Below are 114,358 nucleotides of genomic sequence, written 5' to 3' on the forward strand. Positions count from 1 at the left end.
GTTGAGCTCCTGCTCTGCAATTACGCTGAAATATCGATGTCTTGAAGCTGAGCCGGCAAATGCCGCGCCCTCGTCGTTCAGTCACGACGACGAAGGCGGGTATTGGCGTATTGCCGGTGTGGCAGGAACGGAAATCAGGCCTTGGCCTGGCTCGTCGACTTCGCGGAAGCCGCCTGGACGGCAACCGGCGCGGCTTCCTGGACGGAGGCGGCAACGTTCTGGAAATTGCTCTGGGCCGTTTCGATGGCCTGGCGGGTCACGCCGCGCAGCGTTTCGGCGGCATTGTTCACGGCGGCGAACGTGGAGTTCACGGCCGCGATGAACGACTCCGCGCCAACGGGCGCGTTTTGCGTCAGGCCTTCGGAAAAGGCCTTGAAGCGCTGCTCCTGCTCGCCCGATTGCACCTGGGCGGCCTGGATGAGCTCGTTTTGGGTCGTCGTCGCGATGTCGACGAGGTGGCGACCGTACGACATGGCCTTGGCGGCGGCCTGCTGCGACGCACCAATCTGCTGCGTCAGGAACTCAGTGGGGTTCCCGCTTTGCAGGGCACCCTTGAGCGTCGCTTCGCTTTCGGCAATGGCAGCCTTGCTGGCCTGCACGTTGAGATCGATCACGGCCTGCACGCCCTGGAAAACGGGTTTCGTGAGCGCAAAGAACGCTGCGACGCCGGCTTGGTAGTTCGCGCGGAATTGTTCGGGTGCGGAAACGGACATCAGCTCATGCTCCTTGGTTAGTCAAACTAATTAAAGCGCCAACCCCCGATGGCCTGACTGACGGCTGTATATCTATGTTTGAAAACTAATGCTGCATCGCCGCAGTCAATCTAGAGTGTCCATTCTAAGACAGAAATTTAACAATTTTGTGGCGCTTCTTATTAGGTAAAAACCCTGATCTCAAGTCCTTCGGGTTCGGAACTTGCAGTTGTCAAGCAACATACGTTCCGAATCGAAAAGCACGACGCTGAGCGCGGAAATTGCGTGCGGGATAAACGGCCCGAGCGACGGATTTTTGCGGCGGCGCCGTTCAAGTCATATGGGGACTGTTGACCCCGCTCCGGCTACAACGGGATTGCGGGCCACCGGGCATGATGTGGCATCGATCGGCATAAGGCGTGAATGCCCGACTTCAAACTGGGAAACGACTATGACAGCGCGGCAGAGGGTTCGCATGCGGTTCAACCGTTGCGGACCGCCGGGTCCGGGAAGGCCTTGAACGAACGCGATCCAGACGCAGACCTCGTCGCGCGCGTGGGCGCGCGCGATCCGCTTGCCGTGCGCGCGCTCGTCGCGAGCAAGCTGCCGCGCCTCATCGCACTCGCCACGCGCATGCTGGGCGACCGCAGCGAAGCCGAAGACGTCGCGCAGGAAGCATTCGTGCGGATCTGGAAACAAGCACCGGCCTGGCGCACCGGCGAAGCGAAATTCGACACGTGGCTGCACCGCGTGGCGCTCAACCTGTGTTTCGACCGCTTGCGCGGCCGCCGCGAAGAGACCGTAGACGACGTGCACGCCATGAGCGAGCCAGCACCCGATCCCGCAGGCTCGCCCGACCAGCAGATCGAAGCGCGCACGCGCGACGAACGCGTGCGCGCCGCACTCGCGGCGCTGCCCGTGCGTCAGCGCGAAGCGCTCGTGCTCACTTACTATCAGGAGCTGTCGAACCTCGAAGCAGCCGGCCTGATGGACATTTCGGTGGACGCGCTCGAAAGCCTGCTGGCGCGCGCCCGGCGCACCTTGCGCGCACAACTGGCCGGTGAAGCTGCCGGTAAGGACTCCGTATGACACCCGAACGATTCCACACTCTCGTCGCGGCGTATGGCGCCGACCCGCAGCGCTGGCCGCAGCATGAGCGCGACGACGCGCTCGAGTGGGCGCGCTCACATCGCGCGCAAGCCGACGCGGCACTCGACGAAGCCATGGCGCTCGATAGCTGGCTCGCGCGCGACATGATCGCGCCGCCCACGCGCGCGCTCTTTGAGCAGATCGTTGCGGGCGCACCGGTTAGGCCTGCTGTGAAGCCCGCTGTGAAGCCCATCTCCGCCGCGAAACGCCGCAGCTTTTGGTGGTCCGGCGCGGCGTTCGCGGGCGTGGGCCTCGCCGGAGCGCTCGCGGGCGCGCTGACGATATCGTTTGTCGTGCTCGGCGGCACGACGCCCGCAGCGCCGCACGAGCCTTATCTCAGCACGAGCTTTGGCGGGACGAGTTCGGACTGGAGCGAATCGAACCTCAACGCGGGCGCCGAAGGGAGTGACGAATGAACGGCCGCTCATGGAAGACGATGCTTGTTGGCTCGGTACTTCTGAATGTCTTTCTGCTCGGCGCCATTGCGGGCGGCGCCTGGCGCTGGCTCGCCGTGCGCGACGAGCCGCAGGCACAACCCGCGCAGCGCGTGGCGTTGCGCTTCGCCACCGAGGCGCTTTCGCCGGAACGCCAGCAGCAGTTCGCGCAAGCGCTCAAGTCCTCGCGCCGCGAAGGCCGGGAGTACGCGCGCGACGGACGCGACGGACGGCGCGAGGTGCTCGACCTGCTCGCCGCGCCGCAACTCGACCGCAACGCCATCGACGCCGCGCTCGCGCGCACGCGCACGGCGGATAGCGCGTTGCGTGCGCAAATCGAAAGCGGCGTAGTCGATTTCGCGGCCACGCTCACGCCCGAAGAACGGGTGAAGTTCGTCGAGGGACTCGAAAAGCGCGGCCAGTGGCGGTTGCCTGTGCAGCAGCAAAAGCAGCCGCAACGCGCCGCAAGCGAGGCAAGCGACGCGCAATAAAAAAGTTGACCGGCCGGCGACGGATCACACGGGCGATGACCGTTTAACGGAAATACGCAACGCTCCAGCGAACCCAAGGACCGCGCATGGAAAGCCTTTCGAATCCCCGCGCCGGCGCGATCGCCATGAACCGCTTCGGCCTGGGCGCGCGCGCCGATGAAACGCCGCCCGCCAACCCGCAAAGCTGGCTGCTCGGCCAGTTCGCTGCATATGAACCGTTGCCCGCAGCATGGCGCAACGAGCCGGGTGTGCTGGCGCTCGCCGCCCGCTTCGGCGCCGAGCGCCAACAAGGCATGGCGGACGACGCGGCAGCGAGCGCGGCTTCTGAGACTAGTACGCAAACGAACGGCCAACCCAACGCACAACAAGCCGCGCGCCGCGCGGTCAATCAGGCGATCCGCCGCGAGAGCGTGGGCATCTACCGCAGCGCGGTCAACGCGCGCCTCACGAGCGCCTTGCAGACCGACACGCCCTTCGTCGAGCGCCTCGTGCATTTCTGGTCGAACCACTTCGCCGTTTCGGTGGATAAGGCGCTCATTGCAGGCATTGCGGGCGCATTCGAAAGGGAAGCGATACGGCCGCACGTGCTCGGCAATTTCGCGGACATGCTGGTCGCTGTCGAGCAACACCCCGCCATGCAGCTCTTTCTCGACCAGACGCGCTCCGTTGGGCCCGACAGCCGGGCCGCGCTGCGCGCCGATCAGCGCGACCCCGCGCACAAGCGCGGCCTGAACGAGAACCTCGCACGCGAGATCATGGAACTGCACACGCTCGGCGTGCGCACCGGCTACACGCAAGACGATGTGACCGAATTCGCGCGTGCGCTCACGGGCTGGAGCGTGGCGGGCGTGCGCGGCCCTCAGCCGGGGAATGTGGCCAATGCCGCCGCGCCCGGCAGCTTCGTGTTTCGCCCCGCGCTGCACGAGCCGGGCGCGCGCACCGTGATGGGCAAGCGCTACGATCAGCCGGGCGCACAACAGGCGCTCGCCATCCTCAACGACCTCGCGCATGCGAGCGCCACGAGCCGCCATATCGCGTTTCAGCTCGCGCGCCACTTCGTCGCCGACAATCCGCCGCCCGCACTCACCGAACGCCTTGCGCTGGCCTTCGAACAAAGCAACGGCGATCTTCCCACCGTGTACCGCGCGCTCGTCGAAGCGCCGCAAGCGTGGGCGCCGCTCGATGCGAAGTTCAAGACGCCGTGGGAATGGACCGTATCGTCGATGCGCGGTCTCGGTTGGCGCGAACCCGGCGACATGAATGCCGCGCCGCTGCTCACGCAACTCGGCCAGCCGGTGTGGCGGCCAGGCTCGCCCGCCGGTTACGACGACATCGCCGCGAGCTGGGCCGCGCCCGATGCGCTCGTGCGCCGCGTGGAAGTCGCGCAGCGCTTCTCGGCGCGCGTGGGCGACCGGCTCGACCCGCGCACGCTCGGCAACACGCTCATGGGCGCCACGCTCAGCACGTCTACAGCAAGCGCAGTCGCGCATGCCGAAAGCGCATCCACGGCGATCGCGTTACTGCTCGTCTCGCCCGATTTTTTGAGGAGATAACCGTCATGGTTTCCCGCCGCCATTTCCTGCGCGTCGCTGCCGCTGGCGCAGGCGCGATGCTCGTCGCGCCGCAGATCGTGTTCGCCAGCGTCGCAACCGAGCGCCGCTTCGTGTTCGTGATTCAGCGCGGCGCGGCCGATGGGCTCAACATCGTCGTGCCCTACGCGGAGCCCGCCTATGCCACGCTGCGCGGCCCGCTCGCCATCGACATCGACCGCGCCACGAAACTCGACGGCACGTTTGCGCTGCATCCCTCGCTCGTACAACTGGCGCAGATGTATGGCGAAAAGCAGGCGCTCTTCGTGCATGCGATCGCCTCGCCGTATCGCGACCGCTCGCACTTCGACGGTCAGAACGTGCTGGAAACGGGCGGCCGCGCGCCTTACCAGGTCAAGGACGGCTGGCTCAACCGGCTCGTCGCCATGCTGCCTGCCTCGCGCGAAAACGCCATTGCGCTCGCGCCCACCGTGCCGCTCGCGCTGCGCGGCCCGGTACAGGTGAGTTCGTATGCGCCCTCGGCGCTGCCCGCCGCTTCCGACGACCTGCTCACGCGCGTTTCGGCGCTTTACGAAGCCGATCCGCAACTGCGCTCGCTGTGGATGTCGGCGATGAACGCACGCGGACTCGCCGGCGACGCGAGCGCGCGCCAGGACCCCGCGAGCGTGGGCAAGCTGGCCGCGAGCTTCCTCGCGCGCCCCGATGGCCCGCGCATCGCCATGATCGAAACCAGCGGATGGGACACGCACAGCGCACAGAATGCGCGGCTCGCGAATCAGCTCAAAGCGCTCGACACGATGCTGGCCTCGCTGCGCGACGGCCTCGGTGCCGCGTGGGACAAGACCACGGTGCTCGTCGCGACGGAGTTCGGCCGCACGGCCGCGGCGAACGGCACGGGGGGCACCGACCACGGGCAGGCTTCGGTGGCGATGCTCGTGGGCGGCGCCGTGGCTGGGGGGCACGTCCAGGCCGACTGGCCGGGGCTGCGCACCGCGGATCTCTATGAGTCGCGCGACCTCAAGCCCACCGCATCGCTCGACGCATTGATCGCGGGTGCTGCCGCGGAAAGCCTTGGGCTCGATCCGCAGCGCACGGCATCGACGCTATTTGGTGAAGCAGGTGCGAAAAACGCGGCTACGGGTTTGATCAGGGCGTGAACGTTTCAAGCAGACAAACCCAGCGTTCAGCGGTTAAATCGCATCCAGCGGATAAATCGGCCGCCGCACCTTCCTGAATTCAAGCTTCCCGTAATCCGAAGTCGTGACGCCCACGCCCGCGCATTCGATCACCTCGCGCGCCAGGTCGCCGAAGCCGGCACGCCAGTGCACGCGGCTTTTCAGCACGATATAGCGCTTTTGCGTCGGGTCGACGCCCACTGAAGAAAGGCAGTTCAGGTCGAACGGCTCCTGATGCGCCGATACCACCACGATCTCCACCTTGCCGGTATCGAGCACCACAGTAGGACCGGTATTGTTGAGCGCGCCGCGATACATCGGTCCGCGATTGCGGAACACGCCGTCGAACACGAGTTTCACGCGCGCCGTCACTTCGATGGGGCGGCTCGTCTCCTGCAATGCAGGCATCGGCAGCTTGCCGCCTAATGAGAGCGTGACGTCATTGCCGATGCCCGCCGCGATCGCCAGCTGCACCGCTTCGGGATCGTAGATCGCATAGAACACTGCGTTGTCGAGGCCTTGTTTCAGGACCTCCGCCAGCACCTCGGTGGTATCCATCGTCCCGCCCGACGCTGTGTTGTCGCAATGGTCGAGCAGCACGAGCGGGCCAGCCGTCGTCGAAGCCTTTGCGCGCGCGACCGATTCGGCCAACGGCTCGCTTGCATAGAGAAACTGCTCGCGCTCGCGCCACGCTTCGTCGAGCAGCGCGTCGCGCAATTCGCTCGCTTTCGCTTTGTCGCCATCGGTGCAGACCACGACACTCAGCCCCGCGTTTTCGATATCGGCGTTCGGAAAGCCCACGAACAGCGAGGCCGCCAGCGCATCGCCCTGCTCGTACCTCATGCAGCGCGCCTGCAGCGATCGGTTCGGCTCGGCGTGCGTGCCCTGACGCATCACGTGAGGCAGCATCGGCTTGTTGCCCCACGCCATGACCGGCTTGATCTCGCCCGCGATCGCACGCGCGAGTATGCGCGCCGCGCGCAATCCGGCCTCGTACATGTCGACGTGCGGATACGTGTGATAGCCGGTGACGACCGTCGCGTGCTTCACGATGTCGTCGTAAAGATTCGCGTGCATGTCGAGTGTCACGCCCACCGGCGTATGCGGGTCGATCTCACGCAGGCGGCGCAGCAGCGTGCCTTCACCGTCGTCGAGCGATTGCGTGACCATGGCGCCGTGCAGATCGAGCAGGATGCCGTCGTAGCCGCCCTTCGCCACCTCGTCGAGAATCAGTTGCGTGATGCGGCGGTAAGCGTCGTCATGCACGGGGCCGCTCGGAAAGGCGTCGGCGGCAACCGGCAGCACGATTTGCGCGCCGAGTTCGTCGGCCACGTCGATGTAGGCGCCCAGCGCGCCGCCCGTGCCGCGGTAGGCTTCGAGCGCCTGCTCGCCCGCGACCGCGCCGCCCGTGCGGCGAAAGAACCGCTCGAACGGCGTGGGGACCGGCGAAAACGTATTGGTTTCGTGTTTGAACATCGCGAGCAGCAAACGCATGAAGGTTTCCTTTCGATGTGGAGGACGTTTCTTCGCACTGCCTGGCTAGTTATAAAAACCCCGATGTATTGCCAACGCCTGGTCGACTTTCAATCCGCGTGCCATTGCCTGTCGGCATCGAGCGGATACACCGGGCGCGCGAGCCGCTCGTACTGAAAGAGACCGTAATCGGAGCCGGTCACGCCGCGGCTGTCGCATTCCACGAGCGCAGCCGCGATCGGCACGAACACCGGACGGCAATACATGCGCGACTTCAGCAGCAGAAAGCGCGCACGGCGCGGATCGATGCCCACGCTTTCGAATACGCCGAGGTCCCAAGGCTCGTGGGTGCGCTCGGTCACGACGAGCGTCGCGGCGCCGATATCGAGCACCGCCGCGCGCCCCATGTACGCGCGCTGCCCCGTGTAGGTCGGGCCGGTGATCACATATTCGCCGTCGGTGATCGCACGCACCACGCCCGTCGCCATGAAGGGCGCGCGCGGTGCGGCGCCATCGCGTGCGAGCTTGTTCCCAACGCCCAGCGTGACCTTGGCGCCCACGCCCGCGTCGATGAGCGCCGCCACGGCCTGCGGGTCGCATAGCGGGCCGCTCACCATGCCGGTCAGTCCTTGCGCGAGCGCGGCTTCGAGCAGGTCCATCGTGTCGCAGGTGCCGCCCGACATGCAGTTGTCGCCGTGGTCGAGCAGCAGCACGGGTTTGCCGGCATCTTGCGCCAGCTGCGCCGCCTGAGCGACCGACGCTTCGAGCGGCGCGCTGCGATAAACGAATTCGCCGCGTTCGTTCCAGATCTGCCGCGCGATGCGCTCGGCAACCGCATCGGCGGCCGCCGCGTCACCGTTGCCCACCACCACCACGCTGATGCACGGCGCGGGAATGTCCGCAAGCGAAAAGCCCGCGAGCACCGAAACGGCCAGCATGCCCTGCGCCTCGGCCTCGCGCGCCGCTTCGACGGCGCGGTGCATGGCGCCTTCGGCGCTCGCGCTGCGCAGCGTCGAAGTGAGCAGCGGCGGCTGCCGCCACGCCAGCACGGGCTGCGCGCGACCATGAATGCGATCGAGCAGCAGGCGCGCCGCGTGTTCGCCGGTCTCGTACATATCGACGTGCGGATAGGTCTTGAAGCTCACGATCACATCCGCGTTGTCGATCATTTTCTGCGTGACGTTGCCGTGCAGATCGAGCGCGACGGCAATCGGCGCCTCGGGCAGCGCGGCGCGCACGCGTGCGAGCAGATCGCCCTCGCCGTCCGCCGATTGCTGCGCCACCATCGCGCCGTGCAGGTCGAGCATCACCGCGTCGCAGCCGGGGGCAGCCGCGACGATGGCGTCGCAGATCGCATCGTAGGCATCGGCGGCAACGGGGCCGCTCGGATTCGCCGAAGCCGAAACGGGTGTGACGAGTTGCGCGCCTTCGCGCTCTGCCGCGTCGATGAACGCTGCCATCGCCGTGCGCATGCCCTTGTTCTCGCGATACGCCGCTTCGCCCCACGCGGGGCCGTCGCCGCCGAACGCCGCAAGCGGCGTGGCCACCGGCGAGAACGTATTGGTTTCGTGATTCATTCGCGCGATCAGGATCTTCATGCAGCGTCCTCCTCACGCACAGCAGCCACGCCCGCCGCCGCCAGCATCGCGTGCAGCAGCACGTTGCAGCCGGCCTCCAGATGTTCGGGGCGCGCATCCTCGATTTCGTTATGGCTGATGCCGTCCTTGCAGGGCACGAAGATCATGGCCGTGGGCGCCACGCGCGCGAGATACACGGCATCGTGTCCCGCACCGCTCACGACGTTCATGGCGGAAAGGCCGAGCGTTTGCGCGCCCGCTCGCACGGCGTCCACGAGCGCGGGATCGAAGGGCTGCGGGGGAAAGTACACGACCTGCTCCACGTCGATGCTCATGCCGGCCTGACGCCCTGCCTCGCTGCACGCCGCGCGCAATTGCGAGTCCATTGCGGACAGTGCCGCGTCATCGGCGGCGCGCAGGTCGACCGTCAACGTCACGCGGCCCGGAATCACGTTGCGCGAATTGGGATGCACGTCGACCCAGCCCACGGTGCCTCGCCCATGCGGCGCGTGCGCAAGCGCAATGCGGTTCACCTCTTGAATCAGGCCCGCTGCAACGAGCAGCGCGTCGCGGCGCGAATCCATCGGCGTGGGGCCCGCATGCGCTTCCATACCGTGCACCGTCACGTCGTACCAGCGTTGACCGAGCGCGCCCTGCACCACGCCTATCGTCTTCTCGTGCGCTTCGAGCACGGGCCCCTGCTCGATATGCGCTTCGAAATACGCGCCCACACGATGCGGCGCGAAGGGTCCCGCGCCCGCATAGCCGATCTTCGCAAGCGCTTCGGATACCGAAACGCCGTCCCGATCGCGCTGCGCGAGCGCGTGCTCGAGTGTAAACGCACCCGCGAACACGCCCGAGCCCATCATCACCGGCACGAAGCGCGAGCCTTCCTCATTGGTCCATACGGCCACTTCGAGCGGCGCGAGCGTGCGCACGCCCGCTTCTACCAGCGTGCGCAGCACTTCGAGGCCCGCCAGCACGCCGTAGTTGCCGTCGAACTTGCCGCCTGTGGGCTGCGTGTCGATATGGCTGCCGGTCATCACGGGCGGCAGGTCGTCGCGCTCGCCCGCACGCCGCGCGAAGATGTTGCCGATGGCATCCACGCGTATCGTGCAGCCCAACTCTTTCGCCCACGCCACGAACAAATCTCGCCCTTCACGGTCGAGCGGCGTGAGTGCGAGGCGGCACACGCCGCCCTTTTCCGTTGCGCCGATCTCGGCCAGCCGCATGAGGCTGCCCCACAGGCGAGCGCCGTTCGTGCGCAGGCGGGCGAGCGGCTCGCGAGTCATTTCCTGAACTTGCATCGATTGGGTTCCTTGCTTGAATGGGAGGCGACGTTCAAACCACGCCCACGCCCAGATAGCGGTCCTTGACCGTATGATCGGCGGCGAACTCGGCGTTGCCGCCCGTGTAGACGATCACGCCCTGCTCGATGATGTAGTGACGGTCGGCCAGTTGCGTGCACACTTCGAGGTTCTGCTCGACCAGCACGATCGCCACGCCCGCTGCCTTGATCTGCTTGAGCTGGTCGACGATCTCCTCGACGATCACGGGCGCGAGGCCTTCCACGGGTTCATCGAGCATCAGAAGTCGTGGATGATTCATGAGCGCGCGCCCGATCGCGAGCATCTGCTGCTCGCCGCCTGATAACTGCGCGCCGCCGTTCTTGCGCCGCTCCTTCAGGCGCGGGAAGATCCGGTAGATGTCTTCGAGCTGCCACGGCGAATCCTTGCGCGCGCCAAGGCGCAAGTTTTCCTCCACGCTCAGCAAACGGAAAATGCCGCGATGCTCCGGCACGAAGCACAGGCCAGCCGCCGCGATCCGGTGCGCCGGCTGTCCGCTAACCGTCTTGCCGGAGAAGTCGATCACCCCGCCACGCGGCGCCACCACGCCCGCAATCGTCTTGAGCGTCGTGGACTTGCCGGCGCCGTTGCGGCCTAGCAGCGTGACCGTTTCGCCCTCGTTCACCTGCAGCGACACGCCCTGCAGAATATGGCTCTTGCCGTAGTACGCGTGAATATCCCGCACGTCGAGCATCATGCGCGGCCTCCCGTAATCATGTTGCCGAGGTAGGCGCTGCGCACGCGTTCGTCGCCGCGTATTGCATCCGGTTTGCCCTCCACGAGCACGCGGCCCTGCTGCATCACTGTGATGGTGTCGGAGATGTCCATGACGATGCCCATGTTGTGCTCGATGAGCACGACCGTATAGTCGTCGCGCAGGCCGCGGATCAGCGTCTTCATGTCGTCGAGATCGTCGATGCCCATGCCCGAGGTGGGCTCGTCCAGAAAGATCGCGCGCGGCCGCGCGGCCAGCGCCATGCCCACTTCGAGGCGCCGCTGCTGGCCATGCGAGAGCGCACCCGCCGCCGTATCCGCATGGCGTTGCAGCGCGAGGCGCTCCAGCACGCGCTCCACCGTTTCCGCATGGGCGAGCGCGCCGTGCGGCGGGGTCCAGGCGTTGAGCGCACGGCGCGCCTGAACACCTTGGGCCGCCACGCGCAGGTTCTCGCGCACGCTCAGGTTCTGAAACAGGCTCGTCACCTGGAACGAACGCGCAATACCGCGCCGCACGCGTTTGTGATCGGGCTCGCGCGAGATGTCGTGGCCATCGAATACGATGGTGCCCGAAGAAATCGGCACCGTACCCGTGAGCACGTGAAAGAGCGTGGTCTTGCCCGCGCCGTTCGGCCCGATCACCGAATGCACCGTGCGCGGCGCGATGCGCAGGTCCACGCCCGAAAGCGCCGTGAATTTGCCGTAGCGCTTCACCACGCCGCGCGCCTCCAGAATCGCTTCGCTCATGCCTGCTCCTTGCTGTGCGCATCCGCGCCTTCTGTGCGCCGCAGCGCGACCGCCACGCGCTCACCCAAACCCCACAGACCGCGCTGCATGAAGAGGCTCACGGCGATCAGCACGAGGCCGAGCAGCAACAGCCAGCGCGGCCAAAGGGTGGAGAGCCAGTCGGCAAAGAGCACATAAAACGCCGCACCGATTACCGAGGCGAACAGGTTGCCGCTGCCGCCTATCACCGTCATCAGCAGGATCATTTCGCTCGTGTGATAGTCGATGTTGGAGAGCGGCGCGATGCCGGTCATCATCGCGTGCAGCGCGCCGGCGAGACCGGTGACCGCACCCGAGATCACGAACGCCATCAGCTTGAAGCGGCTCACGTGATAGCCCGCCGCACCCGCGCGCGCCTCGTTGTCGCGAATCGCGAGCAGCGTGCGGCCGAATACGGAATGCGACACGCGCACCATCAACGCGAACACGACCACGAACACCACCGCGACAAAACCGTAGTACTGCCACGGCGAATCGAGCGCGACGAGTGCGTGCGAGCCGATTGAAAGCGCCGGACGCGGGATGTCGAGCAGGCCGTTGTCGCCGCCGGTGATATCGGGCAACGAATAGGCGAGAAAGTAGAAGAGCTGGCCGAACGCGAGCGTGAGCATCACGAAGTACGTGCCGCGCTGGCGTATGGAGAACCAGCCGACCATCGCCGCAGCGAGTGCACCCAGTACGGCCGCAGCCGCCAGCGCCACGAGCACCGAAGGCACGCCGTGCGTGAGCAGGATGCCGGCGGTATAGCTGCCAAGGCCGAAGAAAATGCCCTGTCCGAACGAGAGGAGCCCTGTAAAGCCCAGCAGCAGATTGCAGCCCAGCGCGGCGAGTGCGAACACGAGCACTTCGGTCGCGAGCGACCCCGAGCGGATGGTGAGCGGCAAAGCGCACACCACGACGATGGCAAGCAGAACATAACGATAGCGCCGCAGCAGGCCGCCAGTCCCGGCCGCATCGGGTGTGCCCGCGCCAGTGGCGAGCTTTGTCGATTCGATCATGCGGCCCTCCCGAGCAGTCCGTTCGGACGCAGCAGCAACACGGCCGCCATCGCCACGTAAATCATGAGCTGCGCGCCTTGTGGCCAGAGCGTGCTCATGAGGCTCTGCACAATGCCGACCAACAGGCCGCCCACCAGCGCGCCGAGAAAGTTGCCCATGCCGCCCACCACCACCACGACGAAGGCCACGCTCAACGCCTCGAGCCCCATGAACGGATCGACGCCGCGTATGGGCGCCGCCAACACGCCCGCGAGTGCCGCCGTGGCCGCGCCGAGTGCGAACACGAGGCTGAACACGCGTGTGACATTGATGCCGAGCAGCGACACCATTTCGGACGACTCACTGCCCGCCCGCACCGCGCTGCCAAGCCGCGTGCCTTCGAGCACCCACCAGAGCAGCACGGCGAGCACGGCGGTGAAGCCGATCACGAACAGACGGTACTTCGGATAAACGAAGCTGCCCCAGATCACCACGCCATTGAGCGCGTCGGGCACGGCCACGTTGTCGCCGAGCGGTCCCCACACGAGAATCGCGCACTCCTGGATCACCAGTGCGAGCCCGACGGTGGCGAGAATATGGAACTCGTGCTGCTGCGCATAGATATGCCGCAATACGAGTTTCTCCACGATCCATGCCAGTGCGCCCACCACGATCGGCACGATCGCGAGCGAGAGCCAGAAGTTGCCCGACCACTGCAGAAACTGATAGCAGCAGTACGCGCCGAGCAGGTAGAACGCGCCGTGCGCGAAGTTCACGAAGCGCAACAGGCCAAAGACGATCGAGAGACCGACCGCCAGCAGGAAATACAGCATCCCGACGCCGATCCCATTGATGATCTGCAGCAGATAGACATTCATGGCTTGCGTAGCGTAGAAGTGACGAGCGAGCGGCAAGCGGGGCCGCCATGAAACCTCAGGCGATCTTGCACTCCGTCTTGTCGAGCGGCAGGAACGACTGGCCCGAGCTGACGATGTCCACGTAGTCGTCGGCATTCTTCATCGCGGACTTCTTCTTGCCCTTCAAAAGATAGTAGTTCTTGAGCACCTGGTGGTCGCCCTTGCGAATTTCTTCAGGGCCCGTCAAACCCGCATACTTCATGCCTTCCAGCGCGGCAACGACTTTCTTCGGATCGGCACTGCCCGCCTTCACCATGCCGTCGAGCAGGATCTTCGAGCAGATGTACGAGCCCGCGAGGCTGTAGTTGGGGTTGGCCTTGAAGGCTGCCTGGGTGCGCTGCACGAGGTCGTGATTGAGCGGCGTGTCGATGCCGTGCCAGTATTGCGCGCCGAAGTACACGCCGTCGCACAGGTCCGGGCCGAGCGCCTCGAACTGTTCGAGACCCGAGGCCCAGGCCATCAAGATCGTGCAGTTGTTCTTCATGCCGAAGCTCACGGCCTGGCGCAGCGTATCGGAGGACTGCGAACCGAAGTTGAGAATGAGCAGCACGTCGGGCTTGGCCGCCACCGCGTTCGTCAGATAGCCGCTGAATTCCTTCTCGGTGAGCGAGTGATAGCTGTTGCCCACGTGCTCGATGCCCTTCTCCTTGAACACGTTCTTCGCGGCGGTGAGCAGGCCTTCGCCGAACACGTATTGCGGCGTGATCGTGTACCAGCGTTTGGCCTTCGGCTGCATCTGGATCAGCGGGCGCACGGTCTGCTCGATCGCGCCGAAGGTCGGCACCGACCAGCGGAACGTGGCGGCGTTGCAGTCCTTGCCCGTGATTTCGTCGGCGCCGGCCGTGGTGATGAACACGCCGCCGCTCTTGTCGACTTCCTTGCCCATGGCAAGCGCTTCGGACGACAGCACGCCGCCCGCGAAGAAGCGCACGCCCTTTTGCTGCTCGATCTCCTGCACGCGGCGCACGGCCGTGGCGGGCTTGCCCTCGGTGTCGAGCGTGGTGTAGTCGAGCGGCAAGCCGAGCACCTTGCCGTACTGCTTGACCGCGAGCTGCATGCCGAGATCGGCGTACTTGCCGTTGGCCGCGAACGGCCCCGACATCGGCACGGGGCACGCGAGCTGCACGCCGGCCGCCCCCTGTGCGAACGCCCGGGAGGACGAGAGGACGCTCAGCGCGCCCGGCATGGCCGACAGCGCGGCCAGTTTCAACAGTTCTCGGCGATTCAAGTTGAGGCTCCTTGTGGGGACACACAGACACGAACGACGCGGCAGACTGCAAAACCGTACCGGCGCCAGCGAGACGGCCTGCGAGACGGTGATTTCTATTTATCATGATAAATAGAATGAACCCGATGCTAGGTATAATTAATTGCAGTGTCAATCCGTCAAAAACCTCGTCGGCCTGGCCACGCCTTCTCACAAGCGGCGGCGCGGCCGGCGCGAAACAACGAAACCAACATTACGCAGGGAGTCGCGAAGATGGTCACGAACCGGGTCAGATCGGGGACCGCCGTCGAAATCAAGCAGCCCAAGCGCGCCGATCTCGTCGCCGAGGAGATCAAGCGCCTGATTACCGAAAAGGACTTGAAACCGGGCGACCGGCTGCCGCGCGAAGCCGAGTTGCAGCAGCTCTATTCGGTCAGCAAGAGCACGATTCGCGAGGCGCTGAAGTCGCTCGAGGTGCAAGGTCTCATCAAGGTGTCGACGGGGCCGAGCGGCGGGGGCATGGTCGTGGAAGTGCCGCTCGACCGCACGCTGCAATTGCTGCAGAACTATCTGTTCTTCAAGGATGTCTCGATCGACGACATCTATACCGTGCGCCAGCAGCTCGAACCCGAACTGGCCGCGGGCGCCGTGCCGCATCTCACCGAAGCGGACTTTGCCGCGCTCGAGGCGAACATCGAATGCTGCGACGGTGCGAGCGCGCCGCATGACCGCGGCCACCTCGTGCGTCAGCGTCAGGAGGACATGACCTTTCACGACATCCTCGCGGCCGCGAATCCCAATCCGTTTCTGCGCTTTATCTGCGAGCTGATCAACGAAATGATCCGGCAGCTGATCGAGTTCAGGAACGACACGCCGATTGCCGAGCATCGCCGCTTTGGCACTTCGAACGTCAAGATTCACCGCGAGATCGTGAAGGCCGCGCGCGAGCGCGACGTCGAACGTGTGCGCGCGCTCATGGTCGAGCACATGACGGAGGCGCCCAAGCATGTCAAGCGCATGAAAGGCAAGCTGCGCGGGCGGCTGATTCTCGATTCGGAAATCCGCAAGCGCGTGCGTGTGATCACAGGGGCTAGCGCAGCGGACGAAAAGGAGGAGTGAGGCATAAGCGCCCGTCCCTGCGATCGCGCCTGTCATTGACTAGACTGGAATGAGTACGCGTGCTTCCCCACTCGTGAAAGGAGGAACGGAAATGCTCACGCAGCGAACGAAGGACATCGTGAAGGCAACCGCGCCCGTGCTCGCGGATCACGGTTACGCCATCATCAAGCGCTTTTACACGCGGCTCTTCGAGGCCCACCCTGAACTGAAGAATGTCTTCAACATGGCGCACCAGGAACAGGGGCAGCAACAGCAGGCGCTCGCGCGCGCCGTCTATGCGTATGCGGAAAACATTGAAGACCCTTCGAGCCTCGGCGCCGTGCTCAAGAACATCGCCAACAAGCACGCGAGCCTCGGCGTGCTGCCCGAGCACTACCCGATCGTTGGCGAACATTTGCTAGGTGCGATCAAAGATGTGCTGGGCGCTGCGGCCACCGAGGACATCATCTCCGCATGGGCGCAGGCCTACGGCAATCTCGCCGACGTGCTCATGGGCATGGAATGCCAGCTATATGAAGGTTCCGCCGACAAGCTCGGCGGCTGGACCGGTTGGCGCACGTTCGCCGTGCGCGAGAAGCGGCCCGAAAGCAGCGTGATCACCTCGTTCGTGTTCGAACCGGCAGACGGCGGCCCGGTCGCGAACTTTGAGCCTGGCCAATACATCAGCATCGGCGTGAACGTGCCGGCGCTCGGCTTGCAGCAGATCCGGCAATACAGTCTTTCCGATATGCCCAATGGCCGGACCTACCGCATTTCCGTGAAACGCGAGGCCGGCGGCCCACAGCCGGCCGGCTATGTTTCGAATCTGCTGCACGACCATGTGAACGTGGGCGACGAGGTGAAACTGGCCGCGCCCTATGGCAGTTTCCATATCGACGTGAACGCGCATACGCCTATCGTGCTCATCAGCGGCGGCGTGGGCCTCACGCCGATGATCAGCATGCTCAAGCGAGCGCTTCAGGATCCGCAGCGCAAGGTGGTATTCGTGCATGGCGCGCGCAATAGCGGCGTGCACGCGATGCGCGACCGTTTGCGCGAGACCGCCGCCACGAACGCCAACTTTCAGCTAGAGATTTTCTACAACGAGCCGTTGCCCGGCGACGTGCAAGGACGCGATTACGACTATGCGGGGTTCATCGACATCGGCCAGATCAAGCAATCGATTCTGCAACCCGACGCCGACTACTATATTTGCGGTCCCATTCCCTTCATGCGTATGCAGCACGATGCGCTAAAGCATCTCGGCGTTCACGAAGCCCGGATTCACTACGAAGTCTTCGGGCCGGATCTTTTCGCGGAATAGGCTTTCGTGCCGGCAAGCGCGGCCCAAAGGCCGCGCTTGCCGTCTCCATCGCTCAGAATCCAAACACCTTCAATGCGTTGCCGCCGCGCACCGCATCGCTTTGCGCCTTAGGCAAGCGCGCGGTATTGGCAAACGCACCGCGCGTGTCATGCACCTGATGCGGCCAGTCCGTGCCGAACATCACCTGGTCCGCGCCCACTACCGAAATCAGGAACTCGAGCGACGCCGGGCTATACGTGATGCAGTCGTAGTAAATATGGCGCAGGTAGTCGATGGGCTTGCGCTTCATCTGGCGGCGCTGCGCAATTTCCACGTCGTCGCCCTTGCCGAAGCGGCCCGCGAGATACGGTAGCGCGCCGCCCGCATGCGAGGCGATGATCTTGAGGTTCGGATACTGGTCGAAGAAGCCTTCGAAGATCATGCGCGTGATGGCGAGCGTCGTATCGAACATGAAGCCCACCGACCAGCTCAGGTCGAACTTCGTCATGTCCATTTGCTCGACGCCCGGCGGATCGGTGGGGTGCACGAGCACCGGCAGTGCACGCCGGTCGATCTCGGCCCAGATCGGCGCGAACATTGGGTCGGTGAGGCTGCGGCCCGCCACGTTGGCGAGCACCATTACGCCGCTCGCGCCATTGGCGCAGGCGCGCTCCAGCTCCCGCACCGCGCGTTGCGGATATTCCCACGGCAGCGAAGCGAACCAGCGGATGCGCTCGGGGTGAGCGGCCTGCCCCTCGGCAATCGTGTCGTTGGTCTCGCGCGCGGCCTGGCAGCTCGTTTCCTCATCGCCCCAGAATACATTCGGGCATGTCAGCGAAACGACCGAAACGTCGATGCCCGCTTCGTTCATGTGCCTGATGCGAAGGTCGAAATCGAAATGGCCCTTCTGCGGAATCACGACCGGCGTGTTGCCGCGAAACACTTCCTGCTGCCCGTCGGGCCGCGTTTGAATGTTGTAGGCGCCGCCGCGCTCCTTGAGCAGTTCGAGCCATTTGTGCGTGAAGATATGGGTATGGACGTCAATGACGGGCATGCTGGTTTCTCCTGTTCGAGATTCGCCGATGGAATGGCTAACGCTTCGTCATCCTTATCGTATGGATCAAAGCATCAGCGTGTATGGATGCGCTGCTCCGCTCAAATGGACGAAGGCGCCGAAAGGTCGCTCAAGTGCGGTGCTTCGCGCTTGAGCATGAACGCGCCAACCAGACCCAGCGCGAAGAACACCGCGCAGAAGTGGGCAGGCGCCATGTTGTTGCCCGTGGTGTGCAGCAGCCAGGTCAGCACGAACGGCGAGAATCCGCCGAAAATCGCCGCGCCGATGTTGTACGAAATCGCGAGGCCCGTGGAGCGTACTTCAGTGGGAAAGAGCGCCGCGAGCGCCGTGGGAATCGGGCTGTTCGAAGCACCGATCAGCAATGCGAACAGCAATTCGACCGTCATGATCGAAACGATGGAAGGCGCGCTCACGATCCAGTAATAGGCCGGATACAGCACGATGAGAAATACGATAAGCGAGCCGCAAATCATGCGGTTGCCGCCCACGCGGTCCGCCATATGGCCGAATAGCGGAATGGTGACCACGCGCAACAGTACGCTCGCCAGCAGTACGTTAAAGGGCAGCGTCACCGGCATGTGCAGATTCTGGACCGAGTAAATCGGCAGATAGGTGATGATCACGTACGCCATGACGTTGAGCGCGGCGCTCAGCGCCGTCGCCACGAATAGCTCGCGCGGGTATTGCGACACCACGCGGCTAAACGGCGCCTTCACGCGCTTGTCGATCTGCTCGAATGCCTCGGTCTCCGGCAGACTGCGGCGAATATAGAAACCCACCGGGCCAATGAGCAGACCAAAGAGGAACGGAATGCGCCACGCCCATGACTCGAGCGCATGCGGCGTGAAGAGATGCGTGAGCGCGCTGCCCATGGCCACGGCCAGCAGCGCGCCAAGCGCCTGGGCGAACATCTGCCAGCTGCCGTAGAGGTTGCGCCGCCCCTTCGGCGCGTACTCGATCAGCATGGCCGTCGCCGTGCCGAACTCGCCGCCGGCCGAAATACCCTGCAGCAGCCGCGCACACAAGACGATTGCGGGCGCAACGAGTCCGAGCTGCTGAAAACCGGGCGTAAAGGCGATCATCGCGGCCGCCAGCGTCATCAATGCGATGACGAGCGTAAGGCCCGCCTTGCGGCCCTTGCGGTCTGCGTACATGCCGAGCAGCACGCCGCCGAGCGGCCGCACGACGAACCCCGCGCCGAACGTGGCCGTGGTCAGCATGAGCGCCGCGTATTCGCTGTCGCCGGGAAAGAACTGTTTGGCGATGATGATAGAGAGAAACCCGAATACGACGAAGTCGTACCACTCCAGTACGTTGCCGAGCGTCGACGCCACGGCGCCGCGCCAGCGTATGCGCGTATCCATTGCTCTCACGACTGTCTCCATGCGGTCAGCTCATGGCTGGCCTGCCTCTATTGGACCTTTAACGACTTCATCGAATCTGCCGCAATGCAATGTAAGGCACTATAGTCATGAAGACAATCGAACAAATTCAATGGCTCCATAAAGTTACTTTATGCAACCGACCATCAAGCAACTGCGCGCGTTCGCGCTTGTCTGCCGCTTCGGGGTGCTCACGCGCGCCGCCGACGAAATGTTCATCACGCAGCCGGCCGTCAGCGTGCTGATCCGGCAGATGGAAGAAGCGCTCGGCATGCGCCTGTTCGACCGTACGTCGCGCTCGCTGCGGCCCACGGTGGCGGCGCAGGAAATCCTGCCCACTGTCGAGCGCATGCTGCGCGACCTCGAATCGATCCAGTCGAGCGTGAAAGAGCTGGCCGGGCGCGAGCGCGGACAGTTGCGCTTCGCCGCCACGCCTTCCATCGCGGCAGCCATCGTGCCGCGCCTCGTGGCCGAGTACCGCGCCCTGTATCCGAACATCGAGGTCTCGATCGACGACGCGGCGCCCGACCGGCTCACCGCCTCCACGCTCACCGGCGACGTGGAGTTCAGCATCGGCACCATCAGCGACAAACCCGAAGGCATTACGCTGCAATGTCTCGCGCGCGACCGGCTTTGCGCGATCTGCCGCAAGGATTCGCCGCTCGCGAAAAAGCGCCGCGTAACGTGGGCCGACGCGCTCGGCTACCCGTGGATCGGCGTGAAGCCGGGCAGCGGCATTCGCGGCCTGATCGACGAAACGCTCTTCGCGCTAGGCGAGCGCAAGGCCATTGAATATGAGGTGGCCTATATGACAACCGGGCTTTCCATGACGCAGGCCGGACTCGGCATCGCGATCTTTCCCGGCATGCTGCTCGGCGCGTTTCCGCACCGCGATCTCGTCGCGCGCAAGCTCGAGGCGCCCGTTGTCACGCGCGACGTCAATCTGATCCGTCGCGCCGAGCACTCGCTTTCGCCCGCCGCCGAGTCGTTCATCGAGCTTTGGTACAAGCGCATCGGCAAGCCGGCGGCCGCCTGAAGCCCGCGCGAGCGCGTCACATCAACGGCGCACCACTTCTGCCGAGCATTCGATGAGCCCGCGTATCACGCGGCTGCGCGTGGAAGCGCGCGACCACAGAATGCCGAAGCGGCGTGGCTCGGTTGCCTCCGGCAGCGGGAGGCGCGCGAGCCGCAAGCCCTTCGTAAGCGGCGTGCCGATATCGGGCACGAGCGAGACGCCAAGGCCGCGATCCACCATCAGCGCAATCGCCATCAGCGAATTCAATTCGAACAGCTCGCGCGGCACGATCTTCGCGCGGCGCAGATACTGGTCGGCCTGCTTGCCGCCGCCAAGCGCGCGGTCGTAGCGTATGAACGGCTCGCGCCGCAGCAGTTCGTGCGGATCGGTCCGCGCGAGCTTTGCAGGCGCTAGCACGACGATGGGCTCTTCGCGCAACAGATGCCAGTCATACGATTTCGGCAGCGCGAACGCGGGGTGCAGGCAGATGGCCACGTCCAGCTCGCCGCGCTGCAAGGCCTCGAATAGCTCCGTCGAGGTGCCAGCGCGAATCAGCAGCTTGACTTGCGGAAAAGCCGCGGCGAAGCGTGCCAGCACGTCGGGCAGCACGCTCAGCAGCGCCGACGTGATGGTCCCCACACGCAGCTCGCCGCCCATTTCCTGCTCCTGCGCCAGCGCTTTCAGCTCGTCGAACCCGCGCACGAGCGAGCGGGCGCGCTCCACGACTCGCTGGCCCGCCTCCGTGGGAATGACGGTACGTCCCGCGCGCATGACGAGCGCTACGCCCAGCTCGCGCTCGAGCGTCTGGATTTGCTGCGCGATCGCGGCGGGCGTTACGCCCACGCGGCGCGCAGCCTCGGCCATGGAGCCGCTCTCCACGACCAGCAGCAGGTTGCTCAGGAAGCCAGTGTCCATAAATGTAGCTTTTCTATGGTTTAAAGATAGATTCGCATAGTTTATCTAAATCGTTGCCGATCGTAGACTGCGCTTCAGTGGTGATCTATACGGAATGCGTGGAAATGAGAAGCAAACTGTTCGTGCCGGCATCGCGACCGGAGCTGTTCGAAAAGGCGCTCGCAAGCGCCGCGGACGCGTTGTCGTTCGACCTGGAAGACTCGGTGGCACCCGCGCGTAAACCCGAGGCTCGCGAGGCGCTGCAAGCCCTGCTGGTTTCGCCCGCGGTGCGTGAGCGCGGCAAGGTGCTGATCGTGCGCGTGAACGCGCTCGACACACCGTGGTTCGCCGACGATATCGCCGCCGTGGTTCAGCCTGGCCTCGATTACGTGAATCTGCCGAAACCCGAATCCGCCGACGACGTGCGCGCCGCCGCCGCCGCGATCGAGCGCGCGGAGCGCGCCAACGGCGTGAGCCGCCCCGTGAAGCTGCTGCTCAACGTCGAGTCGCCGCGCGCGCTGCGCGAGGCCGCGACACTCGCGTGCGCCCATGCACGCGTGGCGGGACTGCAATTGGGTCTTGGCGACTTGTTCGAGCCGCTCGGCATCGCGCGGCGCGATCCGGCAGCCGTGCAGCAGGCCATGTTCAGCCTGCGGCTCGCTGCGGGCGAAGCCGGTGTGTTCGCGTACGATTCGGCTTTCGCCAATATCAAGGATGCCGAAGGATTTCGCGCCGAGGCCGAGTTGGCCCGTGCGCTCGGCTTCCTCGGCAAGAGCTGTATCCACCCGAGCCAGATCGCGCTCGCCAACGACGTGTTCCGGCCTTCCGACGACGAAATCGCCCACGCGCTGCGCGTGGTGGAAGCCGCGCGCAACGCCGAACGTGACGGCGTGGGCGCTTACGTCGTGGACGGCAAGATGATCGACGCGCCTTTCGTCGAGCGCGCCCGCGCGCTCGTGCAAAGCGCCGAGCGGCTTGGACTCGTTGCGCCCGCAACGTCGAGCGAGGTGCGCCAATGAACTCGCTGCCCGAAATGAACGCCGCGCCGCGCGGCCCGCTCGCTGGCGTGCGCGTGCTCGACCTGAGCGCCTATATCGCGGGCCCGTATGGCTGCACACTGCTCGCCGATCAAGGCGCGGACGTCATCAAGATCGAACCGCCCACGGGCGACAACCTGCGCAAGTACCCTTCCACGCTCGAAGCCGAAAGCCGTGCCTTTCTCGGCGTGAACCGCGGCAAGCGCGGCCTCGTGCTCGATCTGAAGCAAGCACGCGCGCAAGAGGTGCTGCTGTGCCTCGTCAAACAGGCCGACGTGCTCGTGCACAACTTCCGGCCCGGCGTGCCAGCACGCCTGGGCATTGCCTGGGAACAGCTGCGCGAAGTGAATCCGCGGCTCATCTACTGCGCGGTCACCGGCTACGGCGACCAGGGCCCGAACAAGGACAAGGCCGGCTACGACCAGGTGCTGCAAACCATGACGGGCATGTGCACGTTCCAGGGCAAGCCCGGCGGTCCGCCCGAGATTCTCTATGGCTCGGTGGTGGACTATTACGCCGCCGCGCTCGTTGCGGCAGGGGTCTCCTCCGCGCTGTTCGAGCGCGAACGCAGCGGCGCGGGCCAATATGTCGGCGTTTCGCTGTTGCGCAGCGCGCTCACCATGCAGTCGGCGCGCATGATCTGGGCCGACGGCGAACCGAAGGACATAGGCCGCGACATGCGCTCGGGCGGCATTACCGGCATTCATCCCACGCGCGAAGGCTGGCTCTACATCTCGGCGAACACGCCGCATTTCTGGCAGGCGCTCTGCGAAAAAACCGGGCTCGCTGCACTCGCGCAGGACCCGCGCTACGATTCGGTGCGCAAACGTGCGGAGCATCGCGACGAGATCGTGCCGCAACTGCACGCCGCGTTGCAGGCGCGCAGCGCGCTCGAATGGGAAGCGCACTTCGGCGAGGCGGTGCCCTGCGCGGCCGCGCGCACGGTCGAAGATATGTTCGACGACCCGCAAGTGCTCGAGGAAGAAATGGTCACGCGCTACGACTATCCCGGTGTGGGCGCGTATCGCGGCTTTCGCGAGCCGATTCGTTTCGGCACCTCGCCAGCACCCGACCCGATCGCTGCGCCCGCCTTCGGCGAGCATTCGGACGCGGTGCTGCGCGAGGCGGGCTGGAGCGATACTGAGATCGAACGCTTGAGAAGCGAGCACGCCGTGCTCTGAACAGAAAAAGCCGCAACCGCGCACGCCGATTCCCGTTAGCGTGCGCGGCAAACAAGGAGACAACGCGATGGACCGTGAGCATCATGTCCATACGATCGATACATCCAACGCACGCATGCAGGCGCCCGCCTTCGCGTGCGATTCGCATATCCACATCTACGATCGCCGCTTCGCGGCGTCGCCCGGCAACGGCGCGCATATCGTTGAAGGCGCAACGGTCGAGGATTATCGACGCGTGCAGCAACGCACTGGCACGCAGCGCACGGTAATCGTCACGCCGCGACCTTATGGCACCGATAACTGCGTGACTGTCGACGCGATCCGCCAACTGGGTATCGACAACGCGCGCGGCGTAGCCGTCCTGCGCCCCGAGGTGAGCGACGCCGAACTCGACATGCTCGATCGCGGCGGCATACGCGGCATCCGCTTCACGTTGTACACGCCGCATCAGGCGGTCGTCACCTTCGACATGGTCGAACCGCTTGCGCGACGCATCGCGGAACTCGGCTGGCATGTGCAGTTGCACTGGACCGCCGACCAGATCGTCGAGCACGAAGCGTTGCTCACGCGCCTGCCCTGCAAGATGGTGTTCGACCATCTCGCGCGCCTGCCCTTGCCGGCGGGCACCTCGCACCCCGCGTATGGCGTGGTGCGCCGCCTCGCGGCTTCCGGGCGCGTGTGGGTCAAACTCTCGGGCGCTTACCTCGATTCGCAAGCGGGACTCGCGGGCGGTTACGCCGACATGGCCGGGACCGCGCGCGCGTGGGCCGCACTGCTGCCGCAGCGCACCGTGTGGGGCAGCGACTGGCCGCACGTAACGGAAACGCACAAGCCCGACACCGCCTCGATCTTCGATCTGCTCGGCACGTGGGTCGAGGACGAAGCGGCACGCAAGCGGATTCTCGTGGACAACCCTGCCGAACTCTACGGCTTCGCCCGATGAACTAGCACCACTGCGCCACCGATACAAACAGCCGCGCGCGAGGTACGCGCGGCCACTTTCAGCACCAGGAGACACTACGTGAAGTCCACCGCCACCGCCGCACCTGTACGCAAAGCGCGCTTTACCGACGCGACGATCAGCCTGTTCGAACGCACCATTCCCGACCCGTTCGTGCTCGCGATCCTTATCACCGCGGTCGTGGCCGCGCTTTCGGCGATGTTCGCCCCGCATGCCACGCTCAACACGCTCGTGGTTGGTTGGTACAAGGGATTCTTCAATATCCTTACGTTCGCCTTCCAGATCACACTCGTTCTTGTAACGGGCCACGCGTTCGCCCACGCCGCGCCCGTGCAGCGCGTGTTCAAGGCGCTCGTGGGCATGGCCCGCACGCCCGTACAGGCCGCCTCGCTCACCTTCGTGCTCGTGGCTGTGGCGTCGTTCTTCAACTGGGGCCTCGGCCTCGTGGTCAGCGCGCTGCTCGCGCGCGAAGTGGCCAAGCGCATGCGCGTGGACTTCGCATGGATCGTCGCAGCGGGCTTTTCGGGCTGGGTGGTATGGGCAAGCGGCATTTCCAGCTCGATCGCGCTCGCGCAATCCACGCCCGGCAGCGCGATGAATGTCGTGCAAAAGCTCACGGGCCAGGTGCTGCCGTTCAACGACACCGTGTTCACGGCATTCAACCTCGTGCCGGTGATCGTCATGCTCGTCGCCACGCCCGTCGTGCTCGCGCTCCTCAAGCCGCGCGACGAAGACGCCGTCGTGCTCGACATCGAAAAGAACCCCGACCCGGAACCGCGCAAGCGCCCCGAAGGCAAGCTGAGCTTCGCGAAGTGGCTCGAATACTCGTGGATCGGCAGCGCGTTCATCGGTCTCGTGGGCGTGACGTTCCTCGTGCTCGCGCGCCTCGAGCACATCGAAGCGTTTTCCGGCGTGAACGCCGTGATCTTCGTCATGTTCATCGCGGGCGTGATCCTGCACGGCTACCCGCTCGCTTACGCGGACGCGGTCAAGAACGCCGCCAAGCAAACCGGCTCGATGATGCTGCAATACCCGCTCTATGGCGGCGTAATGGGCATGATGGACGCCACGGGCCTGCCCAACGTGATCTCGCACTTCTTCATCGCGATCTCGAACACGCACACGCTGCCGTTCTGGAGCTACGTGTGCTCGCTGATCGTCACGTTCTTCATTCCGAGCGGCGGCGGCCACTGGGCCGTGCAGGGTCCGTTCGTGGTGCCTGCCGCGATCGCGCTGCACGCCTCCATGCCCGCCACGACGATGGCCGTCGCAATGGGCGAACAGGTCTCCAACATGATGCAGCCGTTCTGGGCCGCGCCCGTGGTCGCGATGGCCGGCATTGGCGTGCAGCGCGTGCTGGGCTTCACGGTCATGACCTTCCTGCTCGGCACCGTGGTATTCGGCGCAGCGCTGCTGCTGCTCGTTTGACCCGCATTCTTCCCTAAAACCCTCAAAGAACAAGGAGACACGCATGCAACGGCGTGCATTCATGGCGTCGCTCACGGCGCTCGCCGCGGGCGCGGGCACATTGGGCGGCATGGGCGCGGCGCGCGCGCAGAAGGTTGCGTCCGCACCGGCTTCGCCCACCATCGCGCAGCGTCTCGCGGCATACGCCGCCGCGCTAAATTACGACGACCTCGACGCGGGCACGATCGAAGCGGTCAAGACCCACGCCGCCGACGCGCTGGGCTGCGGCATCGCCGCGCTCGGCGAGAAACCGGTGGGCATCGCGCGCCAGGTTGCGCTGAACTACGCGAGCGGCGACGGCCGGGGCGCCACGGTGCTCGGCACGCAGCGGCGCACGTCGCCTGACCTCGCCACGTTTGCGAATGGGGCCGCCATCCGCTACTACGATCTCAACGACGTGTATGCGGGCAAGGAAATCGGCCACCCGAGCGACAATATCGCAGCGTGTCTCGCGCAGGCCGAGGCCGAAGGCGCGAATGGCCGCGACCTGATTGTCGCCATCGCCCTCGCCTACGAAATCGACTGCCGCCTCATGGACGCCGCTTCGATCAGCTCGCGCGGCTGGGACCACCCCATCTTCAGCCTGCCCGCAGCCGCGCTTGCGGCAGGCAAGCTCATGAAGCTCGACGAGCGGCAACTGGCCGAAGCCGTCAACATCGCGCTCAACGGCCATCTCGCGCTGAACCAGACGCGCGTGCAAACCATGTCGAACTGGAAGGGTCTCGCCGATGCCGACGCCGCGCGCAACGCCGTCTTTTCGGCCGCCCTCGCGCGCGACGGACTCACAGGCCCCGCGCCGATCTTCGAGGGGAATGCGGGGCTGTTCAAGCAGGTATCCGGGCCATTCACCATCGACACGGCGAGCTTCGGCGGCAAAGGCCGGCCGTTTCGCATCAACGACTGTGCGGTGAAGTTCTACCCGGCGCAGGCACTCACGCAAACGGCCATTGCCGCGGGCATCGACGTCGCGAAACAGGTGGGCGATCTCAACCGCATTGCCAGCATGGAGATTCGCACCTCGCACGAAGGCTATTTCTCGGCGGGCATGGACCCGCAGAAGTGGGCGCCGGAAACGAGCGAAACCGCCGATCACAGCCTGCCCTATGTGACCGCGCGCGCCATGTTCGACGGCGACATCAGCCTGGCGAGCTACCGCTCCGAGGCGCTGCATGACCCGAAGATTCGCGCGTTCATGCAAAAGATCAAGGTGGTGGAGGACCCCGAACTGACCCGGCTCTATCCGAAGTATTACGCGACCATCGTGAGCGCCACGCTCACGGACGGACAAACCGTGTCGAAGCGCGTGGACGACATTCCAGGCTTCGCCACGCGGCCGATGCAGCGCAGCGACTTCGCGGTGAAGTTCCGCAAGAACGCGGCGCCTGTGATCGGGAGCGCGCGTGCCGAGGATGCGCTGGGCTTTCTCTGGAGTCTCGACCAGCAGCGCGACCTTTCGACTCTGTTCGCGCCGCTTGTCGTGCACGCCTGAGGAACGCGAAGGAGAGTATCAGCCCCTTCCGTGCCGCGCCGAAAGCTCCTCCAGATCGAGATCGCGTTCGAGCACACGCAGCAGTTCGTCGTGGATCTGGCCGGCGCGGTGCAGCTTCAACAGCTCCGCGCGCCCGGCCTCCACCGCGGCCAGCACGACGTCGTAGTGGGAGGTGCGCATTTCCTGGGGATAGCGCTCGGCGTTTTCAAAATTGCGCGTGAGGTTCGCGCGATACGTGTATTGCTCCAGCAAACGCGGGTGGATGACGCTGCCGTCCGGCCCGTGTACGAGCGGCGTGATCGCCGCAAGCTGGGCGGCTTCGAGGCGCGCCCACGCCTGCGGCTCGCTGAGATAGGCTGACTCCCCTTCGAGATCGTTCGCAGGCCTGATCAGCTTGATGAGCGGCCCTATGGTCGTGCCTTGCAGCAGCACCGTGAACAGAATGACGGCAAACGCGGCGAAAAGAATGAGGTCACGCCCCGGCATCGCCTCCGGCAAGGCGAGCGCAATGGCCAGCGTAACCACGCCGCGCATGCCGGCCCAGCTCACCACCGCCGCGCCGCGAAAGTCCGCGGCGCTCACGCGGCGCGGCAATATGCGATGCAACGCTGCCCGGATGACCTCGATGCCATAGGTCCACACGCAGCGCGAAACGACGACGGCGAGCACCACGGCCATCGCGGCGGGACCGAGCAGCGCGACGGCATTGCCCGTACCGCCGAGGCGAAGCATGACCCCGCGCAGCGAAAGGCCGATCAGCACGAATACGAGCCCCTCGAGCACGAAAACCATGACCTGCCAGAACGCCGTGCCGCGGCTGCGCACGGTAGCCGAAAAGACTTCATGCTGATGCCAGCCTAGCTGCATGCCGCACGTGACCGTGGCGATCACGCTCGACACGCCCAGCATGTCCCCCGCGATATAGGCGACCCAGCCCGCCAGCACCGATGCGGTGATGATCAGGTATTCGTCTTCGAGCTGACGCAGCAGACACACCACGACATAGCCCACGACAAAGCCCACCACGATCCCGCCGAGCGCAAGCCCGACGAAACTGAGCGCCGCATTCGGTTCGCTGAACGCTCCCGTCAATGCCGCCGCCACGGCGAAGCGAAACAGCACGAGACCGGCGGCGTCGTTGAGCAGGCTCTCGCCTTCGAGCAGCACCATCAGGCGGCGCGGCAGCGCGAGCCGTTCGAGCACGGCTTTCGCGGCGACGGCATCGGGCGGCGAGACCACCGCGCCCAGTGCGAAACAGGCGGCCCACGGCAGCGAAGGAACGGCCCAATGCGCAACCACGCCGACCGCCCAAGTCGTGAATGCCACCGCGCCGATGGCGAAGAGCAGGATGGGCGCGAGGTGGCGCTTGAAATCGGACCAGACGAAGGAGTAAGCGCCGTCCATCAGCAGGGGCGGCAGGAACACGATGAGGACGAGGTCGGGGTCGATGACGACCGGCGGCAGGCCGGGTACGAACGCCAGGGCGGCGCCACCGACCAGCAATGCGGCAGCGGGTGGCAGGCGCAGTCGTTTCGCGAGCAGTTCGAGCGCGATGATGGCGATGAGCGCCAGGAGCACAAGCTTGAACGCCGACACGGCCGACATGACGCTTCCTTATTGTTGCCCGGGTACGGTGCCCGGGGTGGCGCGAGGGAAAGCGTATCTTGCCATGAAGGCCGTGGAGGAGAAACCGGCGTGCAGCCCTGCCGTTGGCGGCTAGATCGCGAGGTTGAGCCAGTCGGCGATCACGTGCGCCGCGACGACCAGGCAGACGACCCCCACCAGAACGCCCATGCACATGCCGATATCGACGTACAAATGACGGTGCCGCTCGATGATGGCGGCGAGGTAACTATCCGGGTTGACCGGCTTTTTGCCCGCCCGGTAGCGTTCGCGGAGTTTGGACATTGGAATCGCCTCGTCGGATCGATTAGAGGCGTTCGAGCAAAAGGTACACGCCGATCACGATACCCATGCAAAATGCCGCGCAGCCGAGCGCCACGCCGAGGTTGATGATTTCGGTGCACTCGCGCCGAACGAAATCGACGACAATACGCTCGTGCCGCGCAACAGGCTGCGCGTTCGCGTGCGTGTGGATAGACTCGCCCAGCGCATCGACGTGTTTCATCAGATGCGACGTATCGAGCAACAGTTGCGGACCCATGACTTGCCTCCAGCGCGGAAGATTGCGGTGAAGGCTTCAGATTAGGGATATGGGCGTGGCGGGGATATCAGAGGAATTCGAAATGAGAGGTGGCGACCGTCCCTCAATTCCCGCAAGCGTGAATCAAAAACTGCTGCATTGCGCGCGCCGGATCGCTCAACACCGCGCCCGGATGCCACAACATGCCCGCCTCCATCTGCGGAATGGCGTCCTCGATGGCGCACGCGTCAATGCGCTTGCCTTCCAGCGACCACGGCCTGAACACCATGTCCGAGAGAATCGTCACGCCAAAGCCATGCGCCACGAGGCCGCGCAACGCCTCCATCGAACTCGTGCGAAACGCAATATTCGGCGCAATGCGCCGCTTCTTCCAGTAGCGCAGCGTCGAGGCCTCGCCCTCGTCCACCGTGATCAGGATATAGGGGTAGCGCGCGATGTCGCGCAGCGTGACGGTGCCCGTCTGCGCCAGGGGATGCGTGGGCGCCGCCCACAACTGGCGTCGCGAGCGCATCAACACGTGGTGGCCAAAGCGCGCGCGCCGCTCCACGTTGGAAAGCAGCGCCACGCCAAGATCCACCTTGCCCGCGAGCACCGCTTCCTCGATAGCCGGGCGGTCGAGATCGTGCAGATCGATCTCGATCTCCGGATACGTCGCGCGAAAGCGTGCGAGCAGTTCCGGCAAAAAATAGCCGAGCAGCGTATACGAGGCGGCCATGCGCACCGTGCCGCGCAGGCTGTGCGCGCGAAACGGCGCTTTGTGCAGCGCGTCGCGCACCGACTCCAGCACGTGGCGCGCGTGATTGAGGAAGTCCTGCCCGTCGGGCGTCAGCTCCACGCCCTGGGGCAAGCGCACGAAAAGCCGCGTGCCGAGCGCCTCTTCGAGCGCGAGCACCGCGTTGGTGATCGCGGACTGCGAGACATGCTCGGCCGCCGCCGCCATCGAAAACTGCCCGTTCTGCGCCGCCGCCACGAAGTAGCGGAACTGCCGCAAAGTCACGTCCTTGGCCATGTGTTTTTCGAATACCGTGAGTCGATGGTTCCGATTCTACGATACACAGTCTTCGACGTCCCTGCGGCGATCCGTCCAACGCGGAATGTCGACTAGCGCGGCGCCATGCGCAATGCACCGTCAAGGCGTATGACTTCGCCATTCAGGTAGCGGTTGCCGACGATATGCTCGACGAGCGCCGCGAACTCCGCGGGCTGGCCGAGGCGTTGCGGAAACGGCACGCCCGCGCCCAGCGCCTGCTGCACTTCGGTGGGCATGGCGAGAAGCATCGGCGTTTCGAAGATGCCTGGCGCGATCGTCACCACGCGAATTGCGTTGCGCGCCAACTCGCGCGCCGCCGGCAGCGTGAGCGACACCACGCCGCCCTTGGAAGCCGCATAGGCCGATTGCCCGATCTGGCCATCGTAAGCCGCCACCGAAGCCGTGTTGACGATCACGCCGCGCTCGCCGCCGGCGTCGGGCGTATTGTTCGCCATGGCCACGGCCGCGAGGCGCATCACGTTGAAGGTGCCGATGAGGTTGACGCTCACGACCTTCGCGAACAGATCGAGCGAATGGGCGCCCTCTTTTCCGACGATGCGTTGCGCCGGTGCGATGCCCGCACAGTTGACCACACCATGCAGCGCGCCGAAGCGCTGCGTGATGAGCGCAATCGCCGCCTCGACGCTTGCTGCCTGCGTCACATCGACCTCTACGGCAAATGCACGCTCGCCGCCATTCGCCGCCTCGTCGCGCGCACGCGCGATGTCGATATCGGCGAACACGACGTTCGCGCCGCGTTCGAGCAGATGCCGCCCCACCGCCGCGCCGAGTCCTGAACCACCGCCCGTGATCAAAAACGTCTTGTCCTGCACCACCATCTGAATCTCCTCCATCGATTAGTTATCCGATCTTTCAAACCGTCTCAGCCATCAGTTCCGCACGATACCGCTCGCGCATGCCGCGCGAATGCTCGTAATTGCGTTCCTTGACGATACCGAACCCACGCACCGCACCCGGCACGCCAAGCAGGCCGATGGCTGCTGCCAGCGTCTGCTGCGTGAGCTTGCCGAGCACGAGGCGCACGTCGTCCTCGAATTCGCCGATCATCGCGCGCTCGATCACGCGGTCGCGCTGGCGTGCGAACGGATCGAGCGGCGTGCCACGCAGCGCCTTGCCGTGCTTGAGCGCGCGCAGCAACGGCTCGGCCCACACGCCGCGCAGCGCGATCTTGTTGCGGCGTCCGGTTTGCGCGTCGCGGCGCGTGAGGAGCGGCGGCGCCATGTGGAAGGTCTTCTTGCCCGCCGTGCCGTCGAACAAACCGGCGAGGTACGCGCTAAAGCCCCCGTTCGTGTGCAGGCGCGCCACCTCGTACTCGTCCTTGTAGGCGAGCACTTTGAAATAGTGGCGTGCGGCCGCTTGCGCAAGCTCACCGTGTGCACCGTCAATGCCGCGCTCCGCCTGCGCGACGGTTTCGACCAGCGCGCGATAGCGCGCAGCATAAGCGGCGTCCTGGTACTGCGTGAGATCGCGCTCGCGCTCGGCCACGAAGCGCGCAAGATCGAACGGCGTGCTCGCGGCTGCCACGTCCGCTCCCGCCACGCGTTCGAGCACGCGAGCGTCCTGCGCGATCAACCGTCCCCACAGGAACGCGCGTTCGTTCATCTTCACGGCCGCGCCATTGAGTTCGATTGCACGCAGGATCGATGCCTCCATGAGCGGCACGAGGCCCCTCTGGTACGCGTAGCCCACCATCATCATGTTCGAGGCGATGGCGTCGCCGAAAATGGCTTCTGCCGCCGCCGTGCAGTCCCAGAACGCCGCGCCCCCTGCGCCCATCGCGCTCTCTATCGCCGCTTGATGCACGGCCTTGCTCACGGGCAGGTCACCGTCGCGCACGAAGTCGGCCGTTGCGGTGATGCGCTCGTTCACGATGGCGCGCGCGCCGCTGGCCGGCAAGCGCGAGAGCGCGCCGGACGAGGCGGCCACCACGGCGTCGCAACCGAGCAGCACGTTGGCCGCATGCGCGCCGATACGCGACGTGGTGATGAGCCCGCGGCTTTGCGCGATCTGCACGTGGCTCAACACCGCGCCGTTCTTCTGCGCGAGGCCGGTGAAGTCGAGCGTCGAGGCGCCGCGCCCTTCCAGATGCGCGGCCATGGCGAGGATCGCGCCGATCGTCACGACACCCGTGCCGCCCACACCGGTCACGACCATGCGCAGATGCTGCTCCAGCGCCTGCGGCACGCGTGCGGGCGGTGCGAGCGTAGCCCGCAGCTCGGCTTCGATGCGTTGAATGCGCGCGGCGTCCGGACGCTTCGGCTCCATGCCCTCGACCGTCACGAAGCTCGGGCAAAAGCCCTTCACGCACGAGGTGTCCTTGTTGCAGCTCGATTGATTGATGGCCCGCTTGCGGCCCAGCTCCGTTTCGAGCGGCTCGATCGCAATACAGTTCGACTGCACGGAGCAGTCGCCGCAGCCTTCGCACACAGCCGGGTTGATCACCACACGCGTGGGCGGATCGATCAGCTTGCCGCGCTTGCGGCGGCGGCGCTTTTCGGCGGCACAGGTCTGGTCGTAGACGATCACCGAAACGCCCTTCTGCTCGCGCAAGCGGCGTTGCAGCGCGTCGAGCGCGTCGCGGTGCATGAGCGTCACGCCCGTGGGCAGCATTTGCGCGCCCGCGTATTGCTCGGGCCGGTCGGTCACCACGGCGACTTCGCTCACGCCTTCGGCCTGAACCTGCGCCACCACGCGATGCACGGTGAGGCCGCCTTCGGCGGGCTGACCGCCTGTCATGGCGACCGCGTCGTTGAAGAGAATCTTGTAAGTGACGTTCGCGCGCGCCGCCACGGCCTGGCGTATCGCGAGGCTGCCCGAATGCTGGTAGGTGCCATCGCCGAGATTGACGAACAGATGCGGCATGTCCGTGAACGTCGACATGCCGACCCACTGCACGCCTTCACCGCCCATCTGGCAAAACGTGGCTGTATTGCCCGCGTCGCCGAGCGCCATGATGTGACAGCCGATGCCGGCCGCGGCATGCGAGCCGTCGGGCAAACGCGTCGAGGTATTGTGCGGGCAGCCCGCGCAGAAAAACGGCTTGCGGGTGAGCGGTTCCCCCGCCGGCACCGAAGCTAGCGCGATCACGCGCTGCGCGGCCGAACGCTCATTCGTTGCACCCGCAACGACATTCGGAATATCGATTGCAACGTGCTGAAAGAACCGCTGCAGCGCGCGCGCAAGCTGCTCCGGCGCGAACTCCATCGCCGCCGGCAGCAGCGGCTCGCGCTCGCCAAGCGTCTTGCCGTGCACGGATGGCCGTTCATCCGCACGCACGTTGAACAGCGCTTCCTTGATCTGCCGCTCCACGAACGAGCGCTTTTCCTCCACGACGAACAGCGCCTGCATGCCGCGTGCAAACGCCTTGAGCCCTTCCGTTTCGAGCGGCCAGATCATGCCAACCTTATAGAGCCCGATGCCGAGCTGCTCGAGGCGCTCGGGCGTGAGGCCCAGCGCCTCGAACGCGGCCAGGACGTCCGCATGCGCCTTGCCCACCGTCACGATGCCCACGCGCGCATGCGCGGGGCGCAGCAACGCACGGTCGAGCGGATTCGCCCGCATGAACGCGAGTGCGGCGGGCAGGCGCTCTTCGAGTACGCGGCGCTCCAGTTCGGCGCGTTCCGCGGGCCAGCGCAATTGCGGGTCGTAGTTGAAGCCGCGCTGCGCGGGAACCGCAATGTCCTCCGGCAAACGCAACGGCACGCCGCGGCTCACGCGCATCGAGCGGCCGCTTTCCACCGTCTCCGTAATCGCCTTGTAACCGACCCACAGCCCGCTGAAACGCGAAAGCGCATAGCCCGTGAGCCCGAACTCGATGTACTCCTCGACCGAGGCCGGAAAGAGGATGGGCATCATCGCGCCTTCGAATACGTGGTCCGTCTGGTGCGGGAACATCGAAGACTGCGCCGCATGGTCGTCGCCGGCCACAGCCAGCACGCCGCCGTTCCGTGCGGTGCCGAGCATGTTCGCATTGCGGAATACGTCGCCCGTGCGGTCCACGCCCGGCCCTTTGCCGTACCACATCGAATACACGCCTTGCACACGCTTGCCGGGAAACGCGTCGAGTTGCTGCGCGCCCCACAGCATCGTCGCGCCGAGGTCTTCGTTCAGGCCCGGTTCGAAACGCACGTCGAAGTCCGCCAGCAGCGCCTTCTGGCGCCACAGTTCCTGATCGAATCCGCCGAGCGGCGAGCCGCGATAGCCGGAAACAAGACCCGCCGTTTTCAGCCCGGCCTGCCGGTCCGCGCGCGCCTGTTCGATCAGGATGCGCACGAGCGCCTGCGTGCCGGTGAGAAAGACCGCGCCGTCCTCGCGCAGGTAGCGGTCTTCGAGGCGATAGTCCGTATCGATCTGGCGCCCGGTCTCGACGGCTCGCATGTTCATGGTTGTCTCCGCTGTTCGGCTTGTGGGTATTAGCCGATTCTAGGTAGCCAATAGCGGCGATTCGTGCCAAACTGAGCCACACATCACTCTCGAATTAGCAACACTCGCCTAAAATTCGGCCTTTCCAGGGAAACTTAGCCAATGAAATTCGATCGCGTGGATGTGGCCATCCTGCACGCCCTGCAGCGCGACGCGCACGTGAAGTCCGCCGACCTCGCAGAATCGCTCGGGCTTTCGCTCTCGCCGTTCTACCGGCGCATCCGCATGCTCGAAGAGCGCGGCGTCATCACGCAGTACGTCACGCTGCTCGATCAGGAGAAGGCGGGCTTTCCTGTGAACGCGTATGTGTCGGTCGCGATCGAGAAGAAGAATGAGACACGGCTAGCCGCGTTCGAGCGCGCAATCTCGAACTGCGACGAAGTGATGGAGTGTTATTTGATGACGGGCGCGTTCGACTACATGCTGCGCGTGGTGGCGAGCGATATTGCGGGCATCGAGCGTTTCGTCATGACGCGCCTCACCAAGATCGAGGGCGTGCGTGACATTCACACTTCCGTGGCGCTGCGCCGCGTGGAGTACAAAACCGAGCTGCCGGTACGCGTGCGCGACGAGTGAAACGCTGCAAACGCGGTCATTCAATCAGGATGACGAACGAATAATCGTGTCATTCAGACTTTCACGTCTTGGGTCCTGTCTTGCGCGCCGCCCGCAGCGGTTTCGCGGGGGCATTCTGACGTTCGCGCACCGAAACTTCGCGGGTCGAACGCAGTGCGTCGAGCCGGCCTTCGAGCATGCCCACCTGATGGCGCAAATCGCCCACCTGCGCCTGTAATGCCTGAATCTCGGCGCGCGCGCTTTCCTCCGCGCGCAGCGCGCGTTGCGCTCCGGCTTGCGCGAGTTCGGCGCTTGCGCGCAACTTGTCGCGTTCCGCGGCAAATTCGGCGCGCGCCTGGGTCTGCGCGGTATCACGTTCGCGGCTCGCCTCGCGCTCGCGCGCCAGTTCCGCTTCGAGTGCGCCGCGCGTGGCAACGGCGCCGGCCTGCGCCTGTTCCAGTTCCTGAATGCGCACCTGCGCCGTGAGCAGCGCGGCGGTGCGCTGTTCGAGCGCCACCTCCGTGTGCCCGAGGTCTGCGCGCACGGCTGCGGTTGCGCCTTCTGCGGCGCGACGCGCCTCTTCCACTTCGAGACGCAGCGCATCGAGCGAAGCCTGCGCGGCCGCCGTGGCGCGCGTCCAGAGCGCACCCATGAGTTCGCCTGCGGCCCCTTGCAGTTCCTCAGGCAGATCGGCGTGCTCGATGCGCACGCGGCTCTTTTCACGCAGGGTGGCCCAGAACTCCGAAAGCACTGCCGTAGGCGTGCTCATGCTGCCGCGGCGCACGAGCTGATAGAGCCGGTTGGCCGTGGGCGTGATGCCGTAACGGAAGAACATCAACGCGCACACTTCACGATACAGTTCGCGCGTTTTGGGAAACTCGGCTTTGAGCCGCTCGATCTCGGCGGCGAGGCGCACTTCGTCGGGGGCGACGTCGGTCATGGGGCAATGCTGGGCTGGTGTGCGTCGATAATACAACGTAAAGCGTATGATTCCTACCGCCAATGCTAGTGGCAAGAGGGGCGCCACTCGCCCAACCGGATGCTCCAGCGAGGTGTGAACATGACAAAGCTTCAGCGTCTTATCGTCATCGTTGTTGCCTGTGTGTTGAGCGCGTGCGCGAGTCTGCCGCCGCAGACCAACCGGCCGCAGACATTCGCGCTGCAAGATACGGCGTCCACACCACTCGGCACGCTCTTCGCATCCGAAGCACAAAGCCATCCAGACGAAAGTGCGTTTCACCTGCTGCCGGACCCCACCGACGCGCTCGTGGCCCGCGTTGTGCTCACCGAAAAGGCGGAGCGCTCGCTCGACCTGCAGTACTACATCTGGCACGACGACCTGACCGGCCGCGAACTGGCGGCAGCGGTGCTCAAGGCGGCAGACCGCGGCGTGCGCGTTCGTGTCCTGCTCGACGACCTCGGCACGAATGCGGACGACCAGGTGCTGCTCACGCTCAGCTCGCACCCGAACGTGCAGATACGGCTATTCAATCCGGTCGCGGGGCGCCGCTTCAAGGCACTTTCGTCCGCGCTCGAATTTTCCCGGGTCGACCGGCGCATGCACAACAAGGCGCTCGTTGCCGACAACGAGGCCGCTATCCTCGGTGGCCGCAATATCGGCGACGAATACTTCGGTGCGTCGAGAGTCGTTGCCTTCGGCGATCTGGATGTGCTGGTGCACGGCCCCATTGTCGGGAAGGTCTCCAACGTCTTCGACGCGTTCTGGAATGCTGAATCGAGTTATTCGATCGAGCAATTGATGGGGCATCCGGCGGATCCGTCCGCATTGGCCGCCTACCGCGCGAAGCTCGACGAATACATCCAGTCGGAGCGTGACTCGCCCTATGTCGTGCAAGCGAGGCAACGACTGGCCAAGGCCCTCGAGGCCGGCAACACCACCTTCTCCTGGGGAAAAGCCACACTCCTCTACGACGATCCCTCCAAGATCGCTCGCGACCCGGCCAACCCGGAAGGCCATCTCATGACACGGTTCGCCGCGCTTAACCTCAAACCCACGCATGAGATGCTCATCATCTCGCCTTACTTCGTGCCGGGAAAAGCGGGCGTGGCGTGGCTAAGCGATCTGACCGGGCACGGGGTGCGCGTCACGGTATTGACCAACTCCCTGGCTGCGACTGACGTCGTCGCCGTGAATGCGGGATATGACCACTATCGCGAGGCTCTCCTCGCGGCTGGCGTGCGGCTCTACGAACTGAAGCCGGTTGGTGCGTCCAGCGTGAAGGCGCAACGACGGTTTTTTGGTTCTTCGAGAGCCTCGCTGCATGCGAAAACCTACGTGTTCGACCGGCAAAGCATCTTCATTGGCTCGATGAATCTCGACCCTCGTTCGAGCAAACTCAATACGGAGATTGGCGTGCTGTGCGACAGCCCGGCAATTGCGGGCCAGGTGATCGACGAGGTCGAGCCGCAACTGGACCAGATTGCCTGGCGAGTCGAGCAACGCACGGAAGCGAACGGCAAGACCCGGATCGTCTGGATCGACACTGCCGCGAACGGAACCGTGACCGAATATGATTCGGAGCCCGATGTATCCTTCATGCGACGCACCAGCGTCTGGTTCATGGGCCTTCTGCCGATCGAGTCCGAACTGTAAGCGCTCGCTCGAGCGCTGAAATAAAGGCGGTCAGGAATCGTACAGCGAATGGATATTGCGCACCTTGCCGAACAGCCATTCGAAGAGGGAATGACCTTGCTCCTGTTCTGCGGGGAGCGCCGTCGTCAACTTGGCGATTTTGTCCTGCCGGTACGCCAGTAGCTGGCACAGTTGCTTTGCGACTTCCGGGTGCTCTTTCAGGAATGCGGTCATGTCGTCCTTGCCAATTTCGAAAAGGACCGATGGCGTGAGCGCGGTAATGGATACATGCATGGGCAGGCCCGCCAGCAGCCCCGCCTCGCCGAATGCTTCGCCCGGGCCGATCCGGGCAAGCTCGTGCTCGCCCGACGGCTCGCGGAAAGTCACCGACAGCACACCCGCATAAATAATGGCGAGACTGTCCGGCACGGTATCCGGGGCAAGGATCTGTTGATTGGCCTGATACTCGTGCCGGGAAAGACGCTTCGCGAGCTGGGTCACCTCGTCGGCACTCAGGCTCTCGAACAGCGACACGCGCTTGAGCAGCGCCTCCTTCGCGTCATGCGCTTCGATGGCGGGCGCGGGCACGCCCAGTGCACGCAACGACACGCCGGAGGCCGCCAGGTGCCGGTAGCACAAGTCGAACAGCTCGTTGGACGTCACCCTCTTTTTGCTCATATCGTCAACGAACCCGACCACCTCGTAATGGATCGAGTTCAGCGTTGCGCGCTGCATGCGGGCATAGGGCGCGGGCGTCTTGAGGATGGCGTGGCTTCCGGTCAGCGCGCGTTCCAGCGCGTCGATCACCGTTTTCGGCCGGGCTTCCGGGTCGATCTCGAGCACGATTGACAGACCGTGAACATTGGCCGGCCTGCTGTTGTTCGAGATCTTCGCCTTGGAAGTCATGGCGTTCGGGACAATGAGCGTGTTCCCCTGACCGGTCAGCAAGTGAGTGGCGCGCCAGTTCATTTCGACGACCTTGCCTTCCACATCGTCGATCACGACCCAGTCGCCAACGGTGTACGGCTCCGTGGCGTTGAGAACAATTCCGGCGAAAACGTCGCTGAGCGTGCTCTGAATGGCGAGGCCGAGCACGATAGCCAGCGCACCCGACGTGGCGACCAGACCGCGCACCGGCAGCTCCAGCACGAATGCCAGGGCGGCAACGACCGCCGCGAGAAAAACGACGGCGCCGAAGACGTCCGAGAACAGTCGTTGCTTTCGCCAGGCGCGAGGCAACAGCAGCGAGTCGAGCGACAGGGTAAACAGCCGCGCGGCCATCAGCCACCAGACGATTTCCAGAACCTGGGCCAGCCAGTGGAGCGCTGCCGCATCCCGGTACGGCGCCTGCCCGAACGGATTCATACCCGACGAAAACAGCACCCAGCTCAACGCCGCGAAGAGCGCCAGCCGAATGAAGAGCCTGACCAGATCCTGTGGAGGCAGCCGCGCACGCCACACGACGACATCGACGAAAACGATACTCAAGCCAACGATTAGCGGGTATTTCACGGGGGCTCCCGGCTGGAAAGGCCTAACGCTGATGTTGGGACTGCGGGACGCGCTTGATTCTGCCACGGACGACCCAGCCGGGGCGAACGGGTGGCAATGGCGGCTGGACGGTGCTCAGGCGCGGCCCGGATTCGGGCGCCAGAAACGCTGGGGTGGGGTGCTGGGGGCTCACGTGCGCCGTGTGGGACGGGCGCACAGGCCGGCACATTGCGTGCCGGCCCTCTTTGGCGTCATGCGCGTGGCGATGCGACGGGCGGCGAACCCTCGTGAAAGAGCTGGCTGAGCTGCGCACGCAGTTCCGGAGAATCCACGTGACGATGCACGCTCACCGCGTGCTGCACGGCCGCTTCCAGAAGCTCGGAGTCCGAGTCCGCCGAGATCGCCACCGAACAGTTCATTTCACTAGGGAACTCCCGGCAGTCAATGTACTTGCGCGTCATGGTGAGACCTCTCGTTGGGCATAGGAGAACATTCACGCTGCCCGTGCGTACATACGTGAAAATTATAGAATCCATGCAATGTGCTTGCTAAACTATTAAAGCGATTCCACGCGCGACAATAATCTGAATTAATTGCACGCGATTTTATTTATCAAGCTGCGTAATTTAGGTTATCTAATGATCCGGCGAGGCTCGGTGGCGGCCTGGGTAGAAACCCGGCAAGGTCACGAAGCGCTCGCCGCCCGGTCCCTCGCGGTCCGGCCACAGGCTGCCCCCGCCGCCCTTTGCGAAAGCGCTTCCTTCCTGCTTTCCCGACCGGACGCACGCCGCGTTTCGCGCGTGCGTCAGCCGCATTGATTCGACAATTGAAGCGGTCGCCCGCAGTTCCGTTCAGTCCATGAAAACGCACGCCCGGCTATGGGTGCGCGTGTGTCCGATCCGTTGAATTGAGAGGTGAGCCATGTCCAGCCTGTCGAGCGAATCCATCGCCACATTGAAAAGCGCGCTGCGCGGCGAAGCGTTGCAACCCGGCGACGCGGCCTACGAAGAAGCCCGGCAAATCTGGAACGCGATGATCGAGCGCCGCCCTGCACTCATCGTGCGCTGCCGGGGCTGCGCCGACGTGCGGCAAACCGTGGCGCTCGCGCGCGAAACGGGACTGCCGCTCGCCGTGCGTGGCGGCGGCCACAATATCGCGGGCAGCGCGCTATGCGACGGCGGTATCGTCATCGATCTCTCGTTGATGAAGTCGGTCAGAGTCGAACCCGCCACGCGCCGCGCGTATGTGGAGCCCGGCGCCACGCTCGGCGACTTCGACCACGAAGCGCAAGCGTTTGGCCTGGCCACCCCGCTTGGCATCAATTCGACAACGGGCGTGGCCGGTCTCACGCTGGGCGGCGGCTTCGGCTGGCTGAGCCGGCGTTTCGGCATGTCGATCGACAACCTGGTGGCCGCCGATATCGTGACCGCCGACGGCGAACTGCTGCGCGCGAGCGCCAAGGAAAACGCCGACCTGTTCTGGGCCATTCGCGGCGGCGGCGGCAACTTCGGCGTGGTCACGATGTTCGAGTTCGCGCTTCACCCCGTCGGCCCCGAGATTTACGGCGGGCTAGTCGTGCTGCCATTCGACGCCGCGAAAGAAGCGCTCGTGAAATATCGCGAGGCGGCTGCCACGATGCCCGAAGACCTGACAGTGTGGAGCGTTTCGCGCCTCGCACCGCCGCTGCCTTTCCTGCCGCCCGAGGTCCATGGCAAGCCGATCATGGTGTTCGCCATCTGCTATTCGGGGCCGGTGGAAAACGGGCCGAACGCGGTGGAGGTGGTGCGGCGCTTCGGCAAGCCTTATGGCGAACATCTCGGGCCGATGCCGTACGCCGCGTGGCAACAGGCATTCGATCCGCTCCTGACGCCGGGCGCGCGCAACTACTGGAAATCGCACAATCTCGCCACGCTGCCCGACGGCCTCATCGACACGCTGACCGACGCCATCGCCACACTGCCCTCGCCCGAGTGCGAAATATTCTTCGGGCAGATCGGCGGCGCGACGTTGCGCGTCGCGCCCGATGCGATGGCCTACCCGAGCCGCGACGCGCTCTACGTGATGAACGTGCACGGCCGCTGGACCGATCCCGCCGACGACGCCCGCTGCGTTGCGTGGGCACGCGACTTCTTCGAAGCTTCCGCGCCGTATGCGCTCGGCAGCGTCTACGTGAACTTCCTCACCGACGACGAACGCACGCGCGTCGAGGCGGCGTATGGGCCGAACATGAGCCGTCTCGTCGAAGTGAAGACGCGTTACGACCCGCACAATCTTTTCCGCCATAACCAGAACATCCGGCCCGACGGGTCGGCCTAAGGGGAGCCCGTGATTCGAGTTTCGATGTCATCGTAAGGGGAATCGTCATGTCGACTTATGTGGTGCTTGCGCAATTCACCGACCAGGGTATTCGCACTGTCAAGAACAGCGCGCAGCGGGCCGGCCAGGCCGCGGAGATGGCCAAAACTTTCGGCTGTGAAATGAAGCAGATCTACTGGACGCTCGGGAAGTACGACATCGTCACGGTGATCGAAGCGCCCGACGAGCAAAGCTTCATGGCGTTCGGCCTCGCGCTCGGGTCGCTTGGCAATATCCGCACGCAATCGCTGCGCGCCTTGAGCAAGGACGAGTTCACCGCGGTGCTCGGCAAGCTCAATTAACAACAACCTGCGCGCGGCACCCGGGCCGGTGCCGCGCGGCCGCTTCATATTCTTCATACTTATTCGCCGCATGCGCGGCGCATTTCCTGCTGGTTTCGGGAGGCAGTTCTCTGCCCGAACGCCGCCTCGACGCGAGCGACCTTCCGGGAAGCGGCACTGCGCGAGCGAACTCTTTCTTTTTGGCAAACGTTTGCAGCCCGGGTATCAAGTCCGCGCGCGCGAGGCCGAAAACGCGTACATCGCCACGAATTTTTGGAGACCCGGCCGTGACGCGCGTTTTGCTTTTACTTGCCGTAATGGTTATGACAGGCTGCGCGCAACTGCAGCCGCCCGCGACGGCGCAAACCGGGAAACCCGCCGTGTCGAACGTCATCATGAAGTTCGACATTCCCGCCGATGCGCTCGGCGCGCACGACCCGCAGCTGAGCGCGGTGCTCGCCAAGGCGGGCGCGCTCGCCGCCGCGCAGAAGCAGCCCACCGTGATCCGCGTGACGGCCCTCGGCCAGGACCTCAAGTACATCAATCAGGCCATCTGGCGCGGCGTGCCCGCGCAGGGGCCCAAGCCCACGCTCGAAAACCTGACGGCCGGCGCGAACCAGACGTACAGCGTCTCGATCGAGCCGTTGCATGCGGGGAGCTGACACGATGCGTTCGATCGTTTTCGTCGCCGCCGCCGCACTCTGCTGTTGCAGCGCCGCCTGGGCGGGCCAGCCCGCCGCCAGCACGCCTGCCGCCGGGGTTGCCACCACCGCTGCCGCTGCCGCGGCCGCAACCCCCGCCGCCGCCGCCGACAAGGTTTATCCGCCGCTGCCCACGCTCGCCATGCTGCCGCCCTCCACCGGCGACGACGACGAGCTGCCCGCGACGCATTCGTCCTCGCACAAGAAGAAGCCGCGTCAGCGCGATTGCCACTGCGCCATGCCCACACCGCGCCTTGTCGTCTCCGACACGTCGCGCGCCTACCTCAAGGACATCGAGCAGCAGCTCGATTCCGCCCTTGCGCAGTAACGTCGCGCGTTGACGTCGCGCATGACGCCTAACCCGGAGCTTCGCCCCATGCAGCAGCAGACCAACGCCCTGAGCCTGCGACGCCGAGTCGTCCGCGCGTGGGTCACGTTCGTGAGCCTCGCGGCGCTCGGCGCAACCGCCGCGCACGCTGCGCAGCCCGCCGACGAATGCTTTGAAAAGGCCGGCGCCTACCAGGGCGTGAATCCGCTCGTGCTGCGCGCGGTGGCGTGGCGTGAATCGAAAGGGGACGCCGCGGCCATCAATCACAATGCCAACGGCTCAATCGACGTGGGGCAAGCGCAGATCAACTCGATCCATTTTTCCGAGCTTTCGCGCGAGGGCATTCCGCACGGCGCCCTCACGGACCCGTGCGTGAATATCTTCGTGGCCGCGTGGCTGCTCAAGCAAAAGATGGTGCGATACGGCAACACGTGGCGCGCCATCGGCGCGTACCACTCCGAATCGCCGCACGAGCGCGACGCCTACGCGCGCAGCATTCAGGCCATTCTCGTGAGCTGGGGCCACTTGCAGCCGGGGCGATGAAAGCGGCCCGCGCGGCTACGCTTCACACTCGTTGTCCGCGCAACGGCGGCCCGATTGACCGCACGGCTTGTTCATATCACTACCATACAGAAACGGTTGCGGGCCAGCATCGAAGATTCGACGACGCATATAATGCGTACGAAAACATCCCCGAGTTCGAGTACGGCCTGATCGGTGCACTGTTCGACTAGCTCGTCTACCTCCTGCTCATTTCGTTCGTCTCTCCACCTACGCTCACGCCGGGCAAAATCACAGCGGTTCGCGCGATCTTCGCGTAGATCTGGCGCGCGGGCGAGTTGCACAGCGAACACGACGATCTTGCCGACCATGCCGATTTGCCGGTTCACCACGTCTCGCCCCAAGCTCGCTGAGCGTACTGAGCGCACTGAGCGCACCAGGCGCCCTCGCCTGCACACGCTGCTGGCCGGCGTGCTCATGTCGGGCGCTGCGGTCTGCACCGGCGCGACCTCCGGCACGCCCTTGCCGGTGGCCATCTCGGTCGATGCCGCGGCGGGCCGGCACCCCATCAGCCCGCTGATTTACGGTATCAACTTCGGCACGACCGCCGTGTTGCAAGACCTGCGCGCGCCGCTCAACCGCTCGGGCGGCAACAGCGCCTCGGCCTATAACTGGCGCATCGACGCGCGCAATGCGGGCAAGGACTGGTATTTCGAAAGCGTTGCGGCCAATCCCGCCGCGATCGACGAGCAGTTCGGCGAGCGCTTCGTCGCGTTCACCCAGGCGGCGGGCGCCACGCCCATCGTGACCATTCCGATGCTCGGCCGTGTGGCGAAACTCGGGCCGGCGCGCGAGACCCTCGCGAGCTTCTCGATCGCCAAATACGGCCCGCAGCCAAACCGCGATGTGAACGGCCACGCCGATGCCGGCAATGGCGTCACGGCAGGCGGCAAGCCGATCGACGGCAATGACGCGAACGATGCCTCGACACCGGACGACCCGCAAAATGAGCAGGCGCGCGTGGCGGATCTCGTCAAACGGTTCGGCGGCGCGAACGGAGGCGGCGTGCGCTACTACGCGCTCGACAACGAGCCGAGCCTTTGGCAGATCAACCACCGCGACGTGCACCCCACGGGCGCGCATGCGAGCGAGATCGCCAACAAGGTCATCGCCTATTCGCGCGCCGTGAAGTCGGCGGACCCGCACGCGCAGATCGTCGCGCCGGAAGAATGGGGCTGGCCCGGCTATTTCTACAGCGGCTTCGACCAGCAATACGCAGCGGACCACGGCTTCGACCGCACGCCCGACCGCGCAGGCGAAACTCAGGGCATGCCCTACGTGCCCTGGCTGCTCACGCAATGGAAAGCGGCGGGCCATCCGGTGGACGTGTTCAGCCTCCACTTCTATCCACAAGGCGGCGAATTTGCCGAAGCGGGCGTGACGAACGCGCAGGCTATGGCGCTCATGCGCAACCGCTCCACGCGCGACCTGTGGGACCCGAACTACAAAGACCCCACGTGGATCAACAGCGTCGTGGCGCTGATCCCGCTGATGCGTCATTGGGCCGACACGTACTACTACCCAGGCACGCCCATCGCCATCACGGAATACAGCTGGGGCGGCGACACGCTGATGAACGGCGCGACGGCCCAGGCCGACGTGCTCGGCATTTTCGGCCGCGAAGGGCTGGATATCGCCACGCGCTGGGGCAAGCTCGATCCATCGATGCCGGTGTACAAGGCGTTCAAGCTCTACCGCAACTACGACGGCAACGGCTCGGCGTTCGGCGCGACCAGCATCGCCGCGAGCGCGAGCGACCCGGACACGGTATCCGCGTTCGCCGCCTTGCGCGAGCGCGACCACGCGCTCACGCTCGTGGTCATCAACAAGCAGTTGGACCGGTCCGCCGACACCGCGGTCGCGCTCGACCATTTCGCCGCGAGCGGCGTGGCCCAAACCTGGCGGCTCGCGAACAACCAGCTTGCGCGCCTGCCCGACGCGCGCTACCAGGACGGCACGCTGCGCGCGAGCCTGCCCGCGCAGAGCGTGACGCTGTTCGTGCTGCGCGGGGCGGAGACGCGGCACGAGTGACGCCGGCGCCCGGCGCGCCCCCTCGAGCAGCACATGCTGGCAGCATTGCATCATCATTTGGAAAGCTAAGCGTTTCACCCATCGTGAGGAGAAACGTCGTCATGAAACGACGAAGCCTGTTAAAGGGGGTTATGGCGCTGCCGTGCTTCGCCACCGCCTCGACCTTCGCCGACGCGCTGCCCGCCTCGGCGCGCGCGGGGCGTGTGCGGCCAGGCGACCCTGGCTGGCCGAATGCACAGCAATGGGACGCATTGCGCCAGGCAGTCGGCGCAAACTTGCTGCAACCCACAACGATCTGGCAGACCTGCGCACAAGCGCCACACGAGCAAGCGTGCCTCGCGAGAGTCAAGGAAGCGCGCAACCCGTTCGCGCTCGGCGACGACGCCGGCGGCACCCAGATCTCCGGCTGGCTCGATGCCTGGACGGCGAAGGCAAGCGCCTACGCAGTGGCCGCGCGTTCTACCGCAGACGTCGTTGCGGGCGTCAATTTCGCGCGCCGGCACAATTTACGCCTGGTGGTGAAAGGCGGAGGCCACAGCTACCTGGGCGGCTCGAACGCGCCCGATTCTCTTCTAATCTGGACGCGCGGCATGAAGCGTATCGAACTCCACGACGCGTTCGTTCCAGCCGGTTGCTCGACGACACCCAAGCCCGCTGTGACGGTCGAGGCAGGCTGCATGTGGATCGACGTCTACACCGCCGTCACGACTCAGGCGGGGCGCTACGTCCAGGGCGGTGGATGCACGACGGTGGGCGTGGCCGGCCTCGTTCTGGGCGGCGGTTTCGGGTCCTGGTCCAAGCGGTATGGCCTCGCGGCCGCGAGCCTGCTGCAGGCCGAGATCGTGACCGCCGACGGCGTTGTCCGCACGGTGAACGCATGCCAGGGGCCCGATCTTTTCTGGGCGCTCAAGGGCGGCGGTGGCGGCAGTTTCGGCGTGGTGACCCGCATCACGCTACAGACCCACGACCTGCCCGAACACTTCGGCTGGGCCAGGTTCAAGGTCAAGGCTTCATCGCGTGAGGCTTACCGGCGGCTGGCTGCGCGGCTCGTCGATCACTATGCAGACAAGCTGTTCAACCCTGCATGGGGCGAGCGATTCGTCTTTCACAGCGATGAGATCGAGGTGGCGATGGTATGCCAGGGCCTCGACGACCACGAGGCGAAGTCGGTCTGGGCACCGATCATCGATTGGGTCCGCGCTTCGCCGGCCGACTTCACCTTGAACGAAGGACCTCGCGTCGGCGCTGGCCCGTCGCGGCGCTGGTGGGACGTCGATGCCAACCCGGGACTCGTGGCGGACCCCCGCGCCGAAGCCGCACACAACCACGGCTGGTGGCAAGGCGATGGCGAGCAGGCCTCCGCATTCCTGCACGCCTACGAGTCGCAATGGCTGCCCGCCGCCCTGCTCGAACCGGCGCAACGCGGCCGCCTTGTCGATGCCTTCGTCGCGGCCGCCCAGTATCAAGCCGTGGAGTTGCATTTCAACAAAGGACTCGCCGGTGCACCGCCGGAGGTGAACGAAGCGGCGCGTCAGTGCGCCACGAATCCGAACGTGGCCGACGCCTTCGGCCTCGCGATCGTCGCCACCGGCGGCCCACCGCCATTTCCGGGCCTCCCCATCGCCCCGCCCGACATGTCGCAGGCGCATCGCAACGCTGCGAATGTGGCCAAGGCTGCGGCCATACTCAAGGCGCTATCGCCGCAAGGCGGCTCCTATGTTTCGGAGACCGATTTTTTTCGCGACGATTGGCGCGAGGCGTTTTGGGGCGTCAACTACGCGCGGCTCAAGGCGATCAAGGATCGCTACGATCCGCAAGGGTTCTTTTTCGTGCATCACGGCGTGGGCAGCGAGGACTGGAGCCCTGATGGCTTTACGCCCTTGGGTTGAACTTTACCTCGATGCGTCTTCACCTACCCGGTGGAACCCGCTCCGTTCACATCGCTGTCATCTTCCTTTTCGCGCTCGAGCATATCGAGCGCAAGCACACGCCCGACATCGCGCACGAATGCTTCCATGATCGCGAGGCATTCCGGGCTGCCCGGCGCACAGTCTTCGGGGTTCAACTTTCCCTGTGCATGCCTGATCGCGCGGATGCTGGCCTCCAGCGCCCGTGCTTCTGCCCAGATCGGATCGTTTGGAGGAGGTTTGGGTTGTTCGTGCGCCATGCATGGATTTTCGGCGGGCGGCTTACAAACTTTAGCGGCCACGCATGAAATGTCGAACGGCTAGGGCGCGGCCTTCGCAATCAGGTCCTGCAAACGGGCCATCGAGCGCCGATCCAGCGGGTGCATCTCGCAACCCACACGGCTCCATCCTCTTTCCTGATCTTCGGTAATCCAGCGCACATCGAGCGCGACGGCCAGGACGATTTCGTCTTCGTCGTCGATCGGCGCCGATTGCAGCCAGCCGGAGACTGTCTCTCCGCGGAAGAGCAGACCGTTGCGCGCGTGAAGGAGCGCCCCGCGCGAGCTGAGGTCAGCGACCTGCGCGAGCGCCCTGCCGTCCTTGTTCAGAAGCAGCGGGGCGAACAACAGCGGCGTTCGGACCTCCCGACGCATATCCAGTCCACTTCGCATACGCATGGCACCCGTTTGAACGTTCTTTTTTATTGAGGGTCGGGATTCTAACGTGACTGCGCCGGCAAGACGGGGATAGTGCGCGCATGACGTCCGCGCAAACGTTTGATCGATTCAATCGGAATACGCGGCGGCGCCCGGCTCTATCGCCGGGGCTGCCACGACGCGCTCGAGCGCGCGGTTGTCGACTCAGTGGCCCGCATAAATCGACCGCCCGCCGACGCTGGCCATGATCGGCGCGCCCGAGTCCGAGCTGCCCGTCATCGCCACGCCGCCAACCGCCGTGTTGCCCGGCGCGGCTTGCTGTGCCGTTTGCGCCTGCTCCTGAGCCACGATCGCTTCCGCGTGCTGAATGTCATCCGGATAGTTGAGATCGTTGGCCGTCGGACGGTACCCCGTCTGCTCCAGCCGCACGAGATCGGCAACGACCTGCGCACGCGTGACCGGCGTGTTGGCCGGGGTGGCGGTCTGTGCGAAAGCGGCAGCCGGGGCGGCCAGAGCGCAGGCAACGAGCAATGTGGAAACGAGTGCTTTCATGATGTTCACCTCTCAATGAATGGCCGCTGCATCGGGAAGCGATGCCGCCTCGGCCGCCCTCGGCAATGTCGCGAAGGTTGACTGCATTCTGGCCGCGCGGCGCTGACCCAATGCTGACCCGCCGATTACGAGTTCGTTATCTGGGCGCGACGCGCCTCGCGCGGCCGATGCGCGGCCAACACCCCTTCACGTCAAACATGACAAATCCGTAATGTCGAGGTCAGCGCCGGGTAAGCGCGCCCTCCCGATACTTGCGCCAATCCTGCCCCAACCCGGACACCGTCATGTGGATCGTCAAACTGGCTCTCAGGCGGCCTTACACGTTCATCGTGCTGGCCGTACTGCTTTTCATCCTCGGGCCGCTTGCCATCATGCGCACGCCCACGGACATTTTTCCGAACATCAATATCCCCGTGGTCAGCATTGTCTGGACCTACAACGGCTTCTCCGCCGAGGACATGGCGCACCGCATCACCTCGAACTACGAGCGCGCCCTCACCTCCGACGTGGACGACATCGAGCACATCGAATCGCAGTCGCTCAACGGCGTCTCGGTCGTGAAGGTGTTCTTCCATCCGGGCGCGGACATCAACCGCGCGATTGCCGAAGCCGCGTCGAACTCCGCTTCGATCCTGCGCATCCTGCCGCCTGGCACGCTGCCGCCGAACATCATCACGTACAACGCCTCCACAGTGCCGGTGCTGCAACTGGGACTCTCCAGCGCGACGCTGCCCGAGCAGTCGCTCTACGACCTCGGCAACAGCTTCATCCGCACGCAGCTCGCCACCGTCCAGGGCGCGGCCGTGCCGCTGCCCTATGGCGGCAAGATCCGCCAGATCATGGTGCAGCTCGATCCGAAAGCGATGCAGGCAAAAGGACTCGCCCCCGCCGACGTCGTGAACGCCGTGAACGCCCAGAACCTCATCCTGCCCGGCGGCACGGCCAAGATTGGTTCGCGCGAATACAACGTGGAGATGAACGGCAGCACGCAAACGGTTGCCGCACTCAACGACCTGCCGATCAAGACCGTGAACGGCAGCGTGGTGTATGTGCGCGACGTAGCGCACGTGATCGACGGCTACGCGCCGCAAACGAATATCGTGCGCGCGGACGGCAAACGCGCGGCGCTCCTCACCGTCGAAAAAACCGGCAGCGCCTCGACGCTTACGATCATCCAGCAAGTGAAGGCGATGCTGCCGAAGATCGCAGCAGGCCTGCCGAAAGCGCTCAAGATCACGCCGCTCTCCGATCAGTCCGTGTTCGTGAAGTCGGCGATCTCGGGCGTGGTGCGCGAAGCGCTCATTGCGGCCTGCCTCACTGCCGCAATGATCCTGCTCTTTCTCGGCAGCTGGCGCGCCACGCTCATCATTGCCGTGACGATTCCGCTAGCCGTGCTCACGTCGCTCATCGCGCTCGCGGCGCTCGGTGAAACCATCAACATCATGACGCTCGGCGGCCTGGCGCTCGCTGTCGGCATACTCGTTGATGACGCAACCGTCGCCATCGAAAACATCACTCACCACCTGGAGCGCGGTGCGCCGCTGCACGACGCCATACTCAACGGCTCCGGCGAAATTGCCGTGCCGACCTTCGTTTCGACGCTCTCCATCTGTATCGTGTTCGTGCCGATGTTCCTGCTTTCGGGCGTCGCGCGCTACCTCTTCGTGCCGCTCGCCGAGGCCGTGGTGTTCGCCATGTGCGCGTCGTACTTCTTCTCGCGCACGCTCATTCCCACGCTCGCCATGTACCTGCTGCGTGCGCGCACGCTGGGCTCCGCGCCCTCGCGCGGCATTGCCGGCGCATTGACGCGCTTCCAGGCGGGCTTCGAACACCGCTTCGAAGCGGTGCGCAACCGCTATCGCGCGTGGCTTCAAGCCGCCATTGCGCAGCGCCGCCGTTTCGTCGTGCTGTGGGTCGCGCTCTGCCTCGGCTCGCTCGTGCTCGTGCCGTTCACGGGCCGCGACTTCTTTCCTGCCGTCGATACCGGCGAGATCCGCCTGCATCTGCGCGCGCCCACCGGCACGCGCATCGAAGAAACGGCGCGCATTACCGACGAAGTCGAAGCGAAGATCCGCAGCGTGATTCCGCCCGCCGAACAGGCCGCGGTGCTCGACAACATCGGCGTGCCGGTGAGCGGCATCAACCTCACGTACGACTCGTCGGACCCCATTGGCCCCGAAGACGCCGACATCCTCATCACGCTCGCGCCGAAGCACCACCCCACCGCGCAATATGTCGCGAAGCTGCGCAACGTGCTCAACACTGCGTTTCCAGGCGTGACCTTCGCGTTCCTGCCTGCCGACATCGTGAGCCAGATCCTGAACTTCGGCCTGCCTGCGCCCATCGACGTGCAGATCGTCGGCAACAAGCTCGCGCAGAACCGCGTCGTCGCGAACCACCTGCTCGACGAAATGCGCGGCGTGCGCGGCCTCGTCGATGCGCGCATCCAGCAGCCCGGCGACGAACCCACCATCAACGTGAACGTGGACCGCACGAAGGCACTGCAAGCGGGCCTCACGCAGCACGACGTCGCGCAGAATCTGCTCATCGCGCTCTCGGGCAGCTCACAAACCACGCCTAACTTCTGGCTCGATCCGAAGAACGGCGTGAGCTATCCGCTCGTGACCGAAGTGCCGCAATACGACATTCATTCGCTGCAAACGCTCGCCAATATTCCAGTGACGACGTCGCAATCCGTCACGTTCACGCCGCAGAACCAGCTTGGCACGCTCGGCACTGTCTCGCGCAGCGAGCAGGAGGCCGTGGTCTCGCACTACAACGTGCAGCCCGTTCTCGATATCTTCGCCTCCACACAGGGGCGCGACCTGGGCGGCGTCGCCTCCGACGTGAACCGCCTCGTCAACGCGGCGCGCGCGCAATTGCCGCCCGGTTCGTCGATCGTGATGCGCGGCCAGGTGCAGTCGATGAACGCCTCGTTCAGCGGCCTCGCAGCCGGGCTCGTGTTCGCCATCGCGCTCGTCTATCTGCTGATGGTCGTGAACTTCCAGTCGTGGCTCGACCCGCTCATCATCGTGAGCGGCCTGCCGGCCTCGCTCGCCGGCATCGCGTGGATGCTGTTCGTCACGCAAACCACGCTCAGCGTGCCGGCCCTCACGGGCACGATTCTCTGTATGGGCATTGCCACAGCGAACAGCATTCTCGTCATCAACACGGCGCGCGAGTCGCTCGCAGCGGGCATGGAGCCGCTCGCCGCCGCGCTCGACGCAGGCTTCAACCGCTTTCGCCCGGTGCTCATGACCGCGCTCGCCATGCTGATCGGCATGCTGCCGATGGCGCTCGGTCTCGGCGACGGCGGCGAGCAGAACGCGCCGCTCGGACGCGCCGTGATCGGCGGCCTCGCCATCGGCACGCTTTCCACGCTCGTATTCGTGCCGGTCGTGTTCGGCATGGTGCACGGCTGGCTCGCGAAACGCCGCGCCGCCCGCGATGCCAGCAACGATGCGCAAGCCAGTGCAACCACTCACGTTGAATAAGGATTCCAAAATGAACCCGCTCACTCCGCACGAGCATCGTGACAGCGCGGCGCAACCGGCCGCATCCGAAGGAGCCGCACGCAAGCGCACGGCCGTCATCATCGGCCTTACGTGCCTCGCCATCGCCGCAACGCTGCTCACCGCGGGCATCGTGCCGCGCCTCGAGGCGCACACGGCACAGGCAGAACAGGTCGCGGCGCAGCGCGAGCTGATCGTCTCCACCCTCACGCCCACGCGCGCGCCCGCCACGCAGGACCTGCTGCTGCCCGGCTCGATCATGTCGTGGGCCGACGCCTCGATCTATGCGCGCACGAGTGGCTACGTGCAGCACTGGTCCACGGATATCGGCGCGCACGTCAAGGCCGGCCAGACGCTCGCGCAGATCGACACACCCGAACTCGACGCGCAACTCCAGCAGGCACGCGCCGACGAAGCAACGGCGCAGGCCAACTATCGCTTTGCGAACAGCACCGCGCAGCGCTGGCAAACAATGTTGCAGACGCAATCGGTTTCCGAGCAGGACGCCCAGTCGAAGACGAGCGACGCCGCCGCGAAACTCGCCACGCTCCAGGCCGCGCAGGCGAACGTGGCGCGGCTCCAGGAACTGGTTTCGTACCAGAACGTGACGGCGCCCTTCGACGGCGTGATCACCGCGCGCAACGTGCAGGTGGGCGCGCTCGTTACGGCGGGCGGCACGCCTGGCCTCGCGACCATGCCCGGCGAGCTGTTCCACATCGCACAGACCGACCGGCTGCGCGTGTACGTAGACGTGCCGCAAGACGACGCGAGCCTCGTCACGCCCGGCACGACCGTCTGGCTGACGACGCAACAATATCCGGGCCGCCGTTTCGACGCGAGTGTCGCGCGCAGTTCGAACGTGATCGACCCCGTGAGCCGCACATTGCGCGTGGAAGTCGATGTGGACAACCACGATGGCGCGCTGATGCCCGGCGCCTACGCACAGGTTCATCTTGCGCTCACGGCTGCCGCGCCCGCTCTCGAACTGCCCGTGAGCGCGCTGCTGTTCCGCCCGGACGGCGTGACAGTCGCGGTGGTCGATGCCAAAAACACCGTGCAATTGCGCAAGGTGACCATAGGCCGCGATTTCGGCACGTATGTGGAAATTGCGACGGGCCTCGCGCCCACCGAGCGCGTCATCAACAACCCCGGCGACGCCATTGCCAGCGGCCAGAGCGTGCGCGTGGCGGCGGCCTCGACGGCCGCGAAAGCGTAAGCGAGGCCCATCATGTTCGAACGCCCTCTGCCCGCGTTGCGCCGGATCGCCGTGGCCTGCACGGCAGCCTCACTCGCAGCGTGCACCACGTTGCCGCATTACAGCGTGCCCTCGGCCGATGTCCCCGCGCACTACGCCACACCCACCACACCACCCGCAGCGGCACCCGGCTGGAGCGTCGCTGCACCCGGCGACGCCAAACCGCGCGGCCCGTGGTGGACCCTCTTCGGCGACAACGACCTCGACCAGCTCGAAGCCCGCGTGGATGTGTCGAACCAGACCGTGCGCCAGGCCGTTGCCAATCTCGAAGCCGCGCGCGCGATGATCGATTATCAACGCGCCGGTTATGCGCCTGTCGTCACGGCGGGCGTGGCCGCGCAGCGCTACCGGACCTCGCAAAATCTCGTGGACCGTTCGCTTGCGGGCAAGACGATTCCCGACTATTCGACGGGGCTCACGGCAAGCTGGGAACCCGACCTGTTCGGGCGCGTAAAGGACGCGACCACCGAGGCGCATGCCAACGCGCAGGCCACGCAAGCCGACCTCGAATCGGTCCGTCTTTCGATGACGAGCCAGCTTGCTACGGACTACTTCGATTTGCGCTCGCTCGATCGCCAGAAGAAGCTGCTCGACGACACCGTGACCGCCTACACGGCCGCGCTGCGCATCGTGCAGCAGCAGCTCGCCGATGGCGCGATCGACGCCTCCGCCGTCGCCCAGGCGCAAACGCAGCTCGAAAGCGCGCGCACGGCCGACAGCGATATCGACGTACAGCGCGCGCAACGCGAGCACGCCATTGCCACGTTGATCGGCGTACCCGCCTCGACGTTCAGCCTGCCGCCGCGCGTCGATCCTGTTATCGTGCCGTCGATTCCCGCAGGCGTGCCCTCGGCGCTGCTCGAACGGCGCCCGGATATTGCCGCAGCCGAACGGCGCGTGGCAGCGGCCAATGCAAGAATCGGCGAGGCGCATGCGGCCTTTTATCCCGACCTCACGCTTTCCGCCACGGCGGGCCTCGAAAGCACGTTTTTCGCGCCGTGGCTCAGCGCACCGAGCCTCTTCTGGTCGCTCGGCTCGCAGCTCGCGGGCACGCTCTTCGACGGCGGCCGGCGCGACGCCACGCTCAAAGGCGCAAACGCGCAATACGACGCGTCCGTGGCCGGCTACCGGCAAACGGTGCTTACGGCATTCCAGCAAGTCGAGGACAACCTGAGCGCGCTCGACACGCTGGCCAGTGAAGCGCAAAGCCAGCAGCGCGCGACCGCCGCCGCGCAACTCTCGCTCAAGCTGACCACCAACCGCTACCAGGCGGGCGCGGTGACCTATCTCGACGTGGTGACGGCGCAGACCATCGCGCTCTCGAACGAGCGCAACGAGGAGCAGATTGCGGGCAGAAGGCTCGATGCGAGCGTGCAACTGCTAGAGGCGCTCGGTGGCGGCTGGGACCGTGCAGCACTGAGCGACTTGAGCGCTAAGGGCGCACAAACGTCAGGATAAACCGCGTGCTGGCCGTGTCGCTTTCGGCGCGTGCCGAGCCGCCGTGCAGCGCCATGATCGTGCGCACGATCGCCAGCCCCAGCCCCGCCGATGCCCCCGCGCGCGGCTCGCTATGGCGCGACGCATCGGCGCGATAGAAACGGTCGAAAATGCGTTCCAGCAGCGCGGAGTCGATGGGCGTGCCGGGATTGGCCACCGTCACTTCGACGGCCTTTGGCGTCTCTTCGACGCTCAGGGTGATTACCGCGCCGCGCGGCGTATAGCGCAGCGCATTGGCGAGCAGGTTGCCCACGGCGCGCCGGAACAGCTCCTTGTCCGCACGCAGGCGGCCCGCGCCCTGCACGCGGATCTGCACGCCCGCCTCGTCGGCGAGGCCTTCGAAGTACTCGGCAATCTGGGTGAGCGCATCATGCACGTCGAACTCCGCGAGCGTCGTCATGAATTGCGGGTGCTCCGCGCGCGCGAGAAAGATCACGCTTTCAATCATGCGCGAAAGCCGTTCGCATTCCTCCAGATTCGATTCGAGTAACGCCTCGTATTCGGCGGTGCTGCGCTCGCGCGCGAGCGCCACTTCGTTTGCGCCGCGCAGATTGCCGAGCGGCGTGCGCATGTCATGCGCGAGGTCCGCCGTGTATTGCGACATGCGCTCGAAGCCGCCGTGCAGGCGTTCGAGCATGGCGTTGAGCGACTTCGTGAGCGCTTGCAGCTCGCTCGGCGCGCCCTCGACTTCGATGGACGTATCGAGCCGATCCACCGTGACCGTGGCCGCGCGCGCGGCCATCTCGCGCAGCGGGCGCAGCGACTCGCGCACGAGCAGCCAGCTCATGAGAAACGCGAGCAGCATGCCCGCAAGTCCAAAGCCATAGAGCCGCTCGCGATAATGGTCGAGCAGGCGCCAGCGGTCGGTCATGTCGCGCGCGATGACGATGGTGACCGGCGTGCCGTCCGCGAGCGTAGCGTCCGTGGCGAGCCCGCGCACCGGCACGCCGCGCGCATTGCGCCACTCCACCACGTCGCCTTCGGTAATGCGCTGCGCCGGGGGTAGGCGCCGCGCGAGCGCCGCATTGGGAAACGCGGCGTCGGCAATGCCCGCCGTGTTGTGCTCGGCCAGTTGCGCCCCGCCGGTGCCGAGAATTTCCATGGAAAGCGCGGGGTTGCCGAGCACCTGGCTCGTGAGCCGCTCCGCATGTTCACGCACGTCGTGCTCGCTGTGCAGTTCCTGCGCAAGGCGGCGCGTATGCCGCGAAATCAGCACGATATCGAGGTCGTCCTGCTGCTTTACTTCGCGGTCCAGCGTGAAATAGAGCGTGCTGCCCACGAGTGCGAATACCGCGAGCGTCGTGCCCGCGAAACTCAGCGCGAGGCCTGTCGCGAGCGAGCGCACCGCGATGCGCGGCATCAGGCGTTCCCTTTGATTTCGGCCACGTAGCCCACGCCGCGCACGGTGTGGATCAGCTTGACGTCGAAGGCGTCGTCCACCTTCGCGCGCAGGCGGCGGATGGCCACTTCCACGACGTTGGTGTCGCTGTCGAAGTTCATGTCCCACACGTAGGAAGCGATTTGCGTGCGTGTGAGCACTTCGCCCTGGCGGCGCACGAGCAGCTGCAGGAGCGAAAACTCCTTCGGCGTGAGGTCGATACGCGCGGCCCCGCGTTTCACGCGCCGGCGCGTCACGTCCACTTCGAGGTCGCCTAGCAGGAGCACGTCGCTCTCGCGCGGGGGGCCACGGCGGGCCAGCGTGCGCACGCGCGCAAGCAGTTCGACGAACGCGAACGGCTTCACGAGGTAGTCGTCCGCGCCCAGCTCGAGCCCCTTCACGCGGTCGCTGATATCGTCGCGCGCGGTGAGGAAGAGCACCGGCGTGGTGTGCGTCGTGCGCAGCGTTTTGAGCACCGTCCAGCCGTCCATGGCGGGCAGCATGACGTCGAGCACAATCACGTCGTACGCGGCCTCCTTTGCGAGGATCAGGCCTTCGGCGCCGTCCGCGGCAACGTCCACGGCATAGCCGGATTCCTCGAAGCCCTTCTTCAGATACGCGCCGGTCTTCGGCTCGTCTTCGATCACAAGAATGCGCATCGCCGTTCAACTCTGAGTGTGTCCGGCTCAATTGTATGCGCTCCCAGGCTCGCTGCGCTTATCGCTGTGCGTGCCCCGTACAGTCTCGCTTATTGCGTGAACGGTAAGCGTATTGAAAAGTCCCGATGAAACGGGGCGCCCAAAGGCTGCCCCGCCTGGGCGCCAATCAGAACTTGTGCATGATTCCCGTCTCGACGAGCGTCTGACTCTTTCCAGACGAAGGCGAAGCCGTATAGATCTGCGCATACGTGCCCGGACCGCTTGCACGCTGGTAGATGCCGATGAGATACAGTTCGGTGCGCTTCGAGAGCAGATAATGGCCCGCGAGATCGAGCTGGTTATAGTGCGTGGAGCGCCCGATCGAATAGTTGCCGAGCGTGTAGACATACGAGAGCCCGACCTCGACGAACGGCGTGACGAACTTGTACGCCGACGCCTCGAAGTTCTGCAGGCGCAATCCCGTCGAATCGGAATAGTTGAACAGCACGTTCGTGTAGTTGCCGAGCACGTGGAACGAACCGAAGTCGTAGCTGCCGCCCACGCCCATGATGCGCTGCTGATCCGTGCCCGCGCCCTTCGTGCTCGTCACGAACGGCGAACTGAAGCCCCAGCCCGTGCTGTCGACTGCGCCGCTCGTGGTGTTCGAAGGCACCGCGTTGCTGCGCCGGTTGAACTGCGTGAAAGCCGCGCCGACCTTGAGCGGCCCGCTCGTATAGGTCATCGCGCCGCTAAAGCCGTTGTTGTTCGAGAACTGGGTCGAGTTCGAAAACGCATAGCTGCCCGCGAACGAGAAACCCGAGTACGTGGGCGAGGCATAGCGAACCGCGTTGTTGAAGCGGTTCGTGAAGAACATGTTGTCGTTGTCGCCAATGTGCGCGCCGTAGCCGGCGAACACGTTCGAGGCGGTGGCGAACCACATGGTGTTCGTCATTTCCTCGTACTGGCGGCCCATGGTGACCGTACCCGCCCGGTCGTTGCTCAAGCCCACATAGGCCTGCCGGCCGAACATGCCGCCGTTGAGCATCGCGCCATTCGTCACGTTGAAGCCGTTTTCCAGCGTGAAGATGGCCTTGGTGCCGCCACCGAGATCTTCTACCCCGCGCAGGCCGAAGCGCGGCGGCATCATGCCTGCGTTGGAAAGCGCGAAAAGATGATTGCCCTTCGAGTTGCTCACATATTCCAGTGATTCCGAAATCACGCCGTACAACGTCACGCTGCTCTGCGCGTGCGCCACGCCCATGCCCCCTGCGCCCAGCAACAGCCCCGCAACCACGCCGGATATGAGGCTCGCTACGCGGGTGCGTTTGACTGCAAAGTCTCCTTGTTTCAATTTCGTCTCCTTAGTCATACTGATTGTTATGTAGAGTACCTGGGTCACGCTGGCCTCCTTGCCGAGGAGGCCGAATTCTTTGCGTCAGTTGCCTCCCGCCGCGGCCTGTGCCGAACCGGTCGCCTGGGCGCCGGACTCTTCGCTGCGCGATGCGCTACGTCCCCAGATCGGCAACGGTGCGAGCTGCAGCAAGGTGGCAAGCACAACGAGTCCGATGCGCACAGTCCAGCCGCTCTCGTAGAAGCTCGCAAAAATCGCGGGCGGCCCGAGCAGCACGCCGAGATAGGTTGCCTGCGCAACGAGGCCGCTCGTCGCGCCCATGGTCGCGAGGCTCGGCGCGGCGGCCGGCACCATCGTCCAGATCAGGCCGTTCAGCAGACCAATGCCGACCGAAAACACGCACACCGCGGCCACCGCGCCGCTCAAGCCCGTCAACGGCAGATAGAGGGCCACGCCGCCAGCGAGCGCGACCACGCCGCCTGCCGACGCGATGAGGCGCGCACTCGTGCCCCCCTTGAGCAGATGCCCGACCGAAAGGCAGCCGATGCACACGAACACTTCCGCCACCGTCCCCACGCCGGCCGCCGTGCGAATCGCCACGCCGAACGTCTTCGCGAGATACACGGTAAGCGCGGCCATGATGCCGGTCTGGATGAACGCCGAAGCGCCCGAAGCCAGCGCCACGCGATATGGCCGCGGACTCTTCACCACGGTCCAGATGTCGGCGAGCCGGCGCGCGGCCATGTGCTGCGTCTTGCCCGGCAGCAGGAAGCCTGCGAGCGCGAGGGCCGCCATCAGAATGGCATGGCCGCCGAAGGCCCAGCGCCACATTTCGCCGCGTTGCGCGAGCGGTGCGACGACGCTCAGCGTGAGCCCGATGCCGACCGCGGTATGCGAGGTCCAGAGGCCGAGCGCGATGCCGCGCCGCGCGCCGCTCGTGGTGCGCATGATGAGCGTGACGGCGCCCACCGTGAGAGAGAGATAGCCCACGCCCTCGAGGAGGCGGCTCGCGAACAGCATGTTCAGGTCGTGCGCCACCACCACGCCAAGGTTGCCCGCGAGCGCGAACAGCGAACCGCCCACGATCACGCGCTTGTCGCCGATGCGATCGACGAGCCAGCCGCCAAACAGGGCGAGCACGGCCGTGATGAGCGAGGGAATGGAGATCACCCAGCCAGCCGCCGCGTGCGAAAGACCGAACTGGTGCGCGATGTCGCCGATCACGGGCACCGACTGTGTGACGAGCGAGGTCGCCACGGTTCCGTAAAGGTAGAGCAGGATGATGCAAGGCCAGCCGCCAGGGGTCAGCATGTTGTGTCTCCGATATCGTTATGTGTGTTCTGTGTTGCTGCTGCGCGCTTCGCGAACCGCACATTATGGGGCCGTGCCGCGCGCATCACTCATGCCCTGATTGCCTGGTTCCAGCCCAGCAACCGGCACAGGTTGCCGCCCATCACGGCCGCACGATCGGCTGCGGAAAGCCAGGCGAGCGTTTCGCTGAAGTGCGTCACGCACTGGCGATACGGGTGGTGCAGGCGTGACAGGTCGCTGCCCCACACGACGCGCTCGGCGCCGAACGCATCGAACACTTGCCGCAACGGCGCCTCGATCGAGCGGAACGGCCAGGGATCGAGCGCATAGTCGCCCACGCCCGCGGCTTTCACATGCACGTTGGGGTGTTGCGCGAGCGCGAGCAACTCGGGCAGATGGTCGAACGCCGCCGGGCCGCTTGCGCCGCGCGGCACGCCCAGGTGATCGACGATCAGGCGCAAGCGCGGAAAACGCTGTGCAATGGCGTGGGCCTCGCCGAGCGCGCCCGGCACATGCAATGCGACCACGAGCCCGCTTTCCTGCGCCACCGGCCACACACGTTCGTAGCGGCCTTCAAGCAGCGGCGCAAGGCGCTCCGGCGTGTTGAACAGGAAGCGCACACCGAGCATGCCCGGCTCGTCGCGCCAGCGCTCGATGGCGGCGGCCGGGTCCGTCACGTCCGCACCCAGGAGCCCCATGACCGCGAAACGTTCCGGCTCCGCCTGCGCGAGCGCGAGCGAATAGGCATTACCCTCGGGGTCCCACAGCGGCGGCACGAGCAGGACGCGGTTCACGCCTGCGCGCACCATCTCGTCCACGAGCACGTCGCGCGTGATCGGCGTGCGGCGGTGATGACCCGTCGAATCTCCGTTCACCCATGCGTGCACCTGGGCATCGACAATATGCATGCTATTTCTCATTTATTTCGTAGTGGATTACCGGATTGACGACCGTTGTGCGCGCATCCATTACGCGCCGAACAGGCTGCCGGCGCCCGCAATGCGGCCTTGCCAGCCTGCAAGCCGCAACACGGCCCACAACGTAGCCTGATTGCTCGTTGCGACCGGCATGCCGAGCGAGGCCTCCAATGCGTGTGCGGTCTCGAAGGCGCGCACATTGGCGCACGAGAGCAGCACCGCGCCGATGTCCGCGTCGATCTGCTCGCGCACGATCCCTGCAATGCGCTCCGGCGACATGAGCGCCGCCTCTTTCGCGTCGGTGAAGCCGAGCGATACCGTGCGCGCCACGGCATGCCCCGAGGCTTCGAGCGACTCGCGCTCGATGCGCGAGAACTCGTCGGCGAACGGGCACACGTGCAGCAGACGCTCGGCGTGCAGCGCAGTGAGCGCTTCCTTGATCGCGACCATCGTGTTCGTGGCAGGCAGGCCGAGACGCCCGGCAAGGCGCGCGGCGAGCAGCGCGTCGCCTTGCGCGCCGTTTGCGACGCTCGCGCCCGTGCAGTTGAACACCACGGCGTCGGGCGAAAGGTCCTTCAGGTATTCCGTCTCCTCGGCCGCTTCGAGCCAGGCCCGCTGCAGGCTTTCCATCGTCACGCGGCCACCCTCCTTCCTCAGGCGGATACGATGGACGTGATACGAAACGTCCTCGGGGCAGAACAGACGAAAATCATCTTCGGCAATCGTGTTCAGTGAAGGCACCACCATGCCCACGCGCAATCTCTTCATTTCAGTCCTCTGTTGCACGGCGCCAGAAAGGCGCCGCGAGTCTGAACCAGTGTATTTTTTGCGGCTTCGCGTCACCAATCGGAAAGCGGCCGCCGCAATCGGTTTTTGCTGAACCCAGGACGTCAGGTCCCGCTGCGGTCGTTGGCCGGTGGCATGGCGTGCGCCGCTTCGCGCTGTTGAGCGAAGCCTTCGTCGAGCGATTCGAGGGTTTTGCCGCGCGCCTCGATCCCCACGAAGAGATAGGTCACGCCGCACAGCAGGAGGCACAGCGCAAGGAACTGGAACGCCGGCACGATCACGCCGAGCGTGGCCGAAGGCATCACCATGTTGTTCGACCCCGCGACCCACGCGAGTCCGACCGGGCCGATCATCTTGCCCACCGACCCCGCGAGGCCCGCGTAGCCCGAGCCACTGCCACGCAGCCGCGTGGGCCAGATTTCGGTGGAATAGACCGCGCACACGGAAAAGCTGCCGTCGGCGAACACGAATGCGAGCAGCAGCGGCAGCCAGAACCACGAAGGCGCGAGCAAGTCGCCGTGGCCCACGTAGCCCGCCAGCAGCGCGGCAATCGCGGCGGCAATGGCAAAGTACCCGCCGGTGCGCCGCCTGCCGATACGGTCGGCGAGACTCGCAGCCGCAAGACGCGAGACGATGCCGCACACGCTGAAGCCGATCATGAAGCGCGACGCACCCGCGGGCGTGACCGACTGCACCTGGGCGAGCAGCGTGGGCGCCCACAGCACGATGCCGTAGTAACCCGAAATCAGCCCGATGTTGATGAGCGTGGCCGTTACCACGCTGCGTGGGTACGAGAAGATCTCCGACCAGCGCGAGGCGGGCGGGCGGCGCACCGCACTCTCGGCATTCGCGCTGCTTTCTTCGTCGCGCCATTCGGCGGCCGTGCCGAGCGCCCACTGCACGGCGCGGCGAGCTTCTTCGCGGCGGCCCTGCAGGCTCAGCCAGCGCGGCGACTCCGGTACATAAAACGCGCCGATCAACGCCACGAGTGCGGGCGCCGCGCCGAGCGCGAACGTGAAGCGCCAGCCGATCGACGGAATCACGAAGGCGCCGCTGAACGCGCCGAGCAACAGACCGCAAGTCGTGATGGCGGAAACGACCCCCGTGAGCGCGGCGCGCCGACGCGGCGGAATGAATTCGTTGACGAGTGCGATCTGAATGAAATAGCCGCCGGTGCAAAAGCCGATCACCGTGCGCAGCACCGCCATGTAGATCCAGCCGCCCGTGGGCGTGAATGCGAGGCCGAGGCTCATGGCCGCGAGCAGCAGCAGCGAGATGACGAACACGGGCTTGCGGCCGAAGCGGTCGGCCATCATGCCCCAGACCACGCCGCCGACGATCGCGCCCGCGCCCGAAGCGAGCAGCACCGTGCCCATCATCCCGTATGTCATGCCCCACGGCTTGACGAGAAACGCCATGATGAAACCGATCAGATAGGCGTCCCAGAATTCCAGCATGCTGCCTATACCAATCAGCGCGAGCAGCGTGCGCTGGTTTTTGCTCAGGACACGTTGGTCCTGAAATGGGCTTTGCCCGCTCTGCATGAGTTGCATGAACCCTCCGTCTCCTTAGAGGCGCGCCGTCTTGTTCGGCGCCGATATCATTGTCAGGAGACCTGATTCTAGTGAGCCGCCGACTTTCAGCGGCATAGAAAAAGAGCGGGCCGTCATCAGTTATTGCTGTACGGCTGGCAAGCGCCGCGCTCAGCCATCGAGCGTCTTGCGCGCCGCGAGTTGCGGAAAGCGCCACGCCCACGTCAGCGCCACGAGGCAGGTCAGCGCGCCGCCCAGCACGACCGCGCCCACCGGCCCGATCACGCTGGCGAGCGAGCCCGATTCGAATTCGCCGAGCTGGTTGCTCGCGCCCACGAAAATCGCGTTCACAGCGCTGACGCGGCCGCGCATTTCGTCCGGTGTTTCAAGCTGCACGAGCGTTTGGCGAATCACCACGCTCACCATGTCCGCCGCGCCTGTCATGATCAGCGCGAGCAGCGAGAGCCAGAGGTTCGTCGAAACGCCGAACACCACCGTCGCGAGGCCGAATACGCCAATCGAGGCGAGCAGCGTCACACCCACGCGGCGTTTAGGCGGATAGCGCACGAGCCAGAGCGACATCGCGAACGCGCCTGCGGCGGGCGCCGCGCGCAGCCAGCCGAGCATGACGGGGCCGCCGTGCAGGATCGTATCGGCGTAGATGGGGAGCAGCGCCACCGCACCGCCGAACAGCACGGCGAAGAGATCGAGGCTGATCGCCGCGAGAATGATCGGCTTGCGCCACACGAAGCGCAGGCCGCCCACCAGCGCGTCGAGCGTGGCGGCGCGGCGCTCGCGTTGAACTTCACGCACCTTGAGGCCGAGTGCGAGCAGCGCCGCTGCGAGAAAGAGCAGCGCCGCGACCGCATAGACCACGCCGATGCCGAAGCTCACGAGCGCCCCGCCTAGCGCGGGCCCGAGTATCACGCTCGATTGCGAGCCGGTGGAGACGGCCGCCATCGCGCGGCTCAGGAGCGGCGGGGGCACCGTGGAAGGCACGAGCGCCTGCAGCGCCGGCATCTGGAACGCGCGCGCTGCGCCGAGCAGCAGGGAGGCCAGCAGCAGTGCGTCGCGCGTGAGGCCGTTGCGGTGCGTGGCGAACGCCATCGCCGCGGCAACGACACCCTGCACCGCGAGGCAGCCGAGCACGATGCGCGCGCGCCGCCACGAGTCGGCCGCGTGTCCCGCGGGCAATGTGAGCAACAGCACCGGGAAGAACTGATAGAGCCCGACCAGCGCGAGCGCCCACGCGTCGTGCGTGAGCGCGTACATCTGCCAGCCGATCGCGACGAACAGCATTTGAATGCCCACCGTCCACGCAATGCGCACGGCCAGCAGGCTGCGAAACGAGGAAAAGGGCAACAGGGGGGCATGCGCGCGCGCAAGCGCGAACGCAACGGTAGGTTCGTTCGACATCTGAGTGGAAACCCGAGGAAGTGCAAGCCTTTCTGGCCTGCAGGAAAGAAGGAAAAGCGCCGACGCCCTACGTGCCCTGTCCGCCCGTCATCGCCTGCGCGTTGCGGCGCACGCTGCGCAGAAACGTTTCCTGTACGTCGTTGGGCTTCCAGTCGCGCCGCGCCGTGATGCCGACGATCGGGCCGTCCCACGGCACGTCGATCGTCAGCGGTGCAAGCAGACCGAAACGCCGTTCGCTCAGCACTTCGGTCCAGCTCAGCACCGTGAGCATGTCGCTGTCGAAGAGCGTGATGCGAATGGTGGAAAGCGAATAGGTCTCGATGCTCGCGAGCGGCGGCGCGCCTTCGGAAAACACGTATTCGTAGGCCTCGCGGCGCGGCGAACTGCGCGGCGGCAAGATCCAGCGGTAGTTGCGCAAGGCGTCCACCGTCACGGCGGGCTCGCGCGTAAGCGGGTGATCGCGCCGCGCGACCACGCAATAGCGCTCGTGATACAGCGGCTCCTCGACGAAATCGAACGACTGGTCGGGGTTTTTCAGCACGCCCAGCATGAAATCGATCTCGCCGCGCAGCAGCTTGTTGAGCAACTGGTCGTAGGTGCCGTTGATGATCACCACACGCGCATCGGGAAAATGCGCATTGAGCTCGCGAATCGCACTCACGATCAGGATCGACGGGTCGAGCAGCAGCACGCCCACCGTCACGCTGCGCTCCACGGGAAACTGATACGCGCGCAGTGCATCGGCCATCGCGGCAATCTGGTTCGAGATCGTCTGCAACTGGCGCGCGAAGGCTTGCCCGACCTCGGTGGTCGTGACGCCCGAGGCCGAGTGCCGATAGAGCGGCGCGCCCAGATTCTGTTCGAGCGTGCGCGCCGCGCGCTGCAGCGAAGCCTCGGTAATGCCCAGTTGCCGTGCGGCCGCGCGAAACGAACCGCACTCCGCAATGGCGATGAGGCAGCGCATTTGCGTGCGCGTGATGCCGCCCGCGAGCACGCCCGGCGACACGTTACGCGTGCTGCCCACCTGCGCCACCGCCTCCTGCACGGCCTGCAGGATCTTGCGCGTGCGCACCAGCGCCGCGACACCCGCCGGCGCCAGCCAGGTACCCGTGGTCGAACGCTCGAAAAGGCTCACGCCCATGAGCGTTTCGAACGCCGCGAGACACGACGTGGTGGCTGGTTGCGAGCGCAACAGCTCCTGCGAGGCCTGCGTGACGTTCTCGTGACGCGCCACCGTCTCGAACACGCGCAACTGCCAGAGACTGGGCAGCTCGGCGGGAGCTTCCGTTTGTTCGACGGGTGACGCGACGACCGAGGCCATAGTGCTGCGATCCCTGCGTGACTAGCGGAGTGAACGTGACAAGCGAGACGTACGATCGATATACCACAGCGCACGGGCGGCGCGCGACCAGGTTTGCTACCCGGTCACCTTGTTACGCAGCGTGCCGATGCGATCGATCGTGATCTCGCACTCGTCGCCGGGTTTCATGAAGACAGGCGGCGTGCGCGAGAAACCCACGCCGCTCGGCGTGCCCGTGGCGAGAATGTCGCCGGGGCACAGCGGTGCAATCGACGAAACGTATTCGATGAAGCGCGGGATCTTGTGCACCATACTGGCCACGGTGTCGTCCTGCATGACCTGACCGTTGAGCTTCGTCTGAATGCGCAGCGTGTCCACGTCGCCCACTTCGCCGCGCGGCACGATCCAGGGACCGATCGCACCGCTTTGATAGAAGTTCTTGCCCGGCGTGATCTGGCGCGTGTGAAACTGCCAGTCGCGCACACTGCCCTCGTTCATGATCGTGTAGCCGGCCACATGCTCGAAGGCGTTTTCCGCTTTCACGCGATAGCCGGGCTTGCCGATCACCACGACAAGTTCGCCTTCATAGTCGAACTGTTCGGAAACGCCGGGATGGCGCAGCGGCTGACCGTGCGCCGCCAGCGAATCGCTTGCGCGCGCAAACAGCGCCGGCTGCTTCGGCAGCTCCTGCACGCGGCCCGCGCTCTGCACTTCGCTGTGGTGCTCGACGTAGTTCAGCGCGAGACACCAGATATGCGTCGGGTCGGCAATGGGCGGCAAAAACGTAATGTCCTTCAGTGCGTAATCGGCCTGCCCTTGCACCGTCCGTGCGACTTCGTGCGGCAGGTCAGCCGCGCATAGCGCCTTGAGCGTGGGGTATTCGTTGCCGATGCGTTTGCCGAGATCGATCACGTTGTCGCCATCGACGATGCCGTAGGTATCGCGTCCCTCTACCGAAAAGCTCGCGTATTTCATCGAAAATCTCCTCTGAATGCGTTACGTGTGCTGCGCGTTAGACGAGGCCGGCATAGGAGCCGCCGTCGAGCTGCAGGTTCTGTCCCGAGATAAAGCCCGCCTGTGCGCTGCACAGGAAGGCGCAGGCATCGCCGAACTCCATGGGGTCGCCCAGGCGCTTCGCGGCGATCGTCGCGGCAATGCGCTCCTTGGCTTGCGCGACCGTGATGCCGTCCTTTTTCGACATGCGGTCGGCCATATAGCGCTGACGGTCGGTGTCGAAGCGCTCGGGCAGCATGTTGTTGATCGTGACGTTGTCCACGACGCAATCGCGCTGCACCGATTTGCTGAGGGCGGTCAGACCGGCGCGCACGGCGGCGGAAAGGCCCATCGTCGCGCTCGGCGACTTCACCATCGCCGAGGTGATATTGACGATGCGGCCGAACTTGCGGCTGCGCATGCCGCTCACGTAGTGCTTGATGAGAAAGATCGGCGCGAGCATGTTGCCTTCCACTGCGGCCAGCCAGTCCTCGCGCGTCCAGTCGGCGATCTTGCCCGGCTCCGGACCCGCGTTGTTGTTCACGAGAATGTCCGGCGCCGGGCACGCGGCGACGATCGCTTCGCGCCCCGCTTCCGTGTTCAGGTCCGCGACGATGATGTGCGGACGGTTGCCCGTTGCCGCCTCGATTTGCTGCGCGGCGGTTTCGAGCGCGTCGGCGTGACGGCCGTTGAGATACACGCGGCAGCCTTCGCGCGCCAGCGCCGTCGCGCATGCGAGGCCGAGACCGCGCGACGACGCGCAGACGAGCGCCGTCTTTCCTGCGATTCCAAGATCCATGAGTTATCTCTCGCTTCGTGATGGCTTCAGTCCTGGCAGCGGTACTTCAGGCCCGGATAGACATTGAGTGCGTTGTTGCAGAACACGTCGTGCCGATGCTCGCTGCACAGGTGCGGCGTGGCGCTGACGTAGCGTTTCGTGTCGTCGTAGTGGTGGCCGGTGCGCGGATCGATGCCCTTCACCGCGCCGATCATCTCCGAGCCGAACAGAATGTTCTTGTGCGGCACGACTTCAGTGAGGAGGTTCACGCCCGACTGGTGATATACGCAGGTGTCGAAGAAGAGATTGTTCATGAGGCCTTCTTCGAGCGCCTGGAAGCCCAGGTCCTGCGCAAGCCCGCGATAGCGGCCCCAGTGATACGGCACCGCGCCGCCGCCATGCGGAATCACGAAGCGCAGCGTGGGGAAGTCCTTGAACAGCTGCGGCGCGAGCAGGAATTGCATGAACGCCGTGGTGTCGCCGTTCAGATAATGTGCGCCCACGTGGTGAAAACACGGGTTACACGAACTGCTCACGTGGATCATGGCCGGTACGTCGAGTTCGACCATCTTCTCGTAGAGCGGATAGTAGTGGCGGTCCGTGAGCGGCGGATCGGTCCAGTAACCGCCCGAAGGATCGGGATTCAGATTGCAGCCGACGAAGCCCAGCTCCTTCACGCAGCGCTCCAGTTCGGCCACGCACGCGCTCACGTCCTTGCCCGGCGACTGCGGCAGCTGGCACACGCCTGCGAAGTTCTCCGGATACAACTGCACCACGCGATGAATGAGGTCGTTGCACACCCGCGCCCATTCGATACCCTGCTCGAGCGTGCCGAGGTGGTGGCCCATCTGGCCCGCGATCGGCGAAAACAGCGTGAGATCGAGGCCGCGTTCGCGCTGGGCCTTGAGCTGACCGCCCTCCAGCGCCTCGCGCAATTCGTCGTCGCTGATAGCCAGCGGCGCGCCATACACGGGGCCTGCATGTTCGAGCTGCCTGCGCCGCCATTCGTGCAGCGTCTTGGGAACGGTCGTGAAGTGACCGTGACAATCGATGATCATGAAACGCTACCTGGTTCGTTGAAAAAGGGGCGAGCGGCTAGTCCTGCCACGCCACGAGCGGCGTGGCCTGCTTGACGAAACGCTCGGGCGGCTTTTCGCCGGTGTCGTAGCTCATGCCGTCGCCGATGCGGATAGGGTTGAAGCGGCTCTTCGCTGTCATGCGCTCCTGCGAGATCCAGTGCTCGTGCATCTGGCCGAAGGGGCTCATCCAGTAGTCGAAAATCTGGCTGCCCAACGCATGCCGCCCAATGCCGCGCACGTGATCGTATTCACGCTGATGGAGGTGGTCGTAGCCGAAGAAGATGTCGTCGACCCCCTCCACCTGGTACGACACATGGTGCAAACCGGCGCGCGGCCCGCGCAGCAGGAAAACGATGTGATGATCGACGGGTGTTTCGCCGAGATCGATGCGATTGAACTGGCCAATCACGTTGTCGGGTTCGCCCACGAACAATTCGTCGGTGGGAATTACGCCGAGCGTGCGCTGATACCACTCGATCGAGGCAGGCAGGTTCGGCGTGGCGAACGCCGTATGAGCAATGCGCTCCACGCGCGCCGGGCCGAGCACGCGGCTCTCGCCCTGTGCGCCTCTCACCAGTGCACGCGGTGCGAGGCGTGCCACCGGCTCGCGCTCCGTGACGAACTCCAGCCACAAGCCGTTAGGGTCCTGCACGCGCACGCGGCGCCCGCCGCCAGGTTCGTCGATATGCTCGATACCGCGCGCGCCGGGCAGTTTCGCGAGCTCCGCGAGCAGCGCGGCGTCGCGCAATTCATAGGCACAACTGACGACGCCGGGGTCGCCCAGTTCGGTCACGTGCAGAAAAGGCGCTTCGCCGATGCCGCGCATGTAAAGGCGCTTGTCGTCGCGATGGACTTTCACCATGCCGAAGTCATCGAGAAAGGCTTCCATGCGCCCGAGATCGGGGGCGCTCAGCCGGACGTGGGCCATGCCTGAAATAGTCGAAGCCAAGTTTGTCTCCGTATCGTGTTCTGTCTTGCTGTGTGACTCGTGTGCGCCCCTAGCCGAGAATATCGAGCACGGGGCCATACAACTCTTCAAGCGCATATCGGCGCGAAATGAGCCGTTGCTCGAACGCGTAGCGAACGGCCAGCTCTACGGCAGGGGCCAGGCTGTCGAATCCTGTGGGCTGCAAATCGATCGCGGCCTGTGGCTTCCCCTGCTGTGCAAGATCTTTCGCCTCGCCAAGCAGACGATAGACCTCGCGCACGGCTTCCGGGTGGTTCTGTGCGAGCGAGCGCTTGACCGTCACCACGTGATTGATCGGCACCGCACGGTGGCGCACCTGCCATGCGGCGGCGGCCTCGGCCGGCACGGGAATCAACGGACGAATGCCCGGCTCGCCCGAAAGCCCGCCGCCCGCGATGATGGCGTCCACTTCACCCGCGCGCAGCATGGCTTCAAGGCTCGATGTCGATTCGAGTCGCGAAACCCATGCGGGTTCCTCGTAATCGGCCACGTGCGCGCCTTCCTGGCTCAACCACCGCACGTCGGCGAGCCGCACGCCGAAGTCGTCGGTAAGGATGCCGCGCACCCACGTCGGCGTGGTCTGCGTATAAGCGCGCATCGCCACCTTGCGCCCGGCCAGCTCGCTCGCGGTGAACGTCGCGTCGTCGCGAACCACGATGCTCTTGTGATGAAAGCCTCCATTCATCACGAACGGCAGCATCACATAAGGCTTGCCCGCCTCGAACGCCTGCAGGAACGTGATGATCGCCAGCTCCGCCACGTCGTACTTCTCGCGGCGCACGACGTCCTTGAAGGCTTTTTGTGCCGTGTCCACCGCGGCGAAATCCAGATGCACGAGCGGCGAAGCGAGCGTGCCGTCCTTGAGAGGCTGGGTCTTGGGGTAGGTCCCAAGCATCGTCGGAATGGCGAGGGTTTGAACAGTTGTCATCGTCTTCCTCCTGATTGATATGTCATCCTATGCATTGACTGCCGGATCGAGGAACACTGAGGCGATGGGCGCTCGCTCCGGAATCAGCCGCTGCGTGTGGGCGTAGCGCACCAGCGCATCGAACGATTTTGCGTTCTGTGCGAGGCCATAAGGCAGCGGATCGCCAACCAGTTCCGCGAGACGCCGATAGCGTTTGTCTTCCGCACCGTCCGCAGCACCGCTTCGCACGCGGGCGAGATAGTTCTCTTTCGCCGCGACGAAAGCCGCAAACAGACGACGCGGCAAATCCGCATGGCGCGCGAGCACGTCGTTGCGCACCACGATCACGCCATGCAGCGGGTAAATCTCCGTGCGGCGATACCAGTCGGCCTCTCGCGCCGCGGCGTCTTCGACCAGATCCACGAGGCGGTCGTCGAGATCCGCGCCCACACCGGCGAGACCGCCGAATGCCGCTTCGATCTCGCCCGCCTCCATCATGGCGGCGAGCGACGTGCTGTTTGCCACGCGCCGCACATTGGCGGGCGGCACGAAGGTCTCGACGTTTTCGTCTTCTTCGGTGAGCCACGTCACCTTGCCGAAATCGACACCGTATTCCTCGACCAGGATGCCGCGCGTCCACACGGCCGCCGTGACCGAATAGGCGCGCACGCCTACGGCACGCCCCTCCAGATCCTTTGGATGGCGAATCGACGATTCGCGCAGCCGCTGCAGGCCCGCGTGGCGAAAACGCCGGGTCATGGGCAGCGCGAGTGCCGTGATCGGCGCGCCGGCCGCCACCGCCATCAGGTACGACGTCGGCGCCATTTCGCAAATATCGTAGGGCTGGCTGCGCGCCATGTTGCGATAAGCGTCAGGCATGCGCTTGATTTCGATGAAATCGAGTTCGACGCCTTCCACGTGCACCGCGCCGCTGCGCAAATCCTCGACCTGACCGTGACGGCCCAGCACGATCGACAGTTTTTCAGTCATGTTGACGCTCCCGTATTGCTTCGTCTTGTTGCGCAGGGCTCACACGCGGCCCGCGAGTTGACGGCCCTTGTCCAGCGCGCCGAAATCGCGCTTCGGGAACGTCATCAGAAAGCGGTAGCCCTCCTCGATCACGCGCGACACGTTGCCTTCGTTCACGTGCGGATGACCAACCGGAATGTTGTAGGCGCGGCCAATCTCGCGCACGTGAGCCATCAGGCGCAGCAACTCGGAATTGTCGTATTCGCGCGGGCAGCCGAGTTCCTGCGTGAGATCGCCTTCGCCGATCAGCAGCACACCGATGCCCGGCACGCGCTTGACCATCTCCTCGAGGTTTTCAATGGCGGCCACGTCTTCGATCATCAGCGTGACGAGAATCTCGCCTTCGGGCACGAGCGGCCATACGTCGGCCTTGCGGTAATACTCCTGCTGCGAAAGTCCCCAGTAGCGCGCAGCGGGCATGGGCGCGTCGCCGCGCAAGCCGGCCGGCTCGTACAGCGGCTTGTCCGGCAGGCGCGGATAGCGGCAAGCGGCCACCGCGTTGTATGCCTGCTCGGGTGTGCTGATGCGCGGCCACACGACGCCATAGGCGCCGAGGTCGAGTGCCTGCTTCGCGAACCACTGGTTCATCTCGCTGCCGCTGGGCGGAATGCGCACGATGGGTGTCATCTGGCAGGCAACCGTACCGGCTCGCGCAATACGCTCGCGCAACAGCAAGAACTGCATGGCGTTGCGTAAGGCGGAAATGTCCCAGGGCGTGTGCTCCATTTCGAACACCACGCCGTCGTTCGACGACTGCGCAAAGCTGACCGCGTTTTCGATTTCGGCCTGAATAAAGGAAGTAAAAGCGATGCCGTGTCCGCTTTCGAGTGCGCGGATCACACCATTGAGTCGTTCAGCCATGTCGATTGGTCTCCGCGCTTAAAGAATCGCGCCGCAAAATGCGTCACCCGCATTCGCCGGCAACTGTTTTTCAGTCCACGTCTTGCTGCCGTCGGTCGTGAAGAACACCTGGCCGCCGCGCGTCACGGTAATCACGCCGTTGGGGTCGCTCACGTGCGCGCCGAAGCCCATCATCGTGCTGCGCGGTTCGACCTGGGCATCGGCGCGCGCCCACGTGGCGCCCAGGTCTTCGCTCACATAGAGCGCGCCCGCGGCGCTGCGCGACGAGATGCTGAAACACGCATACATCTTCTTCGGCTGGCCATGGACGACGCGGCATTCGCGCGAATAGTTGAACGGGGCGTATTTGCGGACTTCCAGGTCGCGGAAGCTCTTGCCGCCATCGCCACTCTCGAAGATGCCCAGGCGGCAGATGTAGAAGATCGAGTCCGGCCGGGCCGGCGAGATCGACACCGCATGCGCGTCGAACATGCCCTCCGTATCATCGTCGGTCAGTTCGGTGTTCTTCAAATGCGGCATCGCTGCGAGCACGGACAGGCCCTGCGATTCGCCGCGCCAGCTGTCGCCGCCGTCCTCGCTGACGTACAGGCCGCTGATTTCGGCCACCGCGTAAAGCCGCTTCGGGTTGGTCGGATGGAAGGCCACGCGCATGGCGCGCGACCCGCCGAACGAGATCTTGTAGCGCTCAGGATGCTCGCCCTTGCATTTGCGCCAGGTCTCGCCGCCATCATCGCTGCGATAGAAGCCGACCGGGGCGGTGCCGGCGATCAGCACGTCCGGATCATGCGGGCTCACGGCCACGCTCCAGAACTGCACGTTTTCGTCCGTGACATGCAGCTTGTGCCACGAGGCGCCGCCGTCGGTGGAGCGGTAGACGCCCTTGCGCGCGGCCACGTAGATCACGTTCTCGCGGCTGGGATGCGGCGTGATGGCCTGCACCGACGCATCCGCAGGAATATCGCTCACCTGTTGCCACTCGCCGCCGGGCTCGAGCTTGAAGAGCGATCCGATCGCCTCGGGCCGCGTCGTCGCCGTCCCGACCAACATCAACTTGCGCATAAAGCCTCCATCGTTATCGTGCCGGGACGCCGCCTGCCATGTTCGGCAGGGTTTCGCACCGGCCATATGTCGATTCATCCGGACTCGTGTCTCGTCTGTTCTCAACTGACCGGAGGCAGTGTAGGGCGGCCAGGCTACGCGTTGTCATTCGAAATGCGCCGCCGTCATAGATTTTTGCTGAACGCTTTTCGAACGGTCGTATCGAATCTGCTTTGCGGAACTTGCGAAGAAGTTATCGGCTGTCATGCATCCGAATACGTGCGCAAACTCGTTGCGTACTCCACTTTTCCGGCTGCGAGCCTTATGCCTTGGGCGTTTGCGCTTCTGCCCCGCGGCGCACGCCACTGCGCTTCGCTTCGTTTATCGCCCTGCCGCGCGGCAACGGCGGTTTTTGGCCTCGAACCGCCCCATTCATGATCGATATCTCCGGCCGATAAGCAGCGAACGTCCGAACCGGCCAATCAAAAAACAAAGGAGACCACGAGTGCACACGGAACCATCGACCCAGCCGGACCATCATGGAGAAGCCGCTCTCCCACCCGGAAAATTGCTCGTTTCCACGACCGACACACGCGGCGTCATCACCTACTGCAACGACGCATTTATCGAAGCCAGCGGCTTTTCTCGCGAGGCGCTGGTCGGGCAGCCTCATAGCGTCGTGCGCCATCCCGACATGCCGGCCGAGGTCTATCGCGACATGTGGGCCACGCTGAAAAAGCGCGAGCCTTGGATCGGCGTGCTGAAGAACCGCTTCAGTCACGCCCGGCATTGCTGGGTGCAGATCGGCGTGACACCCATCGTCGAAGGGCAGCATGTCGTTGCTTACCGGGCCGTCCACACCGCCGCTTCACGCGATCAGGTGCGCGCCGCCGAAGCGCTGTATGCGACCTTGCTCGCGGAGCAAAGAGCCAGCCGGCCTGTCCACCATCTGCAGGCAGGCGCAATCGTTCGCAAAGACATGGCGGGACGGCTTTCGCGCTTCGTGCATCCCACCATGAAGACGCAGACCTATCTGCTCACGAGCGGTCTTGCGGCGGCCGGCATGGTCACGGGGGTCATCATCGACGGCGGCGCATCGTCGATCACGCCGGTGCGCACGGCAATCGGCCTTGCCGCCTGCGTGGCGTTCGGCGTGCTGGCCGAATACCGCATGCGCTTCATGTTCATCTACCCGTTGCGCCGCCTGCTCGGCGCGGCCACGCGGCTCGCCATGGGCGACCTCACGCAGAAGGTCGAGAACACCTGGAAACCCACCGGCGTGGTCGGCAAGCTCGAGCAATCGGTCAACCAGGTCAGCCTGAACATGCGCGCCATCGTCGGCGACGCGCGCGACCAGATGGCGCGCATGAGCGCCGCCACGGTGACCGTGTCCGAAGGCAGCCAGAAGCTCTCGGCGCGCGCCGAATCGCAGGCGGCGCGCCTCGAACAATCCGCAGCGTCGATGCAGCATATTGCGGCCAATGTGCGGCAAACCGCCGATGCGGCGCGGCAGGCCGCCACCAGCGCGGGCCAGGCGCGCGCCATCACCGAAGAGAGCGGCCGCGCCGTGGAAGCCATGACGGTGACGATGCAGGGCATTACCGAGGCCTCGCGCAAGATCGGCGAGATCATTCAGGTAATCGAAGGAATATCTTTCCAGACCAATATTCTCGCGCTCAACGCGGCTGTGGAAGCAGCGCGCGCGGGCGAGCACGGACGCGGCTTCGCCGTGGTGGCGAGCGAGGTGCGCAATCTCGCGGGCCGCGCGGCCACGGCGGCCAAAGAGATCGCCGGTCTCATCGTCGACTCGACGCAGAAGGTTCAGGAAGGTTGCCAACTCACGGAAACGGCCCGCGAAAAGATGCAGCAGGCGGTTCAGGCCGTGCGCGACGTGAATGTGCTCATCGACGAAATCAATACCGCGACCGGCGAGCAAAGCACTGGCATTGCCGAGATCAAGCAGGCTTTGGATCATATCGAAGCGCTCACGCAACAGGACAGCGCGCTCGTGAATCACTTTTCGATTTCGGCCAATACGCTCGGCCGGAATGCGGAAACCGTGATCGAAACGGTGGGGGCATTCAGGATTTAACCCGGCCGCGTTCTTGCGGCAAACAAAAAAACGGCGCGGCAGTGCAAATCGCACCACCGCGCCGTTCAATCCAGCGCTATTGCCTACCCAAAAGCTCAGTGTGCCGCGCTAACCTGCGTAGCCGGTTCCGAATGACGCGCACGCTGTGAAACCAGGATCGCAATCGCCGCAAGCACGGCCGGTACGGCGAGCATCGCGAGAATCGCGGCGAATTCCCAGCCAAGACCCAGCAGCGCGCCGCCAATGGCCGAGCCGAAAATGCTGCCGAAGCGGCCCATGCCCAGCATCCAGCTCACACCCGTTGCACGCGCAACCGTCGGGTAGCGGCCCGGCGCGTAGGCGTTGAGGCCCGTTTGCGCGCCGCTCATGCAAAAGCCCGCGGCGAACACCAGCAGCGCGAGCGACGAGGAAAGCGCGCCCACGCCGGCCAGCGCCAGCACGCAGATGCCGCCGCCGACATACGCCGCGCTGATCACGCGCGCCGGACGCACCTTGTCCATGACCCAGCCCACCAGCACCGCGCCGATTGTGCCGCCGATCTGGAACATGGCCGTGACGTTCGCCGCCACCGTGATGGAGAGGCCCGCGTCCTTGATCAGCGTGGGCAGCCAGCCTGTGAGCAGATAGATCACGAGCAGGCCCATGAAATACGTCACCCACAGCGCGAGGGTCATCACGCCATAGCCTTGCGAGAACAGCACGCCAATCGGCTTGCGCGTGGGCAGCGGCGGTTCCGTCGAGACGAAATTCTCGTCGCCCGCGAAGTTGGCGCCGGTCACGCGGTTGAGCGTCGCGGCAATGCGCTTGCTCGTGGCGCCACGCACGGCGAGCAGACGCGCCGATTCCGGCAGCAGCCAGGCCTGCAGCGGCACGAGTACGAGCGGAATGGCGCCGCCGAAGATCAGCACCGCGCGCCAGCCGTGCGTCGGCACGAGCCAGCCCGCCGCAAAGCCGATCAATGCCGAGCCGAGGTTGAAGCCCGTGAACATGATCGTGATGAGCAGCGCGCGGCGGCGTTGCGGCGAGTACTCCGAGAGCAGCGTCGTGGAGTTCGGCATGGCCGCGCCAAGACCGATGCCGGTCAGCACGCGCAGCACGGCCATGGAAACCGGCGACTGCGTGAACGCCGTGAGGATCGTGAACACGCCGAAGAGGAACACGGAGGTAATGAGCACCCACTTGCGGCCCACGCGGTCGGAGGCGGGACCGGCGGCCAGCGCGCCGATCACGAGGCCGATGGGCGCCGCGCTCATGACAAGCCCGAACTCGGGGCGTGAAATGCCCCACTCGTGAATGATGGAGGGCGCCACGAACCCCATGATGGCCACGTCCATGCCGTCGGCGGTCACCGCGAGAAAGCACAGCGCCACCAGTAGCCACTGGTACGCCGAAATGTGGCGTTCGTCGATGAACGCCTTGATATCAATTGTTTTGCTGCCAGACATCTGTCGTCTCCTGTCCGTTCTGTGGTCTGCCGCTCGCTCGTGCCCGAGTCGAATTTCTACGAACTGCTATCCGTCGGGGGCACGATAGGTGGCCAACCCCTCGCCTGAAAGTCCGGGTTAACCACATATTGGGTACATGTGTGCCCGTTCGCATGGGCCATTCCGGCACGCCCGCTCCTGCGTTATCGGCCTGAAAGCCGCGCCGCATAAAGGTTGGACCCAATCAGCCCGCGCTTTGCCTGTCGCGGCCCGAGGCTGGATTCGAATCCAGCGCAATAAACAAAATCGATGCTCTCCGAAAGGATTCGCAAACGTGACGGACGATCGTGCGGAATTCAGTCGCCGCTACATCGCGGGGCGGCGCGATACGGCTTACTTTCACTGCCTCGCATTTGCCATGCGATTCAGTTATCGCAGCTCAAACGAAACCAGCCCCGAAGGGCTGGCCGGTTCAACTGCGAATCATGCGGCTTTTCCTGTCAAGGCGCTGCCACCCCCTGCGTGGTCGGCGTGTACGACGTATAGAAGCTCGAGCCCGCCCAGGTATGCGTGGGCTGGTTGTACAACGGTGCGCCCTGCGTCCAGTTGGCGCCGAGGTGCCAGTCGCCGGTGCCCGTGAACTGCGCGACGGCCGGATACGGATAAACCGGGCGGCTCGCCGTCACGTTGTTCGACGTATCGGTCTGATACGTCATGACCGCGTTGGGCGCCGTGCCCTGCTCGGCCCACGCCGTGATCTGCGAGACGAGGTCGATGTTCGGGAAGCCTTCGCCGCCGCCGCAGTGCGCCACGCCAGGCACGAGGTACAGGCGCGCGAAATTGCTCACGCTCGAAGCGCCCATCGTGTTCTGCATGGCCTCGTAGTACTGGATCGTGAAGAGCGGCGAAATATGTTGATCCGCCCAGCCGTGCCACAGGATCAGCTTGCCGCCTGCCTTATTGAACGCCGTGAGGTCGGGGTTCGTCGCGTCCATCAACGGATGGTTGGCCTGCAGGTAGGTCGGGTAGAAGCTTGCATCCGTGTAGCCGAACGTGTCGATGGCCGGCATGGCGGGCGAGCCCGTGAAGATCAGGTTATAGGCACCCGTCACGATCATGTAGCTGAACAGGTTCTTCACCGAAACCGGCGCGGCCGTCGAGTTCGTCGTCGGCACTTCCACGCCTACCCAGTTCTCTTCCGAGCCCATTTGCGGGGAGCCCGCCAGCATGCGCTCGCCGGTCGTCGCGTCCACCGGTCCGCCATAGATCTTGCTCGCGGTGGCGACTTCGGCCGCGCTCAGGCAGTTGCTCGTGTTCGTCGCGCCCTGCGCGCACTGGATCGATGCGGGATCGAAATTGCAGGTGCGCGGATCGGCGATCAGGCCGTCGGGCACGCCCGCCTGGCCGCCGCATGCCGCCACGACCGCCTTGTGCAGCACGAGCGCCTTGTCGGCGTAGAGCGTGGCGTTGCCGGTGCTGTCGCCGGTCGTGCTTTGCGACTCCACGCTCCAGCCGTGATACAGCGAGTTCTGGATCTGGAAGTGCGCCGCCGGAGCGCCCGCAACGATGCCGTTATAGTCGCTCGGGTAGCGTTGCGCCGCCATGAGCGCTTCGCGGCCGCCGTCCGAACAGCCGATGAAGTACGCGTACTTTTGCGCCTGCCCGTAGTAGGCCTTGATGAGCTTTTCCGCCGTGAGCGTCGTGATGTGCTGCCCGCGATACGCGAAATCGGCCTGTTTTTGCGGGTCGGTGGTCCACGAGGCGTCGTTGCCCGCGTGGCCCATGTCCGTCGCCGCCGTCACGAAGCCGCCTTCCTGCACGAGCGGACACGTGTAGCTGAAGCTGAACGACGACTGCTGGGTCGGGTCGCTCACGTTGCCGCACAAGCCCCCGCAACCCAGCGCCGCGAAGCGCTGCGTCCACGTGCTCACCGGCAGCGCCACTTCGAACGTATTCGAAGGCGCGAGCGTGCCCTTCACGGTACAGAAGCTGACCGAAGCTCCATTGATTGTCGCCGTGGTCACGGCAGCCGATGTAATCGAGCTGCCCGTACCGCCAATATCGCTGATATCGACCGTAGCCAGCTTCGAGCAATCCACTACGGGCGCCACGACTGCGAGCGGCGCTTTCGAGGCGTCGCTGCTGTTGCTGCCACTGCCCCCGCTGCCGCACGCGGCGACGAGCGTGGCCGCCGCGAAGACGGCGAACAGCGAAAGTAGCGAGGCTGCACGAGCGCGCGCGCTCGTGAAAAGCCGCCGGGTATGCGGGATTCTCATGCTTGCCTCCTGGTGTTGTACGTATAGGTGTTCTTCCGATTCACTTCACGCCTCCAGTTCTGATTTTTATGATCAGGATGTCTAATTAACGTAAACGCGTAGACCGCTCGACATGAAATGCCCGATCTAATCGCCTTATTGCGCTTTCGGTTTCTCTTATTGCCGTCCTGCTCGCGCCCTGCCGCTCTGCTTACTGTCCGTATTCAGTGCGGCCCGCCGGCTCCATGCCGAACGCCCGCTTGGCCACTTCGGCACGTTCCGAACCCAGGAACGCAAGGAAATCCGCCGCCGCCCGCTGCTGCCGGGACACCGCGCAGATCGCCGCGGAAAAGACCGTGACGAGCTGAGCCCCGGCGGGAAGCGGTCCGACCACGTCCACGCCCTGCACGTCCTTTAGCTCGCTCAATTGCTGAAACCCGATCTCGACCTCGCCGCTCGCGATCAGGCTCGCCACCGGCACACCCGGCTGCGTCAGCACGAGGCGCGGCGCGAGCACTTCGGCCACGCCCCAGCGTTCGAGCAGACCCAGCAAATGTTTGCCGCTAGGCCCCGTTGAATAGCCGATGCGCGCCGCGCGCAGCATCGTCTCGCGCAGTGCGGCTTGCGTGCCGATGTCGGGGTGCGCCACGCCTGTGGCGACGGCCGCTGCCATACCGGAGCGCACGACGTCCGTGCGCGCGCCAATGAGATGACCGCCAGCCGCCAGGCGATCGATCGCCGCCGAGGCCAGCACGGCGAAATCGAACGCCTCGCCCGCCTGCACGCGCCGTGCGGCGTCCACGCCGCCTATCGCGGCAACCGTCAACTGCTGCCCCGTTTCGCGCACGTATTGCTCGGCGAGATTCGCAAGCAGCAGGCGCGTCGCCATCGACCCGACACCCGCCAGCGCGGCGTTGCTGTGTACGTCTTCCTTTGTCATTGACTTCCGTTTCAGTCGAAGGAGAGCGAGGCCGCCTGAGAGTGCGCCTCGCCGATAGTGCATGGAATGCAGGCCGCCGCGTACGCGCTCACAAGCCCTTTGCCTTGAGCCGCGCGTCCAGACGCGGATACACACGCCGCGCATTGCCTTCGTAGATCTTGTAGCGGTCCGTGGCATCCACATGCGCGGCTTCGATATAGCGCTTCGTGTCGTCGAAATAGTGGCCGGTCTCAGGGTCGATGCCGCGCACCGCGCCGATCATCTCGCTCGCGAACAGAATATTGTCCACGGGAATCACACGCGTGAGCAGGTCAATGCCGGGCTGGTGATACACGCAGGTGTCGAAGAACACGTTGTTCAGCAAATGCTCCTGGAGCGGCGGCTTCTTCAGCTCCTGAGCGAGGCCCCGAAAGCGTCCCCAGTGGTACGGCACCGCGCCGCCGCCGTGAGGAATCACAAAGCGCAGAGAGGGGAAATCGCGGAACAGGTCTGAGGTCAGGCACTGCATGAAGGCGGTCGTATCCGCGTTCAGGTAGTGCGCGCCCGTGGTGTGGAAGCACGCGTTGCAGCTCGTGCTCACGTGGATCATCGCGGGAACGTCGTATTCGACGAGCTTCTCGTAGATCGGGTACCAGTGACGGTCCGAAAGCGGTGGGCTTGTCCAGTGGCCGCCCGAGGGATCGGGATTCAGGTTGACTGCCACGTTGCCGTACTGCTCCACGCATTTGACGAGTTCCTCAACGCATGTTGCTGGATCGACGCCCGGACTTTGCGGCAGCATGGCGGCCGGCACGAAATGCTCGGGAAACAGCTCGCTCACGCGGTAGCACAGCTCGTTGCAGATCGCCGCCCACGTACTCGACACCTGGAAGTCGCCAATATGGTGGGCCATGAAACTCGCGCGCGGACTGAAAATCGTGAGATCGAGACCGCGCTCGCGCATCAGCTTCAGCTGATTGAGTTCGATCGATTCGCGCAACTCGTCGTCGCCGATCTTCAGCTCCGATGCCTTCGGCATTTCGGACGGATTGGCGATGCCCGCTATCTGGCGTTTGCGCCACGCCTCCAGCGCTTTGGGCGCCGTGGTGTAGTGGCCATGAATGTCGATGATCATTGAGACCTCTGCTGCTGATTCGAATCGTTGCGCTACGGTACGAATTGGCCCCACCGCGCTAGTAGCCAGGGCAATTACCTAGATTGCGCGAAAAACCGCCCTCACGCCAATAAACGCGTGCGGCAGCGGGCGGCTGGGAATGCCGGAAACCATGGACGCCTTGGGGTTTGCGCCGCGCCCCATGGCCCCTGAAATACCCGACGGTGTTTTCGAAGCGCCGATAAATAAAACGAATGCCTCGATAAACATCTGGTAAGCGATGGAGCGAATTCGACGGGCCCCAAGGGGCGGCCGGTACGCGGTGGCGAATTCGCTCATAATGGTCCGCTCATTGGCCTGAAGTCGTGCGGATGAACCACCATGCATATCGAACCGTTCGAAATTCGCGTTCCGGAGGAGGCAATCGACGACCTGCGCCAGCGTTTGCGCACCACGCGCTGGGCCAACGCTACGCCCGCCCCGGCGTGGCAACAAGGGGCCGACCATGCATGGCTGCGCGAACTCGTCGCGTATTGGGCAGACGAATACGACTGGCGGGCCGCCGAACGCACGCTGAACCGCCTGCCGCAGTTCATGGCCGAAGTGGGTGACGAGGGCGGCGCGGTTCGCCAACGCGTGCACTACGTGCATAGGCGCGGCAAAGGCCCAAAGCCCTACCCGCTCGTGATCACGCACGGCTGGCCGGGCTCGTTCTTTGAATTCCACGCGCTGCTCGACCGGCTATGCGACCCGGCCGCATTCGGCGCGGACCCGGCCGATGCGTTCGATGTCGTCGCCCCCTCGCTGCCGGGCTTCGCCTTTTCGCCCGCTCCGGCTGCGCCCGGTGCCTCCGCGTTCCAGGCGGCGGACCTGTGGGCCGCGCTCATGCGCGGGCTCGGCTACGAGCGCTTCGGCGCGCAAGGCGGCGACCTCGGCGCGGGTGTGTCTATCGCGCTGGCCGCGCGGCACAGCCAGGCCGTGGAGGGCATTCACCTGAACTTCCTGCCCTCTTCGTACGAACCCACCGTCGATGCGGCGCAAGCCCCGCTCACTCAGGCGGAGCAGGATTATCTGCGTGAAAAGGCCGACTGGGCGGCGCTTGAGGGCGGATATGCGCATATGCACGCCACGAAGCCGCAAACCGCGGCGGCGGCGCTCAACGACTCACCCGCGGGACTTGCGGCATGGATCGGCGAAAAGTTTCGCGCATGGAGCGACTGCGACGGCGTGATCGAGCGCCGGTTTTCGAAAGACACCTTGCTGACGGACCTGTCGCTGTACTGGTTCACCGGCAGCATTGGCACGTCCATGCAGATGTATTGGGAAAACCGTCTCCAGCCGTTTCGCTTCGCGGCCGGGCAACGCGTGGCGCCGCCCGTCGCGTTCGCGCGCTTTCCCAAGGAGATCAATCACCCGCCTCGGTCGTGGGTCGAGCGAGTGTTCGACGTCGTGCAATGGACCGACATGCCGCGCGGCGGCCATTTCGCCGCCATGGAAGAACCCGACCTTCTCGCCGCCGACATTCGGCGCTTTTTCAAACGCTTGCGCCAGTGACTGTCACTGTGCCGCGTTATCGCCGAACGGATGCGCGGGCGCATCCGTCGCGCGCCAAGCATAGCGCCTGAAGAGCGCGGCGTAGCCTTCGATCACGAAACCGCCGCACTTGTGGCGATAGGCGTCGCGCCGCATACGGTAGGCGCGCGGCAGTTGAAACCACGGCAGGCGCGGCAGATCGTGGTGCACGAGATGGTAGTTGTTGTTCAGATACAGAAAGCGCATGACGAGCCCGGCCTCATTGATGGCGATGCGCGCCTTGGGATGCGACGCCGCGCGATGCTCGTACAGCGAGCGAACCATCGCGAGTCCGAGCGCGGGCCAGGTAACAACTGCGAGATACCACCACCACGGCACGCCCGCGTAACGCTGCACACACGCGAGCAGCAGCAAGACGGCGGCGAGGTGCGCGAGCCACATCGGCACGTGTCGCCAGTCGCCGCTGCGCAGCGTTTGCGCCGCACCGGCGAGCATCGCGGCCACGCTCATGGGCGGCCCGATCACCACACGCCCCACGAAGCTCTTGCGTGCGTGCCATAACACGCGATGCCAGCGCGGCAGGCGAGCCCATTGCTCGTGCTGCACGTAGTTCGTCTCGGGGTCGATGCCGGGCACGGTCAACGCTTCGTCGCGGTGATGCGCCATATGGCTTTCGCGGTACACCGCATAGGGGAACCACACCGCAAGCGGTGGCCAGCCCAGTGCCATATTCAGCCACGCGAACCGGGTGGGATGCCCGTGCAGCAATTCATGCTGCAGCGACATATGCCATGCGCACAGCACGATGAGGCATGGCGTGGCGGCCGCAAGCGTAAGCGCACTTGAACGCAAGAGCGCCAGCACCGCAAACCAGCCGCCGTAGATCACGGCGATCAATAGCCAGGTGGGCCACTCCGTGCGCGCGGTGAAGCCTGTGCCGAGCGCGGCGACTTCCCGCGCGTGGTCTGCATCGAAGTATTCGGCCATGTGCGCCAGCTCCCGCGATGAAGGATGGTGCCACTCCATACGGAGAGCAAAGCAATTCAGGTCCTTACCATACCGAACGCGAGATGCTTCACCAACCAACGAATTGCCATTTGCTTATTTCACCGCGCTGCGCGACGCGCCAGGGTTGTGCGGCGTAGAATGCGCCGATGACCCGATGGATCGCCTCCCTGCCGATGTACAACGTGACGCCGTACCACGCGGCGTTGTGGCGCTCGCTCTTGAGCGAGAGCGTGGCGGTCTTTGCGCGCTCGTTCGACCCGGGCGAGGTCACGATCGTGAACTCGCCCGAAGGCGAACTCATGCCCCACTGGCGCCGCAACGATTTACTGCTCTCGCAGACCTGCGGGTTTCCATACCGGATGCTCGGCCTTGCCGACGAAGTCCAGCTGATCTCGACGCCGATATTCGACGCCCCCGGTTGCGAGGGCCCGCGCTATCGAAGCGTGCTCGTCGTTTCAGCGCAGGCGTGGGAACGAGGCGCGAACATGCTCGAAGCATGTCGCGGCCTGCGCGCCGCCTGCAACGGTGTGGATTCGCATAGCGGCATGAACGCGTTTCGCCACGCGGTCGCACCGCTCGCACGCGGTCGCCACTTTTTCGCCTCGGTACTCCGGACAGGCTCGCACGCAGGCACGTTACAAGCGCTGGCGAGCGGCAAGGCCGACGTAGGCGCCATCGACTGCGTCACGCTCGCGTTGCTGCGCGATTCGCACTCCGAATCGTTCGACGGCGTGCGGACCATCGGCATGACAGCCTCCGCGCCCGGCCTTCCGCTGATCGCCTCGCGGGCGCTCGACGAGAATCAGGCTCACGCGCTGCGCGACGCGCTGGACACTGCTCTCGCGATCGACCCCGAACGCGCACGCACGCTGCGCCTGCGCGGATTCGCGAGACTCAGCGGCGAGGCTTACGCTGAAATCGAAGACATGGCCAACGCAGCCGCGCAGCAGGGCTATACCGAGCTTCGATGAACACCTCACGTTGTGCGCGCAACAAATGCGGCACAGCGGTCTTCCGGCTGGGTCAGGCGGTCGTGCCGCAGACATAACCGGCTCTCTCCAACACTCGCACCATACGCCGACCCGAACGAGGCCAACCCCGCGATGCGCGCCTCCAGCACCGCGCGGTCTTCGGCCCAGTGCGCACACTGCGCGCACTGCGGCCGCTTTGCGGAGTCGGCTGCGTCGTTCATGCTCATTGGCCAAGCGCCAGCCAGTACGGCGCGAACACGTGCGCCGAGAGCAGATAGCCGATCACCACATTCACCGCCACGCCGGCGGTGAACGCGGCGAGCGGCCTCACGCCCGTCGACGAAAGCGCGGCGAATCGCGTGGTGAGGCCAATGCTCAGAAAGCAGAACGTGAACGCCCACGTGCGCAACGCGACGATCGGCGCAACGAAGGCCGGCGTGACGACACTGCGGTATTCGGCCAGCGTGTAATGCGACGCGACCCACGTGACCAACGCCGAAGCAATGACGAAGCCGATCACGAACTTCGGAAAGCGGGTCCAGATTTCGCGGGCGCGCGTGGTCGTTTGCACCTCGTCGCCGGCCTCGCGGTCCCAGCGCGTGGTCGCCACGATCGCCAGCACGAAGGCCCAGATGCCGATCCAGATATCACGCCCCACCACCTTCATCAACACGAATGCCTGCAGCGCCGCGTCGGGCGCGCCCGCTACCGCGCCGCTCGCATGTCGCGCGAGGTCGCCATAGGCCTGGGCGGCGGCGATGCCCGCCGCGTCCGCGAATTCCGAGGTGCCGATCCAGGCGCCGGCAATGCCTGTCGGCAGGCCGAACGCACGCGAAAGCGCGGGCAGCGCGAACACCATGACGATCGCCCACCCCACGACGAGCGTGATCGCCACCGACGCCTGCTCACGCCGCGCGCGCACTGCGCCCGCAATCGCGATTGCCGCCGAAACGCCGCACACCGCGCCGCCCACGCCCAGCACTGCGGCGAAGCGCTGCTCGATCTTCAGCGCCCGCGCGGTGCCATAGATCACGAAGAAGGTGACGAGCGAAACGATGGTGGCCTGCCCGACGGCAACCGGACCGGCCCATGCGATCAACGTGAGCGGCAGCGTCGCGCCGAGCAGCACGATCCCAACCTTGATGTAGAACTCCACGCGCAGCGCCGGTGCGAGCCAGGCCGGCACCGTGAAGACGTTCGAGACAATCAGCCCGAGCGCCAGCGCGATGAGCGGCGGTTCGAGGTTGTAGCGAGTAGCCTGCGCCCACGCTCCCACAATGAAAATGAGCGCCGACACCACGAAGAGGACGAAGAATCCTCTGACGAATTGCGCAACCGGCAAGCCGAGAGCCGCAATCGCCACGGAGAATACGGCCGCGAATCCGACGAACAGCGCCGCGTATCCACCCGCGTGCGCGGCGAGATCGCGCGCGAGTCCGCCGAAGTCGTTCCAGCGCGCCGGCGCCACCGCAAGGCTCTTGATGCTGCCGCCAGAAGCGAAAAGCGCATAGGCAATCGCAATGACGAAAAGCCCGATCGCAACCGCCCACCAGTCTTCCGTACCGAATGGCTTGCGTTGAACCGACACGGCCTGGCCGCCCGCGTGCTTGCCACCCTCTGCTGCAAGAGTCGAATTGCTCATAGTTGGTTTCCCCTGTTCAAACCCCGTTTGCGGCGATCGCTATGTCGCCGTTATCTCACGCTTACGTCACGCTTATGTCACCGATAAGCAGGCGCAACGCGTCCCGAAGCGCGCGCCTCGCCAATCAGTATGGAATGCTGATCTTCGAAACCAAAATGACTTATTGTTCAATGCTTATGCCGTGGCTGCGTCGCGCGCTTCGGCGTAATCTTCGCTGTCGATGTCGTAGCCCGACGGCTCCCAGCGGATAGCCAGCAACACGAGCAGCGAAGTGAGCGGCGCGATGGCGATCACCCAGAAGACCTTCGTGCCGAGCGCCGCGGCGAGCACGGGAAACAGGAACAGCGACACCGTGGAAGCGGAGCGCACGAGCGTCTGATTGAAGCCCACGCCAATGCCGCGCAGCGAGGTCGGATAGCTGAGCGACGCGTACGTCATGCTGTGCGACCCTGGGCCGAAGCCCTGCCCGAACAGATAGCCGCCGAGCAGCAAAATGGCTAGTGCGACAAGGAAGCCGCTGCCCGGATGGCCGATCAACGCGAGGCCGATGAGCGAGACGAACTGCAGCGTGTGGCCGAGCGCGGTCATTTTCCAGGCGCCAACGGTGGGCGCGGTACGCACGCCAATCAAGCCGCCAACGAATGCGAACAACAGGTTCAGCGTGAGCGCAGCGACAATCGTGGTGAGCGGTCCTTGCTGGAGAAAACTCGCGATGATCACGGGCAGGCCGAAGATGATCGCGTTGTAGCCGAACGAAGACGCCGCGCCGATCGTTGCGGCAAGAATCGTACGGCGGCGATACGTGGCGTTGAAAAGCACGCCGTAATTGCGCCATGATGCGGCGCGCGGCGCTTGCGCAGGCGTCTCGCCGCGTTCGACCACGGCGTCCACGCCATACGTGCGCTTGAGTATGCGCGCCGCGCCCTCCAGATCGCCCTGATTCGCGGCCCACACCGGCGACTCGCTGATATAGCGGCTGCGCACGGCGATGATGACGAGCGCCGGCACCGCGCCGAACGCGAGCGTGATGCGCCAGAGCCAGCCATGCTGGTGCTCGGGCAGGACGGCATAGAGGCCGAGAATGAGCAGATAGCAGGTGCTCGTGGCCGCGTACCACGCGGGGCACCACGCCGCCACGCTGGCCGCCTTGTTGCCCTTGCCCGCCACGCGCGAAAACTCCGCGAGAAACGCCATGGCAACCGGTAGATCGAGCCCGACGCCAAAGCCCATGAGAAAGCGCGCGCCGCCGAGCACCCAGGCGTTGGGCGCGAGCCCGGCCGCGATCGCGGCCACGACGAAGAACAGCATGTCGGCCATGAATACGCGGTAGCGCCCGATGCGGTCGGTGAGATAGCCGCCGAACAGTGCACCGAGAATTGCCCCGAACGTAATGGCCGCCGACACGAAGCCGACCTGCACCGGCGACAGCGAGAATTCGCGCGCGATGTCCTTGATCCCATAGGCGAGCGAGGTGAGATCGTAGGCGTCGAGAAACACGCCGCCCAGCGCGATGGCGATCACGATGCGTGCGTTGCTGCCTTGCGCGGCGCCGGCGTTGACGATACGCGCAACGTCCTGCGCCGAGCGGATCACGGCATGTTGCGGGCCAGGCGCTTGCCCGGTGGCTTCGATAGCTTCAGAAGCGGGAACGGCGAGAGTAGACATGGAAGGGAACGCGCTTGAAAAATGCAATCGCTGCATCCTAGCCATACCGTTGCGCGTCGCAAAACGACGAATCTAGCTAAGCAATGCTCCCAAAATTGGTTGTCCGCTTGCGGCGCGCTCCTTAGCATCGCGCTATCCACAACTCTTCGAATAATGGATCCTATGAAGAAAAGAACCTTGTTGGGCACGATGCTGGCAACGCTTGCGCTGGGCGTGAGTTTCGGGGGTGTGACGCTAGCGCACGCGGCGGACCAGACGCTTCGCGTGGGCATCATGTCGGGCGAAGACGAGGACGTGTGGCGCGTGGTCGCTGCCAACGCCGCGAAGCGTGGCCTCACGATCAAGGTGACCACGTTCTCCGAATACACGCAGCCCAACGAAGCGCTCTCCAGCCACGACCTCGACGCGAACTCGTTCCAGCACAAACCTTATCTGGATGCGCAGATCAAGGCGCGCGGCTACAAGATCGTGCCGGTGGGCTTTACCTACGTGCAGCCTATCGGGCTTTATTCGCGCAAGGTAAAGTCGGTGGCGGACCTGCCGCAGGGCGCGACCATTGGGGTGCCGAACGACCCGAGCAATGAAGGCCGCTCGCTCCTGCTGCTGCAGTCACAAGGGCTCATTACGTTGCGCGACGATGTTGGCCTCTTGCCGACCGCACGCGATATCGCGAAGAATCCGAAGAATATCCATATCAAGGAACTCGACTCGGGCATCGTCGGGCGCGCGATTGGCGATCTGGACGCAGCCGTGGTCAACACGGACTGGGCGGTGAAGTCGGGCATCAAGATTCCGCAGGAGCGGATTGCTCAGGAGAAGGTGACCGGCAATCCGTATCGCAACTTCATTGCCGTGAACGAAAAGGACGCCAACGCGCCTTGGGTGCATGCGCTCGTGGAAAGCTATCAGCAGCCTAATGTGGCTTCAGAGATCGTTGCCGTGTATCACGGCGCGACGCTGCCCGCGTGGAAGGACGCGCCTCAGCAGTAACGTCACCTGATTCACAATCCATCGCCGGTGATTCGTTATCCGAATCACTGGCGATCTTTCATTACATCGTCATTCAGGCCGATTCCGTCACGCGCCTGAACCCCGCCCCCGCATGCCGCTCCGGCAACGTCGGCGCATCGCCAAACAACTTCTCCCGCAACGTGCCAGGCGCATACGCCGTCTTGTAGCGCCCACGCGCCTGCAACTCCGGCACGACGAGATCCACGAAATCCTCATAGCTCTCGGGCACCACGGTCCGGCTCAGGTTGAAGCCATCCACGTCGGCCTCGTCAATCCATGCCTGCAGTTCGTCCGCCACCTGCGAAGCGCTGCCGACGATCGCCGGATAGCGGCCGCCCAGCTCGAACATCTCGAGAAGCTTGCGTCTCGTCCAGCCATGTTGCTTCGCCGTGCGCGTGGCGGATTCGATCGCGTTGCCAGGCGCGTAGTCTACGGGGGCGTCGAGATCGTATTGCGCGTAATCGATGCCCGTGCTCGACGCGAAATGCGCCAAGCCCGCTTCGCGGCTCGCATACTGGCGGTAATCGGCATACTTCTCGCGCGCCTCGCGCTCGGTCGCGCCCGGCACCACCGCCGCGCCAACGAATACCTTCACATCGTCGGGGCGGCGCCCCGCTTGCACCAGCTGTTCGCGCAGCGCGCGCACGGTCTCGCGCGCTGCGGCGCGGTTGGGCGGCGAAATGAACACGCATTCGGCATGGCGTGCCGCAAAGCGTTGCCCTCGCCCCGAACTGCCCGCCTGGAACAGCACCGGCGTGCGCTGCGGGGAAGGCTCCGCCAGGTGATAGCCGTCCACGCGATAGTACCGCCCGGCATGCTCCACGCGATGCAGCTTCGCAGGGTCCGCGAAAATACGCGCGGCCTTGTCGCGCCGCACGGCATCCGGCTCCCAGCTACCCTCCCAGAGTTTGTAGAGGACTTCCAGGTATTCGTCCGCGCGGTCGTAACGTTCGTCGTGCGGAAGTTGCTGCTCGAGCCCCATGGCGCGCGCCGCGCTGTCCAGATAGCCGGTCACGATGTTCCAGCCAATGCGGCCTTGCGTCAGGTGATCGAGCGTGGAAAAGCGCCGCGCCAGCAAATACGGCTGCTCGTACGTGAGGTTGACCGTCACGCCAAAGCCGAGATGCTCGGTTACGGCGGCCATGGCCGGCACCACGAGCGTGGGGTCGTTGACCGGCAACTGGATCGACTCGCGCAACGTCACGTCCACGTTGCGCTGATAGACGTCGTATACGCCCACGATATCGGCGAGAAACAGCCCGTCGAAAAGCCCGCGCTCCAGCGTGCGCGCGAGATTCGTCCAGTATGCGAGTGTGCGGTAGTCGGTCGAGCGGTCGCGCGGATGCGTCCACAGCCCGTGATTGATGTGCCCCACGCAATTCATGTTGAACGCGTTGAGCAATATGGGTTTGTTGGCTTTTGCCATTGTAGGGCTTCTCCTGCGGCGTCGAACGGGTCCAATCGTCCATTGGAACAGCCCGCGTCTCGATCCCCTACCAGTTAATTCGCAATTGCATATCAGCTTTGCGGATGTGCGCGCGCCCTACGCTTTCACGGCTTCCTGCATTTCGGCCTGGGGCTCCCGCTTGAGCGCGAAAAGCGAGGCCGCAACAATCAGCATGCCGCCGATCCACGCAGGCACAGAAAGCCGCTCGCCGAGCCACACGCATGCAAAGAGAGCGCCGAACACAGGCTCGCTGCCCATGAGCAACGCCACGCGCGTGGGGCTGCTGCGGCTCACGGCGTAGTTCTGCACGAAGAAGGCGAACAGCGTGCAACCCGCCACGAGATAAATCACGCTGCCCCAGAACACGCCGTGCCCCTGCCAGTGCGGCAACGGCTGCCACTGTTCGGGCGCGACAGTGAGCGCGAGCGCGGCGCAGCCGATCGAAACGACAGCGGACTGCACCGCCGTGACCGTGAGCGCCGGCACGGCACCCGACTTCATCACGCGCTTGACCGCGCACGTGGTCAACGCGCGCAGCAGCGCGGCGAGCACGACCAGCAGGTCGCCGGGGCTCGCCGCAACATGTCCGCCCGTCAGGAGCAGCGCGCCGAACAGCGACACGCCGGCCGCCGCCCATTCCACCGGGCGTGGCGCGCGCTTGAGCCACGCCCACTCCACGAGCGGCGTGAGCACCACGCACAGGCTGATGAGAAACGCCGCGTTCGAGGCGTTCGTGAGCGCAACGCCAAACGTCTCGGCCAGAAAGATGCCGAGCAGCAGCAGGCCCGCGCCGAGCACGCCGATGCGCTCGCGCCACATCACGTGACGCAACCCGCGCAGCGCGGGCGAAAGCAAAACAAACGTGATGCCAAAGCGCAGGGCAAGCAGACCCAGCACCGGGTAGACGAGCAGCGCGCCCTTCACCACGCCATAGCTCGTGCCCCAGATGAGCGCGACGACAACGAGCAGCAGATCGACGGTGCGGGACGAACGGGTCAGGGCATTCATGGCAACGGGCTTGCGGATTGGTCGGGAACGGACACATTGTCCGATAATGCTTTCGCAGCGATAATCCACTTCACCGGAACATCATTTATGCTCCCGATGCACAGATGATTTCGCCCAGCCAGCCATGACGCCCTCCGACCTCCTGCCCCTGCTGCCCGATCTGGCCACCTTCGCCCGTGTGGTCGATGCCGGTAATTTCTCGGTTGCGGCGCGCCAGCTCGGCAGCACGCCTTCCACCGTGAGCCGCCAGATGCAGCGGCTCGAACGCGCGCTCGGCACGCGCCTGCTGGAGCGCTCCACGCGCAGCCTGCGGCTCACGGAATCGGGCGCGGAGGTCTACCGGCACTGCACGGACATGGTCGAAGCCGCCGCGAGCGCGGCCCAGGCCGCCAGCCGCCTCACTGGCCGCCCGCATGGCCGCGTGAGCATCAGTGCCCCCATTTCGTTCGCGCAGAGCGTCGTTCATCCCCTGATTTCCGGCTTTTTGCGCGCATATGAGGAAGTCGCGGTGCAGCTCATCTTCACCGACCGGGACGTCGACCCCGTGCGCGACAGCGTCGATATCGTGATTCGCCCCACGCCCACGCCGCCGCCGGGGCTCGCGGCGCGCCGGCTCGGCACGCTGCAATGGATGCCGTGCGCGTCCCCCGCTTACCTGCGCGAGCGCGGCACGCCGAAGCACCCGAAGGACCTCGCGCGCCACGACTGCCTCTATCTCGGCGAAACGCCCGACGACAACCGCTGGACGTTCCGGCGCGGCGCGCAAACGCAAACCGTCGAGGTGAAGGGCCGCTATATCGCCAACGACGTGGGCGCGCGGCGCGACGCGGCGCTTGCGGACTGGGGCATTGCGAGCCTGCCCGAATTCGCGGCGGCGGATGCGCTGCGCGACGGCCTGCTCGTGCGCGTGCTGCCCGAGTGGTCATTGGAGCCGCGTGCGTACAGCGGCCCGGTGTGGATGCTGTATCCGCCCAATCGCTTTTTGCCGCCGAAAGTGCGCGTGTTGATCGACTGGCTCGCGCAGCACATGCCCGAGTGAGCGGCGGCCCGCCTCACCTTGCCTCGCCTCGCGTGAGACGATCGGGCATGAACTTGAGCAGCGCCGACATTCACCCACGTACGTCGACCTCCTAGACTGGCACATGTGAACGAATGCATGAGCCCCTCAAGGAAACACGATGCAAACTCTGCGAACGGATGTCGCCATCATCGGCGCCGGCACGGCCGGACTCTCCGCTTACCGCGCCGCGAAGGCGGAAGGTGCGAGCGCAATCATCATTGAAGGCGGCGCCTACGGCACGACGTGTGCGCGTGTGGGCTGTATGCCCTCGAAGCTGTTGATCGCGGCGGCCGAGGCGGCGCACGCGGTGAGTCTGGCGCCGCGCTTCGGCGTGAATCCGCGCGGCATGGAAATCGACGGGCGCGCCGTGATGGCGCGCGTGCGCAGCGAGCGCGACCGGTTCGTCGGTTTCGTCGTGGAAAGCACGCTCGCACTGCCCGAAGCGGACCGCCTGGTTGGGCATGCACGCTTCATCGACGACGGCCTGATCCAGGTTGGCGAGCACACGCGGGTGCGCGCAAAGAGCGTCGTGATCGCAACGGGATCGACGCCCACGATACCCGGGTCGCTCGCGGGACTTGGCGACCGGCTCATCGTCAACGACGACGTGTTCGCGTGGGAGGACCTGCCGCGCAGCGTGGCGGTGGTCGGTTCGGGTGTGATCGGCCTGGAACTTGGCCAGGCGCTCGCGCGGCTGGGTGTGCGGGTCACGTTGTACGGCGGCTCGCACGGCAGCGTGGGACCGCTCACAGACCCGCGTGTGATCGCCGAAGCGCACCGCGTGTTTGGCGCGGAAATGCACTTCGAAACGAAGGGACGTGTCGTATCGGCGACGCGCAACGATGCGGGCGTGACGCTTCGCTACGCCCGCGCGGATGACACGGAGTCCGAAGAGACGTTTGATTACGTATTGGCGGCAGCGGGTCGGCATCCCAACGTGGCGACCCTTGGCCTCGCGAACACCTCGCTCGAACTCGACGCGCACGGTGTGCCGCGCTTCGACCCGGCTACGCTGCAAGCCAGTGGCGCGCCGGTGTTCGTGGCGGGCGACGCGAACGACGTGCTGCCGCTGCTCCACGAAGCCGCCGACGAGGGCCGCGCAGCGGGCCGCAATGCGGCGCGCTTTCCGGAGATCGAGGCCGTTGCGCGCCGCGCGCCGCTTGCCATCGTCTTCTCCGACCCGCAGATCGCGATCGCCGGCAAGTCGCACCGGCAACTGACGGCGGGCAGTTTCGTGACGGGCGCCGTGAGCTTCGAGGACCAGGGTCGCAGCCGCGTGATGCTCAAGAACCACGGCGTCGGCCACGTCTACGTGGATCGCGCGACACGGCGTTTCGTGGGTGCGGAATGGTTTGGACCGGCGGCGGAGCATATCGGCCACCTGCTCGCGTGGAGCGTGCAGATGGGGCTGAGTGTGGACGACATGCTGGCGATGCCGTTCTATCACCCCGTAGTGGAAGAAGGGTTGCGCACCGCGTTGCGTGACGCCGCCTCGCAACTGAACGACAAGGACTAAGCAAGCTTTGCTTAGGCTACCTCATTAACTCACAAGGGCACACACACCGAAAATGAAAGCGCTCGTTCTCAACCAATACGATGGTCCGCTCGAACTTGCCACGCTCGATCGTCCGCAGCCGCAAACGGGCCAGGTGCTCGTGCGCATTCATGCGGCGGGGCTCAATCCGCTCGACGTGAAGATTCGCGCGGGCAAGGCCGACCATGCGAAGCATCCGTTGCCGCTCGTGCTCGGTATCGATATGGCGGGCGTGGTGGAAGCGGTTGGCGCGGGCGTCACGCGTTTCGCGCCGGGCGACGAGGTGTACGGCATGACAGGCGGCGTGGGTGGCATTCAAGGCGCGTTGGCCGAGTACGCCGCTGTGGATGCGGACCTCCTCGCGCGCAAGCCCGCGAATCTGTCCATGCGCGAAGCCGCCGCGCTGCCGCTTGCATTCATAACGGCTTGGTCGGGCATTGTCGATCGTGCGCATCTGGCGGCGGGTCAGAGCGTGCTGGTTCAGGGCGGTGCGGGGGGTGTCGGACACGTGGCCGTGCAGATTGCGCGGGCGCTTGGCGCGGAAGTCTTCGCGACGGGAAGCGCACGCAACATGGATGTTATTTCGCAGTTGGGCGCGACGCCTGTTGATTATGGCTCGTTCAGTGTCGAGCAGTACGTTCAGGCGCACACGGCGGGCGCGGGCTTCGATCTCGTGGTGGATACCGTAGGCGGCAAGACGCTCGACGCTTCGTTTGCCGCGGTCAAGCATTACGGGCATGTGGTGAGCGCGCTTGGGTGGGGGACGCATGCGCTCGCACCGCTGTCGTTTCGTGAGGCGACGTATTCGGGTGTGTTTACGCTTTATCCGCTGTTGAGTGGGAAGCATCGCGCGCATCATGGTGAAATGCTCGCCGAGGCGACGCGGCTTGCCGAGGCGGGCAAGCTTGCGCCCCGGGTGGATGCGAGGCGCTTTGCGTTCGCGGATGCTGAGAGCGCTTATGGGGCCGTCGCCGACGGTAGTGCGGCTAGTAAGATTGTTGTTGAGATTGGTTGAGGGCTGCTGCGCGCAGGGTTTTTTTTGCGGGTCCTGGCGCTTTGGCCTTTCCTTGTGTTCGTGTCGGTGTGCCAGCGTTGCCCCTGTGCGGGGCGGCACCTACTTTTCTTTGCAGCGGCAAAGAAAAGTAGGCAAAAGAAAGCCGCTCAAACCGCTAGCGCCTGCCACAGTTCACATCGCGCCACAAAAGGTTAATGGCTCCGGAGCGTCTGTCGCCTCGCACCATTCCCGTTAGTGACAAAGGGCTCATCCGTTCCCGCTGCTCGCTACGCGCGCAGCGGCCGGGTCTGCAAGGGAAACCAAGGGGCATTGTCATGGGTAACGCAATGCAAGCGCACCACTGGTTTTAAGTTATGCCCTTCGGGGCGCGCAGCGCCACCGGAAGGATGAGCGCCTTGTCACTCAGTTCGGTGGTGCGAGGTGACAGACGCTCCGGAGCCATTCACCTGTCGTGGCGCGAGATGAACTGTGGCAGGCGCTGGCGGTTTGAGCGGCTTTCTTTGCCTACTTTCTTTGCCGCTGCAAAGAAAGTAGGTGCCGCCCCGCACAGGGGCAACGCTGGCATACCGACGCGAATACAAGGAAAGGCCAAAGAGGCAGGCACCACAAAAAAAAGGCCAAGCGCAAGCCGTTAATGCTGCACACCCCAGCGCCGCACAGTGAGCCGCTCCAGCGTATCAAACACCAGATGCTCAACGAGCAGCCCAATCACAATAACGGCAGCAAGCCCGGCAAACACACGATCGGTATAAAGCTCGTTGCGGTTCTGAAAGATATACCACCCAAGCCCACCCTGCCCGGCGCTCGCGCCAAACACAAGTTCCGCGGCGATCAACGTGCGCCAGGCAAATGCCCAGCCCACGCGCAGTCCCGCGATGATCGAGGGCAACGCCGCAGGCACGAGAATCAGCACGACCTGGCGCAGCCCGCTCAACCCATAGTTGCGCCCCGCCATGCGCAGCGTCGCGGGCACGCCCAGAAAACCCGTGTACATGTTCAGCGCGAGCGGCCACAGCACGGCATGCACGAGCACGAACAACAAGCTGCCGGTGCCGAGCCCAAACCAGAGCAGCGCAATCGGCAGCAGTGCGATAGAAGGCAGCGGATTGAACATCGCGGTAAGCATGGAAAGCAAATCGCGACCCACACGCGTGGAAACCGCAAGCGACGTGAGCACGAACGCCAGCACCACGCCAATCGCATAGCCGCGCAGCAGAACCGACATCGATATGCCCGTTTTCACGAGCAATTCACCGCTCACGATGCCCTGCACAAACGCAGCAAGCGTCGCGCCGAATGTCGGCACGAGCAAATCGTTCGCTACCACGCGCGCCGTGACCTCCCAGCCCGCAATCAGCACGAGCGCGATGAGCGTGCGCCGAAACCAGCCTGCATCGAGCACACGCCGCGCAAGCGGCAGCGGCGCGGAGTCGGCGCCTGCCTGCACCGGCAGCAAGGGCCGCTCGTATTCCGCGCGCACAGGCGGCAAAGGCGGCAGCGTAGGGTGTGGCGTGCTCATCGGCTGGCCTCCTTTTCAGCTTCGTTATCGGCTTCGTTGTCGGCTTGACTGCCGGCTTCACTATCGGTATCGAATAGCAGGCGATGGATGCGCGCCACGCTCTCGCGAAAGTCCACGCCACCCATGCTCGCGTGCGAATACGCATGACTGTTCACCTCGGCGCGCACGCGCCCCGGGTGCGGCGAGAGCAGCAGAATGCGGTTGCCGACCACGAGCGCTTCCTCGATCGAATGGGTGACGAACAGCAGCGTGAAGCGCGCGTCGTCCCACAGGCGCAGCAGTTCCTCCTGCATCTTGCGGCGCGTGAGGGCGTCAAGCGCGGCGAAGGGTTCGTCCATCAGCAGCACGCGCGGCTGCATGGCGAGCGCACGCGCAATCGCCACGCGCTGCTTCATGCCGCCCGAAAGCGTGTGCGGGTAAGCATCGGCGAACGCGGCGAGTCCTACCTTGTCGAGGTAATGGAGCGCGCGCTCGCGTGCTTCGGCGCGCGGCAGCTTGCGCGCCACGCGCAACGGAAACGCCACGTTCTCGGCCACCGTCTTCCAGGGCGGCAACTGGTCGAACTCCTGGAACACCACCACGCGGTCGGCGCCCGGTCCGCGCACGGGTTCGCCCGCCAGCGAGATCGATCCCGACACCGGCTCGATAAAGCCCGCAATCGCCTTGAGCAAGGTGGACTTGCCGCAACCCGAAGGGCCCAGCAGCACGAAGCGGTCGGCGCCGTAGACGTCGAAGCTCACGTCCTGCGTGGCGCGCACGATGCGCTCGCGGCTGCGGTATTCGAGGCTGACGTTTTCGATGGCAAGCAGGCGTTCGCTGTGCGCCCCTGCCTGCTCTGCGCGTTCGGTATGCACTGGCCGCTCGCTCGCAGCGACGCGTTGCGCCGCGCCCGCTTCACGGCGCACGGCCGGTGCGCGCTCCCAGAATCTGGTGGTGGTGACGTTCACTTTTCGCAAATCCAGCAGATAAAACGTCAACATACGGGCACCCGGCGCGCCGCCCAACCAATGAATCGACATATTCAAACCAGGCCTGCATATAAGCGCTGGATGCTTGCCATCAATGCAAACGGGCCCACAAGGGGGCCCGTTATCCGGTGCTCGAACCGCGCTGGCTCAACTGCCGTTGGCAACCGCCGGATCGTCGAAGAAGTAATCGCGCCACGACTTCGGCTCGTTGCGGATCGCGCCCACGCGATACATGAATTGCGCCAGCGCGAGCGTATTCTGCGGCGCGGTCTTGAACTGCACCTGCGGATCGCGCAGGATCTTCAGGAGCAGATTGCGGTCGATCTTCGAGTCGTTCACGCGGATATAGATGTCCGCCGCCTGCTCGGGGTGCGCGGCGATGAAGCTGGCCGCGTCGGCGAGCGCCGCCACGAATGCGCGATACGTCTTCGGGTTCTCGTCGCGGAACTTCTGCGTGGCGTAAAGCACCGTGGCCGAACTCGGGCCGCCCAGCACGTCGTACGAGTTGAGCACGATATGCGCCTTCGGGTTGGCCGCCAGTTCCTGCTGCTGGAACGGCGGATTGCCGAAGTGCGCCGTGATCACGCTGCTATTCGCGATGATCGCCGCCGTCGCATCGGGGTGCGGAATCGCCTGGCTGGATGCGTCGAGCCGGTCGAACTGCTTCTCGCCCCACTGCTTCGCCGCCGCGTATTGCAGCACGCGCGACTGCACGGAAACGCCCACTGCCGGCACGGCAATGCGGTCCTTGCTCGTGAAGTCGGCAATGGTCTTGACGTTCGGATTCGTGGTGACGAGGTAATACGGCAGATTGCCGAGCGACGCCACGCCTTTCACATTCTGCTTGCCGTGCGTACGGTCCCACACCGTGAGCAGCGGGCCCACGCCCGCACCGGCCACGTCCACTGCGCCGGAAAGCAGTGCATCGTTCACGGCCGCGCCGCCGGAAAGACGCAGCCAGTCGACCTTGATGTCGATACCGGCCTTGCGGCCCTCCTGCTCGATGAAATGCTGGTCGCGCGCGACATTGAGCATCAGGTACACAACGCCGAACTGCTCCGCAATGCGGATCTGCCCTTCCGCGCGCGCCGGCGCAGGCGCGCTCAGACCAAACGATGCGAGCACAACGGCGAGTGAAGCGGCGCCCGCGCGGCGCCACGCGTTCGCGCGGCTGGCGAACACATTACCTATAGAAAGCGACATGCTATGGATTCCTTTTTATTCTGTGCAATGCGCGGCGCGCGAGAAGCGCGCCGCAGCGCGTATCAAAACGGCGTGTCGCCTTCGATGGTGGTGCGATAAAGCTTGCGGCGCAGATGATCGGGCGTGCCCGCCGCGAGATGCATGAGCGAACGGTTGTCCCAGAACACGAGGTCATGCTCGCGCCATTCGTGGCGGTAGCAATGCTCCGCCCGCACGCTGTGGGCGAACAACTCGTCGAGCAGCGCGCGGCTTTCGTCCTCGGGCAGATCGACGATGCGCGTCGTGAAGTGCTCGCTCACGAACAGCGCCTTGCGGCCCGTTTCGGGGTGTGTGCGCACGACCGGATGCACAACGGGCTTGACCTGCGCGATCTGCTCCGCGGTGAGATTCGGCCGCCACGGGCTGCGCGCCTGAAGTTCCGCATAGCGCGCGAGATAGGTGTGCTCGGCGCGCCGCCCTTGCACGGCGCTGCGCAAGTGCGCAGGCAGCGTATCCCACGCGAGATGCATGTTGGCAAACAGCGTGTCCCCGCCCTCCGCGGGCAACTCCTGCGCGTGCAGCAGCGAACCGAGGCTCGGCTTCTCCTTGTATGAAAGATCGGAATGCCAGAAGTGGCCCGCATCGCCAAGGCCAATGGGCATGCCGTTCTCCACGATGTTCGAAACGATCAGCACTTCCGGGTGGCCCGGCAGCGCGAACTGGTGCAGCACGTGGATCTGCAGCGGCCCGAAGCGGCGGCTGAACTCGACCTGTTGTTCCGGCGTGATGCGCTGGTCGCGAAACACCAGCACGTGATGATCGAGGTGCGCGCGATGAATGCGTGCGAAATCCTCGCTTGAAACCGGCTTCGCGAGATCGAGGCCGACGACTTCCGCGCCAAGTGGCGCATTCAAGGGAAGAATCTCGAAGTGCTGGGACGCGGCGGCCGCGCTCGAAGGGGCAAAAGCAGCGGCAGAAGCCGTGAATGTGGCGGGGGTAGTCACGCAGCAAGCCTTTCAGGTAAGCAATAGCTTCAATCTACGTGATCCGCACGCCGGCTGACAACGAAGCAAATCCGATACGTTTATCCGTTCGAGTCATAAAGGCGCTGTTAAGGCATACGGCGCGTGCGCTGGTGAAGCGCGCGGCGTACCGCCATTTCGCGCACACCGCGCATAACTTCCATGCGCGGTGCGCGCGCCTGGAGCGAGCCTGTCCAAATGGGAATACGATCACAAGCGTGAGCACCCCTGCCTGCGCGAACGGGCACTGCCTTCGCCACACCGCCCATCAACGTTTGAACGTCCCGCTCCGTGAAGCGCGGCGCGCCCACGCTCGCGCCGCTCTCGACAGCAACCTTGTGATGCGCTTTCTATGCATCGGCTCGGTAAGCCAAATGGAGGGACGCGATGGTGCCAATCCGCAAAACGTGCGCCCCCAGGGTCCCAAGCGCGGTTGACTAGCTGGCACCGCTTTTGCGCATCAATGCCTTCGCGCGCTGCCGCCCGCATACAGCGCGCCCCTGCCGAGGAGTCCGAGCTCATGTCATCGAATGCAACCTCGAATGCCACGCCCACCAAGGCCGACCCATCCGATCTCGACCGCCGCGTCATCGACACGATCCGCACCTTGTCGATGGACGCCGTGCAAAAAGCCAATTCCGGCCACCCCGGCACCCCCATGGCGCTCGCGCCGCTCGCGTACCAGATCTGGCAGCATCATCTGCGTTATGACCCTGCCGCGCCGCTATGGCCAAACCGCGACCGCTTCGTGCTCTCGAACGGCCACGCTTCCATGCTGCTCTACTCGCTGTTGCACCTTACAGGCGTGCAAGCCGTAGACGAGAAAGGCAAGCCCACGGGCAAGCCCGCGGTCTCGCTCGACGATATCAAACACTTTCGCCAGCTCGACAGCGTGACGCCGGGGCACCCGGAATATCGCATGACAACGGGCGTAGAGACGACCACCGGGCCGCTCGGCCAGGGGCTCGGCAACAGCGTGGGCATGGCCATGGCCGAGCGCTGGCTCGCGCAGCGCTTCAATCGCCCCGACGCCACGATCTTCGACTACCGCGTCTATGCGCTGTGCGGCGACGGCGACATGATGGAAGGCGTCTCGCACGAGGCGGCTTCGCTCGCGGGCCACCTCGGTCTGTCGAATCTGATCTGGTTTTACGACAGCAACCACATCACGATCGAAGGACGCACCGACCTCGCCTATCGCGACGACGTCGAATCGCGTTTTCGCGGCTACCACTGGCACACGCTGCACGTGGACGACGCCAACGACACGAACGCGATCGAAGCCGCCATCGAAGCAGCGCAGGCCGTGACCGACAAGCCGACGCTCATCGTGGTGAAAAGCATCATCGGCTGGGGCGCGCCGAACCGGCAGGACACGGCGGCGGCGCACGGCGAGGCGCTGGGCGAAGAGGAAGTGCGCCTCGCCAAGCGTGCGTACGGCTGGCCGGAGGACGCTCAATTCCTCGTGCCCGATGGCGTGTACGAGCGCTTCGCGCAAGGCATGGGCGCGCGCGGCAAGGCGGCGCATGAAGCGTGGAAGCAACGCTACGACGACTATGCGAAGCGCTACCCCGAGCCGGCGAAAGAACTGAGCCTGATGCTCGAGGGCAAGCTGCCCGAGGGCTGGGACGCCGACATTCCGACCTTCGAAGCCGATGAAAAGGGCGTTGCCACGCGCGATTCATCGGGCAAGGTGCTCAACGCCATTGCGCAACGCGTGCCGTGGATGATCGGCGGCGCCGCCGACCTCTCGCCCTCCACCAAGACCAATCTCAAGTTCGAGGGCGCAGGAAGCTTCGAGCGCGATCACTACGACGGCCGCAACCTGCACTTCGGCATTCGCGAGCACGGCATGGGCGCGGTCTGTAATGGCCTCGCGCTTTCGGGCTTGCGACCGTTCGCATCGACGTTCCTCATTTTCAGCGACTACATGAAGCCCCCCATCCGGCTCGCCGCGATCATGGAGCTGCCCGTGGTCTACGTGTTCACGCACGATTCGATTGGTCTTGGCGAGGACGGGCCCACGCACCAGCCGATCGAGCAACTCGCCGCGCTGCGCAGCGTACCCGACCTCCTCACGCTGCGCCCCGCCGACGCCAACGAAACCGCAGAGGCCTGGCGCGTGGCGCTCACGCGCGCGCATGAACCGGCCTGCCTCGTGTTGACACGCCAGGCCCTGCCCACGCTCGACCGCACGAAATACGCGAGCGCACAAGGTGTGCGGCGCGGCGCCTATGTGCTCGCCGACGCACCCGATGGCAAGCAGCCCGAAGTGCTGCTCCTCGCCACGGGCAGCGAAGTTTCGCTATGCATTTCCGCATACGAAACACTGCAAAACGAGGGGATCGCCGCGCGCGTGGTCTCGATGCCTTCATGGGGCCTGTTCGAACTACAAGACGAGGCATACCGCGATGCGGTGCTGCCGCCGGGCATCCATGCGCGCGTGGCCGTGGAGCAAGCCGCTTCGCTCGGCTGGGACCGCTACGTCGGCCGCTTCGGCGCGCAGATCGTGATGCGCACGTTCGGCGCCTCCGCGCCTATCAAGGCGCTGAGGACCAAATTCGGCTTCACGCCGGAGCACGTGGTGGAAGAAGCGAAGAAGCAGATTGCGCGCTGCAAGGCGGGAGCCCGCGAGTAAGCCGTCAGTGCCTGCTCGTGCCGTACATGCGCAAATAGCCGCTGTGAAGCGTCACCGGCTTGCCGTCCGTCTCCTCGATGAGCCGGGCGGCGGCCGCTTCGATGGCGGCGCGATTGCGGTGGAACGCGAGGCGCAGGTCCGGCTCGCGCAACGATCTCGCGCCGAAGCGATCCTCCAGCGCTTCAGCGGTTATCGCGCAGTCCACCGGGACCGAATCCGCCACGGCAACAAACGTGAGCGCGTACTCCTGCGTGTCGTACTCGACCGGACCTTCGGGAAAGGAAATGTTCATAGTGGGTGGACTCCTGAATATCGGGCGCGTAACCAATCAGGCGCCGCCGCGTGGCGGCGCGCAGGCGATCTGTCAACGCCGCGAGATGCCGAAAAGCAGGCTGGCCAGGAAGAGAATCACGAATATCAGGAACAGAATCTTGGCGATGCCCGCAGCACCCGCGGCAATCCCGCCAAACCCGAAGACAGCCGCGATGATGGCTATGACGAAAAATACGATCGCGTAGTAAAGCATTGCCGGCTCCTTTGGAAGTATCCCTCCTCTATGCGCAACGGCCGTGCCCGAGCGGACTTTCGCGCAGGCGCGAGAATTCCCGGGCCTCCAGTGGGGACAGGTCCAACATGTCTCACGGCGCGTGGGCGCGCATGGCCACGCGTAGCGGATCTTGTAGCGAGAAGGTGGAAACATTCCGCAATCTCTTTGGAAACGCCATGACGACAACCCACAACAAACTTCGGTATGCCGCTGCTTCGATATTGACCGTGCTCTTCTGCCTTGTTGCGGCAACCGCACACGCGGCAGGCTTCAAGCGCCTCGACATTCCCGCCGACGCCAACGGCCCGGCATTGAAAGCCATGGTATGGACGCCATGCGCCGAGCCCGCGGAGGACGTGCCGTTCGGTCCATACGTCCTGCGCGGGCGGCGCGACTGTCCGACGACTGGCGAGAAGCTCCCGCTCGTCGTCATTTCGCACGGCCACGCCGGCTCGTTTCTGGGTCATCATGACCTTGCCGAGACGCTGGCCGACGCGGGCTTCGTTGTGGCCGCAATCAATCACCCTGGCGACTCGTTCGCCGATCCGGGCCGCTCGGGCGATATCTCCGTGTTCATCGAGCGGCCGGCCGATATCAAGCGCGTGATCGACTACATGCTGAGCGCCGCGCCAGACGCCGCGAAAATCGACCCGCAACGCATTGGCTTCTTTGGCTTTTCGCGAGGCGGCTATACGGGTCTCGTGTTAGCGGGCGGCGTGCCGGACTTCCAGCACGCCGATGTGCCTTGCCCGGACCCGCGGCCGCCGGTCTGCGACGAAGTTGCGCGGGGAGACGTGCCCACGCAGCCGCTGCCGGCCGACGCGCGAATCAAGGCGTTCGTGCTCGCCGACCCGCTCAATGAATTCCCTGCTGCGAGCGATCTGAAGAACGTCACCGCGCCCATCCAGATGTGGGCTTCGCAGTATGGCGGCGACGGCGTCATGCCCCACAACGCGCCCGCGCTCGCGAAGACACTGCCCCGCAAACCCGACTATCACTTCGTGCCGAACTCGGCGCATTTCGCCTTTCTCGCGCCCTGCGCTGAGGCTATGAAAGAGCAGATGCGCGAGATTTGCGTGGATGAGCACGGCTTCGACCGGGTCGCCTTTCATCAGGCATTCGACGCCAGCGTGCTCGCGTTTTTCCAGGCGAACTTGCGCTAGCTTTTCCGCTTCCCTTCGTGCGGCCCTGTGGCCCAGCCGCCGCATTGTCGCTTCGGCCATCGCGTCGTCAGTTTCGCGCCAGCATCGGCAGGTAACATCGGTGCAAAGGAAGGCATCACGCAAAACCGGCGCAAGACGAAACAGGGAGATGGCTGAATGCGTTCTTTTCCGCTATTCATTGTCGGCGCACCGCGTTCGGGAACAACGTTTCTCTGCTCTGTTCTCAATGCGCACCCGCACATCCAGCTAACCAACGAATGCCGGGTTTTCGCGCTGGTCAAGGAAATGCTGGATGTGGGCAGCCAGCGCCCCGATTTGATGAGCGGCGCCTGCCGCGACCGCTTCAACGCCTTTGGCCGCCGCACGCTTGGCGCCTGGGTCGAGCGTTTCTATCGTGAAGACCTCGAAATGTCGGCGCCGATCTGGGGCGACAAACATCCCCCTTACGCCGATCCTACGATTCTTTCCGGCCGCGTCGGCGCAATCGAGCGCTTGCCGCGCTCCGGGTCGTGCCTGCGGCTCATCCACGAACTGTTGCCCAACGCGCGCTTCATTCATCTTCATCGCGACCCCGGCTGGGTCGCCAATTCGCTGGTGCGCAAGCACTGGATCGGGTCCGTCAACGACGGCGTTCGCGTGTGGGGGCAATATGTGACCGAAATCATCGACTTCTTTGCGGAGATTCCGGCGGAGCAGACTTTGACGGTCGGCTATCGCAATCTGATCAAAGATGCGGACACGACGATCGCAAGCATCAGCCGCTTTCTGGGCCTCACGGACGCTTCGCCGATCCGCGATTTCCTGCATGCCCAGCGCAGTGCGCCAACGCCGTTCAGCGACCCGGTGACCGATATCGCCGATCTCTACGTCGTCCCGCCTACCCCAACAACGGATAACGCGCTGCTCGCCCTTGCGGAAAAGGCGGCGACGCAACTTGGTTATTCGGCACCCGCCACTCTTTCGGAATCCATATAATTACTGCAAAGCAGCGCTCGAAAGACGAGGTACGCACGCGATTGCAGGCACGGCGAATTAAGCACGATGATGAGGCAGTCGGTAGCCTGGCGTTCGGAGAAGTCCGCACCGAAGGTCACGGCGCGGACCAGGAGAACCTGATATCGGCGTCAGGCATTGCCGCCCGCGCGACTCTCCAGAACGCTTCTTACCACCGGCACGGCTGAAAAGGCGTTCGGCCATCCCGCGTACCAGGCAAGGTGAGAGACCGCTTCGGAAACCTCTTCAGGTTTCAGCCCGTTGTCCATTGCCTTGTTCAGGTGGAACGTCACCTGCGCGACGTGTCCGGCGGTGATCAGCGACGCAACCGTCACGAGACTCCGGTCGCGTGGCGATAGATCGGGCCGAAGCCAGAGGTCGCGAAACAGAACCTCACCCGTGTCGGCTACGAGTCCCGGTGAAGCCGTGCCGACCATTTGCTCCACGGCCTGCGCACGCCTCGCCTCCGCCTGCGTGTCCAGCGGCATCAAGGCCGGCGATTCAGCGGGAAGCAGATCTTCACCAATGGCCCGGTCGGCGAACACGCGTCCGATAGCGGCCGCCGCCGTCGTGCCGTTGCACCAGCCCGCATAGAACGCGAGATGCGTCACGATCTCCGACATCTCTTTTGGCGCGACTCCGTGATCGAGGGCGAAGTTCGCGTAGAACGGCAGCGCATCGATTCGCCCCTGGGTGATGACAGCCGCCAGCGTGACAATGCTCCGATCCCGTCGCGAAAGGCCGGCGCGCGACCACACCTTGCCAAAGAGCGATTCCTGCTCATAGCGAGCCAGTGCCGGAGAGCAGGCGTAGACATTCATAATATTCATTCGTCATCCTGAAAAAATAGGAAACGCTCGCGACGTTCTCCCTCGACGATTTCCGTGCGGACACTGACGCCGGAATCAGTCGGTGACCAGCGGGCCCGACGTGTATTGCTCGTCCGTGACGGGCTCCATCCATTCGACGTTCTTTCCGTCGAGCATCTCGGTGATCGCGACGTGCGACATCGCAGTGGTCGGCGCTGCGCCGTGCCAGTGACGCTTGCCGCATGAGCAGGCGACGATATCGCCGGCCCGGATCTCCGTGCGTGCACCACCCTCGCACTGGGTCCAGCCCACGCCCGACAGAACGACCAGCGTTTGCCCCAACGGATGGGTATGCCAATGCGTGCGCGCACCGGGCTCGAATGTCACGATGGCGCCGCCGGCTCGGCCAGGTTCCTCCGCCTGGAACGGGCTGTCGATCCGCACCGAGCCCGTGAAGAAGCTCTCCGGCCCCTTGATCGAAGGCTTTGTTCCGTTGCGGATGATGGTTTGTGCCGGCGTGGTCATGATTTGCGTCCTTTGCAGTGTGGTCCGATGGTGAAAACACCCAACCGACAATCTAGTTCCTCGGTCGCGCGCCGACTAGATGGCAGAATCGGCATAGATTTATGCTATGGTGCATAAATGGAAATCCCCGACCTGAACGAACTGATCGCGCTGCTCACAGTGGCACAGGAGCGCAGCTTCACGCGCGCCGCGAGAAGGCTTGGCGTATCGCAATCGGCGCTTAGCAGGAGCGTGGCGGCGCTCGAGCGGCGGCTAGGCTCGCTTCTGCTGGTGCGCACCACACGCAGCGTGTCGACGACCGAGGCCGGTCAGCAGCTCCTGAACGGCGTCACACCCAAGCTCGAAGAGATCGACGCCGAACTGCGCGCGATCGCCGAATTGCGTGAGCGCGCCGTGGGAACGGTGCGCATCACGGCAACGGACTACGCGGCCAACCAGTACATCTGGCCGAAGCTTCAGGGGGTGCTGCGCGAGAACCCCGATCTGCGCGTCGAACTCATCAACGACTACGGATTTACCGACATCGTCGCCGAGCGGTTCGACATTGGTGTGCGGCTCGGCGATCAGGTGGAAAAGGACATGATCGCCGTGCGCATTGCGCCGGACGAAACGCTGGCGATCGTGGGCGCGCCCGACTATCTCGCCACAGCGCCGGCGCTCGCGCATCCACGGCAGTTGACGGCGCACAACTGCATCAATCTCAGGCTGCCCCGCACCGATACCGACCTGCCGTGGGAGTTTCACAAGGGCAACAAGCACATCGAGGTCAGGGTTCGCGGCCAGCTCGTTTTCAATAATTCGTATCAGATGCTCGACGCAGCCTTGCGCGGTTTTGGACTCGCCTACATACCGCGTGCGCTGGCCGAAAACCATGTGCGCGAAGGCCGATTGCAATGGGTGCTGGAAGACTGGTTCCCCACCTTTACCGGCCACCACGCCTACTATGCGACGCGGCGCCAGTCCGCGCTCGCGGTACGGCTGATCATTGCTGCGTTGCGCGATGGCGCGGCCGATTGAATGAACTCATCGACTGCGAGGTGATTGGCGACTGAAGTCGTGGATAGTAAGACGTGCTAATGCTTCGAGGTCGCCGCTAGTGGAGTGAGTGCGGCCTTGCGTATGCCTGCTCAAGTTTGCCGCGGCGACTCGGCGTCTACGTACACCCATGCCGATGCGCCTGAAGCAAGAACGACGCGATCACGCCGATATGCATCGACTTCGTAGTCGTCCGCATGTTGAAGTTCTTCGGGTGTGATCGCGAAGACCATACCGCTCACCTTGTCGGTCGTGTTGGCCGTATAGGTCACGACAGGATGATGCGTCTTCCCGCTTGTCCTGACGACTTCGGGGTCGTCGATCTTCAGCATGGTCAGTGAATAGCCGGGCATGTCATCAGCGTGGCCGTCAAGTTTCCGGCCAAACGTTGCCAGTTGTACCTGCTCGAGCTGAAGCGTGCCGTATGAAAAGAGATTTTCTGAAAATACCGGATCAGTGTTAGCCATAATGTGCAAGCAAGACGCGTGTGGGCCCGTATTTTACAACCGGACACGAATGGCTTGCCAGCCGGTTTGCCGAGTTCGATGGACCATGGTCGTGGACATATCGCGTTTGCGCTGCCAGCAACCAGGCGTATCGGTGAACTTGCGGTCATCGCTCTGGCTCTTGTGCTCGCCCAGTCGTTCGATAACCTGCCGCAGATGATCAGGACGCGAAACGCGAAAACCGCGGGCGTCGACCGATCCATCGAACGCCGACGCCCTTGTGGACCGGGCACGTGGATGCGCCCAGCCTGACTACTGATCGTGTGCGAGTGCTTCGAGACGAGCGTGGCCTGCGTCTTTCGCCGCGCGCTCCGTGGCGAAGGGTTCTTCGGCTACGAGCGAGCGCCGCACTTCGCGTGCGTCGAAGTCGACGAGCGAGATAACCCACACCCATCCGCCGATCTGCTCGGCCGTCTGCACGAACGCACGCACGTTGCCTTTGTCCTTGGTGTTCATTTGACCTCCTCGACAGGAAAACACCGGTAGCGGCGCCTCGCGCAGCGGGGGAGCATGCGTCCCGCGGGCGCCCTCACAGATCAAGTCAGCCCGCAGATCATCGCGCAGACGACCTGATCAGTGAATTGTGCAAGCACTCCATAACTCGCCATCGCGGTTCCCCGTTACGAGCCAACGTCCGGGAGCGCCGCATGGGGTACGGCCCTGCTGCCCCTCCCCTTGCAACACTTTATTTTAGGCAATGGGAATGGACATACCACTGGGCCCCGCGGACGCGCCCCTGCAGCACGCGCCGGTCGAAAGTGATCGGCGCGCCAACTTTCGGGGCAAAATCCGCCGCCCCGGCACTAGAATTCAGACATGGTCGCATTCCCGAAGGAGGCAGCCATGACTCAGTCAATGATCAGTTTTTGGGTTGGCCTTGTGGTTCTCGTTGTCATTGCCATGGTCCTGTCCCGTCGCTACAGGCGCGATCACCCGGGAGAGAGCCTGAGCCAGTGGCTCGACGCGCACCATATGAGCTGGATGCATCGCAAGCACTAGTGTTCTCCTTAGAGGAATACCATGCCGACTTACCAGTACCGGTGCGAGAAGTGCGGCGAGATGTTCGAGCATGCCGAGCATCTTGCCGAACATGCAACCGCTCATCCGCCTTGCCCCAAGTGCGGCAGCGAAAAGGTTCAGCACATACCCACACCCTTTGTGGCGAAAACATCCAGAAAGTCGTGAAATCTCTTCAGTCGCTCAGGTCTGTGCCGGTTGCACCCTGTCCCGATGATGGTCCGCGGCAAGGAACATATACATCGCAGGAACGACGAACAGCGTAAACAACGTGCCGATCGACATCCCCGTGAAGATCACGAGTCCCATCGCGTTGCGGCCGGCCGCGCCCGCACCCGATGCGATCACGAGCGGCACGACGCCCAGCACCATCGCGGCCGTCGTCATCAGGATCGGCCGCAAGCGCACGCCAGCTGCTTCTTCGAGTGCCTCGCGCTTGCGCCGCCCCGCGCGTTGCAGTTCATTCGCGAACTGCACGATCAAAATGCCATGCTTGCTGACGAGGCCCATCAGCGTGACGAGGCCCACCTGCGTGTAAATGTTGAGCGTCGTCAGGCCCACGTTGATGAAGATCAGCGCGCCGAACAGCGCCATCGGCACCGACACGAGAATCACGACCGGATCGCGAAAGCTCTCGAACTGAGCAGCAAGCGCGAGAAACACGATGATCGTCGCCAACAGCAGCGTGGTCACGAAGCCGCCCGATTCCTGCACGAACTGGCGCGACAAACCCGAATAGTCGGCCGTGTAGCCCGTCGGCGCGGCGTCGGTGGTGGCCCGGCGTAAGAAGTCGAGCACTTCGCCCTGCGAGATGCCCGGCGCGAGCACGCCGGAAATCGTTGCCGAATTGAGCTGCTGGAAGTGGTTGATCGACTCGGGCACGACGTTGCGCTTCAGATGCGTGACCGTCGATGCGGGAATCACGCTGCCGTCGGGCGTGCGCAAATAGTAGTCGAGCACTTGCGACGGGTTCAGCCGGTCCGTTTGTAGCACCTGCGGAATCACCTTGTACGAGCGGCCGGCAATCGAAAAGTAGTTGACGAAGTTACCGCCGAGCGCCGCGCCCAGCGTCTGCCCGATATCGCTTTGCGTCAGGCCGAGCGATGCGACTTTGTCGCGGTCCACGAGCAACACGCTTTCCGGCTTGTCGATCTTCAGATCGCTGTCGACGAAGAAGAACATGCCGCTTTCACGCGCCTTTTGCAGCACGGCTTGCGACACTTCATTCAGGTTCTCGAACGGCTCTGTCGTGCTGATGACGAATTGCACGGGTAATCCTTGCGCGCCCGGCAGGGGCGGAAACTGAAATGCCGCGACACGCGCGCCCGCGATGCCGTTCCACTTCTGCTGCAATTCCTGCTGCAATTGCGTTGCGCCCTTCTTGCGCTGGTCCCACGTCTTGAAGAGCACGCCGCCGATGCCCTGGTTCAGCGTCGGCACGCCCGTGAGCTGGAACATCTGTGCGTATTCGGGCAACTGCTTCGAGATCTCGAAGACCTGATCCGCGTAGGTTTGCATCTGCTGGATCGTCGCATCGGGCGGCCCCAGCACCTGGGACAGCACGATGCCCTGGTCCTCCTGCGGCGCAAGCTCCGATTGCGACGTCATGAAGAGATAGACGGTGCCGCACAGCAGCAGCGCGCCCATCACGACGAACACAGGCCACGTGTCGAGCATCGCATGCAAGAGGCGCCCGTAGCCGTGATGCACCCGCTCGAACTGCCGGTCGACGAAGCGCGCGAAGCGGCCCGACTGCTGGTCCGTGCGAAAAAAGCGCGAGCACATCATCGGCGAAAGCGTCAGCGCGATCACGCCCGATACGGTGACGGCGCCCGCCAGCGTGAACGCGAATTCGGTGAAAAGCGCGCCCGTCAGTCCGCCCTGAAAGCCGATGGGCAAGTACACGGCAATCAGCACGACCGTCATCGCGAGAATCGGGCCGCCGAGTTCGCGCGCGGCGATCAGTGCGGCGTCGAAAGGCTGCTTGCCCTCCTCCTTCATATGCCGGTCGACGTTCTCGACCACGATGATCGCATCGTCGACAACGAGGCCAATGGCGAGCACGAGCGCAAGCAGTGTCAGCAGATTGATCGAATAGCCAAGCACCTGCATCACGAAGAACGTGCCGATCATCGAGAGCGGCATCGCAATCACGGGCACGATTACCGCGCGAAAACTGCCAAGGAAAAGGAAGATCACGACGGTCACGATCAGCAGCGATTCGACGAGCGTCTTCACCACCTCTTCGATCGCCGTGTTGATGAAGTCGGTCGCGTCGTAGACGATGTCGCCGGTCATGCCCGTCGGGAACTGCTTCTGCAGGTCCGGGAAGAGGATTTTCACGCGCTTCGCGACGTCGAGCACGTTCGCATCGGGCGCCACCTTGATGCCGATGAACACCGATCGCTTGCCGCTGAATGCGACGTTGAAGTCGTAATTGTCCGCGCCGAGCACGACGTTCGCGACGTCTTCGAGGCGCACGATCGCGCCGTTCTTCTGCGTGACGATGAGCTTCCTGAAGTCTTCGACAGAATGCAGGTCGGTGCCCGCATTCAGATCGACGCTGATCATCTGGCCTTTGGTCGTGCCAAGCGTCGCCAGATAGTTGTTGTTGCCAAGCGCCGTGAAGACGTCGGCGGCCGTCACGTTGTGTGCGGCGAGCCTGCTCGAGTCGAGCCATGCGCGCAGCGCGAACTGACGGCCGCCGAGCACTTCCGCCGTTTGCACGCCCTGGACCGAATCGAGCTTCGGCTTCACAACACGCAGCAAATAATCCGTGACGTTGTTGCTCGGCAGCACGTCGCTGTAAAAACCCATGTACATCGCGTCGGTGGTTTGACCCACTTGCACGGTCAGCACCGGCTGTTGCGCCTGCGGCGGCAACTGGTTGCGCACCGAAGCGATTTGCGTGTTGATCTCCGTGAGCGCGCGATTGGAATCGTAGTTGAGGCGCAGCGTCGCGGTGATCGTCGAAACGCCCGTCGTGCTCGTCGACGACATGTAGTCGATACCCTGTGCCTGTGCAATCGCGGCTTCGAGCGGCTGCGTGATGAAGCCGGCCATCGTGTCGGCGCTCGCGCCGTAGTACGCGGTGGTGATCGTCACCACACCGTTTTCGGTTTGCGGATATTCGCTGACCTTGAGCGCCGCAAGCGAGCGCAAGCCGAGCACGAGTATCAGCAAGCTCACCACCGATGCGAGCACCGGGCGTTCAATGAAGATGTCGGTGAATTTCATCGCGCGCTCTTCTATTGTTCCTGAGGCGTCGGGTTCGCGCTGTCCGCAGGCAGCACGCGGTTGTCGATCACGAGCGGCGTACCGTTTTTCAGTTTCAACTGTCCGCTCGTCACGACCTGCGTGCCTTCGCTGATGCCCTTGAGAATCGCAACCTGGTCGCCACGCGTCGGCCCCGGCGTGACGAACACCTGTTGCGCGACGGGCATGATCTTGCCTTGCGCATTCTTTTGTTCGCCGGACTTCACGATGAACACGGTCGCGCCATATGGGTTATAGGTGATCGCCGTTTGCGGCAAGGTCAGATAGCGCTGCGCGCCGCCCGCGTCGATCTTCACGTTCGCGTACATGCCGGGCAACAGTTTGCGCTCGCGATTGTCGACGCTCGCCTCGATCTGGACGTTGCGCGTCGTGCTGTCCACGCGCGGATTGATCGAGCGGATCTTGCCGTCGAACGTGCGGTTGCCGAACGCATCCGTATTGACGACGATGGCCTGGCCAACCTGCAACTGGCCGAGTTGCTGCTGCGGCAGAAAGAAGTCGGCGTAGATCGGGTCGATGGCTTGCAGCGTGACGATGGCGTCTCCCGGATTGAGATACTGGCCGGGATTGACCGTCGTGATGCCCACGCGTCCCGCGAATGGCGCGCGAATCGTCTTCTTTTCGACGAGCGCGGCCTGTTGATCGACCTGGGCTCTTTTACTCTTGAGGTCGGCGGCGTCGGCGTCGAGTTGCGCCCTCGCAATCGCCTGAATGCCGAACTGCGCCTTGTCGCGGTTGTAGACCGTTTGCGCGAGGTCCGCGGCTGCTCGCAGCGACGCGAGCTGCGCGAGGTCCGAGTCGTCGTTCAGGCGCACGAGCACCTGGCCCGTCTTCACTTCCTGGCCCGAGTTGAACGCGATCTCGCGCACGAGCCCGGCCACTTCCGTCGTCACGTCAACGCCGCGCACCGCGCGCAGGCTACCCACTGCGGCAAGCTGCGGCTGCCATGTTTGATAGCTTGCGATAGCGGCCGTGACGGTGGCGGGCGGCGCGGCGTTGCTCGCCATGAACTGCTTGATCATGTGCGCCCTGAACAGATTGAAGCCGACCAGCGCCGCGAGCAGTATGCCCACGCAGATCAGCATGAGGATCATCCGCTTTGCCATCGGTTTTTTCGTCGTCATCGTCATGTCCTGGCAAGGGCGGCCATTACGCACCGTTTCATTTCGGCGCGGCCGGCGCGGGCTCGGCTGCCTGGCTCGTCGTGTCGTTCCACCAGCCGCCGCCGAGCGCCTGAAACAGCGCCGCCGTGTCCGCATAGCGCGCGGCCTGCGCCTGCGCGAGGTTCACGACGGTCTGCTGGTACTGACGCTGTGCATCGAGCAGCGCCAGATAGCTGACTCCGCCGATGCGAAACTGGCCGCGCGTCAGGTCGAGCGAATCGCCGGCCGCGCGCCATGCTTGCGTCTGCGCACTCAGGCCGGTTGCGTCGTGTTCGAGCGCGCGTAACGTGTCAGCGACGTTCTGGAATGCGAGCAGCACGGTTTGGCGGTATTGCGCGTTGGCCTCGTCGAACGCCGCTTCTGCCGCGCGCTTTTGCGCGCTCAACTGGCCGCCATGAAAGATCGGCTGCGTGATGCCTGCGCCGATGCTCCAGATCATGTCGGCGTACTTAAGAAGGCCCGCGGGCGTCAGCGCCTGCGGACCGTAACTCGCGGAGAGCGTGAGCTGCGGGTACAGGTTCGCTGTCGCTACGCCGACCTGGGCACTCGCCTGATGCAGTGTGGCGTCGGCGGCGAGAATGTCGGGGCGTTGCCGCACGAGCGAAGACGGCACGCTCACTGGCAAGGTTTGCGGCAACGTGAACATCGACATCCTGAACTCCGGCACGTCCGTATCGCTCGGCGGCTTGCCCGCCAGGACCGCGAGCTGGTGAC

At 64.7% G+C, this 114,358-nt stretch carries 104 protein-coding genes (1 of these 104 cut by a window edge); 37 read left to right on the forward strand and 67 right to left on the reverse strand.

Annotated features, from left to right (window positions below):
- Positions 1-134: 134 nt before the first annotated feature.
- On the reverse strand, positions 135-713 hold the full coding sequence (gene phaP, locus U5A57_RS29020) for a TIGR01841 family phasin (protein WP_321915095.1): 579 nt from the start codon (positions 711-713) through the stop codon (positions 135-137).
- A 402-nt stretch (positions 714-1,115) separates the two neighbouring features.
- On the opposite strand from phaP, the gene U5A57_RS29025 reads away from it, so the two are divergent.
- The 5 genes from U5A57_RS29025 (at position 1,116) to U5A57_RS29045 (ending at position 5,473) form a co-directional block, all read left to right on the forward strand.
- The gene (locus U5A57_RS29025; protein ID WP_321915096.1) at positions 1,116-1,781 is read left to right on the forward strand and encodes an RNA polymerase sigma factor; all 666 of its coding nucleotides are present in this window, start codon (positions 1,116-1,118) and stop codon (positions 1,779-1,781) included.
- Positions 1,778-2,257: a hypothetical protein gene (locus U5A57_RS29030; protein WP_321915097.1), complete on the forward strand. Its 480-nt coding sequence runs from the start codon at positions 1,778-1,780 to the stop codon at positions 2,255-2,257. Before U5A57_RS29025 ends, U5A57_RS29030 begins: the two co-directional genes overlap by 4 nt.
- Positions 2,254-2,766 carry a periplasmic heavy metal sensor gene (locus U5A57_RS29035; RefSeq protein ID WP_321915098.1) on the forward strand — a complete coding sequence of 171 codons (513 nt, stop codon included), beginning with the start codon at positions 2,254-2,256 and terminating at the stop codon, positions 2,764-2,766. The genes U5A57_RS29030 and U5A57_RS29035 overlap by 4 nt, the downstream gene beginning before the upstream one ends.
- A gap of 86 nt (positions 2,767-2,852) precedes the next feature.
- Positions 2,853-4,319, forward strand: a complete 1,467-nt coding sequence (locus U5A57_RS29040; RefSeq protein WP_321915099.1) for a DUF1800 domain-containing protein — start codon at positions 2,853-2,855, stop codon at positions 4,317-4,319.
- Positions 4,320-4,324: 5 nt separating this feature from the next.
- Positions 4,325-5,473: a DUF1501 domain-containing protein gene (locus tag U5A57_RS29045; protein WP_415774676.1), complete on the forward strand. Its 1,149-nt coding sequence runs from the start codon at positions 4,325-4,327 to the stop codon at positions 5,471-5,473.
- Positions 5,474-5,506: 33 nt separating this feature from the next.
- On the opposite strand, the gene U5A57_RS29050 is transcribed toward U5A57_RS29045, so the two are convergent.
- The 8 genes from U5A57_RS29050 to U5A57_RS29085 all read right to left on the reverse strand — a co-directional run bounded on the left by U5A57_RS29050 (position 5,507) and on the right by U5A57_RS29085 (position 14,509).
- Positions 5,507-6,985: a M81 family metallopeptidase gene (locus U5A57_RS29050; protein ID WP_321915100.1), complete on the reverse strand. Its 1,479-nt coding sequence runs from the start codon at positions 6,983-6,985 to the stop codon at positions 5,507-5,509.
- Between the two features lie 89 nt (positions 6,986-7,074).
- The gene (locus U5A57_RS29055) at positions 7,075-8,562 is read right to left on the reverse strand and encodes a M81 family metallopeptidase (protein WP_321915101.1); all 1,488 of its coding nucleotides are present in this window, start codon (positions 8,560-8,562) and stop codon (positions 7,075-7,077) included.
- Positions 8,559-9,848, reverse strand: a complete 1,290-nt coding sequence (locus U5A57_RS29060) for a Zn-dependent hydrolase (RefSeq protein WP_321915102.1) — start codon at positions 9,846-9,848, stop codon at positions 8,559-8,561. The genes U5A57_RS29055 and U5A57_RS29060 overlap by 4 nt, the downstream gene beginning before the upstream one ends.
- A 34-nt stretch (positions 9,849-9,882) precedes the next feature.
- On the reverse strand, positions 9,883-10,584 hold the full coding sequence (locus U5A57_RS29065) for an ABC transporter ATP-binding protein (RefSeq protein ID WP_321915103.1): 702 nt from the start codon (positions 10,582-10,584) through the stop codon (positions 9,883-9,885).
- Positions 10,581-11,348, reverse strand: coding sequence for an ABC transporter ATP-binding protein (locus U5A57_RS29070; RefSeq protein ID WP_321915104.1), 768 nt, complete (start codon positions 11,346-11,348; stop codon positions 10,581-10,583). The genes U5A57_RS29065 and U5A57_RS29070 overlap by 4 nt, the downstream gene beginning before the upstream one ends.
- Positions 11,345-12,385 carry a branched-chain amino acid ABC transporter permease gene (locus tag U5A57_RS29075; RefSeq protein WP_321915105.1) on the reverse strand — a complete coding sequence of 347 codons (1,041 nt, stop codon included), beginning with the start codon at positions 12,383-12,385 and terminating at the stop codon, positions 11,345-11,347. Before U5A57_RS29075 ends, U5A57_RS29070 begins: the two co-directional genes overlap by 4 nt.
- A complete protein-coding gene (locus tag U5A57_RS29080; protein ID WP_321915238.1) occupies positions 12,382-13,242 on the reverse strand; it encodes a branched-chain amino acid ABC transporter permease in 861 nt (286 codons plus the stop codon). Before U5A57_RS29080 ends, U5A57_RS29075 begins: the two co-directional genes overlap by 4 nt.
- 55 nt (positions 13,243-13,297) lie before the next feature.
- Positions 13,298-14,509, reverse strand: a complete 1,212-nt coding sequence (locus U5A57_RS29085; RefSeq protein ID WP_158761461.1) for an ABC transporter substrate-binding protein — start codon at positions 14,507-14,509, stop codon at positions 13,298-13,300.
- A 252-nt stretch (positions 14,510-14,761) separates the two neighbouring features.
- On the opposite strand from U5A57_RS29085, the gene U5A57_RS29090 reads away from it, so the two are divergent.
- Positions 14,762-15,607, forward strand: a complete 846-nt coding sequence (locus U5A57_RS29090; protein WP_321915107.1) for a FadR/GntR family transcriptional regulator — start codon at positions 14,762-14,764, stop codon at positions 15,605-15,607.
- A gap of 91 nt (positions 15,608-15,698) precedes the next feature.
- On the forward strand, positions 15,699-16,910 hold the full coding sequence (gene hmpA / locus U5A57_RS29095; protein WP_321915108.1) for an NO-inducible flavohemoprotein: 1,212 nt from the start codon (positions 15,699-15,701) through the stop codon (positions 16,908-16,910).
- Between the two features lie 52 nt (positions 16,911-16,962).
- On the opposite strand, the gene U5A57_RS29100 is transcribed toward hmpA, so the two are convergent.
- Together U5A57_RS29100 and U5A57_RS29105 are read right to left on the reverse strand one after the other, a co-directional pair.
- Positions 16,963-17,943, reverse strand: coding sequence for an amidohydrolase family protein (locus tag U5A57_RS29100; protein ID WP_321915109.1), 981 nt, complete (start codon positions 17,941-17,943; stop codon positions 16,963-16,965).
- Positions 17,944-18,044: 101 nt separating this feature from the next.
- The gene (locus tag U5A57_RS29105) at positions 18,045-19,328 is read right to left on the reverse strand and encodes an MFS transporter (RefSeq protein ID WP_321915239.1); all 1,284 of its coding nucleotides are present in this window, start codon (positions 19,326-19,328) and stop codon (positions 18,045-18,047) included.
- A gap of 151 nt (positions 19,329-19,479) precedes the next feature.
- Between U5A57_RS29105 and U5A57_RS29110 the strand changes: the two genes are divergently transcribed.
- Entirely contained in the window at positions 19,480-20,382 is a 903-nt protein-coding gene (locus tag U5A57_RS29110) for a LysR family transcriptional regulator (RefSeq protein WP_321915110.1), read from the forward strand.
- A 21-nt stretch (positions 20,383-20,403) separates the two neighbouring features.
- On the opposite strand, the gene U5A57_RS29115 is transcribed toward U5A57_RS29110, so the two are convergent.
- Positions 20,404-21,276 (reverse strand): LysR family transcriptional regulator, encoded by an 873-nt coding sequence (locus tag U5A57_RS29115; protein ID WP_321915111.1) that lies wholly within the window; start codon positions 21,274-21,276, stop codon positions 20,404-20,406.
- A gap of 104 nt (positions 21,277-21,380) precedes the next feature.
- Here U5A57_RS29115 and U5A57_RS29120 point away from each other — a divergent pair, with 104 nt between their 5' ends.
- The 5 genes from U5A57_RS29120 (at position 21,381) to U5A57_RS29140 (ending at position 27,390) form a co-directional block, all read left to right on the forward strand.
- On the forward strand, positions 21,381-22,274 hold the full coding sequence (locus U5A57_RS29120) for a CoA ester lyase (protein WP_321915112.1): 894 nt from the start codon (positions 21,381-21,383) through the stop codon (positions 22,272-22,274).
- Positions 22,271-23,473: a CoA transferase gene (locus U5A57_RS29125; protein WP_321915113.1), complete on the forward strand. Its 1,203-nt coding sequence runs from the start codon at positions 22,271-22,273 to the stop codon at positions 23,471-23,473. The genes U5A57_RS29120 and U5A57_RS29125 overlap by 4 nt, the downstream gene beginning before the upstream one ends.
- 67 nt (positions 23,474-23,540) lie before the next feature.
- Entirely contained in the window at positions 23,541-24,416 is an 876-nt protein-coding gene (locus U5A57_RS29130; RefSeq protein ID WP_415774677.1) for an amidohydrolase family protein, read from the forward strand.
- A gap of 78 nt (positions 24,417-24,494) precedes the next feature.
- Positions 24,495-25,862: a short-chain fatty acid transporter gene (locus U5A57_RS29135; protein WP_321915114.1), complete on the forward strand. Its 1,368-nt coding sequence runs from the start codon at positions 24,495-24,497 to the stop codon at positions 25,860-25,862.
- Positions 25,863-25,905: 43 nt separating this feature from the next.
- Entirely contained in the window at positions 25,906-27,390 is a 1,485-nt protein-coding gene (locus tag U5A57_RS29140; RefSeq protein WP_321915115.1) for an MmgE/PrpD family protein, read from the forward strand.
- Positions 27,391-27,408: 18 nt separating this feature from the next.
- On the opposite strand, the gene U5A57_RS29145 is transcribed toward U5A57_RS29140, so the two are convergent.
- From U5A57_RS29145 to U5A57_RS29170, 6 genes are all read right to left on the reverse strand, one after another.
- Positions 27,409-28,995, reverse strand: coding sequence for a Na+/H+ antiporter (locus tag U5A57_RS29145; protein WP_321915116.1), 1,587 nt, complete (start codon positions 28,993-28,995; stop codon positions 27,409-27,411).
- Positions 28,996-29,106: 111 nt separating this feature from the next.
- Positions 29,107-29,298 carry a hypothetical protein gene (locus U5A57_RS29150; RefSeq protein WP_321915117.1) on the reverse strand — a complete coding sequence of 64 codons (192 nt, stop codon included), beginning with the start codon at positions 29,296-29,298 and terminating at the stop codon, positions 29,107-29,109.
- Positions 29,299-29,320: 22 nt separating this feature from the next.
- Entirely contained in the window at positions 29,321-29,554 is a 234-nt protein-coding gene (locus U5A57_RS29155) for a hypothetical protein (RefSeq protein ID WP_321915118.1), read from the reverse strand.
- Positions 29,555-29,657: 103 nt separating this feature from the next.
- Positions 29,658-30,563, reverse strand: coding sequence for a LysR family transcriptional regulator (locus U5A57_RS29160; RefSeq protein WP_321915119.1), 906 nt, complete (start codon positions 30,561-30,563; stop codon positions 29,658-29,660).
- 92 nt (positions 30,564-30,655) lie between these two features.
- Complete coding sequence (locus U5A57_RS29165; protein ID WP_321915241.1) at positions 30,656-31,423, reverse strand: SDR family NAD(P)-dependent oxidoreductase; 768 nt, start codon at positions 31,421-31,423, stop codon at positions 30,656-30,658.
- A gap of 34 nt (positions 31,424-31,457) precedes the next feature.
- The gene (locus U5A57_RS29170) at positions 31,458-34,988 is read right to left on the reverse strand and encodes an indolepyruvate ferredoxin oxidoreductase family protein (RefSeq protein ID WP_321915120.1); all 3,531 of its coding nucleotides are present in this window, start codon (positions 34,986-34,988) and stop codon (positions 31,458-31,460) included.
- Between the two features lie 141 nt (positions 34,989-35,129).
- Between U5A57_RS29170 and U5A57_RS29175 the strand changes: the two genes are divergently transcribed.
- Entirely contained in the window at positions 35,130-35,603 is a 474-nt protein-coding gene (locus tag U5A57_RS29175) for an Lrp/AsnC family transcriptional regulator (protein ID WP_042267102.1), read from the forward strand.
- A 61-nt stretch (positions 35,604-35,664) separates the two neighbouring features.
- Here U5A57_RS29175 and U5A57_RS29180 read toward each other — a convergent pair whose 3' ends face one another.
- A complete protein-coding gene (locus U5A57_RS29180; protein WP_321915121.1) occupies positions 35,665-36,522 on the reverse strand; it encodes a DNA-binding protein in 858 nt (285 codons plus the stop codon).
- A 120-nt stretch (positions 36,523-36,642) separates the two neighbouring features.
- Here U5A57_RS29180 and U5A57_RS29185 point away from each other — a divergent pair, with 120 nt between their 5' ends.
- The gene (locus U5A57_RS29185) at positions 36,643-38,196 is read left to right on the forward strand and encodes a phospholipase D family protein (RefSeq protein ID WP_321915122.1); all 1,554 of its coding nucleotides are present in this window, start codon (positions 36,643-36,645) and stop codon (positions 38,194-38,196) included.
- Positions 38,197-38,226: 30 nt separating this feature from the next.
- Here the strand turns inward: U5A57_RS29185 and U5A57_RS29190 are convergent, their stop codons facing one another.
- Together U5A57_RS29190 and U5A57_RS29195 are read right to left on the reverse strand one after the other, a co-directional pair.
- Positions 38,227-39,687 (reverse strand): mechanosensitive ion channel family protein, encoded by a 1,461-nt coding sequence (locus tag U5A57_RS29190; RefSeq protein ID WP_321915123.1) that lies wholly within the window; start codon positions 39,685-39,687, stop codon positions 38,227-38,229.
- Between the two features lie 230 nt (positions 39,688-39,917).
- A complete protein-coding gene (locus U5A57_RS29195; protein WP_321915124.1) occupies positions 39,918-40,127 on the reverse strand; it encodes a DUF1059 domain-containing protein in 210 nt (69 codons plus the stop codon).
- Between the two features lie 460 nt (positions 40,128-40,587).
- Here U5A57_RS29195 and U5A57_RS29200 point away from each other — a divergent pair, with 460 nt between their 5' ends.
- Together U5A57_RS29200 and U5A57_RS29205 are read left to right on the forward strand one after the other, a co-directional pair.
- On the forward strand, positions 40,588-41,982 hold the full coding sequence (locus U5A57_RS29200) for an FAD-binding oxidoreductase (protein ID WP_321915125.1): 1,395 nt from the start codon (positions 40,588-40,590) through the stop codon (positions 41,980-41,982).
- 47 nt (positions 41,983-42,029) lie between these two features.
- Positions 42,030-42,323 (forward strand): GYD domain-containing protein, encoded by a 294-nt coding sequence (locus U5A57_RS29205; RefSeq protein WP_321915126.1) that lies wholly within the window; start codon positions 42,030-42,032, stop codon positions 42,321-42,323.
- Here U5A57_RS29205 and U5A57_RS29210 read toward each other — a convergent pair.
- Positions 42,316-42,699, reverse strand: a complete 384-nt coding sequence (locus U5A57_RS29210) for a hypothetical protein (protein WP_321915254.1) — start codon at positions 42,697-42,699, stop codon at positions 42,316-42,318. The two genes, U5A57_RS29205 and U5A57_RS29210, sit on opposite strands and share 8 nt — an antisense overlap.
- Between U5A57_RS29210 and U5A57_RS29215 the strand changes: the two genes are divergently transcribed.
- From U5A57_RS29215 to U5A57_RS29235, 5 genes are all read left to right on the forward strand, one after another.
- Positions 42,620-42,964, forward strand: a complete 345-nt coding sequence (locus tag U5A57_RS29215; protein WP_321915242.1) for a hypothetical protein — start codon at positions 42,620-42,622, stop codon at positions 42,962-42,964. The two genes, U5A57_RS29210 and U5A57_RS29215, sit on opposite strands and share 80 nt — an antisense overlap.
- 4 nt (positions 42,965-42,968) lie before the next feature.
- Complete coding sequence (locus tag U5A57_RS29220; protein ID WP_321915127.1) at positions 42,969-43,331, forward strand: hypothetical protein; 363 nt, start codon at positions 42,969-42,971, stop codon at positions 43,329-43,331.
- A gap of 48 nt (positions 43,332-43,379) precedes the next feature.
- Positions 43,380-43,874 carry a lytic transglycosylase domain-containing protein gene (locus U5A57_RS29225; protein ID WP_321915128.1) on the forward strand — a complete coding sequence of 165 codons (495 nt, stop codon included), beginning with the start codon at positions 43,380-43,382 and terminating at the stop codon, positions 43,872-43,874.
- 327 nt (positions 43,875-44,201) lie between these two features.
- Positions 44,202-45,923, forward strand: coding sequence for a glycoside hydrolase family 44 protein (locus tag U5A57_RS29230; protein WP_321915129.1), 1,722 nt, complete (start codon positions 44,202-44,204; stop codon positions 45,921-45,923).
- Positions 45,924-46,024: 101 nt separating this feature from the next.
- Entirely contained in the window at positions 46,025-47,812 is a 1,788-nt protein-coding gene (locus U5A57_RS29235; RefSeq protein ID WP_321915130.1) for an FAD-binding oxidoreductase, read from the forward strand.
- Between the two features lie 23 nt (positions 47,813-47,835).
- On the opposite strand, the gene U5A57_RS29240 is transcribed toward U5A57_RS29235, so the two are convergent.
- From U5A57_RS29240 to U5A57_RS29250, 3 genes are all read right to left on the reverse strand, one after another.
- Positions 47,836-48,090 (reverse strand): hypothetical protein, encoded by a 255-nt coding sequence (locus U5A57_RS29240; protein WP_321915132.1) that lies wholly within the window; start codon positions 48,088-48,090, stop codon positions 47,836-47,838.
- Positions 48,091-48,150: 60 nt separating this feature from the next.
- Complete coding sequence (locus tag U5A57_RS29245; RefSeq protein ID WP_321915133.1) at positions 48,151-48,507, reverse strand: PilZ domain-containing protein; 357 nt, start codon at positions 48,505-48,507, stop codon at positions 48,151-48,153.
- Between the two features lie 183 nt (positions 48,508-48,690).
- Positions 48,691-49,038, reverse strand: a complete 348-nt coding sequence (locus tag U5A57_RS29250; protein ID WP_321915134.1) for a DUF4148 domain-containing protein — start codon at positions 49,036-49,038, stop codon at positions 48,691-48,693.
- A 284-nt stretch (positions 49,039-49,322) separates the two neighbouring features.
- On the opposite strand from U5A57_RS29250, the gene U5A57_RS29255 reads away from it, so the two are divergent.
- The 3 genes from U5A57_RS29255 to U5A57_RS29265 are packed head-to-tail and all read left to right on the forward strand — an operon-like array spanning position 49,323 to position 55,263.
- On the forward strand, positions 49,323-52,532 hold the full coding sequence (locus U5A57_RS29255) for an efflux RND transporter permease subunit (protein ID WP_321915135.1): 3,210 nt from the start codon (positions 49,323-49,325) through the stop codon (positions 52,530-52,532).
- Positions 52,533-52,542: 10 nt separating this feature from the next.
- Positions 52,543-53,766 carry an efflux RND transporter periplasmic adaptor subunit gene (locus U5A57_RS29260; protein WP_321915137.1) on the forward strand — a complete coding sequence of 408 codons (1,224 nt, stop codon included), beginning with the start codon at positions 52,543-52,545 and terminating at the stop codon, positions 53,764-53,766.
- 12 nt (positions 53,767-53,778) lie between these two features.
- On the forward strand, positions 53,779-55,263 hold the full coding sequence (locus U5A57_RS29265) for an efflux transporter outer membrane subunit (RefSeq protein WP_321915138.1): 1,485 nt from the start codon (positions 53,779-53,781) through the stop codon (positions 55,261-55,263).
- Here U5A57_RS29265 and U5A57_RS29270 read toward each other — a convergent pair.
- From U5A57_RS29270 to U5A57_RS29350, 17 genes are all read right to left on the reverse strand, one after another.
- Complete coding sequence (locus U5A57_RS29270; RefSeq protein ID WP_321915243.1) at positions 55,238-56,653, reverse strand: heavy metal sensor histidine kinase; 1,416 nt, start codon at positions 56,651-56,653, stop codon at positions 55,238-55,240. The genes U5A57_RS29265 and U5A57_RS29270 overlap by 26 nt on opposite strands.
- Positions 56,654-56,661: 8 nt before the next feature.
- A complete protein-coding gene (locus U5A57_RS29275; protein WP_321915139.1) occupies positions 56,662-57,339 on the reverse strand; it encodes a heavy metal response regulator transcription factor in 678 nt (225 codons plus the stop codon).
- 166 nt (positions 57,340-57,505) lie between these two features.
- Positions 57,506-58,669, reverse strand: a complete 1,164-nt coding sequence (locus U5A57_RS29280) for a porin (protein ID WP_321915140.1) — start codon at positions 58,667-58,669, stop codon at positions 57,506-57,508.
- Between the two features lie 84 nt (positions 58,670-58,753).
- Positions 58,754-59,980: an MFS transporter gene (locus tag U5A57_RS29285; RefSeq protein ID WP_321915141.1), complete on the reverse strand. Its 1,227-nt coding sequence runs from the start codon at positions 59,978-59,980 to the stop codon at positions 58,754-58,756.
- An 89-nt stretch (positions 59,981-60,069) separates the two neighbouring features.
- Positions 60,070-60,888 carry an amidohydrolase family protein gene (locus tag U5A57_RS29290; RefSeq protein ID WP_321915142.1) on the reverse strand — a complete coding sequence of 273 codons (819 nt, stop codon included), beginning with the start codon at positions 60,886-60,888 and terminating at the stop codon, positions 60,070-60,072.
- Between the two features lie 60 nt (positions 60,889-60,948).
- Positions 60,949-61,665, reverse strand: coding sequence for a hypothetical protein (locus U5A57_RS29295; protein ID WP_321915143.1), 717 nt, complete (start codon positions 61,663-61,665; stop codon positions 60,949-60,951).
- Positions 61,666-61,787: 122 nt separating this feature from the next.
- On the reverse strand, positions 61,788-63,236 hold the full coding sequence (locus U5A57_RS29300; protein WP_321915144.1) for an MFS transporter: 1,449 nt from the start codon (positions 63,234-63,236) through the stop codon (positions 61,788-61,790).
- A 150-nt stretch (positions 63,237-63,386) separates the two neighbouring features.
- Positions 63,387-64,631 (reverse strand): MFS transporter, encoded by a 1,245-nt coding sequence (locus tag U5A57_RS29305; RefSeq protein WP_321915145.1) that lies wholly within the window; start codon positions 64,629-64,631, stop codon positions 63,387-63,389.
- Between the two features lie 67 nt (positions 64,632-64,698).
- Positions 64,699-65,952 (reverse strand): LysR family transcriptional regulator, encoded by a 1,254-nt coding sequence (locus U5A57_RS29310; RefSeq protein ID WP_321915147.1) that lies wholly within the window; start codon positions 65,950-65,952, stop codon positions 64,699-64,701.
- Positions 65,953-66,048: 96 nt separating this feature from the next.
- Positions 66,049-66,906 (reverse strand): fumarylacetoacetate hydrolase family protein, encoded by an 858-nt coding sequence (locus U5A57_RS29315; protein ID WP_321915149.1) that lies wholly within the window; start codon positions 66,904-66,906, stop codon positions 66,049-66,051.
- Between the two features lie 37 nt (positions 66,907-66,943).
- A complete protein-coding gene (locus U5A57_RS29320; RefSeq protein WP_321915150.1) occupies positions 66,944-67,723 on the reverse strand; it encodes an SDR family oxidoreductase in 780 nt (259 codons plus the stop codon).
- Positions 67,724-67,749: 26 nt separating this feature from the next.
- Complete coding sequence (locus U5A57_RS29325) at positions 67,750-68,760, reverse strand: amidohydrolase family protein (RefSeq protein ID WP_321915152.1); 1,011 nt, start codon at positions 68,758-68,760, stop codon at positions 67,750-67,752.
- 37 nt (positions 68,761-68,797) lie between these two features.
- Entirely contained in the window at positions 68,798-69,730 is a 933-nt protein-coding gene (locus U5A57_RS29330; RefSeq protein WP_321915153.1) for a VOC family protein, read from the reverse strand.
- Between the two features lie 49 nt (positions 69,731-69,779).
- Entirely contained in the window at positions 69,780-70,676 is an 897-nt protein-coding gene (locus tag U5A57_RS29335) for a hypothetical protein (RefSeq protein ID WP_321915154.1), read from the reverse strand.
- Between the two features lie 27 nt (positions 70,677-70,703).
- Positions 70,704-71,645, reverse strand: coding sequence for an ABC transporter substrate-binding protein (locus tag U5A57_RS29340; RefSeq protein WP_321915155.1), 942 nt, complete (start codon positions 71,643-71,645; stop codon positions 70,704-70,706).
- Between the two features lie 39 nt (positions 71,646-71,684).
- The gene (locus U5A57_RS29345; protein ID WP_321915156.1) at positions 71,685-72,545 is read right to left on the reverse strand and encodes an HpcH/HpaI aldolase family protein; all 861 of its coding nucleotides are present in this window, start codon (positions 72,543-72,545) and stop codon (positions 71,685-71,687) included.
- An 18-nt stretch (positions 72,546-72,563) separates the two neighbouring features.
- On the reverse strand, positions 72,564-73,604 hold the full coding sequence (locus tag U5A57_RS29350) for a hypothetical protein (RefSeq protein WP_321915157.1): 1,041 nt from the start codon (positions 73,602-73,604) through the stop codon (positions 72,564-72,566).
- Between the two features lie 484 nt (positions 73,605-74,088).
- Between U5A57_RS29350 and U5A57_RS29355 the strand changes: the two genes are divergently transcribed.
- Positions 74,089-75,675 carry a methyl-accepting chemotaxis protein gene (locus U5A57_RS29355; protein ID WP_321915158.1) on the forward strand — a complete coding sequence of 529 codons (1,587 nt, stop codon included), beginning with the start codon at positions 74,089-74,091 and terminating at the stop codon, positions 75,673-75,675.
- 95 nt (positions 75,676-75,770) lie between these two features.
- Here the strand turns inward: U5A57_RS29355 and U5A57_RS29360 are convergent, their stop codons facing one another.
- From U5A57_RS29360 to U5A57_RS29380, 5 genes are all read right to left on the reverse strand, one after another.
- Positions 75,771-77,120, reverse strand: coding sequence for an aromatic acid/H+ symport family MFS transporter (locus U5A57_RS29360; RefSeq protein WP_321915159.1), 1,350 nt, complete (start codon positions 77,118-77,120; stop codon positions 75,771-75,773).
- 479 nt (positions 77,121-77,599) lie between these two features.
- Complete coding sequence (locus U5A57_RS29365; RefSeq protein ID WP_321915160.1) at positions 77,600-79,375, reverse strand: tannase/feruloyl esterase family alpha/beta hydrolase; 1,776 nt, start codon at positions 79,373-79,375, stop codon at positions 77,600-77,602.
- 190 nt (positions 79,376-79,565) lie between these two features.
- Positions 79,566-80,294 carry a substrate-binding domain-containing protein gene (locus U5A57_RS29370; protein ID WP_321915161.1) on the reverse strand — a complete coding sequence of 243 codons (729 nt, stop codon included), beginning with the start codon at positions 80,292-80,294 and terminating at the stop codon, positions 79,566-79,568.
- An 88-nt stretch (positions 80,295-80,382) separates the two neighbouring features.
- A complete protein-coding gene (locus U5A57_RS29375; RefSeq protein WP_321915162.1) occupies positions 80,383-81,408 on the reverse strand; it encodes an amidohydrolase family protein in 1,026 nt (341 codons plus the stop codon).
- Between the two features lie 78 nt (positions 81,409-81,486).
- Complete coding sequence (locus U5A57_RS29380; protein ID WP_321915163.1) at positions 81,487-81,726, reverse strand: hypothetical protein; 240 nt, start codon at positions 81,724-81,726, stop codon at positions 81,487-81,489.
- Between the two features lie 42 nt (positions 81,727-81,768).
- Between U5A57_RS29380 and U5A57_RS29385 the strand changes: the two genes are divergently transcribed.
- Positions 81,769-82,941 (forward strand): epoxide hydrolase, encoded by a 1,173-nt coding sequence (locus U5A57_RS29385; protein WP_321915165.1) that lies wholly within the window; start codon positions 81,769-81,771, stop codon positions 82,939-82,941.
- 3 nt (positions 82,942-82,944) lie between these two features.
- On the opposite strand, the gene U5A57_RS29390 is transcribed toward U5A57_RS29385, so the two are convergent.
- Positions 82,945-83,907 (reverse strand): fatty acid desaturase, encoded by a 963-nt coding sequence (locus tag U5A57_RS29390; protein ID WP_321915166.1) that lies wholly within the window; start codon positions 83,905-83,907, stop codon positions 82,945-82,947.
- Positions 83,908-84,074: 167 nt separating this feature from the next.
- Between U5A57_RS29390 and U5A57_RS29395 the strand changes: the two genes are divergently transcribed.
- Complete coding sequence (locus tag U5A57_RS29395) at positions 84,075-84,899, forward strand: phosphate/phosphite/phosphonate ABC transporter substrate-binding protein (protein WP_321915167.1); 825 nt, start codon at positions 84,075-84,077, stop codon at positions 84,897-84,899.
- A gap of 5 nt (positions 84,900-84,904) precedes the next feature.
- Here U5A57_RS29395 and U5A57_RS29400 read toward each other — a convergent pair whose 3' ends face one another.
- The 3 genes from U5A57_RS29400 to U5A57_RS29410 form a co-directional block, all read right to left on the reverse strand.
- On the reverse strand, positions 84,905-85,120 hold the full coding sequence (locus tag U5A57_RS29400; protein ID WP_321915168.1) for a hypothetical protein: 216 nt from the start codon (positions 85,118-85,120) through the stop codon (positions 84,905-84,907).
- Positions 85,121-85,122: 2 nt separating this feature from the next.
- Positions 85,123-86,541, reverse strand: a complete 1,419-nt coding sequence (locus U5A57_RS29405) for a YeiH family protein (protein WP_321915169.1) — start codon at positions 86,539-86,541, stop codon at positions 85,123-85,125.
- Between the two features lie 174 nt (positions 86,542-86,715).
- Positions 86,716-88,206: an MFS transporter gene (locus U5A57_RS29410; RefSeq protein WP_321915170.1), complete on the reverse strand. Its 1,491-nt coding sequence runs from the start codon at positions 88,204-88,206 to the stop codon at positions 86,716-86,718.
- Positions 88,207-88,395: 189 nt separating this feature from the next.
- On the opposite strand from U5A57_RS29410, the gene U5A57_RS29415 reads away from it, so the two are divergent.
- Positions 88,396-89,196 (forward strand): MetQ/NlpA family lipoprotein, encoded by an 801-nt coding sequence (locus U5A57_RS29415; protein ID WP_321915244.1) that lies wholly within the window; start codon positions 88,396-88,398, stop codon positions 89,194-89,196.
- Positions 89,197-89,269: 73 nt separating this feature from the next.
- On the opposite strand, the gene U5A57_RS29420 is transcribed toward U5A57_RS29415, so the two are convergent.
- Positions 89,270-90,643 (reverse strand): LLM class flavin-dependent oxidoreductase, encoded by a 1,374-nt coding sequence (locus U5A57_RS29420; RefSeq protein WP_321915171.1) that lies wholly within the window; start codon positions 90,641-90,643, stop codon positions 89,270-89,272.
- A 117-nt stretch (positions 90,644-90,760) separates the two neighbouring features.
- Complete coding sequence (locus tag U5A57_RS29425) at positions 90,761-91,672, reverse strand: DMT family transporter (protein WP_321915172.1); 912 nt, start codon at positions 91,670-91,672, stop codon at positions 90,761-90,763.
- Positions 91,673-91,796: 124 nt separating this feature from the next.
- Here U5A57_RS29425 and U5A57_RS29430 point away from each other — a divergent pair, with 124 nt between their 5' ends.
- The 3 genes from U5A57_RS29430 to U5A57_RS29440 all read left to right on the forward strand — a co-directional run bounded on the left by U5A57_RS29430 (position 91,797) and on the right by U5A57_RS29440 (position 95,281).
- Positions 91,797-92,711 carry a LysR family transcriptional regulator gene (locus U5A57_RS29430; protein WP_321915173.1) on the forward strand — a complete coding sequence of 305 codons (915 nt, stop codon included), beginning with the start codon at positions 91,797-91,799 and terminating at the stop codon, positions 92,709-92,711.
- A 139-nt stretch (positions 92,712-92,850) separates the two neighbouring features.
- Positions 92,851-94,248 (forward strand): dihydrolipoyl dehydrogenase, encoded by a 1,398-nt coding sequence (locus U5A57_RS29435; RefSeq protein WP_321915174.1) that lies wholly within the window; start codon positions 92,851-92,853, stop codon positions 94,246-94,248.
- Between the two features lie 52 nt (positions 94,249-94,300).
- A complete protein-coding gene (locus U5A57_RS29440; protein WP_321915175.1) occupies positions 94,301-95,281 on the forward strand; it encodes a zinc-dependent alcohol dehydrogenase family protein in 981 nt (326 codons plus the stop codon).
- Between the two features lie 631 nt (positions 95,282-95,912).
- Here U5A57_RS29440 and U5A57_RS29445 read toward each other — a convergent pair.
- From U5A57_RS29445 to U5A57_RS29460, 4 genes are all read right to left on the reverse strand, one after another.
- Positions 95,913-96,800 carry an ABC transporter permease gene (locus U5A57_RS29445; protein WP_321915177.1) on the reverse strand — a complete coding sequence of 296 codons (888 nt, stop codon included), beginning with the start codon at positions 96,798-96,800 and terminating at the stop codon, positions 95,913-95,915.
- Positions 96,797-97,747 (reverse strand): ABC transporter ATP-binding protein, encoded by a 951-nt coding sequence (locus tag U5A57_RS29450; protein ID WP_321915178.1) that lies wholly within the window; start codon positions 97,745-97,747, stop codon positions 96,797-96,799. The genes U5A57_RS29445 and U5A57_RS29450 overlap by 4 nt, the downstream gene beginning before the upstream one ends.
- 168 nt (positions 97,748-97,915) lie before the next feature.
- Positions 97,916-98,971 carry an ABC transporter substrate-binding protein gene (locus U5A57_RS29455; protein WP_321915179.1) on the reverse strand — a complete coding sequence of 352 codons (1,056 nt, stop codon included), beginning with the start codon at positions 98,969-98,971 and terminating at the stop codon, positions 97,916-97,918.
- Positions 98,972-99,033: 62 nt separating this feature from the next.
- Entirely contained in the window at positions 99,034-99,954 is a 921-nt protein-coding gene (locus U5A57_RS29460) for a TauD/TfdA dioxygenase family protein (RefSeq protein WP_415774678.1), read from the reverse strand.
- A gap of 538 nt (positions 99,955-100,492) precedes the next feature.
- On the opposite strand from U5A57_RS29460, the gene tkt reads away from it, so the two are divergent.
- A complete protein-coding gene (gene tkt / locus U5A57_RS29465) occupies positions 100,493-102,610 on the forward strand; it encodes a transketolase (protein WP_321915180.1) in 2,118 nt (705 codons plus the stop codon).
- Between the two features lie 4 nt (positions 102,611-102,614).
- Here tkt and U5A57_RS29470 read toward each other — a convergent pair whose 3' ends face one another.
- Together U5A57_RS29470 and U5A57_RS29475 are read right to left on the reverse strand one after the other, a co-directional pair.
- Complete coding sequence (locus U5A57_RS29470) at positions 102,615-102,902, reverse strand: DUF1488 domain-containing protein (RefSeq protein ID WP_321915181.1); 288 nt, start codon at positions 102,900-102,902, stop codon at positions 102,615-102,617.
- Between the two features lie 72 nt (positions 102,903-102,974).
- Entirely contained in the window at positions 102,975-103,136 is a 162-nt protein-coding gene (locus tag U5A57_RS29475; protein WP_158761410.1) for a DUF1328 domain-containing protein, read from the reverse strand.
- 197 nt (positions 103,137-103,333) lie between these two features.
- Between U5A57_RS29475 and U5A57_RS29480 the strand changes: the two genes are divergently transcribed.
- On the forward strand, positions 103,334-104,320 hold the full coding sequence (locus U5A57_RS29480) for an alpha/beta hydrolase family protein (RefSeq protein WP_321915182.1): 987 nt from the start codon (positions 103,334-103,336) through the stop codon (positions 104,318-104,320).
- A gap of 156 nt (positions 104,321-104,476) precedes the next feature.
- Positions 104,477-105,295, forward strand: a complete 819-nt coding sequence (locus U5A57_RS29485) for a sulfotransferase (protein WP_321915183.1) — start codon at positions 104,477-104,479, stop codon at positions 105,293-105,295.
- A gap of 149 nt (positions 105,296-105,444) precedes the next feature.
- Here the strand turns inward: U5A57_RS29485 and U5A57_RS29490 are convergent, their stop codons facing one another.
- Positions 105,445-106,134, reverse strand: coding sequence for a carboxymuconolactone decarboxylase family protein (locus U5A57_RS29490; RefSeq protein WP_321915185.1), 690 nt, complete (start codon positions 106,132-106,134; stop codon positions 105,445-105,447).
- An 84-nt stretch (positions 106,135-106,218) separates the two neighbouring features.
- On the reverse strand, positions 106,219-106,647 hold the full coding sequence (locus tag U5A57_RS29495; RefSeq protein ID WP_321915187.1) for a cupin domain-containing protein: 429 nt from the start codon (positions 106,645-106,647) through the stop codon (positions 106,219-106,221).
- A 117-nt stretch (positions 106,648-106,764) separates the two neighbouring features.
- On the opposite strand from U5A57_RS29495, the gene U5A57_RS29500 reads away from it, so the two are divergent.
- Positions 106,765-107,664, forward strand: coding sequence for a LysR family transcriptional regulator (locus U5A57_RS29500; RefSeq protein WP_321915189.1), 900 nt, complete (start codon positions 106,765-106,767; stop codon positions 107,662-107,664).
- A gap of 110 nt (positions 107,665-107,774) precedes the next feature.
- Here the strand turns inward: U5A57_RS29500 and U5A57_RS29505 are convergent, their stop codons facing one another.
- The 3 genes from U5A57_RS29505 to U5A57_RS29515 form a co-directional block, all read right to left on the reverse strand.
- Positions 107,775-108,149: a gamma-glutamylcyclotransferase family protein gene (locus U5A57_RS29505; protein ID WP_321915190.1), complete on the reverse strand. Its 375-nt coding sequence runs from the start codon at positions 108,147-108,149 to the stop codon at positions 107,775-107,777.
- Between the two features lie 291 nt (positions 108,150-108,440).
- A complete protein-coding gene (locus tag U5A57_RS29510) occupies positions 108,441-108,644 on the reverse strand; it encodes a hypothetical protein (protein WP_321915191.1) in 204 nt (67 codons plus the stop codon).
- A 396-nt stretch (positions 108,645-109,040) separates the two neighbouring features.
- On the reverse strand, positions 109,041-109,280 hold the full coding sequence (locus U5A57_RS29515) for a hypothetical protein (protein ID WP_321915255.1): 240 nt from the start codon (positions 109,278-109,280) through the stop codon (positions 109,041-109,043).
- On the opposite strand from U5A57_RS29515, the gene U5A57_RS29520 reads away from it, so the two are divergent.
- Positions 109,209-109,373 (forward strand): zinc ribbon domain-containing protein, encoded by a 165-nt coding sequence (locus U5A57_RS29520; RefSeq protein ID WP_321915192.1) that lies wholly within the window; start codon positions 109,209-109,211, stop codon positions 109,371-109,373. The genes U5A57_RS29515 and U5A57_RS29520 overlap by 72 nt on opposite strands.
- 15 nt (positions 109,374-109,388) lie before the next feature.
- Here the strand turns inward: U5A57_RS29520 and U5A57_RS29525 are convergent, their stop codons facing one another.
- The 3 genes in view from U5A57_RS29525 to U5A57_RS29535 are tightly spaced (at most 37 nt apart) and all read right to left on the reverse strand, a layout consistent with a single transcriptional unit that may run on beyond the window.
- Positions 109,389-112,442, reverse strand: a complete 3,054-nt coding sequence (locus U5A57_RS29525) for an efflux RND transporter permease subunit (RefSeq protein WP_321915194.1) — start codon at positions 112,440-112,442, stop codon at positions 109,389-109,391.
- 11 nt (positions 112,443-112,453) lie between these two features.
- A complete protein-coding gene (locus tag U5A57_RS29530; protein ID WP_321915196.1) occupies positions 112,454-113,605 on the reverse strand; it encodes an efflux RND transporter periplasmic adaptor subunit in 1,152 nt (383 codons plus the stop codon).
- Between the two features lie 37 nt (positions 113,606-113,642).
- Positions 113,643-114,358: the 3' end of an efflux transporter outer membrane subunit gene (locus U5A57_RS29535; protein ID WP_321915197.1), read on the reverse strand. The gene runs 859 nt beyond the window's last position; the window shows 716 of its 1,575 coding nt (coding positions 860-1,575); the start codon falls outside the window, past its right edge — the gene reads right to left on this strand; its stop codon occupies positions 113,643-113,645.

Source organism: Paraburkholderia sp. J11-2 (assembly GCF_905220185.1).
GTDB lineage: Bacteria > Pseudomonadota > Gammaproteobacteria > Burkholderiales > Burkholderiaceae > Paraburkholderia.

Bases quoted from the DNA above. Each gene is read 5' to 3' on its own strand.
- U5A57_RS29210 (WP_321915254.1), bottom strand. From the start codon at position 42,699: ATGATGACGTTCGACACGGCGGGTTTCCCGGTTTGCGCCGTCGCGGGC.
- U5A57_RS29070 (WP_321915104.1), bottom strand. From the start codon at position 11,348: ATGAGCGAAGCGATTCTGGAGGCGCGCGGCGTGGTGAAGCGCTACGGC.
- U5A57_RS29380 (WP_321915163.1), bottom strand. From the start codon at position 81,726: ATGAGCGAATTCGCCACCGCGTACCGGCCGCCCCTTGGGGCCCGTCGA.
- U5A57_RS29215 (WP_321915242.1), top strand. From the start codon at position 42,620: ATGGTTATGACAGGCTGCGCGCAACTGCAGCCGCCCGCGACGGCGCAA.
- U5A57_RS29155 (WP_321915118.1), bottom strand. From the start codon at position 29,554: ATGGGTCCGCAACTGTTGCTCGATACGTCGCATCTGATGAAACACGTC.
- U5A57_RS29195 (WP_321915124.1), bottom strand. From the start codon at position 40,127: ATGACGCGCAAGTACATTGACTGCCGGGAGTTCCCTAGTGAAATGAAC.
- U5A57_RS29220 (WP_321915127.1), top strand. From the start codon at position 42,969: ATGCGTTCGATCGTTTTCGTCGCCGCCGCCGCACTCTGCTGTTGCAGC.
- U5A57_RS29325 (WP_321915152.1), bottom strand. From the start codon at position 68,760: ATGATCATCGATTGTCACGGTCACTTCACGACCGTTCCCAAGACGCTG.
- U5A57_RS29130 (WP_415774677.1), top strand. From the start codon at position 23,541: ATGGACCGTGAGCATCATGTCCATACGATCGATACATCCAACGCACGC.
- U5A57_RS29145 (WP_321915116.1), bottom strand. From the start codon at position 28,995: ATGTCGGCCGTGTCGGCGTTCAAGCTTGTGCTCCTGGCGCTCATCGCC.
- U5A57_RS29425 (WP_321915172.1), bottom strand. From the start codon at position 91,672: ATGAATGCCCTGACCCGTTCGTCCCGCACCGTCGATCTGCTGCTCGTT.
- U5A57_RS29350 (WP_321915157.1), bottom strand. From the start codon at position 73,604: ATGCGCAAGTTGATGTTGGTCGGGACGGCGACGACGCGGCCCGAGGCG.
- U5A57_RS29065 (WP_321915103.1), bottom strand. From the start codon at position 10,584: ATGATGCTCGACGTGCGGGATATTCACGCGTACTACGGCAAGAGCCAT.
- U5A57_RS29495 (WP_321915187.1), bottom strand. From the start codon at position 106,647: ATGACCACGCCGGCACAAACCATCATCCGCAACGGAACAAAGCCTTCG.
- U5A57_RS29175 (WP_042267102.1), top strand. From the start codon at position 35,130: ATGAAATTCGATCGCGTGGATGTGGCCATCCTGCACGCCCTGCAGCGC.
- U5A57_RS29030 (WP_321915097.1), top strand. From the start codon at position 1,778: ATGACACCCGAACGATTCCACACTCTCGTCGCGGCGTATGGCGCCGAC.
- U5A57_RS29305 (WP_321915145.1), bottom strand. From the start codon at position 64,631: ATGTCGAACGAACCTACCGTTGCGTTCGCGCTTGCGCGCGCGCATGCC.
- U5A57_RS29335 (WP_321915154.1), bottom strand. From the start codon at position 70,676: ATGACAACTGTTCAAACCCTCGCCATTCCGACGATGCTTGGGACCTAC.
- U5A57_RS29370 (WP_321915161.1), bottom strand. From the start codon at position 80,294: ATGACAAAGGAAGACGTACACAGCAACGCCGCGCTGGCGGGTGTCGGG.
- U5A57_RS29235 (WP_321915130.1), top strand. From the start codon at position 46,025: ATGAAACGACGAAGCCTGTTAAAGGGGGTTATGGCGCTGCCGTGCTTC.
- U5A57_RS29040 (WP_321915099.1), top strand. From the start codon at position 2,853: ATGGAAAGCCTTTCGAATCCCCGCGCCGGCGCGATCGCCATGAACCGC.
- U5A57_RS29365 (WP_321915160.1), bottom strand. From the start codon at position 79,375: ATGAGAATCCCGCATACCCGGCGGCTTTTCACGAGCGCGCGCGCTCGT.
- U5A57_RS29295 (WP_321915143.1), bottom strand. From the start codon at position 61,665: ATGAAGAGATTGCGCGTGGGCATGGTGGTGCCTTCACTGAACACGATT.
- U5A57_RS29385 (WP_321915165.1), top strand. From the start codon at position 81,769: ATGCATATCGAACCGTTCGAAATTCGCGTTCCGGAGGAGGCAATCGAC.
- U5A57_RS29420 (WP_321915171.1), bottom strand. From the start codon at position 90,643: ATGGCAAAAGCCAACAAACCCATATTGCTCAACGCGTTCAACATGAAT.
- U5A57_RS29205 (WP_321915126.1), top strand. From the start codon at position 42,030: ATGTCGACTTATGTGGTGCTTGCGCAATTCACCGACCAGGGTATTCGC.
- U5A57_RS29185 (WP_321915122.1), top strand. From the start codon at position 36,643: ATGACAAAGCTTCAGCGTCTTATCGTCATCGTTGTTGCCTGTGTGTTG.
- hmpA (WP_321915108.1), top strand. From the start codon at position 15,699: ATGCTCACGCAGCGAACGAAGGACATCGTGAAGGCAACCGCGCCCGTG.
- U5A57_RS29230 (WP_321915129.1), top strand. From the start codon at position 44,202: ATGCCGATTTGCCGGTTCACCACGTCTCGCCCCAAGCTCGCTGAGCGT.
- U5A57_RS29455 (WP_321915179.1), bottom strand. From the start codon at position 98,971: ATGTCGCTTTCTATAGGTAATGTGTTCGCCAGCCGCGCGAACGCGTGG.
- U5A57_RS29245 (WP_321915133.1), bottom strand. From the start codon at position 48,507: ATGCGTATGCGAAGTGGACTGGATATGCGTCGGGAGGTCCGAACGCCG.
- U5A57_RS29510 (WP_321915191.1), bottom strand. From the start codon at position 108,644: ATGAACACCAAGGACAAAGGCAACGTGCGTGCGTTCGTGCAGACGGCC.
- U5A57_RS29140 (WP_321915115.1), top strand. From the start codon at position 25,906: ATGCAACGGCGTGCATTCATGGCGTCGCTCACGGCGCTCGCCGCGGGC.
- U5A57_RS29045 (WP_415774676.1), top strand. From the start codon at position 4,325: ATGGTTTCCCGCCGCCATTTCCTGCGCGTCGCTGCCGCTGGCGCAGGC.
- U5A57_RS29345 (WP_321915156.1), bottom strand. From the start codon at position 72,545: ATGGCTGAACGACTCAATGGTGTGATCCGCGCACTCGAAAGCGGACAC.
- U5A57_RS29115 (WP_321915111.1), bottom strand. From the start codon at position 21,276: ATGGACACTGGCTTCCTGAGCAACCTGCTGCTGGTCGTGGAGAGCGGC.
- U5A57_RS29120 (WP_321915112.1), top strand. From the start codon at position 21,381: ATGAGAAGCAAACTGTTCGTGCCGGCATCGCGACCGGAGCTGTTCGAA.
- U5A57_RS29100 (WP_321915109.1), bottom strand. From the start codon at position 17,943: ATGCCCGTCATTGACGTCCATACCCATATCTTCACGCACAAATGGCTC.
- U5A57_RS29435 (WP_321915174.1), top strand. From the start codon at position 92,851: ATGCAAACTCTGCGAACGGATGTCGCCATCATCGGCGCCGGCACGGCC.
- U5A57_RS29265 (WP_321915138.1), top strand. From the start codon at position 53,779: ATGTTCGAACGCCCTCTGCCCGCGTTGCGCCGGATCGCCGTGGCCTGC.
- U5A57_RS29530 (WP_321915196.1), bottom strand. From the start codon at position 113,605: ATGACGACGAAAAAACCGATGGCAAAGCGGATGATCCTCATGCTGATC.
- U5A57_RS29410 (WP_321915170.1), bottom strand. From the start codon at position 88,206: ATGTCTACTCTCGCCGTTCCCGCTTCTGAAGCTATCGAAGCCACCGGG.
- U5A57_RS29105 (WP_321915239.1), bottom strand. From the start codon at position 19,328: ATGGATACGCGCATACGCTGGCGCGGCGCCGTGGCGTCGACGCTCGGC.
- U5A57_RS29400 (WP_321915168.1), bottom strand. From the start codon at position 85,120: ATGAACGACGCAGCCGACTCCGCAAAGCGGCCGCAGTGCGCGCAGTGT.
- U5A57_RS29125 (WP_321915113.1), top strand. From the start codon at position 22,271: ATGAACTCGCTGCCCGAAATGAACGCCGCGCCGCGCGGCCCGCTCGCT.
- U5A57_RS29390 (WP_321915166.1), bottom strand. From the start codon at position 83,907: ATGGCCGAATACTTCGATGCAGACCACGCGCGGGAAGTCGCCGCGCTC.
- U5A57_RS29320 (WP_321915150.1), bottom strand. From the start codon at position 67,723: ATGGATCTTGGAATCGCAGGAAAGACGGCGCTCGTCTGCGCGTCGTCG.
- U5A57_RS29240 (WP_321915132.1), bottom strand. From the start codon at position 48,090: ATGGCGCACGAACAACCCAAACCTCCTCCAAACGATCCGATCTGGGCA.
- U5A57_RS29160 (WP_321915119.1), bottom strand. From the start codon at position 30,563: ATGGCCAAGGACGTGACTTTGCGGCAGTTCCGCTACTTCGTGGCGGCG.
- U5A57_RS29445 (WP_321915177.1), bottom strand. From the start codon at position 96,800: ATGAGCACGCCACACCCTACGCTGCCGCCTTTGCCGCCTGTGCGCGCG.
- U5A57_RS29500 (WP_321915189.1), top strand. From the start codon at position 106,765: ATGGAAATCCCCGACCTGAACGAACTGATCGCGCTGCTCACAGTGGCA.
- U5A57_RS29470 (WP_321915181.1), bottom strand. From the start codon at position 102,902: ATGAACATTTCCTTTCCCGAAGGTCCGGTCGAGTACGACACGCAGGAG.
- U5A57_RS29035 (WP_321915098.1), top strand. From the start codon at position 2,254: ATGAACGGCCGCTCATGGAAGACGATGCTTGTTGGCTCGGTACTTCTG.
- U5A57_RS29025 (WP_321915096.1), top strand. From the start codon at position 1,116: ATGCCCGACTTCAAACTGGGAAACGACTATGACAGCGCGGCAGAGGGT.
- U5A57_RS29080 (WP_321915238.1), bottom strand. From the start codon at position 13,242: ATGAATGTCTATCTGCTGCAGATCATCAATGGGATCGGCGTCGGGATG.
- U5A57_RS29475 (WP_158761410.1), bottom strand. From the start codon at position 103,136: ATGCTTTACTACGCGATCGTATTTTTCGTCATAGCCATCATCGCGGCT.
- U5A57_RS29260 (WP_321915137.1), top strand. From the start codon at position 52,543: ATGAACCCGCTCACTCCGCACGAGCATCGTGACAGCGCGGCGCAACCG.
- U5A57_RS29300 (WP_321915144.1), bottom strand. From the start codon at position 63,236: ATGCAACTCATGCAGAGCGGGCAAAGCCCATTTCAGGACCAACGTGTC.
- U5A57_RS29490 (WP_321915185.1), bottom strand. From the start codon at position 106,134: ATGAATGTCTACGCCTGCTCTCCGGCACTGGCTCGCTATGAGCAGGAA.
- U5A57_RS29315 (WP_321915149.1), bottom strand. From the start codon at position 66,906: ATGAAATACGCGAGCTTTTCGGTAGAGGGACGCGATACCTACGGCATC.
- phaP (WP_321915095.1), bottom strand. From the start codon at position 713: ATGTCCGTTTCCGCACCCGAACAATTCCGCGCGAACTACCAAGCCGGC.
- U5A57_RS29395 (WP_321915167.1), top strand. From the start codon at position 84,075: ATGACCCGATGGATCGCCTCCCTGCCGATGTACAACGTGACGCCGTAC.
- U5A57_RS29170 (WP_321915120.1), bottom strand. From the start codon at position 34,988: ATGAACATGCGAGCCGTCGAGACCGGGCGCCAGATCGATACGGACTAT.
- U5A57_RS29505 (WP_321915190.1), bottom strand. From the start codon at position 108,149: ATGGCTAACACTGATCCGGTATTTTCAGAAAATCTCTTTTCATACGGC.
- U5A57_RS29090 (WP_321915107.1), top strand. From the start codon at position 14,762: ATGGTCACGAACCGGGTCAGATCGGGGACCGCCGTCGAAATCAAGCAG.
- U5A57_RS29405 (WP_321915169.1), bottom strand. From the start codon at position 86,541: ATGAGCAATTCGACTCTTGCAGCAGAGGGTGGCAAGCACGCGGGCGGC.
- U5A57_RS29515 (WP_321915255.1), bottom strand. From the start codon at position 109,280: ATGTTCGGCAAGATGCTCGGCATGCTCGAACATCTCGCCGCACTTCTC.
- U5A57_RS29200 (WP_321915125.1), top strand. From the start codon at position 40,588: ATGTCCAGCCTGTCGAGCGAATCCATCGCCACATTGAAAAGCGCGCTG.
- U5A57_RS29375 (WP_321915162.1), bottom strand. From the start codon at position 81,408: ATGATCATCGACATTCATGGCCACTACACCACGGCGCCCAAAGCGCTG.
- U5A57_RS29075 (WP_321915105.1), bottom strand. From the start codon at position 12,385: ATGATCGAATCGACAAAGCTCGCCACTGGCGCGGGCACACCCGATGCG.
- U5A57_RS29340 (WP_321915155.1), bottom strand. From the start codon at position 71,645: ATGACTGAAAAACTGTCGATCGTGCTGGGCCGTCACGGTCAGGTCGAG.
- tkt (WP_321915180.1), top strand. From the start codon at position 100,493: ATGTCATCGAATGCAACCTCGAATGCCACGCCCACCAAGGCCGACCCA.
- U5A57_RS29285 (WP_321915141.1), bottom strand. From the start codon at position 59,980: ATGCTGACCCCTGGCGGCTGGCCTTGCATCATCCTGCTCTACCTTTAC.
- U5A57_RS29440 (WP_321915175.1), top strand. From the start codon at position 94,301: ATGAAAGCGCTCGTTCTCAACCAATACGATGGTCCGCTCGAACTTGCC.
- U5A57_RS29165 (WP_321915241.1), bottom strand. From the start codon at position 31,423: ATGGTGGTGCAGGACAAGACGTTTTTGATCACGGGCGGTGGTTCAGGA.
- U5A57_RS29485 (WP_321915183.1), top strand. From the start codon at position 104,477: ATGCGTTCTTTTCCGCTATTCATTGTCGGCGCACCGCGTTCGGGAACA.
- U5A57_RS29250 (WP_321915134.1), bottom strand. From the start codon at position 49,038: ATGAAAGCACTCGTTTCCACATTGCTCGTTGCCTGCGCTCTGGCCGCC.
- U5A57_RS29520 (WP_321915192.1), top strand. From the start codon at position 109,209: ATGCCGACTTACCAGTACCGGTGCGAGAAGTGCGGCGAGATGTTCGAG.
- U5A57_RS29060 (WP_321915102.1), bottom strand. From the start codon at position 9,848: ATGCAAGTTCAGGAAATGACTCGCGAGCCGCTCGCCCGCCTGCGCACG.
- U5A57_RS29290 (WP_321915142.1), bottom strand. From the start codon at position 60,888: ATGCATATTGTCGATGCCCAGGTGCACGCATGGGTGAACGGAGATTCG.
- U5A57_RS29225 (WP_321915128.1), top strand. From the start codon at position 43,380: ATGCAGCAGCAGACCAACGCCCTGAGCCTGCGACGCCGAGTCGTCCGC.
- U5A57_RS29430 (WP_321915173.1), top strand. From the start codon at position 91,797: ATGACGCCCTCCGACCTCCTGCCCCTGCTGCCCGATCTGGCCACCTTC.
- U5A57_RS29415 (WP_321915244.1), top strand. From the start codon at position 88,396: ATGCTGGCAACGCTTGCGCTGGGCGTGAGTTTCGGGGGTGTGACGCTA.
- U5A57_RS29275 (WP_321915139.1), bottom strand. From the start codon at position 57,339: ATGCGCATTCTTGTGATCGAAGACGAGCCGAAGACCGGCGCGTATCTG.
- U5A57_RS29110 (WP_321915110.1), top strand. From the start codon at position 19,480: ATGCAACCGACCATCAAGCAACTGCGCGCGTTCGCGCTTGTCTGCCGC.
- U5A57_RS29050 (WP_321915100.1), bottom strand. From the start codon at position 6,985: ATGCGTTTGCTGCTCGCGATGTTCAAACACGAAACCAATACGTTTTCG.
- U5A57_RS29525 (WP_321915194.1), bottom strand. From the start codon at position 112,442: ATGAAATTCACCGACATCTTCATTGAACGCCCGGTGCTCGCATCGGTG.
- U5A57_RS29310 (WP_321915147.1), bottom strand. From the start codon at position 65,952: ATGGCCTCGGTCGTCGCGTCACCCGTCGAACAAACGGAAGCTCCCGCC.
- U5A57_RS29255 (WP_321915135.1), top strand. From the start codon at position 49,323: ATGTGGATCGTCAAACTGGCTCTCAGGCGGCCTTACACGTTCATCGTG.
- U5A57_RS29150 (WP_321915117.1), bottom strand. From the start codon at position 29,298: ATGTCCAAACTCCGCGAACGCTACCGGGCGGGCAAAAAGCCGGTCAAC.
- U5A57_RS29055 (WP_321915101.1), bottom strand. From the start codon at position 8,562: ATGAAGATCCTGATCGCGCGAATGAATCACGAAACCAATACGTTCTCG.
- U5A57_RS29480 (WP_321915182.1), top strand. From the start codon at position 103,334: ATGACGACAACCCACAACAAACTTCGGTATGCCGCTGCTTCGATATTG.
- U5A57_RS29360 (WP_321915159.1), bottom strand. From the start codon at position 77,120: ATGTCTGGCAGCAAAACAATTGATATCAAGGCGTTCATCGACGAACGC.
- U5A57_RS29180 (WP_321915121.1), bottom strand. From the start codon at position 36,522: ATGACCGACGTCGCCCCCGACGAAGTGCGCCTCGCCGCCGAGATCGAG.